A 115343-nucleotide genomic window follows, 5' to 3' on the forward strand; every position below is an offset into this window, starting at 1 on the left:
GAAACCACTCCTTTTTTGTTGTTAATTTGTGTAATCATTTTAACTGAAAAAATTTTCAGTATAGATAAAAATAATTGTAAATAATTGAAAAACTTTTAATTTCACAAGAAAAAAATACTTTTTTAATAATTAACAATGCTTTGTTGTCAACTTATGTAACAATTATATAAGTAAATAAAAAAAATTTTGCAAGGTTTGTGAAATCGTGGTAATCTTATATCAACGGCTCAACGCTTACATTTTTTCATGCAAACGCGCGCAGTGTTTATAAAAGAATTGAGGGAATGCGATATGCATGCTTTAACATCTGGTTTCAAATTTGCACCAACATAGCTGTTCTGATTACTGTTTGATGCTAAAAAGAATTTGAGATTGGAAAAATGGAAGAAAAATTATTTAATAAAGGCTTTTTAACAATTACCATCATTAATTTTATTGTGTATTTAGTGTATTACCTTATGATGGTTATTATTGCTGTTGTGGCACATGATCAATTGCATGCTTCTTTTGGTCAAGCTGGATTGGCTTCAGGAATTTATATCATAGGAACATTAGTAGCGAGACTGATTATTGGAAAAGAATTGGAGCTAATTGGTCGTAAAAAAATTGTTCGCTGGGGAGCAATTTTATATTTAATTACAACAATTGCTTACCTTTTTGTACCAACCATAGGCGCATTGGATGCAGTTCGTTTGTTTAATGGATTTGCCTATGGAATGACTTCAACGGCATTAAATGCCATTGTTACAGAATTTATCCCTGAAAAACGTAAAGGGGAAGGTATAAACTATTATGGTCTAAGTACTAGCTTGGCGGCAGCTATTGGTCCTTTCATTGGATTATTATTGTTAAATGCTACTAGTTTTAGATTTATTGTAATATTGTCAGTGATTTTGATTGCTGTTTCAGCGCTAGCTTTGTTTGCTATACAAATTAATAATGTTCAACTATCACCTGAACATTTGGCAGAATTGAAATCATGGAAAATTTCAAGTTTCATCGAATTCAAAGTATTATTGATTGCTGGCGTTGGATTTTTGATGGGGCTATCATATTCATCTGTATTGTCATTTTTGGCATCTTATGCCGAAAGTTTGAATTTAGTTTCAATCAGTTCGTTCTTTTTTGTAGTTTATGCAGGTATCGTTACTTTAACAAGACCGATGTCTGGTCGTATTTTTGACCGATTTGGAGAAAATTACGTAATGTATCCAAGTTATCTGTTCTTAACGCTTGGCTTAGTGGTTTTGTCATTGACTCATAATGGAGTTACTTTATTATTGTCTGGTGCTTTTATTGGCTTAGGTTATGGAACATTCATGTCAAATGGACAAGCTGTTTCATTAAAACTAGTCTCGAGCCATCGTGTCGGCATTGCCTTATCGACATACTTTATTGGCTTAGACTTGGGATTAGGTGTTGGACCGTATGCATTGGGTGCACTACATGCAATGCTATCATTCCGTGAATTATATCTGGTGTCAGCTACAATTCCAGTAATTTCTGCAATATTGTATCTCATATTTTATCATCCAAATAAGATTAAAAAAAATGCAGCAGATGTTTCTTCAAATAAAGGATTAGCTTAATAAAAAGCGATATGTTTCACGTGAAACATATCGCTTTTTAATTTAAAAAACACCTTTAAATTAACCACTCGTCTAAATTATCAATTTCGTGGGTAGGCTTTTGTGCAACATTCAACATCTGATTGCGGGAAGAAACGCCGGAGTATACCAGTAAGGTATTGATTCCAGCGTTAATACCTGCAAGAATGTCTGTATAATAGTTATCACCAACCATTACAGCGTCGGTATGACTAACTGAAAGTTTTTTCAATGCACCAGTCATAATAGGAATTTCCGGTTTAGCTATGACAATTGGTTTTATATCTGTAGCTGTTTGGATAGCAGAAATTAATGATCCAGCACCAGGTAACATGCCTCGCTCATTAGGTAAATTTGTGTCACGGTTTGTCGCAATAAATGTTGCGCCCTTTTGAATGGCCAAAGTAGCAGTAGTTAGTTTTTCATAGTTAAATTGTCGATCAAGGCCCGCTACTACAAAATCAACATCCTCCGTATCAGTTAAAATAAACCCTGCGTCTTTCAACGCTTGTTTTAATCCATTTTCGCCTATAACGTATACATGCTTTTTATTTGCTTGTGCAATAGTTTTAAGATAGTCAGCGGTGGCTATCGAACTAGTATAGACTTGTTCTGGAGCTGTTAAGATGTTATGATTTTTAGTTAAGTTTGCTGCGACTTCGGCGGGACTTTTTGTCGAGTTATTTGTTACAAATAAATAAGGAATATGAGCTGCTTTTAGCCGATCAATAAATCGTTGTGCTGCAGGAATTTGTTTGGTTCCTTGATATATAGTACCATCTAAATCGATGAAATAACCCTTGTATTGTGCCATGTTTAATCTCCATTTAATATTGAATGACTATATTATACCCATCAACAATAGTTGATATCAAACAACGAAGCAAAGAACTAATCTTTTTCATCTCAAACTCCCTAAAATAAAATCTCCCAAAAATATTTTATAATATAGTTCGCCCGCAAGTAATTGCGGGTTTTCGTTGCTTATGGTAAAAAAACATTCTTAATTCGATGTAGAAAGGGTAAAATATATGGATAGGGGAAAATAATTATGCCAAAAAAATATCGTGTACCACCGTTTTTAACACCTTCAGCAATTGTATCTCTGATTATTGCTATTAGTGCTGCAAACTTGGCAGTGAATGTGGCAACTGGCACAAGTGAGGGAGGTAAAACTTCTTCAAGTAGTAGTTTAGTCAGTACCTCAGGAATAACAACTAGTACTACCTCTACTGACTCAACTAGTAGTGATGATAAGTCTAGTAAATCATCGTCAACATCAAGTGATGCTGATTCAAGCGAAACGTCAGATACTACTTCTACGGATACGACATCATCTAATACATCATCTACGGCCGATACAACAACTTCTGGGACTACGAGTTCTTCATCTGTTATGTCTTCATCTACGGACAGTAGCACGGCCACTACTTCTTCGTCTAATGCAGCAACTAGTTCGGAGGGGGCTCAATAATGCTTACAATACTTGATTTAATCAATCATTATCTAGGATATTTTACTACAAATTCAAAAACCAAAGGACGAATATATACAGTTGTTGGAACTGTTGGTATTTGGTATTTGCTGTATCTCGCTTACCGTTTTTTTGTTAACGGACGTTGGCTTCGAGGAACCTTGATAGCAGCAGTATTTCTGTTATTATTGTATTTTGTTATTTTAAATATATTTTATTATTTTACGCAACGTACAATGAAGTGGGATGTGTCACCGGCTATAGAAAAAGTACTTGGTGGACATCAAGAAGAAAAAAATGAATCTACAGCAGAACGAGTAATAATGCCAGCCAATGGACTATATAGTCGTCAAAATGTGATGTCTGGTACAGTAGAAAGTGATGTTCAGCAACAGCAAAATATTAATTTCTTGGCGGCAGAAATGCAACAGCTTGATTTGATTGCAACAGATTATGGTCATTTTGGGGAACAGGCCCAACGACAAATTATTGCTCAGCAAGGAGTCATTCATGCTAACCACCCAGGAACCTTGTTACCGTATTTTGCTATGCAAGAAGAAAATGGCAAACTAAAAATATTTGGCGGCATTAATCAGTTACAGTCTCGTGAGTTAGGTGATGTAACAATGGTTGGTCTGACTCCTACTGCCCAAGCGATAATGAATTATCGCTTAGTCGTTGCTTCAGCAGTATTAACAGGTGGTCCAAGTCACATAGCAACGCGTAGTGAATTAATAGATGAAATGCAACCTTATAAAATAAAAATTGAAATAGCGTATGATCACATATAATTAATTGTATGGTTATAAAAAAAGAGCTAGTAAATAATTACAGCTCTTTTTTCATATGAATATGTTCTATACCGGCTTCCATAAATGGTGTACCTGTTGTTTCAAAGCCAAGTAGTTCATAAAAACCACGTGCTTGTATTTGAGCACCAAGAACCAACTGCTGTATATTATAGGAAGGGGCTAAGTCCTCAATATAATTCAATAATGCCGTACCTAAACCATAACCACGAAGAGACTGTAGCGTAGCAACTCGCTGAATATGCCAGATATTATCTGATTCTATGATTACACGGGCAGTAGCTGCTAATTTACTGTTAGCATAAGCAACGATATGAATGGCATTTTCTTCAGCAGATTGATCATTGAGTTCATCTGCTACGTTAACGCCTTGTTCAACAATAAAAACAGCTTTCCGTATTAATAAGGCGTCATCATGTATGGTGCCTAATCCTTGTTCATGTTTAATTTCTATTTTCATAGCATTAGTATAGCAATTGACAGCCATAAAAAGCAATGAATAGGTTTCGATGCATTGTTTTTAAAAAAGAAATGATAAGCTTAATCGCCATAAAATTGGTATAATGATAGTTATGAAAAAATATTTTAAAAATATTTGGCAAGAAATTTTATCGCCAAAGAATTGGTTACAGCAACTAAATACGCGTAAAGGTTTTTTTTCGTGGACGATTGTATTATTTACTTTAAAAACAATTTTAGCCTACGGTGCCGACTTTAATTGGTTACATGTTTCTGATCCATTACAAATTTTTTTAATGCTAATTAATCCAATCGGGTTTACCATGATTATTTTTGGATTTGCTTTATTTATTAAACCAAAGCAATTATATTATGGTGCCATTATGTTGTTGAATTTGGCTATGACGGGGTTATTATATTTAAATGTTATTTATTTCCGTGAATTCTCTGACTTTATGTCTGTTAACACGATATTAGGTTATAAGTCAGTGAATCAGGGTGGTAAGGCAGCTGGAGCTATTGCATTTGGTATTCATGATATTCTTTTCTGGATTGATATCATCATTTTGATTGGATTATTCGTGGTACGAAAAATTCGATTTGATGAACATGTTTTGAAACGTTTACAGCCGTTTAAAATTGTAACAATCGGTGTCTTTATTTTTATGGCTAATTTGTTATTAGCAGATTTTAATAGACCACAGCTATTAGTAAGACAATTTGATCGTGAATACATGGTTAAATACCTCGGTATAGGGCCGTTTACAATTTATGATGCGATTAATACTTACCAAACTAGTCAAATTAGAAAAACAGCAACTCCCTCAGAATTGACGGCCGTACAAAATTATATTAAAAAGAATTACGCAGCAATTAATCCTAAATTTTACGGAAAAGCTAAAGGTAAAAATGTGATTGTTATCCATTTGGAAAGCTTTCAGCAAATGTCAATTGATCGTAAAATAAATGGTCAAGAGGTGACACCTTTTTTAAACAGCCTTTATCATAGCAAATCTACGATTGCCTTTGATAATTTTTTCAATCAAGTCGGACAAGGCAAAACATCAGACGCTGAAAATATGTTAGAGACATCCACCTTTGGGTTGCCACAGGGGTCTCTATTTACCAAATTGGGTGATGATCAAACATTTCAAGCAATGCCTGCTATTTTAAATCAACGAGAAGGCTATTCGAGTGCAGTCTTTCATGGGAACATGGGCTCCTTTTGGAATCGTAGTACTGTTTATAAGCGCATGGGGTATCAAAATTGGATATCAGGAGATTATTTTGATATTACAGGAAAAAAAGCAACGTCTTGGGGATTAAAAGATAAGTTACTATTTCATAATTCGGTACCCTACTTAGAACGTTTGCAGCAGCCATTCTACGCTAAATTTTTGACAGTAACAAACCACACACCATTTACATTAGATAAACAGGATCAAGATGCTAACTTTCAGACGAGTAATACAGGCTCTAAATTAGTGGATAATTATTTTGTGACGAATCATTATCTCGACCAATCTGTAAAAGAGTTTTTTGCTTACTTGAAAAAATCAGGTTTATATAAAAACACGGCAGTGGTCTTGTATGGAGACCATTATGGTATTTCAAATACTGATGCATCTTATTTGGCATCATTACTCGGAAAAAATGCTGAAGATTGGAATGATTTAGACAATGCTAATCTTCAACGTGTTCCACTAATCGTACACATTCCGGGAATGAAAAACGGTTATATTGATCATACTTATGGTGGAGAAATAGATGTCGCTCCTACGTTAGAACATTTGTTAGGTATTAGTACGAAACGTTATATTCAATTTGGACAAGATTTGTTAAGTAAAAATCATAAACAAATTGTGGCATTTCGAAATAAAGACTGGATAACGCCGACGTATGCTAGTCTATCAGGAAGAATATGGAATACAAAAACAGGACAAGAAATCACGACTCCAAGTAAAACGTTGCAGGCTAAGGCTGACAAAATCCAAACCTATGTTAATAAAAAACTAGCCATGTCAGACAATCTGAATCAGAAAAATCTACTTAAATTCTACAACCCTAAAGACTTTAAGGCTGTTGATGCTGACTATGATTACAGTCAAGAAGCAACAATCAAGAGATTGAAAAAACAAAACAAAAAGTTAGGTACAAAATCAACCAGTTTGTTTGCAAAAAATGGTAATAAATCAACGTTGAGTGACTACGTTACTGATGCACCAGAAGTAGATGATGAAACTACGGATACAACTAGATTACTGCCAAGAAATGCGGATGATTGGAGTAATGATGAATAATTTTTATTAAATAAATCTACGATAAGTGATAGAACTTTAAGTTGGGAGTCATATATGGCAAAAATTTTGATTGCACTTGAAAGTATCGACCTTGGTGGTATGAAACGAGCAACGACGGTTGTTGGTAATGCACTTACATTGAATCATGATGTCACTTATTATACTTTTTCTGATGTACCACCTTTTTATGAATTACATGCACCACTAATTGTGGCCTCTCCGTCAGTAAAATTGACAAGTGACGCACAACCATTTGAAAGATACGCAAAAGAAATTAAAAATTTTGCAAAGCTTGCTCGTAAATATGATGTAGTTATTTTAGCTGGCGGATTATTGTCAAGTTTTGCTGCTGTTTTAAAGCCACAATTATCCGATACAAAACTAATTGGCTGGATGCATAATAATATTACGACATATGCTAAACAGTATTATGCGCAGATGAATGAAGCATTTGTAGATGGGTTAGGATCTTTGGACTCGATCGTGGTTCTCACTGATTTTGATTTAGCCGGATTTCAACAATATAATTCACATACCATCAAAATATGGAATCCTTTGACTATTGAACCACAAGGGTATAGTAAGCTTGATAAGCATGTTATATCATTTACATCACGTATTGCTATACAACATAAGGGAATTGATTTTGCAGTGCAACTGGCGTCTAAGCTTCCTAATGATTGGTGTTTGGCAATGGCTGGTGATGGGACTAAAGAAGATATGGAAATCTTTCAGCAATTAATTCGTAATACACAGGTCGAAGATAAAATTATTTATCGTGGCCCATTGAAGGATGAAGAATTGCGCTGCCACTACCGTGAATCGAGTTTATTTTTACAAACGTCAAGATGGGAAGGATTGCCGCTTGTATTAGTTGAAGCTATGAGTTTTGGCTTACCAATTGTCGCTATGAGACAAACGGGTTCTGCTGAAGTGCTCGATAAAGGGAAGTATGGTATTTTAGTTGATAATGGAGATGTAGAAGCTGCAGTTAACGAAATTAGTGCATTAATAAGAGATCCTCAACAGCGGTTAGCATGGTCAAAAAAATCAATACAAAGAGTACACGATTTCCAAATTGAACCAATATTGAAGCAATGGGAAATGTTATTCTAAACATTTTATCAGTTTTTGTTGACAAGTAACTTGACAACTATATAATATTAGTAAGAGGCTTAATTCTATGGATAGTTGTACCCCAAATTTCAATTTCAAAAAACCGGCCATTGAGAAACTACAGTTTGGTATAGGGGACCTTGCAAAAATGACAGATGTTTCCACACGGCAATTGCGTTACTGGGAAAAGCAAGGGTATGTTAAAGCGATTGAACGTGACGACAACCAAGAATCACGGTTATATGGTTTTCGTGCATTTGTTAAGGTTAGCATTATCAAACAACATATAAATGATGGGGATACGTTACATACTGCTGTCGAGCGAGCTAATAAGCAGCTTGATAGCGCCATGATTACCCAGCACATTATGAAAAAAGCATTTCAAGGACTGGAAGATTTTGATGGATCAGTAGCAGTTAATTTAGGCTATTTTGACGATGCTGAGACACAGTTGCTCTATGTTTTTATGGCAGATGGTAAAGTCAAATATCGTGTTGTTGATATAAAAAAATGATTGTTTCCATGACAATCATTTTTTTATTGCAACATAATATCTTTTAACTAGAATGGATGACTAATATATGGCACAATGGCAGTACAATTTTATAATTCTTTCTCAAAATGCTAATATAACGATTAAGGCGTTGTTAATCAGATGGCTATTGCCACAACGTTTACGTGGCGCACTACGAATTAAAAAGCATTTGCGTGTGAATGGGCACATTGTGCCAACTAGCTATGTATTACAGGTTGGGGATTGTTTACAGTTACTTTTTGAAGAAGACGATGTTCGTACAGGTCGCTCGAATTATGTCCCCAATGACGAACGACCTGTAAATATTGTATTTGAAAATAGTGATTTGGTTATTGTTAACAAACCAGCGGGTATAAAAATGCACCCGCATTCACCAACAGAAAACGATACATTACTTAACTACTTGGCGGCTGATTTTGTACGTCGAAGAATAAATGGTCAACCATATATGGTACACAGAATTGATCGAGCAACTTCTGGTTTAGTGATAGTGGCAAAGAATCCCGTGGTCGTACCTATTTTAGACAGAATGTTGGCAGATAAAAAAATTATTCGTACTTATTTGACATGGGTTAATGGTACCGTAAAAAATAAAAAAGGGACTATTAAATCAGCTATAGGGACTCATAAGTTTGATGAGAGAAAGCGTGACATAGACGGTTGTAATGCTCAAGCAGCCGTTACACACTGGTGGCTAATGCATACAGTATTTAAAAAGTCCTTACTGCGTGTTCAATTAGATACGGGACGTATGCACCAAATTCGTGTTCATTTAGCTAGTATTGGACATCCTATCATTGGAGATGATTTATATGGTGAGCAACCTTACCAGCGGATGTTATTACATTCGGCTTCGATAAAAATATCTTTACCATTTGATGGTGGTGTTAAAATAATTACAGGATCAGTGCCTGATGATTTTCCAAGACAATTACGATAGATACAAAAAGAACGTTTATTCAGATAAACGTTCTTTTTGTATCATATTTAATATAAATGATTAAATTAGGCTTTTTTTGCTTCTTTTGGTGTTTCAGTAACTTCTTCTTTTTTATCTAAGAAATTAGCTGCAAAGGCTGCTAATGCACCACCGAGTAAGTCAGCTACAAGATAAACCCATACGTGTGTAAGTGCTTTACCTTGTACAAAAATAGCAGGTGCCAATGCACGGGCTGGATTGAATGCGCCACCAGTAATCGGCAATACAACAACAACTAACACTGCTAACCAGATACCAATAATAAATGGTGCAGGGACGTTGTTTAGCTTAGTAACAATTGCAATAACCAATACAAACAAGAATGTTAATACTAGTTCAAATGCAAAGGCATACCAACCTGAGCCATCAGAGAAGTTTGTTTGTCCAAGCCCAGCTAGGCCAACGAATTGTTTTACAGTCATTGATTGACCAGATAAAGCAGAAGTTACAGTTGATGATTTCAGGTATGCAGCTACACCACCGTAAACAGCAGCAGAAGCGACGATAGCACCAAGTAATTGTGCGACTACGTAACCAATAAATTCAACCCATGGCAAACGCTTTTGAATGGCCATTGCTAGTGAGACAGCGGGGTTAAAGTGACCACCTGAAATGTGACCAAAGGCATAGATAGCAACGGCCAATGATAGACCAAATGCCAATCCGACAGTAATGGCCGATTGTGTTGTAGCAGCTGAGTAAACAACGCTACCTGTTCCAAAGAACACTAATATAAATGTTCCAAGGAATTCTGCGATATACTTACGCATGAAAATTCTCCTTATATGCATGTAAAATTACCAATATCTACTATTATACACTCTTAGATTAACTGGTTGTTAAATATTAAGGAAAAGTATCATTGACTTTTTAATAATAATGCATTAATAGCAACAATAATTGTTGACATCGACATAATAATTGCTGCAATCATAGGATTTAACATGAATCCAGCAAAAGATAGTACACCTGCAGCCAGAGGAATAGCAATAACATTATAGCCCGCTCCCCACCATAAGTTTTGAATTTGTTTAGTATTACTTCGTTGAGCTAAATTAATAAAATGAATAATGTTTAATAAGTGATCAGATACTAATACAGCATCAGCAGAAGCTTGAGCAACTTCTGTTCCAGCACCAATGGCAATACTTAAATCCGCCTGTGCTAAGGCAGGAGCATCGTTAATTCCATCACCAATCATTACAGTAGCGCCTTGCTTTTGATAATGCGATACAATGTTTATTTTATCTTGGGGTGAAACTTTCGCATGAACATCAGATATGTTTAATTCATTAGCGATTTTCTTAGCAGATAAAATATTGTCTCCAGTGATCATAACAGGTGTAATACCTTTTTCTAACAAGGACTGAACGAACTCAGAAGCTGATGATTTAATATTATCTCCCTGTGCAATAACGGCTATTACTTGGTTATTTTCTAACAAATATGATATTGAGCCCTCTGATTTAAATGGAACATAAGCAAGCTGTTTCTCTTCCAAATACTTTTCTGAAGCTAGAGTATACGATTGATTGTTTATCACACCACTAATACCATAGCCAGCAATATTTTCAACGTGAGAGGCTGCTAGAGTGGGTGCATGGTGTAGCTGTGCATAAGCAACAATAGACTTCGCTAAGGGATGTGTCGATTGCTGATCCAATGCTTGCATAATCCCTAATGCTTGATTTGAATCGAAATTATAAACCTTGAATTGTTTAACGGTAAAATTACCAGTTGTTAGCGTGCCGGTCTTATCCATTAATGCAAATTTTAAGTGTTTAGCCGCTACTAAAGCTTTCCGATTCTTAATTAAAATCCCTTGGCGTGCTGCAATAGATTTAGTTCGGTCAATAACCAGTGGAACAGCTAATCCCAAGGCATGAGGGCAAGCAATAACGAGAACAGTCGCTGCAATGTTAATAGCAAATCCCACGCCACGTAATGGGGTCCAAATGATTAGTGCACCACCTGCAAAGATTAGTGCCACCCAGAACAACCACCCCGCAACCTTGTCAGCCAACGTCTCCACATTAGATTTCTGATTCTCTGAAGATAAAAGAGTTGCTTTTAATTGGCCAAGGAAGGAAGAATCTCCTACAGCAGTTAATTTAACTTCCAGTGTGCCATTGCCATTAATAGTACCACCAAAAATTTGATCATTGTTCTTTTTGTCAACAAGACGACTTTCTCCCGTCATAAGAGATTCATCAACTTGACTGATACCGTTCGTTACAATACCATCTGCGGGAAAAGATTCACCAGCTAATACTTGCACAATCATTCCTGGTGCAAGCGTGTCAATTGACATATCCATTAACATGTCCCCATGCTTAACATGGGCAATAGAGGGCATCAGATTACGTAACTTTGAAGTTGCATCGCCTGCTCGCATAGTGACTGACATTTCGATTTGGTGACCAAGCAACATGATAACAATCAATGTTGCAAATTCCCAAAAGAAATTCATCATATGAAAGTGAAATAATTCTGTTAACAGGACGGCATAAATAGAGTACCAGAAAGTAACATTAAGACCCACAGTAACTAAACTCATCATAGCCGGTTTTCTATCATGTATTTCTCTGCGGGCGCCATCCCAAAAAGGTTTTGAACCAATAAAATATAAAACAGTTGACAACAATGCAGAAAGCCAAGTACTTCCAGGAAAGGTAAAAGTAAATGGTAGTGTCAATCCCATGAATGGTGTAATGATAATGATTGGAATCATTAGATAAAATGACCACCAAAACCTACGTTTCATATCTGACATGTTCATACTAGGCATTCCTGAGTGTTCATGACCATGAGAATGATTCATATTTGACATAGAATGTTCAGTTTTTTCCTGTGTTTCCTGATAATTCATATTCATGTGATTATGGTTCATATTCATTTGCAATCCTCACAATCTCCGGGCAGACAATCACAATTAATTGTTTCCGGAGCATTCTTTATTTTTTGTGTTAATAGTGTTTGTAATTTAACTATGTCTGAGTGAGATAGAGGAATATCATCAAACAAATCAATTAAAGCAGAGCCTATAGCCATGGAACACATACTGTTAATGGTTGTTTGTAGAGTTTGTGACATAGCATCATGTTCTCGGATAGTTGGTGAATATAGTCTATTTCGTCGAGCACCATTAGTTTTTAAAAAACCCTTTTGTAATATGCGATTCAAAAGGGTTTTAACTGTTGAAGGCTGCCATTTTTTTTTACTATACATGATGTGAATAATTTGATTGCTAGTCGCTTCACCTAACGTCCAAATGACACGCATGATTTCCCATTCACTTATTGTTAATATTTTATTCATACCTATAGTTTACATCTGTAGACTTAAAAGGGCAACTTATTCATTTTAAAGCTAAAAATATTGACATTGTCAAGTGTACTGTGTATTATAGTACACGTAGTACAGACGTCATGTTAGCTACGGGGAATAATGAAACGAATAAATAGTATCAATTGATAGGTACCTTACCACAGCCTATCAAAATTGAATCAGGAAGGGCACAGATGCCGCAAATTAAACGCAGTCAACCATTATATGAGCAATTGATGTGGCGCATTAAAACGCAGATTGCGTCTGGCGTATTGGAAATTGGTGAAAAATTACCATCAGTCCGAGAGATGGCTTTAATTGAGGGATTAAATCCAAATACGGTTGCAAAAGCTTACAAAGCATTAGAAGCACAAAATGTCATTGAGACGGTCACGGGGAAAGGTACTTTTGTACGTGAAAATGAGGGAATCGTGGATGACAAATTGTTATCGCAATTACATTTACAAATGACCGAGGTAGTGATTGAGGCCAAACGCGCTGCAATTGATGCTGAACAATTACATAAGTGGATTGAAGAATTATATGGAGAGATATCATGAGTTTAATTTTAGAAAATATTTCTAAAAAGATAAATCATCATGCCATTTTAAACAATGTGAGTTTTGAACTCAATGAAGGAGAAGTTGTAGGTCTAGTTGGCCGAAATGGTGCGGGGAAAACTACTTTGTTTCGAATGCTTTCAGGCGAAGTACAGCCTGATTTTGGACGAATAGGACTTGATGATCGTGATTACATAAAAACAACTGCATCACATGACCAAATGTTCTATGTTGACATGCCAGATAATTGGTTGGCATTTTATACGCCAAAAAGAATTAAAAGCATTTTAGAGGTAGCTTATATTAAATTTGATTCAGATTGGTATGATGAAAAACTCAAACAGTTTAATTTAAATAATAATAGTCGCATTCAAAATTATTCAAAAGGAATGAAGGCATTATTTACTATCATTGTGAGTTTTGCTAGTCGAGCGCAATATGTTTTATTAGATGAACCGTTAGATGGATTAGATGTGTTAGTACGTGACCAAGTTAAACAGCTTATTATTGATCGTGTAACTAAAAATAATACAACAGTTTTGATTGCCTCGCATAATTTAATTGAGCTTGATATGCTAGTTGACCGTATTTTATTGCTAAAAGATGGCACAATTGATCGTACTTTTGCTATTGAACATAATAAAAACATAAAGAAGTATCAGTTAGCTTTCGAAGGAGATGCCATGCCGGACTTCTTGAGAAATAATGGCACGATTATTGCTCAAGTGGGACATATTGTTACAATTGTATTTGACAATTTTGATGAAGAGATTGGGATTAAGTTAGCAGGGTCGGACTTTAAATTCATTGAAGAACTTCCAATTAGTAGTGAAGACATATTTAGAGCTAGTTTTGCTAATGAAGTTAGTGCTTGGCAACAAGTCATTGGAGGTGAAGCATGAAACAGGCAATAAAGCTCTATGGAAAGATTAAATCAAACCAAATTATATTAATTGCACTGCTTGGTATCTTAGTAGCTTGTTTTGTTGGTGGCATTAATACGTATTATGGTCGTTCGATAACTAATATAGGATCAGATGAAGGTTTAGGAGGGCTTCTTCTAGCTATTATGCTATTAGCTTCAGGTGCTTCGGTGTATACTGACCAAACACGACACTTGAATACATGGCTAAGTACACAAAACGTTTCTAGGAGACAAATATTTCTAAGTAAACTACTTTGGATGGTTATTGGACCAATCTTATTTAGTAATATTATTGATTTTGGTATGTCTTTGGCTTCGCAAACTCATAATTTATCAAAAGTATTGGATAGCAATTTAGATGATAGTTTAGAAGGGCTTTTTTTGGTGAGTTTAGTGGTATTGGTTAGCATCATTTTGGGACCAATATGGCCTAAAGTGATTGGCAGTATATTTGTACTAATTGTTTCATCATCTATATTTGAATTGGGAGCTAATTATATTGTTTTCGATGCTACAAATGTAATTGATAATAAATTAATAACATGCTTTGGAATACTAATATTACTAAGTATTAGTTACTATATAGTGGGTACTATAGGCGTGGAAAGTGAACATGAAATAGTTCGTATTCCTGTATTAAAGTGGCCAATTGTTGTATTTGTATTTTTATCAACATTTGTGTTTAACATAAATGAAAATGCATTCAACTTGAATTCATTTATATTACCAGTAGTGTTAGGTTTAATCACATTTATATTTGTATTTAAGCCAAAATTATCTTGGCAAAAGTGAAAAATTAGCATAATTAAAAAGGGGAAAAGATGGCATTATTGGAAGTAAAAAACGTCAATAAAAAATATGGTAATAGAGCGGCCATGGACAATGTTAGTTTTAATGTTGAAGCTGGTAGAATTGTTGGCTTGATTGGACCAAACGGGGCAGGAAAATCAACAACTATGCGTGCAATTACTGGATTAATGAGTTACACATCTGGTCATATACTATTTGATGGACAATCTGTGACATTTAATAATCATAGTGCACTAGACAAAATCGGTAATTTGATTGAATATCCAGCAATTTATCCTAATTTAACAGCATTAGAGCACTTGAAGTTATATGCAATGGATACAAAGAATCCAGCTGATTTTAAGACATTGATGAAAAAAACACAAATTGATGGTGATAATTTTGGCAAGCGCAAGGCGAAAAATTTTTCTTTGGGGATGAAACAACGTCTTGGTATTGCTATTGCACTTATTCGTAATCCAAAATTAGTGATTCTAGACGAACCGATGAATGGTCTTGATCCACAATCTGTGCATGATTTACGTGAGTTAATTCGTTCATTAGCTGATGGAGGCGTTGCTTTCCTGATTTCAAGTCACTTGTTAGATGAATTGCAAAAATTAGTAGATGACGTCGTTATTATCAATCACGGTAAAATTATTCAAACGGCCACTATGGAAATGTTCTTTAGTCAAGACCAAGTCCGTTGGACGCTACTAACAAACGATAATGAACGTGCTCTTCAAATTATTCAAGAACAAGATTGGCAAGCAAGCGTTGATAATGGGCAATTACAAGTCAGTGGTGCTGATAATTTGCAACAAGTTATTACTGCAATTAATGCTGCTAATATCCAAATTGAATCACTCAATACGGCCAGTGGCAACTTAGAAAAATCATTATTGGATATGCTAGCAGCCGATAATCAGGGGGAATAAAGCAATGTTAACATTGATGAAACAAGAGTACTACAAAGCTTTTAAACAAAATAGATTATACATTTGGCTAATTCTGGGATTTCTTTTTCCAGTTGCGATTATTGGTATTTTCAAATCTGCAAAAACAGCAGGAGCAGTGATTAATTTAGGACAGTCACTAATTTATGTTCAAATGGCAGGAATCATTATTACTGCTTTATCAATTTCTCAAGAATTTGGATTTGGCACAATCCGGCCTTTGCTATCACGTCGCTTTAGTCGTGGTGAGGTTTTTATTAGTAAATTGTTGTTGAACATTTCTGTTTACATTGGTTTATTTTTATCAGCATTTATTGGTACAATTTTAGCAACGGTGATATTTATACCTGGGTATGATTTTTCACAAAAATATGGTTATGTTGGTAATACTTGGCATGCAATATTGATTTCTATTATGGATGTTGCCATTCAAATGATATTCGTAGCGGCCTTGGTCCTTATGGTTACTAACATGGTTAAAAGTTCAGGCGCTGCGATTGGATTAGGCGTAGTAATGATCGTTGCAACACCTATTATCTCAGTTATCTCCTTAAAGTTAATTGATTTAGCACCAATTCTAAAATGGAATCCATTTAATATTTATCTAGGAATATCTAGTATCGGACAAATTGAACCAAGTGCCATGAAGCAATTAATGAATATGTCACAGGGCGCTATGATTATAGCTTATCTAATCTATATCATTCTGATGTATGGTATTGCGTACCTAATATTTAGAAAACGTAGTGTTTAATATTTCTAAACAAAAAACGAACTTATTACAAGTTCGTTTTTTGTTTAGAAATCAGCTGAGGATGCCTCAGTATGAAAACCACCTACACCAGTCAATTCATCTAGAGAATTGATTTCTGAGGAAGTCAATGCAAAGTCAAATACGTCAGCATTTGATTGAATATATTTTTCGTGGGTTGACTTTGGTAAAGGCAAAAATCCTTTATCAAGGGACCAACGAATAAGAATTTGTGGTACAGATTTATTGTATTTTTTGCTAAGATTGATTACTTGTGGTAAATTAACTAATTTTCCTGTGCCTAGCGGAGAATAAGCTTCGTTTAAAATGCCATGCGCTTTATTGTAGGCAACTAACTCATCCTGACTATCAGACGGATTTAAGAAGTTTTGATTGACCATAGGGGCTACATGCTGTGTTTTTGCTAAAGCTTCTAAATGTTCAATTTGGAAGTTCGAGACGCCAATGGCTCTTGTTTTTCCTGCTTTGTAAGCCTCTTCCATTGCACGCCACGCTTCTGCATTTGCATGAATCCAAGCATCTTTTCCTTGTTTTTGGATAGCAACGGGGTTTGGCCAATGAATCAGATACAAATCAACATATGATAAACCGAGTTTTTCTAAAGAAGTATCGAGTGCAAGTAATGCTTTTTCATATGAATGAGAATCATTCCACAACTTTGTAGTGATAAACAACTCATCTCTAGCGATACCGGAGTCCTTGATAGCACGCCCAACAGATTCTTCGTTACCATAAATTGCTGCTGTATCAATATGGCGATAGCCAGCTGCTAAAGCCCAGCGGACGGATTGATAAGCTACATCACCGTTAGCACTTTGCCAAGTGCCAAATCCAAGGATAGGAATTTCAACACCATTGTTTAGTTTATATGTATCCACAAGAGACATATTATTGACCTCCATAAATTTTTATGAAACGATGTTATGCTGATAGCATCATTTATTTTAGTATAACATGTAATTTTTAATGAATAGCCTTTCTAGCCTCAAAGAATTTATGATTTTAAATCTGATTTAATGTTAGGGCAGTATAGTAATTATATTGACAATATTCAATAGGTTGTCAATGTAGCGAGACCCCCCAAAAAAGATACATTCAATTTATTATTATTCTCTCAAATTATAATTCTCTTCTCTCCCCCGTATCTTTAGATACGGGGGTTTCGTTTTATTTTTGATGTATTTTAGTTGGTTTTGTCTACATAAATCATTCTATAGTAACTAATCTACTAGTTTATTAGCTGTACTTTCTGTTAAAGTTGATAGTATTTTGATTAAACACATAGTAGATGAATTGATATTTGTAAAAAGATTAAAGTCATCAGGGTAGGAATTTTATATCAAGAAAAATAGTGAATATAAATGAGACATAATTATTATGTGGTACATTTAGCTCAAGTTTATATGTTAGGTTTTGTTAGAAAAAGAGTCAAAGCTTATTAGGCTTTGACTCTTTTTGTTTTACTGCTCCACTTGGATTCGAACCAAGGACCTGCGCATTAACAGTGCGTTATTCTACCACTGAACTATGGAGCAATTAGTTGAACTAATCAACTATTAAATTATAACAAGGTTAGATTTTATTGTCAACACTTTATTTAGAAAGTAATTGTTTAATATTCTTTAATGCTGTTTTAAGTTGTGTATCTGAAATGGTTAGAGGAGGTAGAAGGCGTAATGTGTTATTTCCGGCTGAAAGAACAATAATATGCATATGAAGCAAATCTGTTACTACCTGAGTAACAGGAATTTTTAATTCAATGCCGGCCATCATACCAAGGCCACGTACATCAGTGACAATGCTTATTTTTTTTAATGTTTCTAATTCTTCCCAAAATAAACTAATTTTTTCGGACAGATCAGGTAAGATTGACGATAATTCATCTAATGTTGCGTTAGCTGCACTCATGGCAAGTAGATTGCCGCCAAATGTTGATCCATGAGTATTGTAAGCTAATGAACTAGCAAATTCATTTTTAGCAAGCATTGCACCAACTGGAACGCCATTTGCCAGCGCTTTGGCACTTGTAAATATATCAGGTTCAAAGTCATAATTTTCAAAAGAGAATTTTTTACCAGTCCGACCAATACCAGTCTGAACTTCATCGATCATTATCAAGGAACCATTTTCATGAGTAATATGAATCAATTGACGAATGAAATCAGGATCAGCGGGGAAAACACCGCCTTCACCTTGAACAAGTTCAAGCATAACACCGGCAACATCATCATTAAGTAGTTCTTTAACACTATTAATGTCGTTAAACTTAGCATATTTGAAGCCTGATAATAGTGGTAAACCATGATGTATGCTATCTTGAGCAGTTGCCGACATGGATGCATAAGTACGACCATGAAAAGAATTACTAAATGTGATAATTGTTTCTCGTTTAGTGGCTAAACGAGCGAGTTTAATAGCGGCTTCATTTGCTTCAGTTCCTGAGTTAGCGAAATAAGTGGTATATTTTTCGCCACCTAATTTAGAAGCAACAGTTTCTTGTAGATCATTTTCATATAAATTAGGTAAGTGCCACATTTCTTTAGCTTGAGCAATAAGTGCTGATGCAACAGCATCATTATTTGCACCGACATTGTAAACACCAATACCACTAGATAAATCAGTATATTCAACATTTTTTTTGTCTGTCCATGTGGCATTTTTTGCCTTTTTGAATGTCACAGGTGCGCGATGATAGTTTGGAAATAAAGTCATATTGTAATCCCTCAAATTGTAACGATGGTTCCTGGTTGTGTGACAGTATTTGTAATATGCACAGCACCTACACCATGACGAGCAGCAAGCAATGCGCTATTTACTTTAGGAATCATACCGCCAGTAATCATTTGTTTTTCTTGTAAGTCTGCCATGGTCTTTGATGTTAGTTTTTGAAGGATATTACCCTTGATTTGAACACCAGAAACGTCAGTTAATAGATACAATTCATCAGCTTTTAAATATTTAGCAATTGATGTTGCAGCATGGTCAGCGTTGACATTAAGCCATTGTCCTTGATTTGTTATAGCCATCGGTGCAATGATGGGTATTAAGTTTTGTTGCCAAATAGAATGAATCAGCTTGGTGTTTACTTGATGAATGGTTCCAACATAGCCAAATGTATCTTGGTCAATAGTATGTCCAGTCATTAATTGGTTACTTTCAGCGTTTAGACCAATAACTGGTAAACCATTAGCACGACAGGTTTCTAGTAATGCTGGTTGAACTTGACCTAGAAGCGCCATTTTGGTAATAGAAATACCTTTTTGCGTCGTAAAACGAATACCATTGATTTTTTGAACAGGTTCGTTAAGCTGCGACATGAGCTCAGAAATAGTATCACCTCCTCCATGAACAAGCACAATGTTATAATGCTGTTTTTGCCAGTATTTGATAGTGTCAAAAAAGGCAGGTGTAAGTTGTGTGGCGGCGTTGCCACCAATTTTGATGACTATTTTTTTCATAATCGGTGATCTCCCCTAAAATTTTGGTTTTATGTTGTGTAGAGTGCATTAATTTTGACATATTCATAAGTAAGGTCTGAACCCCAAGCTTGTCCAGATTCATTACCCATATGTAAGTCAATGTCAATGTGAATGTCATGTTCGTTCAATTTACTTGCCATCATATTGGTGTCGAACTCAACAGGCGTACCGTCTAGTAGCACGTTAATTTGGTTAATTTTGATATTAATAATAGTAGGATCTAAGGCCACGTCACTGGCGCCAATTGCAGCAATGATTCGACCCCAATTAGGATCTTTTCCAAAAATAGCTGTTTTTACCAATGATGAGCCGACTACTTTTTTAGCAACCATACGTGCATCCACAGCACTTTTGGCGTTGGTAACAGATACAGCAATCAATTTGGTAGCACCTTCACCATCGTTAGCGATGGCTATAGAGAGCGCGGTGGTTACAATATGAAGCATTTCTTTGAATTGGTCGTATTCAGAACCAATTTCACTAATCAAAGGGTTACCAGCTAAACCATTTGCCATAACTAAGACAGTATCATTGGTAGAAGTATCACCGTCAATTGTAATCTGGTTAAAGCTAGTCTCAACATCTTCAGACAGAGCCTTCTGTAAAAGTGTGGCATCAATGTTGATGTCTGTGGTTACAAATCCTAGCATTGTAGCCATATTTGGATGTAACATACCAGATCCTTTTGCTACACCACTCATGGTGACAGGCTTTCCTTGAATAACTGATTGAATGGTAATTGATTTTTCTTTTGTATCAGTAGTCATAATGGCATGCGCAAATCCTTGTGTATCACCATCAACTTTTAATTGTTTGATTCCGCGTGTGATTGTTTCAATTGGCAAGACATTACCAATGATACCGGTGGAAGCCACGGCAACTAAATTTGAATCGATGTTGAGCTGTTGAGCTGCCATTTCTTGCATAGATTTTGCATGCGTCAAGCCAATTTTTCCCGTAACCGCATTAGCATTTCCAGAATTAACAATGATGGCTTGCAGCTGTCCATTTTGAATAACTTGCTTATCCAATTGAACGGGTGCGGCTTGAACAAGATTAGTCGTGAATACGCCAGCTACGCTTGCAATGGCGTCACTGTATATCCATCCGAGATCTTTAGACTTATGTTTAATGCCTACATGTTGTCCGTCAGCATGAAAACCAATTGGTGCAGCAATGTTGGCTGTCTTCAATATTGTAATTTGATTTAATAGTTTTGTCATAATATCAGTCCTAAATGTGTTTAGAGTATTGTTACAGAGAACGATTATGCATACTGTGCCAGTAAATGTAAGCCAGTACTTTCTTCTAATCCAAAGAAATGATTCATATTTTGGATAGCTTGACCAGCAGCTCCTTTTATCATATTGTCGAGGACGCTCACAATGGTAAGGTATCTTGTGTCAGGATTGTAAGTTATACCAATATCCGTAAAATTAGTACCGATAACTTGCTTAATATTTGGTAGTTGATTTTGGGACATAATACGAACAAATTGCGTGTTAGCATATGTTTTTTTATATAACTTATCAATTTGATTCGCTTGTACAGCGTCATTTATTTTGACATAGGCGCTGATAAAAATACCACGATTGATGGGTAGTAAAGATGTTGTGAATTGAATATGCTCAATATCTGGTTGCCACTTTTGAAGTTGTTGTGTGATTTCTGGAATGTGTTGATGTTGGTTAGCCTTATACATACTGAAATTGTCACTAACATTTACGAAATGGCTAGTTGACGTTAAGGATTTACCAGCACCGGATAAACCACTTTTAGCATCAATAATAATATTATCCTTATCAAGAACTTGATGTTGCGCTAATGGGGCCAGAGCTAATAAGGTTGCGGTTGCATAACAGCCAGGATTAGCAATATATGTAGCATTATTATTATAAAAGTCTGCTAGACTGTAGTGTGCTTGTTGGAGTAGTTGATCAGAAGCAGGCTCTTTTTTGTACCATTTTTTATAAAGGGATGCTGGAAGACGAAAATCACCAGAAAGGTCAATTACTGGGAATTTTGCTTCTATAAATTCTGATGCCAAATCTTTGGAGACGCCACTCGATGTTGCAAAGAAGACAATATCAGCGTGTTGCATAATATACACTGAATCAAAAGGCATTGTTGTTAAATTATACATTTTTTTCAAATGTGGAAATTGTTCGCTGATATCTGTGTGTGTTTGTTGTGTATTGTGAATTGATATAACTTCTGCATTTGGATGATTGTACAGCAATCTAAGTAATTCTAGACCGCTATATCCTGTAACACCAACAATAGAAATTTTTATGTTTTTGTCTACCATATCTTGCCTCACTACATATCTGATGTTTTAAATATTAAACTATTGGGTATTTAAATACAATTATTATGCAGAACGGGGTTGGATATTTAACTTTTTTTGAATAAAAAAACACTTCTTTCGAAGTGTTATGCGCGTGCCGGTAATTCTAATATTGCGATATCAAGTACATGAGTCATACTTTTCGATCGTAATTCATTTAAGAAAAATCCATTTTGTAAGTCTAATTTTGTATCTAGCGCAAATACCGTTAGTGTATAATTGTGTGTTTTATCAGGTGGCATTGGCCCAATATAGGATTGATTAATATTACTATCTGCTGGTTTTCCAGATTTTTGAACATCGTGCCAAGTAGAATTGGTACCAGAAGTGCCATAATGTGAGCCATGTAAATTTTCAGGGATATTGGTTACTTCAATTGGAAAATTAACCGTCGGCATATCGTTTGTACGATAGTTATCGGGTGCATATTTGGCATAAATATCTGGGATTAATCCATTATCTAATTTGACATCTATTTTCATTATTATTCTCCTATTAAATTTTTCTTTGCTTGTGCTAGACGAGTCCGAACGTTAATTGGCATTTCTAAATTAAACTTTCGTACTTCTGAAATAGCATTGATAATTAACGTGATACGCTCATCGACATCAGAAATTTTTGTTGCCTTAGCATTTATATCTTGTTCAAATCTATCAATAAAAGCTAGCTGTATGGTAGATTTATTTGCTCGTAATGTTTCAGCGGCAGCAATTTCTCCTTGAGATTCAGCAGCCTGAATAGCTTTATTATACCCCTCAAAAAAATCATTGACATTTGTAGTGGTTTCCCAGGTAATGGGTTCATTTTTAGATACGATAATTTGTTCGGTCTTTTTGTTCTTTTTAAAAATATTGAAGATAGACATGTTAAGGAATCCTTTCTAGTATAAATTTTCGTCAATTTGTCATAATCACTTAATGGCGAACAAACGTTTTATCTGATACAATAAAAATAGTTTCTGAATCGGGGAAAATTATGGCAGCACATAAGACAGTATTTAATGACAAACAACGTATTTTGCGACTTTATTCAGCATTGATAAGTCATCGAGCGCTCTCAATTGAGGAAATTGAGGATATGTTTTTTATTGGTCGAAAAACTGTGCAACGAGATATTTCGGAAATTCGCACTTTTTTGCATGATTTACAAATTGGTGAACCTATTAAATCCGAAATTATTTTTGACCGTCATTCGAAGAAATATCGATTAACTGAAATGGACAATCTATTTAGTGTTTTTGATAAAATTAATAAGATAGACGAAGAGGAGTAAACAATCATTTATTGTTAGTTAGTTGATCAAAATCATCTACCATATCTTTTGGTCCGACCACTGAAACAATATCTTTTTCATGAAGTTTGTAGGTCGAATCTGGCGCCACAATGACGTCACCGTCGTGGCGTACAGCAATAACATTTAATCCAAATTTTTTCCGAATATTTAAGTTACTAATTGATCGGCCGTAAAATGCTGGATTAACAATTTGTACCTCTGCCATGGAATAATCATCAGACAACTCAATAAAGTTTAACATATTAGGTGCCAGAAGTTTACGTGCTACTCGTTCGCCCATTTCGCGTTCAGGTTGTACAACAACATCGGCTCCTATTTTTGTTAGGACTCGCAAATGTGTACGGTTTTCTGCTTTAGCAATGACATTTTTGGCGCCAAGATCCTTAGCATTAATGGTCGCTAAGATACTTGCTTGCATATTATGTCCAATAGCGATAATGACATGGTCAAAACTAGCAATGTCTAATTTTCTCAAAACATCATCTTCTTGTGCATCGGCGATAACAACTTGTGTGGCGATGTCACGATAATCATTAACATGCTCTTCATTAATATCAATGCCCAAGACATCTTGTCCATTAGCAACTAAGGTTTCTAAAAGCGCACCACCGAATCGTCCAAGTCCGATAATAGCATATGTTTGTTTCATTCTTCACTCCTAACGATTGTATAATATTAACCAATGATAACTGATTCTTCTGGATAACGGAAAGGTGCTTTATCATCATGTACATTCAATATAGAAAACATTACAGTATAAATACCAACACGGCCAATAAACATTGCTAGCATGATAATAATCTGTCCAAACGTTGTTAGGTGCGGTGTTAGTCCCAATGTTAGACCAGTTGTGGCGAAAGCACTGACTACTTCAAAGATAACATACTCTAAACCATAGTTTTGCGCATGTTCTTGTGTAAGCATTAATAGAAAAGATAAGATTCCTAGAAATACTAAAGACACAAACACTAATAACAATGCACGAACAATGTTTTCGTGCGATAAACGACGATGCGAGAAGACGACATCCTTTTTACCACGTAATGCAGCGCGTGTTTGTAAAATAAGCACACCAAGAGTAGTTGTTTTGATTCCACCTGCGGTTGACCCTGGTGTACCTCCAATGTACATGAGCATCATTGTTAACAATACAGTGGCTGAACTCATTGTGTCAAAGCTGAACTGAGCGAATCCTGCTGTACGATAGGAAATTGACATGAAAAGTGTATCAAACAAACGATTGATTGGTGAAATACTTTGTGCTGAATGAATATTATGTTCAGTTAATTCAAACAAGAGCCAACCGCCAATAATTAATGCGCTGGTCATTACTAATGCTAATTTAGAGTGTAGCGTGAGGTGATGGGTGGCTCGATACAATAACAAATCTCGCCAAACCAGAAAACCCAAGGAACCGGCCACAATGAGTGCGGCTATGATAAGTAAAACCCAGGGCTGGTTGTTATAGGAAGCAGTGCCTTTTGGTAGAATCGAAAACCCGGAGTTTCCGAATGCTGAAATAGCATGAAATATAGCGTAAAACATGCCACGTTTCCAGCCAAAATCATGCATGAAAAAAGGTGCCAATAACAAGGCTCCGATAGTTTGGATAATTAAAGATAGCTTGATAACGTATCCGAAAACCACCCTAGTATCATAGAGGCTTTCCAAATTATAAACCTCTTGAACCATCATTTTACTTTTCAAGTCCATTTGTCGACGTGTGGCTGTAAAAAGTAAAACAGAGAATGACATAAACCCGAGTGCCCCGATTTCAACCAAAATCATAATGACAATTTGTCCAAATATGGTCCAATGTTGTGCGGTGTCTACCACCGTTAAGCCAGTTACGGAAGCAGCTGAAGTAGCTGTGAATAGACCATCCATGAAGGTATGCCCGATATTGCCGTGATAACTAAATGGTAACATGAGTAGGAATGCGCCAACTGTAATCACTGTCAAAAAACCTAATGATAAACGCTGTGGCATGGATATTTTTGACCAAAAATTGTGGCGTTGTGATTGATGATGGAATTTTTGCATTTCAGCTGCGGTTGGTAAATCAATTTTTCTAGACATATGTATTTTTTATAATGTCCTTTCTTTAAAAGTAAACTTATTAAGGGACATGATGTTGTTTTCATTACAATTATACACGCAGTATGCATAAAACGGATATTTTGAACTAATAGAACCAAAATAATGATATTAATACGTTATATTTAGCAAAAAATGTTTATAATCGTGAACAGGAATGTTAAGATATAATATTAAGGATTTCAAGGAAAATGTTAGATTATAATGGCAAGGGGATGAGTCCATATGTTTCAAGCAATAAAAGAAAATAGCCGAACGAATAATATCAAGGTACGTATTACTGTTTATTTAACTTATATTGTACAAGGATTTGCACTCATCATTTTAGCGCAAACAGTGCAACAGTTAAGTGAACTTTGGCATGCTTCGATAGCTGGTACAACGGCTGTCGTATCAGCTATCGGTATTGGAAAGTTAATTGCATATCCTATTTTGGGTGAATTATCAGATCACGTGAATAGGAAAAAATTATTAACGTTGTCGATGGTTATGTACCTGATATTTTTTACTATTTTGCCACTAACAAAAACACTATTTCTTGCAATTGTGATAACAACATTAGCCGGACTGGCTAACGCAGCACTGGATTCAGTGGCCTATCCGACTTTATTAGAAATTAATCGAGGCAAATCGAGCGGTAATGTCTTGATTAAAGCTATGATCTCGTTAGGTGAAGGAATATTGCCTATTATTCTAGTAGCATTACTTGAGCGTCAAATTTGGTTTGGATGGTTATTTTGGGTAGCAACGGCACTTCTAATTATTGATTTAGCACTCATGGTATCGATTGATGCAGAGAGATTTTATCCTATTAAAAGAAGTGAAAAAACTGTTGACTCACAAAATAATGGGGTTTGGAATTGGCGTATTCAAAAAATACTATTTCTTATTTATGGTTTTAGCGCAATGTGGACCATGATCCATTTTACGCAATGGATTACACGATATTTCCATATTGTACAGTCATTTTCAGTGGCTAGTTCGCACGTATTAATGTCGTTTTATAGTGTTGGTTCTCTCGTTGGTGTAGGGTTGCTATTTGTAGTGACTAATCGCAGTTGGATTAGTGAAAAATTATTATTAATTTTAACAGCGTTAGGGACAATAATAGGACTAAGTATTGTTCTATTGAGTCATGAGCCAATTAGTGCTAGTGTGGGATGCTTTATTTTTGGTATTTCAGCTGCCGGTGGATCCTTACAATTGGGACTTGGGCAGTTAATTGCTTCTGATCCTAATTTTTCGGGACGTTTAACTGGTTTATATTTTTTCTTTGGTAGTATCGCACTATTAATCATGCCAATTGCAACAGGCTTTTTTGCATCACAGCATTTGCGTGGTGTGATGTTAAGTTTATTGGTTGTCGCGGGATTAAATTTTTTTATCGTAATTTTCAATTTTTATCATACGATGAAAAAATAATTAATGGTTAATTAGTATTGGTTTGAGATTATGCTATTGTGCACTAAAAAAGCAAGACACAGTTGTCTTGCTTTTTTAGTGTCACGTTCGGCAATTTTTAGCCAAGCATTTTTTTCATTCTGTTTTGAAAATCGACTAGAGGTTCAGGTTCAGGCTGGCTCATCCACACAGATATAAAGGACATGAGCATTTCTATAAAGTACTCCATTGACATTGGATCTGCGGCCATATCAGGATTATGTTTAATCAGTAGTGACAAATATTTAGATTTGATAAATTTGATCCAAATATGTCTGATATATGGTCGTGTATATAAAAGATGTAATTCTTCTTTTTTGCTATATAGCATTGGTGCCATATCATTAATAAACACTGATACAAGATTGTTATTGATTGATAGACTTGTTTCCACTCTTATTTTGACATCCTTATCAATCCGATTAATGACAGCATAGAATAGATCGTCATATGAAGGATAATACTGCTTAATTTTGTTTATTGCAATACCAGAAGTCTTTTCCAATTGTTTGAGTGTAGGTTTTTCTTTTCTGTTTGAATGTAAATTTGCTAAAAAAGACAGCAAAATCAAATCTTCCTCATTATTTTCACATGGGTCAGATGGATGCACAATAAAAAAATCTAGTGGTAGGTCAAATCTCTCAATAATCAACAGCATCATTTCTGTAGTGGGATGCCCTTTGTGACGCTCCCAGTTAGAGACAGATTGAAAAGAAATATATAGTTTTTCAGCAAATTGTTGCTGTGTCAACCCCTTTTCTTGACGGAGTGCTTTGATTTTGTTGCCAATCTCCATAATAATCTCCAAAAGTACTTCCTTAGTACTATGATATAACAAAATTGGAATGAATCCAATATATTACCATAAATTGTGTTGAAAATCACTAAAAAATTAATAACTGTTCGTACTAAGTTTTGAAATCTATAAAAAAATACTTTGATACAATGTTCAGAGAACACTTGAAGTATTCAAAATAGCTACCTTTGAAAGGGTAATCATGACAATTCGCCGTAAAATAACAGCCGCATCAAAAAAGCTTAGAAAAATTATTGTACTTGTTTTTGTAACGTTTTTAATTGACCTCATTATAAGTGTGCCTCATATTTTTATTTTTATAGATCAGTCTAATGTGTGTCTTGGACTGACATCAATTGTTAGCTCGTGTATCATTTCTTATTGTGGCTATCGATACTTAGTATCAAAGACAACTGCTATTTTTGAGCACATTAATGTGAAGAAAATAGGGTATGTTGTTCTCATGTTAGGCATAACAACAATACTGATGAATTGGGTATTACCAGCTATATTTGGGCAAACTGAGGATATTGGCCTGAACCAGCAAATAATTGAAAATATGTTTCACCAAGGTGGAATAGTGTCGCTATTATTCAAGTTTGATATGGTAATTACTGCACCAATAATTGAAGAGATATTTTATCGTGGGATCCTATTTGAGGAAGCCAAATCATTGGGGAAAGTTGTTCAATTTGTATGGCCAACGTTGGTTTTTGCAGCCATTCACTCACCTTCTACGCCGAATCAGTGGACAGTTTACTTAACAGGAGGTGTATTATTGATGGTTATCCGACTAATAACTAAAAAATTACAATACACAGTAATGTTTCATATGGGGCATAATTTAATGTCAGTTATGGGTTTATAGAAATAAAGAAAATGTGTAAAGAAGTCTATCTCAATTTGCTCTAATCAATAGGTAAAATGATTGCAACATACGTGTTTAGAGAACATGGTATAATGTTATTTAAGGAAAATTCCGCGAACAGCTTTTGTCCGCGGAATTTTTACAACTTATTATAGAAAGAAGCAGAGAGTATATGACCGAATCAACACCAGTCATTGAGATGCGACACATTATCAAAAAATTTGGTGATTTCGCAGCCAATGATGACATTAACCTACAAGTCCAACAAGGTGAAATTCACGCGTTACTTGGTGAGAACGGTGCAGGAAAATCAACATTGATGAACATTTTGACAGGATTGTTGCAACCTACTAGTGGCGAAATCTTGATTAATGGTAAGAAAGTATCAGTCGATTCACCTTCAAAATCTGATGCGTTAGGTATTGGAATGGTGCATCAACATTTTATGTTGATTGACGCTTTTACTGTGACAGAAAATATCATACTCGGGTCAGAGATAACAAAGGGATTATCTTTAGATACGAAAACTGCTGCTAAGAAGATACAAGCCTTATCAGATCAATATGGTCTATCTGTGGACCCTATGGCTAAAATCTCTGACATTTCGGTCGGTCAACAGCAGCGCGTCGAGATATTAAAGACGCTTTATCGTGGTGCTGATATCTTGATTTTTGACGAACCAACTGCAGTTCTGACACCACAAGAAATTGATGAGTTGATTACCATTATGCACAACTTAGCCCAAGAAGGAAAATCAATTATCTTAATCACACATAAGTTGGATGAAATTCGTGCAGCTGCTGATACAGTGACTGTCATTCGTGCGGGTAAATCTATTGATACATTTCCTGTTGCAGGGGTGTCTTCACAGGAACTAGCCGATTTAATGGTTGGCCGTGAAGTCAGCTTTAAAACAGATAAGGAATCTGCTAAACCAGGTAAGGTTGTCTTATCTATTGATAACTTAGAAGTGCAGGATTCACGTCGAATTGCAGCTGTGAAAGATTTTTCTTTAGATGTTAAGGCGGGGGAAATTGTTGGGTTAGCTGGTATCGACGGGAATGGTCAAACTGAACTAATTCAAGGTATCACTGGTTTAACAAAGGTTCAAGCTGGACATGTAAAGTTAAATGGTGAGGATATCACAAATAAGAAGCCTCGACATATTACTGAGGCAGGTGTGGGTCACATTCCTGAAGATCGTCTTCGCTTTGGTATGGAAGTTGAAATGACATTGTCTGAAAATTTGTCACTACAAACCTATTATAAAAACCCCATCTCAAAGTCAGGCGTTTTACAGCCAGCTGAGATGGATAAGTTAGCTAATAAGCTAGTCAAAGAGTTTGATGTGCGTGCAGCTAGTATTCAAGTTACTGCAGGATCAATGTCTGGTGGAAACCAACAAAAGGCCGTCGTGGCACGTGAGTTAAACCGTGATAATAACTTGGTTATTGCTGCTCAACCCACTCGTGGTTTGGATGTTGGTGCGGTTGAATACATTCATCAACGATTAATTGCACAACGTACGGCAGGTAAGGCTGTGTTAGTTGTTAGTTTTGAGTTAGACGAAATTCTTAATTTATCAGACCGAATTGCTGTTATTAATGACGGTAAAATTGTAGGGATAGTTGATGCACAAGATACAAACAAACAAGAGCTTGGGTTACTAATGACAGGGATGAGTCTAACAGAAGCTCGTGCAGCGTTGAAAGAAGAGGTGGATGCCTAATGATTGCACAAAAGAATAATCTTTCCGTGGCAATGTTTTCAATCCTATTTGGATTGATTGTTGGTGCTGTAATCATGCTGGTCTTTGGCTATAATCCAATTTCTGGGTATGTTGCGTTAATTGGTTCTGCATTTGGATCAATGCAAGATATTGGTGGCGTACTAACACAAATGACTCCTTTGATTTTGACCGCCTTAGGATTTGCGGTTGCTTCGGCTGCTGGTTTTTTCAATATTGGTTTGTCAGGACAAGCTTTGGCTGGATGGGTTGGCGCAGTTTGGTATGCTTTGAGTTTTCCAAATATGCCTGCTATTTTAATGATTCCAAGCGCTTTGATTATTGGTGCTGGGTTGGGCGCAATTGCAGGGTTTATTCCTGGTTGGTTGCGTGCACAGTTTGGTGCTAGTGAAGTTATTGTTACCATTATGATGAATTATATTTTTCTTTTCTTGGGTAATAATATCTTACAAAATACTATGTCTAAAAGTATTAAGGAATCGGCAGAAACGACAAAGCAAGTTGGTGCCAATGCTTCACTTCAAATGAAATGGTTAACGGATTTAACACAGGGGTCAAGTATTTCAGCTGGCATATTTATTGCTTTATTAATGATTGTTGTTGTTTGGTTTATTATGAAAAAAACGACGCTCGGATTTGAAATTCGTGCAGTTGGATTAAACCCTGATGCAGCTAGATACGCTGGTATGTCAGCTAAACGTAATGCTACGATTGCTATGGCGATTTCTGGTGGTTTAGCAGGTTTGGCAGGGACAATTGAGGGGCTTGGTAATTATCTCAATTTCTTTACTCAAAATGGATCACCATCAATCGGCTTTGATGGAATGGCTGTTGCGTTGCTTGGGGGCGGTTCATACCTTGGTATTCTTGGTGCTGCTGCTATTTTCTCGGTACTAAAGATTGGTGGCTTAGGCATGCCGATGTCTTCTGGTGTACCATTTGAGTTGGTAGATATTGTTACAGCTTCGATTATTTTCTTTGTTGGTGCACGTTATTTAATTTTATTAATGCAAAAACGCATTAAGGCAATGGATGAAAAAGCCGCCGTAGAATCAGCGAATAAAAAAGCTGCAAAAGAAAATAAGAATCCGCAGAAAGGCGGTGAATAAAATGTCATTCATGGCAATGTTATCACTTGTTATATCTAGTACATTAGTTTATTCAGCACCGCTGATATTTACTTCAATTGGCGGTACTTTTTCTGAACGCTCAGGTGTTGTTAACGTTGGGTTAGAAGGTATCATGGGGATGGGTGCCTTTGCAGCAGTTGTCTTTAATTTGACCTTCGCAGGGCAACTTGGTGCTGCAACACCTTGGTTAGGATTATTAGCTGGAGCAATTGTTGGTGTTCTTTTCTCACTGATTCACGCTGTAGCTACGGTAACGTTGCGTGCAGATCATATTATTTCTGGAACGGTTATTAATTTGATGGCACCGGCTTTGGGTGTTTTCCTTATTAAGGTTTTGTATGGTAAAGGGCAAACGGAATCTATAGGACAGGATTTTGGTTATGCTACTGTTCCTGGTTTAGCAAAAATCCCAGTGCTAGGACAATTATTCTTTGAAAAAACTTCTGGACCTGCGTGGTTAGCAATTTTTGTTGCTGGTATATCATGGTACATTATTTTTAAAACAAAGTTTGGATTGCGTTTGCGGTCAGTTGGCGAAAATCCACAAGCTGCTGATACACTTGGATTAAATGTAGCACGGTTACGTTACTCAGGTGTAATGCTTTCTGGGTTACTTGGTGGTATTGGTGGTGCTGTCGTTGCACAATCAATCTCGTTAAACTATTCGGCCAGTACGATTGTTGGACAAGGGTTTATGGCGATGGCCGCAATGATCTTTGGCCGTTGGAATCCACTGGGTGCGTTGGGTGCTTCATTGTTCTTTGGTTTGTCACAATCACTTGCCGTGATTGGGGCACAGCTGCCGGGATTAAAAAATGTTCCTTCAATTTGGTTACAGATTGCACCATATGTACTCACAATTATTGTGCTAGTATTCTTTTTTGGTAAGACACGTCCGCCTAAGGCTGATGGTGTGAATTATATTAAAGCTGCTTAGTGATATTAAAAAAGGTTGAATCAATTGATTCGACCTTTTTTGTTTACAGATATGCTTTTGTTTTTTCAGCAATTGCATCGGCAGACTTTTGCAACAGTGCCTGCTCTTCGTCAGTGAGCTGTAGGTCAAACTCAGCTGTTATACCGTCACGTCCAATAACAGCCGGCGTAGAAATATACCCTTTGAATTGATTATCATAATGAGAAACAATCGCTTCTCGGTGTGCGTCAGATAGGACTAGTTTAGCGAGGGAAACAGCGGCATGAGCGATGGCAAAGTTAGTATACTTTTTACCAGCAAAAACAGTAAAACCACCAACACGTGCTGCTTCTGCAACATGATTCAAGTCAATATTGTATAGTTTAACTAACTCTGTTATGTTTTTACCGAGTGCGCTAACTGTAGACCAAGCTGCGAATTGTGAATCACCATGTTCACCAAGCATGTAGCCATTGATACCGCGAGGATCAATAGCCAATGTGTCACCAAGTGCACGCTTCAAACGGGCAGTATCTAAATAAGTTCCAGTACCAAAAACTTGGTTTGTTGGCAATCCAGTTGCTTTTTGATAAATGCCAGTAATCACATCTACAGGATTTGAAATGACAATTAAGACACCGTTGAAACCAGCATTTTTCAAGTCGGAACCAACTTGTTGCACTTCTGGGGTGTTAGCTTTTAATTCTGTAAAACGATCTCCACCGGGTTTGATAAGATCGATATGACCAAGTGCAGAGATAATCACATCTGCATCAGCTAAATCTTTGATTGTACCCGTGTGCACATTAACATGATGATCTAATAGACTAGCTGCATCACGAAAATCAAGTTCTTCAGATGCTAGTTTTTCGGGTTTTTTGTCTACTAAGACCAATTCATCTGCTAAGCCTTGAGCAATAATAATGTGTGCAACAGTTACGCCAACATGACCAATGCCGACAACGCCTATTTTTCTCATGTGAGTACCTCGTTAATTTATTATGTGTTATAAATTAGATTATACACATAATAAGTGAAAATGAAAACAGTATTAGTATCTTAGTAGGATACTAATACTGTTTTTGAGCGCAAGGAATTAACTGACAAAGTACCTTAAAATTGTATTTTCATCCAATGCTTTTTTTTCTTCATCACGAACATCAAGGACAATATTGCCTGCATTCATAATAATGAGCCGATTGCCGTACTTTAAAGCATCTGCTAAATTATGTGTAATCATTAGTGCTGTTAATTTATGTTTAGTTACCTGTTCATTGGTGGCTTGCATCAATTGTTCAGAAGTTTTTGGATCCAATGCTGCTGTATGCTCGTCTAGTAATAATAATTCAGGTTTAACACGAGTAGCCATCAAAAAACTTAAAGCTTGACGTTGGCCACCTGATAAATCACCAGTAGCGGTGTTTAAACGACTATCGAGATTATTACCCATTACTTTTGTTAACGTTGCATATTCTGTTAATTTTTTTTGTGTTAATCCACGGCCATGTAATGTACGTTTACTACCACGTTTTTCAGCAAGTAATAAGTTTTCGGCCACTGTCATTCTTGGCGCTGTACCCATTTTGGGATCTTGAAAGACGCGAGCAATGTAATTTGTGCGTTTGACGGCTGTTTCATGAGCAATATTGTGCCCATTATGCAAAATTTCTCCGGAAGAAATGGATAAATTACCAGCTATAGTATTAAATAGTGTTGATTTACCAGCACCATTTGTACCTAATACTGTAATGAAATCTCCGTCATAAATGTCAAAATTCACTGATTTTAATATTTGGACGCCATCACCGACTGTGACAACGACATTTTTAAGGGAAAATACGGAATTAGTCATGTGGCGTAATACCTTTCTTAATCATTTTGTCGAGTTGGAAAGCATGTCTTAATTGAGGAAGAATCATAGCAATGGCCAATACAATAGCTGAAATGAGATTGACATCGTTGGTAGAAAAACCAAGCTTAAGGACGGCTAATAATACTAGACGGTATAATATAGAACCAATAATTACAGCGACTAAACGCTCGTTCAAAGTTAATTCACCAAAGACAACTTCACCAATAATAATTGAAGCTAACGCAATAACAATAATACCAATTCCCATATTAATGTCGGCATAACCGTTATTTTGAGCAATAATAGCGCCACCAAAGGCAATAAGACCGTTTGATAACATGAGACCCATGATGGTCATACGATCTGTTTGAATTCCAATCGATTGTGCCATAATCGGATTATCTCCAGTAGCAATAAAAGCTTGACCTAATTCAGTTTGTAAGAAAAAAATTAGTCCTACTGTAATAATGGTAATGACCGTGAAACCAAGAAATACAGAATCAAAGTATTTTGGTAAATGTTGCAATATTTTAATTGAGAAGATGGACCTTTGGTCTAGTAGTGAGATATTTGCTGACCCCATGATACGAAGGTTAATAGAAAGTGAGGCGGTCATAACTAAAATTCCGGCCAGTAAGATTGGAATTTTTCCTTTGGTATAAAGTAATCCTGTGATTAAACCAGCAATTGTGCCAATAAAAAATGCAGCTAATGTTGCAATGAAAGGGTTGACCCCATGAGCAATCATAGCAACAGCCGTTGATGCACCTAAAGGGAATGAACCTTCAACTGTCATGTCTGGAAAATTTAAAATTCTAAATGTTAGAAATAGTGCGATGCCAAGAATAGCCCACAAGAGACCTTGCCCAATACTAGATACTATCATACTCATTTGAAGACCTCTCCTTTAGTTTCTGCTTCATGAACCATACTTTTTGGTAATGTTAAACCGAGTAACTTAGCCTGTTTTAGATTAATGGTCATATCACCCTCAGTAATGGTCTTAACTGAATAAGTGGCTGTACTTTTACCCTTTAAAACTTTTCCAGCCATGATACCGGCTTGATAACCAATATTGTACTGGCTAACAGACATGGTTGCGATACCGCCATCCTTTACCATTGTATCTACAGCAGGAATGACAGGTATTTTGTCTTGATTTGTTACATTAATCAATGTTTTCATGGCGCTAGCAACACCATTATCTTGTGGTGCGTAAACAACATCTACTTGGCTGGCCATCGTTTCAGCAATTTGTTGCATATCGTTGGTTGTCGAAATCGTGTACATTTTAACATTATAGCCAGCATTTTTAGCAATTTTTTCCATGTTCTTAGCGTTATATTCACCACCGTGATCGGATGTGGTGTAAATAATGCCTAGTGTTTTTGCCTTTGGAACGACTTGTTTGATGACATTTAAGTGTTGCTGCAGAGGTGAATCACCAGAAACCCCTGTAATATTACGACCAGGTCGCTTGGTTGTCTTGACTAGGCCTGATCCGGCTGGATCTGTAATACCAGCAAGAATGACAGGAGTATTTCCATCAGCTGTTTTGGCTAATGATAAAGCGGCAGGAGTAGCAATACCAATTGTCAAATCCGCATTTTCGTTAGCAAATTTTTGTGACATTGTTTTAAGATTAGACTGATCGGCTTGGGCATTTTGGTAATCAATTTTAATTTTTTTACCCGAGTAACCTTCTGATTTTAAACCATCCACAACACCCTTGTGAATTTGATCTAGGGCTGGATGTGTTACCAATTGTAAGATTCCCACAGTAGGAACGTATGATGTGGCGTTTTTTTTGCTGGTTGGTTGACTAGTAACGATAAAGGCAACAGCTAGAAAGGCAACAATAACTGTAATTGTGGTTAAAAGACGTTTATTCATAATGTTCTCCAAATTTTCTCTAAAATAAAAATAACCTTGGTTCGCCACACAGGGTTCTCCAAGGTCAAAAGAAAAGTCTGCACGGCATGTTCCCATACAGACTCGATTGTTACAAAAAATAGCCGGTATGGATAAAACGAATGTTTTAAACATCAGCTTTATCCGTTACCGAAAAGCTGACTTTACCGACGCCACCAGGCATTGTTAAGTTGTGCAACTAATTTTTTCATGTTTATCTCCGAATAGTTTATGAATTAAGAATACTAAGAATTTGATGAGTTGTCAATAACTTTTTCAAAACAAAAGCGTGTCAATATGAGTTCTTTTAAAATAGTATGGAACGCCTAAAGTTTCGTTCATAAGAAAAGCTGACAAAATCAGCAATATTTATGAATATAATAAAGACAAAATTGGTATGCTCACTGTCAACATGGGTCAACCACAAGGAATTCATATGAATAATTTAGTAGGATTATTGCGTAGCATGCTTAAAGTAGTTAGTACCCTGTTTTTAATCTTAGATAATCTAGATGGTATGTGGTAATTCGCCAATTATCTGGCACTATTGGCAATTATTTTTTTATTTTAGCGTATTCATTTACCAATTATTAAGGAATTAGCTTAGATTAAGGAATTAGCTTAGCCTCAAGAATAGTTTCCTAAAATAATTAAAAAAAGTGTATCATATTTCTACTCATTGGAAAATTGTATGTAAGTTACGTCATTTTACAAAAAGGTTGCTCTTACATATTGATGTGCAATTCATAACACAGGTGTTCTGGTACTCAATGCAAATAAAAATATTCATGTGAGTATATTGCCCTGTTATTACATAGCGACTAGCTTATTAGTGAATAGTAGATAGAGCATTGATTGTTACATGACACCTACAAACAGTAAATTATTTACCTATTTTTGGAATACAAAGTAGCGTATTTTATAGCATATCATGGTAGTCACGTACGAAACACTCTAATGATCTTATTAAACCAAATGTTGCGAAATCACCATATCACAGTCAATATATTTTAAACTAGATAGATGAATAGTAATTTGATGAGATAGACCGAAAAAGAGACAACGTAGAAATACCGAGGGAGCATATTTAACGCTTAATTCTGTTTTAGAGAAAATATTGGGAGTCTTTGTTGATGAAAGTGACAGAATGATTACCTTGTGGATTAATGACATTAGGCTATTGACTTAAATGGTAATAATTACTATAATTAAGGATAATTATTACTATTTAATGAAAAGGAAACTAATAATGCCAGAAAAGAATGATTTAAGTAGTGCATATCGACGATTAAAAAGTCCGAATGCTAAGACAAGAGACCGTGCTTTGAAATTATTGAAAGAAATCAAGGCTAAAAAGTCACAAAAAAGTAAATAGTTGTTTAATACGTGAAAATGTACCGATGTTCTATTCTTGTAACTGTGTCTAGGAATCAAAAAACCGTATCGACTTTTATCCAAGGGCAATACGGTTTTTTGATTGTGTGCTCTATTGCTGAATCAAGATGTTTTTAATGTGAGAAATCCAAGTGCTTTTTCCGGTTATGATACTAACGGTTCCAGTTTGCCCATAATGAATATTTTGATAGTCGTTTGGACGTAAGTTTAATATTGCACTGACCTGATAAAAATTACCGTCTTTTGTTGTAATAGGATTAGCAGGAATACTTGTAATATTTCCTGGTATCACCATGTGTTTGCTATTTTTTTCTGTTAAATGATAACGTATTGGTTGATTTTCCACTATCTGTGAAATTTCATTTGCAGAGATATAAAAACTAACTTTTAAGTCGGGAATTTTTTTGAGATTTGGATATATTTGTGCAACATTAGTTCCTTGAGGGATGTTAGTTAATTTTGTTTTATTGACTAGTAAATTGACCGTACCGGATTCAGTAGCGATGATAGTATTTTTGTCACTTGTTTCTGTTGCAGCGTGTTGTATTTTGGTTTGTTCAATTTCTTGATTAAGCGTTTCTAATTCTTTGGTAATAGAAGCTAGTTGTTGTGATTTTAGTTCGCTGAGCTTGTTTGTGAGCACGTCCTCCGCTAAATTGATGGAAGAAAAACCGGCATATTGTGTCTCATAGCTAGTTAACGCATCACTTATTGAATCTATTTGTTGTTGAATACTAATCACAGTTTCTTTTTTTAGTTTATCTACCTGTGAAGAGAGTAACTCTTTTGTTTGATTTTGGTAGTCTAAGAAGGTGTCGTAGTGGGAATTTTTAGGTGATAGGCTTGTATTATTTACTATGGCATTAATCAAGTCTCGATAGTGACTAAGTTCTGAATTTTTCTTATTTATAGCTTCTGATATAGTCGTTTTTTGCTGGTTGATACGGTCTTGATCATTAACTTGTTGCTGATGGTCTATCGTCAGACTTTGACGTTGAGAAAGATAACTTTGGTATGAAGTGGAACAACCATAGTTATCGTCATCAGTAAATAGATTTTGATTCTGTTTTATGCTGTCTTTATAGACTGTGAGTGCTTGTACATGTTTTTGCAGATTTTTAAGCGCTGATTTTTGTAATTGTAAATTGGTATCTGATTCAGTATTCTGATATTGAATCAGAATATCTCCAGCAGTGATTTCCTTTTTTGTAAGCAATTCATTTTTAATGATGGGATTATTACTTGTTGATTGTATCGTTCTAAGTATTTTGATTGGTGCTATCTCTCCGGTGCTTTTAATAACTGTTTCTTTATGAGTAAGGCAAGCAAGCAAAATAAGCAAGACCAAAAGAATAAGTGTTGGAAAAATAATGAGTGTTGTGAAGTTTTGATATCTTTTAGTATAAAATTCTGAGCTTTCTAAAAGCTTTTCGTTGAACATAGTTGTACCCCCCATTATTAATTCTTTACAAGATGATCGTATTTTGATTTTTTATGTATAAGTTCAGCATGGCTACCATCTTCACTGATGATCCCTTTTTCAAGCAGAATAACGCGTTGGACTTTTTCAGCAATAGTCAGGCGATGTGCAATAAAAATGATTGTTTTATTTTTAAGAGATAATAAATTATCAATAATCTTTTTTTCAGTTGCGACATCAAGATTACTGGTTGATTCATCCAAAATAAGTATTTGAGAATTACTAAGGAGGGCTCTAGCTAAAGCGATACGCTGTTTTTGGCCTCCAGACATGCCGCCTTCCTCTGAAATTTCAGTTTGATAACTTTGTGGCATATTTTCGATGTCATCTTTAATGTCAGCAAGCTCAACAGCATGTAGGATGTCTTCTTGTGTTGTATTTTCACGAGCACCTAGTGTTAAATTATCTAATATGCTTCCAGTAAATATGTATGGATTTTGTGGTAGATAAAGAATATGTTGTCTTAAATTTTGGCGTTGAACGTGTTTAATGTTTTGTTCACCAATAAAAATGTTTCCAGCACTAGGCGATATAAAGTTAACAAGTAGTTTGGCTAATGTTGATTTACCAGAACCACTAACACCGACCAGAGCAATTTTTTCACCAAAGGGAATCTTAATTGAAAAGTGGTGTAATATGTTTTTTTGATAACCGTATTGATAGCTGACGTCATCAACTGTAATGTTATAAGGGTTGTTATGATGAAGTTCCTGTGATTCTGACTTTTTAAACTCTGATTTTACAAGATATACTTCGTTTAGGCGTCTGTTAGCAACCGTTGCCGTTTGTAATTTCGCCTGCAAATTAATAATATTTTGGAAAGGTTCAGTGAAGTAGCCTAGTAATGCATTATAAGTAACTAACTGACCGACACTAATTTGATTATTAATCACTAGCTTGGCGCCCAACCATAAAACGAGCACATTGATAATGAGTTGAGTTGCCTGTTTAATACTATTTTGAATAGCTTCGCTTTTTTGATGGGCAAAGGATTTTTTTAAATAATCAACAAATTCACGATCAATTTTTTGATAGCTTGTCTTCTCGCTTGTCAAAGATTTTATGGTTTCAATACCATTGATGTCTTCAATAATAGATGAGCTTAGCGTTGCATTACTTGCCATCTGTTCTTGATTCAATCGTTCAAATGGCTTCATGAAACAATAGACAATTAAGAAGTAGATAGGGAAAGAGATTAGAGATAGTAGAAAAAGTTTTGTATTTTGAATTGCTAAGACGCTGCCAACAATTATCGTGATACCTAAATCTAAAAAAAGTGAGAGAATTGTATTTGCCATCGCATCAATAATGGTGTTGGCGTCATTAAAACGCGTTACAATTTCACCTGTTCGGCGTGTGGCAAAGAAATTAACAGGCAGCTCGAACAAGTGCCGTATGTATGATAGTATGACTTCAATCGATAATCGTTGCCCCATAATAGTTAACAGATAGGTACGAGCAAAACTAAGTAGCTGTTGTAACACATAGGTGGCAATGAGTCCTAATGAAACAACGGTTAATGTGTTAGACATAGCACTAGGAATATAAGCATCAATCACTAGTTGCATATAATAAGAACCAGCGATACTAATTAAAGTGACTAGCAAAGAAGCGACGACAATATTAGCAATTAATCCTTTTTGTCGACTAATAATTGGCAGAAAGGATAGGATACTGTTTTTATTTTCTTTAAAAGGTTTATATCTTGGTGAAGGCGACATGAACAATGCTACACCAGTCCACTCTTTAGAGAATTCTTGTAACTTCATTGCGGTTTTAGCAACTGTTGGATCTGGATCTGCAATGATAACTTTGTTTTTAGTGAATCCGTACACTACATAATAATGTAAATATTGACCTTTTTTCTCAACATGAGCGATGAACGGCAAAGGTAAATCTTTCATGTTGAACAAGGTAAGGTCAGCTTGAATTGGACGGACATCCATATTAAATGATTCAGCGGCCTTCACTAAGCCTAGCGCCGTTGTCCCCGATAAGGAGGTTTGACAGCGTTCACGAATATTAGCTAATGAAACATCTGAACCATGGCGCTTTAAAATCATGGCTAGTGCTGCTACGCCACAATCCTTTTCTTCAAGTTGTGATATATAATGAAACTTTCTCATACTTATGCGCTCCTATAAGAGTAACTTTAAAAGTTTATTTTATAGTGAGAATGGCATTTTGTTATTAATTGATCATAATTGGTTGTTATTTTGTGTTGAATGGTGGACTTTTAACCATTCAATGTAACCAAATGATCATTTAGTGGATGATGTGTTCATTATTCATTCATTGTTGTATATTTAATGTATTCGTTGCGCAACAATAGAAAGAAGCTATTGTTATAATGTGAAATAAGTTCGGAGTACTTTTAAAATTAAACCGAACAATTGAACAAAAATTTTGTGGATCTTTCAGGGATAATTGACTAAAATCAACTATAAAGATTTTTCATTTATAAATTAAAAGTATTGTCTATTTTATTATTATCATGTATAACACTTCACATGGAATGTTTTATTTAAAGGAGAGTTTATGAACTCACAATCATTCACTAGTTTGTCTGAATTTGAAACTATTGATAACGGGCAGCTTGAACAAATTGAAGGTGGTATCTTCCCACTCATCATCGGCGGGGTAGTTATTACCAAGGGAGCGGTTATAACAGGTGGTTTATTAGCGGGAGCAGGAGCAGGAGCATATGTTGGATATAAAGCAAAGAAAAATGGATAGTTTTAAAACTTTGGATCACTCAGAACTTTCTGAAGTTGTTGGTGGCGCTGTAGTCCTGAAGGTGGCTGCTGGTATGGGTGGTGCTTTTGCGGCTGGATATACTATTGGATACGCGCTCACAAAGAAAAAGTAAGGTAAATAAATTATGACTATAACAAGCAGAAGCGTTTTAAAGATTTTTAGTTTGATATTTGTTATTTTACTTAGTGTTACTGCATTGCTCATATATACTAATATCATTGATAGTATCAAAAATTTTTATATATTATACATTTTGTCATTGCTTGCTTTATACTTTAGTTGGACTTGAAAATTAGAATGAGCTTATGTTGCGAATAACTGCGATGTAAGTTCTTTTTTTGGAAATAAATTAATTTTGTCAATTTTATTGAGCAATTAAGAATAGTAAAAATATGCTCTTAAGAAATTAAATTATATCCTACAAATAGACGGACATGATTGTGGTGTAGACGCCCTAGCTAGGGTTTTGGTTAAGTATATGGGTATCGTTAAGACTGTCAATGTTTTAAAATTTGAAAACTATGTTTATTCAAGAGGGTTTGGGTTTATTTGATAAAAAATTATCCTATCCCTTTATTGCTCATTTCGTAAACTAGAAAAGCACCACCATTATCATTGCTTCTGGTTGTTATTTTGTGCTGAATGGTGGACTTTTAACCGTTTGACATTTCAACATGACTACTCGTTTCATTTATCTATAGAAATACAACAAGTTAGTTGTATATTTAGTTCTATCATTGCGCAGCGGTTAAGGAATTAAATGATATGGAATTAGAAAGCATTAATGGTGGTTGGTCACCACAAGGTTTTGCCATTTCATTTGTACTTGGAGGGGCAGTGGATGTTGGTGCCTATTCAATATATCAATCTGGTATGGACCAAGGATATCGAAATAATAAAAAATAGAATTAGATTTATTTAGGAGGGTAGTACGTATGGTATTATTTAAGGAATTAAGCAACAAGGAATTAGTAAATGTAAATGGGGGGAGTAGTCCCAGTAGCTGTAGTTTTGGGTATCCCAACATTAGCACTTGGAATATACCAGGCTGGATATGCGGCAGGAAAAGACAGATCCCAAGCTGGCTTACACCGATGAAATATCTACTGTTGTTTTTACAGTGTTTAATATTTACCGCTTTATGTTTATTGGTAATATTAATAGGTTTAAGTGATCAACATCGTTTTGGAGCGGTATCATATCATACTATGAATAATATGTTTGTTTTGTTGATGCTTCTCCAGTTTGCATTATTTTTAATACCCAATAAATTATTAGGTGCATTCGAAAACAGTTTGTTCGGATATTTGAGAAAAAAATCATTATGGAAAATTGTTGTATGGACAGGAATAAGTGGTGGCATATTGTCGTTGAAGGAAATAGTTTGTAACAAAATTTAAATTCATATATCTTACAACAAGGATTAAGATGTTTGCGAAACTCTTAATAAATGGACTTTTATGGCGTGGAGAAATCCATGATTTTTTTTTGCAGTAAAATTGGTAGTAAGCAATTATTCAAATAGTCACTCCAAGGTTAGCTATAAATTGCTTTTGAATGTAACATGAACGGCTGTTAACACTCTGTAGATGGATCAAATCGACCTTTTACTACCCTAAAATAGCCACTGACCTTAATTATGTATATATTGTTAATAAATTTTTGTATACTCGAATTATTCGTTGCGCAACGATAAAAAAATATGGGACTAGGAGAAGAGTCATGGATAACTATCTGGGATTAAGTAACTTTAAAGAGTTGAATTCTGAAGAATTACTGGAGTCAGGAGGAATAGCTCCTCTGATTGTAGCTGGTTTATGGATCGCTGGAGGAGTTGGCGGTGCTGGAGTTGCGGGCTTCGCTATCGGAGCGACGGCTGGGTACATTGCTAATAAAAAGTGAGGAGAATAAGAAAATGAAAGAATTGAATACATTTGCTAATTTATCAACAGAAGAAATGAAAAATATTCATGGTGGAATTATTCCTGTTAGTCCGAGTACTGTTAAGTGGTATTGCGCTGCAGTTGGTGGCGCCTTTGTGTGGGGATATGATGAAGGATATCAATTTGGGAAGGATTTGGCTAAATAATAATCATGACAGATGATACGAACGCTGCAATAGCATTAGGAGCATTTATACTATATTTTGTCATTGCAGCACTACGTTTTTTTACAGATGCCGGTATCTTAAATATTATTTCTGCAAGAGACTTAGAGCAAGCATCTCACTTTTTGCTAATGATAACTTTTGTTAATTTGATTGTATGGCCATTAAAAAAAGACAGTAAATTTTCTATTCTTCGGTAAATAGTATTAGATAGTTGTCTTTTATTGCATAAAATACTATTTTATATAATCCAATTGTAAAAAGAACAATCACATTACTTATTCAAATTAGACAGATGGCAAGAAAGTATATGGTTATTATAGGGAAAAACATATCAAAAATTCTCAGGTTACTGCATTATTGTTAGTGATGTACTGCTGGGAAATTATTAATTTTAGGTATTGCATATCATACACAAAAAATAAAAAAGTTGGGTTCACTGAGATGTTAACAGTGAACCCAACTTTTTTAGTCACAGGAGATTTCTTAATGCTTTTATTTTTCTTCTGGAAATTAGACAAGTCAGTTGATTATGAAGGATAATTTCATTATTGACTTTATCAATTTGCTCAATTTTATTAATATTTACAAGATAGGAACGATGACTACGGAATAATCGATCGTCCATCGCTTCGATATCTTGTAGTCGACCTGTAAACTGGATACGTTTATTTTTACTCACTAGAGCAATTTTTCGTTCGCTCGATATTGTTTCAAAAAATAGAATATCATTGAAGGGTATCTGAAAATGGCATTGTGAGGTATTGTAGTGAAATAAGTCTAGCGGTTTATCTTGATGATTTTTTTCTACAATATGAGTTAGGCATTCTTTTAATTGTTGCTTAAAATCATTTGATGATTGCGTCTTATCTATAAAGTCCAGTGCAGATATATGATATTGGAAGGTAAGTGGCAAAAATTCAGAATGAGTCGTAACAAAAATAATAGCAGCATATGGATCATGTTTTCTAATTTCTTTGGCTACCTGAAACCCCTTTTTATCTGATCCTTTGATCTCAATATCGAGAAAATATATGTGATGTGTTCCATTACTAAGTAAGTGCTGTGATAATTGTTCTGGTTTTGAGTAAGTGTTAATCTTTTGGCATGACCAATTGTTTTCTTGGACTAATTCGATTAAGTAGCGTCGCAATTTTTGTTGCTGTATGATATCATCTTCTAAAATATTTATGTGCATGAAATTTATCCTTGTGTAATTAATGTCTGTCGGAATTGATAATTGCTGTGTTCGGTTTCTATACGTGCTTGTTCATAATCACTCAAGATATGCTGCATATTGCTCAGCCCAATGCCACGATTAGTCCCTTTGCTAGTTACACCATCTTGAAAAATATGACCGATATTGATAAATTTTTGGTTAGTGGAATTTTCAATAATGAGGCGATGCTCCTGTTTAATATTATCTGCAATAAATGCAATGTTAATAAAAGCTTTTGAGCATGTTTCGCTGGCTTCAATAGCATTGTCCAATAAAATACCCAGCATACGAATATAATCAAAAACATCAATGTGGCAAGTTGACCAGTTCTTTTCGATTTCAAATTTTACATGAATACCGTTTTCTAGTGCTAAAATAATTTTGTTTGATAGAACACTTTTGATAGCAGGGATGTCAATCTTTGTTAATGCCCCTAAGGTGTGATTGCCATGATTTAATACATTCGGGGAGTTTTTTAATACATCTTCATATATAGAGCGAATCTGATTAATATCACCAGCTTGTATACTTGTTTCTAAGCTGACGATTAGGTTGGCATAATCGTGACGAAAGCCATTGATGCTTTTATAGAGATCCTCGATTTGTGTTGTATAGGTTGTTAAATGATCTAGTTGCTGTTGCTTTTGCTGTGCTAATTGAAAGTTGAAATAGTTTTGGGTAGTATTCTTAAGATAAACTAATAATGATATTAAACTAATAACAAAGAACATATTAACAGCGTTTTTATATGAAGTGTTATTAAATTGGTGTGTTAATAAATATAACAATAGGCTAATAGACAATAATGAGTTGATTAATTTCAAGCGATTGCTTTTTTGTAAATGTTGGTTTTTTCGTATAATTTCTAGATTTGGTGCAATCAGTTTGATTACACCAAATTGTACAATACCTATGAATATTGGTGTTATTATTGTATCGTAAATAGCTATGATATTGTTTTCTAAGAAGTATGATAATCCAAGCCACTTATCTAGTGATTGAATGATGACCCCGAAGGTTGACACGGATACAACGGTATATAGAGCGTAAAAGGTGATAAGGTTAAGATTTTGTTTTCCTTTGTTCAGTGAGACGTTAAGCAACATTAGAATAAAGATGTGTATTATCCGAGCTGGGATACCTAATAATGCCGTTGTCAGCAGTTCAGTCGAGATAAACAGCAGGTAAATTTTAAAGCTTATTTTAGTTTTACTTATAGTGCAAAACATGATAAATTCAATACTTGATAAACTACAAAATCCCAGTAGAATGTGAGTAATTGATAAAATGTACATAATTATCTCCCTAAATTATATTTACATTTTACATTAAAAGATAAACGTTTACCACAAAGATTTATTTTTTAACCATTCAAAACAAATTAGTAACCGTTTATGAATATATTCTTGTGATAAAACAATATAACAAGGAAAATATTAGTGGTACTAAAAATAATTTGAAGGAGGAAAATATGGTATTTTTAAGTCAATTTGAAAAATTAAGCTGTAATGAATTACGAAATATTGAAGGCGGAGATTGGATAAAATTTTTAAATAATAGGTTAAATAATCAGGGCCATATTCTGAGATGACAAGTTAATAGTTTGATTTTGCCATAATTATATTTGTTATGGATGAGCCCAATAATTTGGATTTCTATCTATCCAAATTATTGGGTCTTTTATTATGTACCTATTGTTGTCACAATAACTGTTTCATATCACTCTTTAAACTAGTATAATATCCAGTATATATTATAATTCAGCACACAAAAATGGGAAGATTATGAAAAAAATATTATCTATAGGTGGGTCAGACACTAGTGGTGGTGGCGGCATACAAGCGGACATTAAAACATTTGAACGATATAACAAATTTAATATAGTGGCGATTGAAAATATTGTTACTATGTCTCCGAACACATGGGGTGTAAAACAATATCCAACACCGAATCAAGTATTTTCCGCTCAATTGCAAACGTCGTTAGCGGTAGATCTAGCAGGCATTAAAATTGGTATGATTTCAAATATGGATAATTTTAATACACTGATTGACTATCTTGAGACTGCCAATTTTGGAATGTTATTAGTAGATCCAGTGATGGTAACAAAAGTTGCAATCAACAACGATCAAATGGTTAATCTAGAAACATATAAAAAACAGCTACTATCTAAAGCTGATATTATTACACCAAATGTTTTAGAAGCTGCTATGCTGACCAATGTTCCAGCTATTACTAATATTTCCGAAATGAAAATAGCCGCTAAAAAACTATATAGTGGTGGTATCAAGTATGTTGTGATTAAATCAGGCAATCGTTTTGCTGATCATGTAGCCACTGATTTATTGTATGATGGGGCGAAATTTGAACTCTTTCAGCGTGAAACGATAGATACTAATTTTAATCATGGCGCAGGATGTACATTTTCTGCAGCGATATTGGCTAATCTTGTTGAAAATAAGCCGATTATTGAGGCTGTTCAAGAAGCAAAAGAGTTTACGTTCCAAACGATTGATCGGTCTATTAAACTAAATAAATTTGTTGGTCATGTTTGGCAAGGAGATAACAATTATGAAACAACACAATAGTACTATAATCAGTATCGTTTTGGTTGCATTATTTACAAGTATTACATTTGTAGCTACAAGTATACAAGTACCTATGCCAGCTCTGATAGGTAAACCGTTTGTCCATCTAGGTAATTCAGCTGTCTTATTGTCTGTATTATTACTGGGATACAAACGTGGAGCTCTTGCAGGTGGATTTGGATTAGCTTCATTTGATATTTTCCATGGTTATGCCGTGGAAGCACCATATTATTTTTTTGAGTGTTTTGTTGTGGGTGGTGTTGCAATATATGTATTTTCACTTGTTCATTATAAACAACATAGTACGAATATTAAATTAATCATTGTAATTCTTGCAGCTGTTTTTTCTAAATTAGTAATGACAACGGGGCATAATTTTGTTATAAGTTTGATCAAAGGGATGACCTTACAACCAGCTATTATAGCTACAGTGTCTGCTTTATTCCCAACAATAATAAATTGCTTGACGACTTTGATTGTTGTGTTTATTGTTTATCGAGTATTAGTGACACAATTCAATCAACTAATGACAAAAAATAATTTTAGCTAAAGTAACTTAGGAATAGTTGCGAGCACAGCAACTAAAACGATACAATTACGATCACAATATCAGGTATACTAACATCGTCATGTGAGTGGCAAAAAACATGTTAGGAATAATAATACGTATGAAACTTTTCAAAAATTTACACAATTACGTGAAAGAAAATTATGAAAGTGGTAAATATCAAGCTGCTGAGCAAACATATCAAAGTACGTCAGTTGATGACTATCAATTAGGATACAAACAAGCAGAATTTGACTATAAAAACAATCATACATTTCAAAAATTCCCTTCAGCAACAATTCAGTTAGTAAATGATATCACAGACAATAAAGCAATTGAAATATCAAAATTTATCAGTGGTTATGAAGCCGCTAAGAGAGAGATTCTCGCAAGATAAAGGTACAATAAACATCAGGGGATGAACTATGACTAAATCTGAATTTTTATGTGCAGACATTGATGATTTGAAAAACACATATGATTTTATTGTGATTGGTTCGGGGCTAACAGGTATGACAGCCGCTATTCAAGCAAAAGAACTTGGTTTAGACGTTATCATCCTCGAAAAACTTAGTAATTTAGGTGGTAATTCTATGCGAGCTTCAACTGGCATGAACGCTGTTGAAACTTTAACACAACTGAATCACCATGTTGTTGATTCACAAGAGTCATTTTATTGCGATACATTGGTTGGTGGTAAAGGAAGTAATGATAGGACGTTGTTATCATACTTTGTGAGACATACTGAATCAGCAATTGAATGGTTAGCACATCATAATATTGAATTAGACGATATCACTTCCACGGGAGGAATGTCAAAAAAACGTGCCCATCGACCATCAAATGCATCAGCAATAGGGAGCTATTTAGTAAAAGGGCTACAGAAACAAATTATTGCCAGAAAAATACCCCTATTTAATCAAACAAAAGTATTATCTTTACTTAAGACCGATGGTAATGTATCAGGTGTGGCAATTGAACATCCGAAAGGCGGAAAAAAATTAATCAAATCTAAAGCGGTTTTAATTGCTAGTGGTGGTTTTGCGCACAATTATGAGATGATAGCAAAGTTAGCACCAAATTTATTAAATCTACCTACAACAAACCACCCAGGAGCAATGGGAGATGGGATAAAATTGGCAACCAGTGTAGGAGCTAAATTAATAGATATGGATAAAATTCAAGTCCATCCGACTGCGAGACAGGAAGCCGGGCATGTCTATTTAATTGGTGAGGGATTACGTGGTGCAGGAGCTATTTTAATTAATCATAAGGGACAGCGTTTTGTTAACGAAATGTCTACGCGCGATACAGTTACAAAAGCCATTAATGACCTGCATCAAGATGGTGTGGCTTTAGTATTTGATCAAGAGATTCGAAACGCCTTTAAAGCAGTCGAATTCTATGACGCTATGCATTTAATTTTGTCAGGAAATACATTAGATGAGTTAGCAGAAAAATTAAATGTGAGTTCGATTAGTTTTTCAGAAACGATCCGTATATGGAATAACGCTCAAAAAAGCTCAAAGGATGTTATGTTTGGTCGTCAAACGGCTATGGAACGAGGGATTACGAAACCTCCTTACTATGCAATCCATATAAAACCAGCAATCCATTACACGATGGGCGGAATAAAAATTAATAGTTTAACTGAGGTCTTAGATGACAAAGGCGAACCCATACCCGGCTTGTTTGCTGCAGGTGAAGTGACAGGTGGATTACACGGTGATAACCGAATGGGTGGGAACTCTATTGCAGAAACAGTAGTGTTTGGTCGTCAAGCAGGCCAACAAGCGGCTAAATTAATTTTAAAGTTATAAGATAACGTCGTCTTATAAATAAGTAGTAACTAAAAAACTATTGTCTCATTAATTTCTGAGACAGTAGTTTTTTTATGATGCAACCGAGCGTTGCGACCTGCGCAGCTAAAGAGATACAACTATTAACGATTTTTTATGGTCAAAAAATCTTATTTACGTATAATAAAATCTGTGCACAGCATATTGAGAGGAACTTAAACATGGAAAATATATTTAGTGATCAGCTAACAATGTTACGCCAAAAGAAAAGCTTGTCACAGGAAATTATTGCGCAGAAATTATTTGTTTCACGGCAATCAGTCTCCAAATGGGAACGCGGTGATGCTGAACCAGACATAGATAAATTAATTGCCTTAGCTGACATTTTTGGTGTGGATTTAAATTATTTATTGGCAGGGCAACAAAGTTCGAAAGAATTGTTGTTAAAACTTATAGCAGTAAATAAAAAATTTCAGAATCCAGTGTTGCGTGGTGTGAATCTAACGATATACGGACGAGACCGTATTGCCTTATTAGGAAGTAATGGTTCCGGCAAATCTACTATTGTAAATATTATTGAGGGAACATTGCCGACCGACAGCGGTCAAGTAGAAAAATATTTTGATGCTAAAGACGATTTAAACGTTATGCCACAAGAAAATGTGTTGATAGAGTCTCTTCGTTTAGAAGAACACATAGTACTTTCTGCTAGTATACAGCGTGTGTATTCAAAACAGATTGTTCATGATCTATTAGAAAAATTTCAGTTAAAGGCGCAAGCAAATATAAAAATTAGTCACTTATCCGGTGGTCAAAAAAGGCGGTTGGCCTTGTTATTGAGTGTTATACGCACTTCCAAACTATTAATTTTAGATGAACCAACTGTGGGAATGGATTTGGAATCAATAGATTTTTTTTGGAATTATATGGATCATATAGGTGGTAGTGTTTTGACAATTACGCACGATTTTAATCAAATTGATCGATATTTTAACCGCGTGTTGTTACTGAAAAATGGTGTGATTTGGAAAGATGAGACGGTTGCTAAGATACACTCCAATAACCAAACAATTGAAGAGTGGTATCGAAAATATAACCGAAATGAAGGTGAAATAATATGATCAAGTACATAGAATTAAAAAACACATTTCGCAATCGTCGATTTATTTTATTCACAATAATTACGCCTGTTATGTGGTATCTTTTTATGATTAGTATGTCAAAATCCGCTGGATTTTTTACGCAACGGTATTCAAGTGTTTGGTGGGTAGCTTCTTGCGTCATGGGTATTATGGGAAATTCGGTTATTACGTTTGGGAAGACGATTAATAATAGTCAAAAATTTTATTTTTTACAAGCCAAAACTTCACACTACGATATTAAAAACTGGATGATTGATCAAATGCTAATTCAGTTGGTTTTGAATCTACTCATTGCCTGTACTGTAACGATTTGTGCTATAGGGATGCAAACAATTAATCTAAATCTTAATTTTTTGATTGAAATGATTATATGCCAGGTGATAGGTTTATACCTCTGTTTGATAGGATTTGTTATTGGTATAGTTGCTGACAGTAAGCTATTGGAAACATTATCTTTCCCAATTATGGTTTTCTTTGCATTATTAATCGTTCCTTTTAATACTTGGACCACAGGAACATTAGTCAGTATTATTAGTGCAATTCAAAAGTTTTTTCCAGGTTATTATTTATTCAAGATTACTCAAGAATTGACTAATGGATATAATATTTTTCCAGCATTAACGCAGTTGTTTGGGACGATTATTTTGAGTGGGATTCCATTGGTCGCATTTGTTTGGTTACATTTACGGAAGAAAACTAATTAAATTATAAATGCAATTCAAAAGTGCGCTTTGCAAATTGAAAATGCGCACCTGTAAGCTAACTCTTGCTGGTATTTATATTTAAATCTAGTATATTAAATTTATTAAACTTACTGGAGAAAAGATTCATGAAAATAATATTCGCAGAAAATCTGTTGGTTTTAAGAAAAGAGCATAATTTATCGCAAGAAGGCTTAGCTAATCAATTATTTGTTACTAGGCAAACTATTTCAAAGTGGGAGCTTGGGGAAGTGACGCCTGATCTCAATAAAATTCAGTCAATAGCTGAATTTTTTGATTTGCCCGTTGAAAATCTGCTATTTGGTGATTCTATCAGGAATATTGAGGATCCTCTTATTAAAGAGAGCGTAATTAATCAGGAATGGAATGGTAAGAGGCTGTGGCAAGAATGGCAAATGAAACCAATTAATAATTTTTAGCGCATTATTATTGGATTATATTTGCTTTATCTGGTATGATTTGGTGGTTTTTGAGAAATTAATGTAAAAATATATGTCTTAATCAAAAGCAATGAATTTTTTGTAAGTATAGATAATGTTAAGTCTTGTACATTAAACAATCGTGTACGGATGATTTAGTCAATTAAAATAATATTTTTTTTAAAGTGCTAGTGGTATAGGATTTCCAAAGTCTTATGCCATAAAAAATAATATGCGTAAATGTCTTAAAACCAATTCAGAACATGTTCGAGTAAACCGGTATCCCATATCACGAATAGGCCAATAAGAATATAAATAATGCGACTTAAAGGTGCTCCCCATTTCTTGAATATAATCTTGATAATTTTTAGTTGACCAAAGAAGTAAGCTAAAGTTAGCGATATAAAAGTGAGTATTACAAAGTAAACTAAGGTAAATAGGAGACTAGGAAAGGATAATGTTGCTAGAACCGGTACGTAGACAGCGATATTATCGGCACCACAACTGACCAAATACATTAATAGGACAGCTATAATACCTTTTTTCGTTTTATTCTGAGCACTTTCCTCATTATCATTCTCACCTTTAATACCCATATATATTGGAATTAACCCAAGAAAACCAATAGCCCAGGTAGGTGTAATGGTTTGAATTAGTTGACCAATTATCGCACTCATAGTAAAGATTAAAAGCATACCTACTTCGTAACCGATAAGTGTTTCTTTGAAACGGTATTTTTGTAACAAGAACAATAAAATGACAAAAAAATCCAAGTTGACACCGATAAATAGCATTGTTACTAAGGGTAAATTGAGCATGTTAAATCCTCTTTCATGTTATAATCAACGTATGTTAATATAAACATATGTTATCATCAACATATAAAGGAGTCAACATATGAAAAATGAAGAGATCATTTATAAAAATGAAATGGAACGCATATTTAAGATATTAAGTAATCCAACACGCTTGCAAATTTTGGTATTATTAGAAAATAAACAATTGAGTGTCAATGAAATAGTGAATGAACTCTCGTTATCCCAGCCACAAGTATCACACCAACTAGCCATTTTGAAAGAACACCAATTAGTTAATGCTGATAGAGTAGGTAAGCAAAGTCTTTACCGATTAGATGATCCACATATTTTAAATGTGATTGATTCTACTAAAAACCATGTTAGGCATGTCGTGCTTGGTAAAAAACATGGTGAGTTATAATTTTAACGATAATATAGGATTTAATATTATAAAACGAGTAATCTTGTCTGTTTTTTAAGTCTCATAGATGTACAATGTGAGTAAGAAAGGTAGGTCTTGATTATGATCAAAAGCAAAAATGAATGGCTGCAACAATATATAACGGTGATATATGAAAGCAAGGAACCTGTTTTTAGAATAGTTGATACTGATGCCTTATACACATTTACTGGTACTAAATTTGATGATCTTTTGGATAGTAAAAAGATCAAATTAGCTCTACTTGACTCGTTTAGAAGTAAAGGTATTTCTTTAGGTACTGTTTCTGATCAGGTGTTACGAAAAGATTATGGTCTCGAACTCATTAGTAAATCATAACTGTTTGACGGAATAGGACGATTTTAATAAAACTTGAATAGCGTAAGTAATATAGTAAAAGGACTATTTGAACATTATAAATGTTTAAATAGTTCTTTTTGTAAAAAATTATTAATTATTGATGAAAAAATATTGATATATAAATATTTGTTAATGAGGAATAGGTAACCTTATTAAAAATAAATAAATAAATAAATTTGATGCCAATGAATTGTTTTTTTGATTCGAATAGGTTATCATTGTGGTGAAACGTTTCGATAACTTTTTTTAGGAGAGGTAAATGAACAAAATAGTAGAAAATTTGTTTTCACAAATGACTATTGAGGAAAAAATTGGTCAATTAATTCAAGTTACAGGTGATTTTTTTCAAAATGGTGATAGTAAAATTACTGGTCCACTTAGCCAAGAAAATAGACTAAAAGATAGTGTTCGTTATACGGTTGGTTCTGTATTAGGAGTTTCTGGTGCTAATGACGTAGAAAATATTCAAAAAGATTATTTAAAACATAATCGTTTAAAAATTCCTTTGCTGTTTATGGCCGATGTTGTGCATGGCTATAAAACAATATTTCCAATCCCATTAGGATTAGCGTCAACTTTTAATCCAGATATGATGACTATTTCTTCCGAGGTTGCAGCTTCTGAATCAGCAGCCGGTGGTGTACGAGTAACTTTTGCGCCTATGACGGATTTGGTGCGTGATCCTCGCTGGGGACGGGTAATGGAATCAACCGGCGAAGATCCTTATTTGAATTCAGTAATGGCAGCAGCCTCTGTTAAAGGGTTTCAAGGTAAATTACCAATTGATGAAAATCATGTAGCTGCGACTGTTAAGCATTTTGCAGCCTATGGTGCACCGGAAGCTGGACGGGAATATAATACAGTTGATATTTCAGAATGGCGTTTTCGTGACCAATATTTATCTTCATACAAGGCGGCTATTGATGCACAGGCAAAACTAGTTATGACATCGTTTAATACCTTGTTTGGTATACCCGCTACTGGTAATAAATACTTAATGAAAGATATTTTACGAAATGAATTAACTTTTGATGGAGTTCTCATTAGTGATTGGAATGCCATCGAAGAACTTATTCATCATGGTACTGCTGAGGATCTAAATAATGCTGCTGAAATTGCATTAGATGCTGGTGTTGATATTGATATGATGGCTTTTGCCTATGCCAAGTTGTTAGACAATATTAATGGAATACCGGACAAAGTATTAAAGTTGATTGATGAATCAGCAATTCGTATTTTAGAATTAAAAGAAGAGTTGGGATTGTTTGAAAATCCCTATGTAGGGATTAGTCAGCAAAAAGAAAATGATGAAACTGTGGCGCAAAAAAATAAGCAACAAGCATTACAAGTTTCTGAAGAGTCAATAGTTTTGGTTAAAAACAATAATGGAACTCTGCCACTGTCACCCCATCAACGCGTCTTTTTAACAGGACCAGCAGCGAATACTGGTGATTTACTTGGTAGTTGGTCTTGGAAGGGTGATATCGATGATACGGATAGCTTGTTCACACAGCTAAAGCAGAAAGTAGATACAGTTGATTTTTCAGAGGGTATTACCTATCATCAAGATGTGCCACAGGATTGGAATAACATTGTAGATCAGGTGAATGATGTTGATGTGATAGTAGTCGCTTTGGGCTTGCAAAGTTCTGAAAGTGGTGAAGCTACTAGTATGACCAATCCGGCCTTGCCAGATGGACAAATAGCTTATCTACGAGCGCTGCAGGCATTGGGTAAACCAATTGTGACGATTGTTGTAACTGGTCGACCGTTAGTTTTGACAACAGTGGACGAGCTATCAGATGCTGTATTAATCAGCTTTTTCCCTGGTACTATGGGAGCAGAAGCGCTTTCCAGTATTTTGGTTGGTGCCACTGAACCTACTGGTCGCTTGCCGATGACTTTCCCAGAAAATGCAGGTCAGATACCTATTTACTACAATGCCTATAATACTGGTCGACCGGTAGAGGTAGGGATGGATAATGGTGAAGAAAAATATATATCTAAATATATTGATAGTCCTAATGAACCACTTTATCCCTTCGGGTTTGGTTTAGGGTATGCCAATATAGATATTGTTCATATTGCGGTAACCAACCATGTAATTTCTTCGTCTGGGACGATTGAACTAGTGGTGCAGTTGGCAAATACTTCTGATCGTTCTGGCTCAACTGTGTTACAGTGCTACACGCATCAAATTGTAGGAGAGACAGTACGACCATTGAAAGAATTGAAATGGTTTAAAAAGGTATCCCTGCTAGCTAATAGCAAAAAAGAGGTAATAATTAGTCTACCGGTGAATAACTTAGTTAGTGTTCACTCCGATTTGAGATCTTATGTTGATGAGGGATATTACGACGTGATGGTCGGTCTAAATTCATCAGAATTGAGTCATGACGATATCCAAATTAAATATTTAGAGGAGAAATGATATGCCGGTAATTAAAGATGGAAGCACTACAGTTAATTTGTTGGATAATGGTGCAATAAGCAAAATTATCTCCGGAAATGTGATGATTAATCAAATTGAGGGGAACAATTTGGATGGCAGTTTTGCGAATATTTTTTTACGAGTAAAGACGTTCAATCATTATAATATACATCCTCTAACAGGACCACTAAGTAATAGTGAAGTAACTTATTCAACAAACTCAGTAACATGGACAGGTGAATTTGAAGAAATCATTTACCAGCTTAATTTATTAATTCATGACGATACATGGTTTTGGACTGTTGATTTAGAAACAGAACAAACAAAGATGGTTGACGTGACCTATACGCAAGATCTTGGCTTAGGTGTAGAAAAATTTGTAAAAACAAATGAGGCCTACGCCAGTCAATATATTGATCATTTAGTTGTTACTGAGAATGATACTATAGCTATTGCCTCACGACAAAATCAAAGCCAATCCAGTCAGTATCCTTATTTGCAAGAAGGCAGTTTTGAAAAATTGAGTAGTTATTCAACTGATGCATATCAATTTTTTGGTACAGAGTACAAACAAAGTAGCATTCCTAAAGCATTCCAGCAAAGCGATCTAGATAATTATAATCAACAAAATGAAAGCGCTTACACGGCGTTGCGCACACACGAAATTAATTTAAATCAAGATAATGTAAAATTTGTTTTCTATGCTAGTTTTGAAGAAAACCAACCAGCTGGCAACGATCATTTGCTAATCAATTTGAGTGAGTTACACAAACGTTATGCTACCGCTGTTGTGTTGGGTGAATCGAAAAAACTGGAACCAGTAACCACAGTTCTACCCATGACTCGAGTATTGGCTGGCGATAAATTAACTGAGGAAGAAGTAGATCAGTTTTTCCCGAACAAACTACAAGTTGAAAAAAATGAAAAACAGATTTTATCCTTCTTTAACTCAGATGGCTCGCATGTCGTTTTACCAGAAAAGGAAAAAATACAAGATAGGTTGTCAGGAAACATTGTATTAAGTTCTCTGAGCAGAAAACCAGGTGAAGCAGTACTTGCCTCGACACAATATATCACAGGAATTTTTGAATCGCATAATGTATACGCAAATTCAGATCTCAATATTTTATCCACTGACACGCGTGATGTGTTTAACATATTTAAAATTAGTGGGACACGAATTTTTATTTATATTAATGGCGAATATCAGATTTTAGGTATGCCCTCACTATTCGTGATGCACTATAATGGGGCTGATTGGTATTATAAAACTAATGACGATGTTATTAAAATAAGTGATGATGCCAATAGTTCAAACCATCAATTATCATTACGATTCGAGTCGTTGAAACACAAACAATATGATATTTTATTAGCTACACAAATTAATAGTCAAACTCTTGGTGCTGAGTACGGATATATTTTTGATGATGATACGGTGAAAATATCACCAGATCCTCAGCAACTAATGGCTGAAAAGATGCCAGATCTGAGCTATATAGTTGATTTTTCAAACCATGATGGGAAACAAATAGACCTAAGTGATGAAAAGATGGTGTTCAATCAAGACTTAGAATTTCCTACAAATCAAGTATTTTCTAAATATCATAGTGTAAGCAATTTTATGGTGCAGACTGGGATATTTAGCGATAACTTAAGGGTAGAAGATCAGGATGAGACGCGTCAAGCACATGCAAAGAATATAAGTGATTTATTAAAAAGTTTCCACTTGGCAACTAATAATCCGGATAAAAAAGATTTATTAGAGCGAACCAATTTGATTCTGCCGTGGTTTGCGCACGATGCGCTAGTACATTTGCTGTCTCCTCATGGTCTGGAACAGTCTAGCGGCGCAGCATGGGGTACAAGAGATGTGAGTCAAGGGCCTACGGAGCTTTTCCTCGCTACGGAGCATTTTGACGAGGTTCGCAAAATCATAACAAATGTTTATTCACATCAGTTCATTGAAAATGGCAACTGGCCACAATGGTTCATGTTCGATCAATATAGTGGTATTTATGCTGATGAGTCTCATGGTGATGTTATCATTTGGCCCATGAAAGTGGTTGCTGATTACTTAGCAGTAACAAATGATGTAACTATTTTGCAAGAAAGATTGCCATATATGTCTCACGAAACCCAGAAGACGACGGATAAAGATGCAAAACTTATAGATCATTTAGTTAAACAAATTAATTATATTGAGAATAACTTTTTATATGATACTGCTGTTTCAGCGTACGGTGATGGTGATTGGGACGACACGTTACAACCTGCGGATGCATCACAAAAACAAGAAATGGCTAGTACATGGACTGAAGAATTGACGATTGAAGTATTTCGAAAAATGGCACATGTGTTAGAGAAAGGAAGTGAATTACAAAAACGATGTGCTGCACTAGCTGATCGTATGTATGAAGATTTTAAAAAGTACTTTATGCAAACGGATGTGCTACCAGGTTTTATTAAGATGAACAGCAATCACGAAGTACAACCAATTATTTATCCGGGTGATCAGAAAACTGGCATCAACTATCGATTGCTGCCATTGTCTCAAGGTGTTCTAAGCCAAGTATTGACTAGTTCTGAGGTCCTAAACGCTTTACAAACTATTAAAGAAAAGTTATTGTATGCAGATGGTGTTCGATTAATGGATAGACCTGCTCAATATCATGGTGGTGTGAGCAAAATTTTCAAGCGTGCGGAGCAATCGGCTAATTTTGGTAGAGAAATTGGACTTTTGTATGTTCATGCTCATATTCGTTATGCTGAAGCTATTGCAGCGAATGGTGATAAAAATGAAGCTTGGAGGTTGCTAGATTTAGTCAATCCGATTAACTTGACCGACCGTGTCCCTAACGCGGCCATTCGACAAGCTAATGTGTACTTTTCAAGCTCAGATGCAGACTTTGATACACGCTATGAAGCACAAGAACATTATGATCAATTAGCAAAGCAATCAGTTAATGTGAAAGGAGGTTGGCGTCTATATAGTAGTGGCCCAGGAATCTTTATCGGTGCACTTCTTCAGAGTATTATGACAATTAGAGAGTCGGGAAAAAATAACACACTGCCTTTCGATAGTGATATTTATATCACAATGGACTAAAAAATTTTACTTATAATTGAAAGCGCTTACAATGATATCAAACTGAGTTACCCGTTTTCAATGAATAAATGGGAGATAATAAAATGAACATTAAGAAAATAGCAATAGGTGTGGCAATTGTAGCTATTGCTGGTGGTGGTTTTGTTGCATTAAATCAGGCAGCAAATAATGACAGCGGTTCTTCTTCAAAAACAGTTTCGTTCTGGTATGGGGGCGATGGAGACACCGATATTAAGCCCATTATCAAGGATTTCACTAAGCAGACTGGCATCAAAGTTAAAATTCAAAGTGTACCGTGGTCACAATATAATGATAAACTTTTGACTGCAGCTGCCTCAAAGTCAGGACCAGATTTAATGGTTATGGGGACAACTTCAGTTCCTAACTTTGTCAGTTCAAACTCGTTAATGGATATTTCTGACGTCATCAAAAAAGACAAAAATTTACAATCAAATAAATTCTTTAAAGGAAATGTAGAGACAACGAAGGTTAATGGTAAATACTATGGTGTGCCATGGTACACCGAAACACGCGTTTTGTATTATCGTAAGGATCTATTGCAAAAGGTTGGCTACAACGAGCCACCAAAAAACTGGGATGAATTATATGATGCTGCCAATAAGTTATCACAGAGAAGTGGTAAAGATACGTACGGATTTAGTATTGATCAGTCTGAACCAACTTTTGGATTTATGATGGCTAGGCAAAACGGCGCCACATTGTTGAACAAAAATGGTCAAACAGAATTTAATCAAACAGCAATGGTTGAAACGATGAGTTACCTACAAAAATTTGTTAAAAACGGTGTTTCACCCAAAGAAGACTTGAAATTATCTATTGGTGAATCATTTGGAAACAAGGGGCTATTACCAATGTTTGTATCTGGACCGTGGATGGTTAAAAGCATTGAACAGGATTCAGGATTGAAGGATAGCCAGTGGGGTGTTGCTCAATTACCAGCAGGTAAATATAACAATATGTCAAATACTGGTGGTGGTGATTTGGCAGTATTCAAATATACATCACACAAAACAGAAGCCATAAAACTGATGAAATTCTTGTCTAAACGTGAGAATCAAATTAAGTATTATAAAAATAGCAATTCATTACCAGCACGAACAGATGCTTGGAATGATAAGTCTTTGCAAAATACTAAGGTGCAAGTTATTAGAAAGCAATTGAATTCATCTCAACCTATGCCACTAATTAAGCAGTGGGATCAAATTGGTCAGAACTATGTTAAGGCTTGGGAAAAGATTTCGGTAGAAAATGCTGATCCGCAAAAAACAATGAATACGTTCAATGATCAAACAAATAAGAGCTTGGACACAAGTAAATAAGCTTTCAATAAAAAGGAGATTTCATGAAAAATAATTTGATGAAAAAATTAATGCCTTACACATTTATTTTTCCGGCTCTATTACTTTTAATCCTGTTTTCTATCATTCCAATTATTATTTCATTGGTAATTAGCTTTACAAATTTAGATATTACCGGGTTAGGTAATTGGGGAGCGGTTAAGTTTATTGGTCTGAGTAATTTTATTAATTTATTTCATGATAGTTTGTTTTTGCAGGCTGTCGGTAATACATTATTTTATGTCGTGATTGGCGTTCCAGCTGTTATTGCGTTGTCCCTAGCAATAGCCATTATGATCAATTTTGGTCAGAATAGGTTTTTCAAATTAATGCGATTGGTTTTCTATACACCATCAATAACTAATACAGTTGCTGTTGCAGTTGTTTGGACGTTTATGTATAACCCAAGCACGGGATTGATTAATAATATCTTGAATCAAATAGGATTGGGCTCGGTAGGCTGGCTAACAGATCAGAATGTGGCTAAGATTGCTCTGATTATTTTGGCCGTCTGGAAAGCCATTGGTTTGAATATGTTGATTTTCTTGGCTGCATTGCAAGGTATTCCAAAAGACTTTTATGAGGCTGCAGAACTGGATGGAGCGAGTTGGTGGCAACAAACAATTCATATTACAATTCCGTCATTAAAGTTTTCAATTTTCTTTGTGTCAGTCACAACTTTAATTGGTTGGTTCCAATTCTTCGATGAGCCATTTGTTATGACAAAGGGTGGACCATTGGGTAGTACAAATTCGGTTGCATTATTTGTTTACCAAAATGGTTTTCAGCAGAGTAACTTTGGGTATGCAGCCAGTGCATCATTTGTGATGTTTGCGGCAATTATCTTGGCAACTCTAATTCAGTTTAAACTCCAAAATAAACAACAAAACGGTTAGAGTAAGAAACTATTTTATTTATTTAGGAGAATAACTGACTAAAGATTTAAGAGAAAGGAAATACAATGAGTAATAGTTTACTTAAATCACAGCAAAATTCACGTTTTATTGTAAGTGTTATCTTGGCTGTGTTTGGATTTATAATGATATTGCCGTTTTTATGGATGTTCTTGTCGTCTTTTAAAACAAATGCTGAAATTGTCCAAAATACCCGAAGTTTTTTTCCTAAGCAATGGACATTGGAAAATTATCGTAATTTATTTCACAGCGGTTTTACATTGTATCTTAGAAATACATTAATAATAACCTTCTTCTCATTCGTTGGTATGTTATTCAATGCTATGGCAGGATATGGGTTTGCAAAATTTAAATTTAAAGGGCGTGGTGTCCTATTTATTATGGTTCTAGCAACTATGATGATTCCTGGTCAAGTAACCATGATCCCGGTGTATTTAATTCTTAACCAGATGCATTTAACAAATACGTTAACAGGTATTATCTTGCCCGGATTGGTTGGTGCCTTCAGTATCTTCTTATTCAGACAATTTATATCTAATATATCTGACTCAATTTTGGAAGCAGCACGTTTAGACGGTGCAAGCGAGTGGTATATGTTCTGGCACATTATTCTACCAATCTCAAAGCCAGTCTTAGCAGTACAAGGAATATTGACATTTATTGGTGGTTGGAATGCATTTTTGTGGCCTTTGATATTAGCAAATGATGAAAAGTATTATACATTATCAGTTGGATTACAGTTACTACAAGGTCAACATACAACGGATTATGGTATTCAAATGGCAGGTTCGTCGTTTATGGTCATTCCAATCATTATTATCTTTGTTATATTCCAAAAGTATATTTTACAAGGATTCAATATTCAGGGAGATAAATAATGTAAAATAAAACCTAAAAGGTATTTATTATAAAAAGCTAGGTAAGGGGATTATTATGGCAGGTATTCAAAAGATTGCAGAAAAAGCAGGTGTTTCTATCTCAACAGTTTCTTATGCGCTCAATGGAAGTAAAAAGGTGACTGAAAAAACACGTTCTCGAATTTTGAAAATTGCTGAAGAATACAATTATTCACCAAACTTGGCAGGAAGAATGTTAAAAAAACAAAAAAACTATATCATTGGATTGTATCTGCATGATTTTGGTGGATACTTTTATAGTCATATGATTGATGGTGTTAATAAAGTGTTATCAGAAAATAACTACGAGGTTATTGTGGCGACTGGTGGTAGCAAAACGCGTGATTTTATTTCACAAGGTTTAGTTGACGGGGCTATTATATTAGACTCTGATTTTCCAGATGACCTAATTAAAAAGTATGCTTTATCAGGCAAGCCAATTGTTGTTATGGATCGAAAGTTGTCTGGTGACAACATTACACAGGTTTTATTAGACAATGTAACTGGATCTAAACAAGCCATCCAGGCATTGAATGAAACAGATATCGATTCTTTTGTTATCATAACAGGTCCCAAAAATTCACATGATTCTAATGAAAGATTGTCTGCAGCTTTGAAAGCAATTGATGAGAGTAGCAATAGACCAGTTAAAGTTATTCATAGTGATTTCACCATTACCGGTGGTCGCAACGCAGCGAAAGAGATTATCGATATGAAGTACGAAAAGATAGGTATATTCGCTTTAAACGATGAAATGGCAGTTGGATTGATTGAGGAATTACCGACTGAAAAAATTGGTCATGACATACAAGTTATCGGCTTTGATAATGATATTATTGGTCAGTATATTACCCCAGGTTTAACAACTATTGATTATTCAAAACATCATTGGGGTAGTGTAGCTGCCAAAACGTTATTAGAAATGATTGATGATCGTGATCAATTTAATAGCAAAAAAATATTAACACATATTCGGCACCGTGGATCACTTGAAAAACTAGAAAATAACGACTAAGTGTTTTGATGGAGAAATTAGTTCGATGGCAGTAAGTCATATTGAGTTTTACTCTGAAAAATTAGAAATGAAGACTAGAGTTAATGTGATATTACCTGAACACTTTGATAAAGGTGGGAAAGTTTTATTACTTTTACATGGTTTAGGTGATGATGAAAATACATGGTTAGAGCAGACTAGGATTGTTTCTTATGCTAGTGAGTCGAATATAACCATTATCATGCCGAGAGTTGATCGTAGTTACTATACTACCAGCGTGGGAGGTCCTCAATACTTTGAATATGTTAGTCAGGAAATTTTACAACGGTGTCAAAACTGGTTCAATATACCAAATAATAAAGAACAAACTTTTATAGCTGGCATATCTATGGGAGGATTCGGCGCGTTAAAAGTAGGACTAACAAATCCAAAAAAGTTTAAACAAATTTTTGTTATGTCGGCCATGCCGGATGTTCTAACAAATTGGCGAAATAATTCAGAGCGTGATGAATGGTATCGGAGTTTGTTTGGTGAACCAGAACAAGTTCAAGGATCAATTAATGATATTTCTTACTTGGTGGAAAAGCAGGATAATATAGATCCGGAAATTTGGCAACTTTGTGGCCGAAGCGATCCTTTCTACGACATGAATGTAATTCTTGACCAACAAATTAGACAAAAAGGATTAAAACATCAGTTTGTGGAAGTTTCTGGTGGTCACGAATGGTCGGTGTGGGATAAAGCTATTAGACAGGTACTGAACATAATTGATGACAAGTAGTGATGATATGTAGTTTAGTTAAAATTATATAGGAGCAGCTAATGGTAGAATTAAATCTTGAACATATTTATAAAAAGTACGACAATGCTGACGATTACTCTGTAACCGATTTTTCGTTGGATATTAAAGACAAAGAATTTGTTGTGTTTGTTGGACCGTCTGGTTGTGGTAAATCTACTACCATCAGGATGATTGCTGGTTTAGAAGACATAACAGAGGGCGATTTATTAATTGATGGTAAGGTTGTCAATGATGAACTACCAAAGAATCGTGACATTGCGATGGTTTTCCAAAACTATGCGCTCTATCCTCACATGAGTGTATACGATAACATGTCATTTGGATTGAAATTACGTAAGTATTCCAAGGAAGACATTGACGAACGTGTGCACAATGCCGCACGTATTATTGGATTGGAAGAGTATTTAGATAGGAAGCCGGCTGCTTTGTCAGGTGGACAAAGGCAACGAGTTGCGTTAGGTCGAGCAATTGTTCGTGATGCCCCTATATTTTTGATGGATGAACCATTATCTAATTTGGATGCAAAATTACGTGTGTCAATGCGTGCTGAAATTGCAAAGTTACATCGTCGATTGCAGACAACAACGATTTATGTGACTCACGACCAAACAGAAGCAATGACAATGGCAGATAGGATTGTTATTATGAAGGATGGTAAAATCCAACAAGTTGGTACGCCACAAGAAGTATATGATAATCCAGCAAATCTGTTTGTAGGTAGTTTTATTGGCTCTCCAGCAATGAACTTCTTTGATGTAACATTACAGAATAATCGTATTCTTGATAGAAAAAACAATTTCTCGTTAGAAGTGCCTGAAGGTTGCTTAAAAGTACTGCAGTCTAAAGGATATGCAGGTAAACGTTTAAAATTAGGTATTAGACCAGAAGACATTCACACAGAAAATACATTTATAAAGGTGTTTCCGAATGCAACAATCAAGACTACTGTGAATGTTTCCGAGTTGCTAGGAGCTGAATCACAATTATATTGTAAGGTAGGTGATCAAGAATTTATCGCCAAAGTGAATTCAAGAGATCATATTCAACCAGGAGCCGAATTAATTGTCGGCTTGGATTTGAACAAAGGCCATTTTTTTGACCCAGAAACTGAGCTTACAATATACTAATACATTAAACAACTACAAGCTTTCTTTTTTCCAAATAGGCAAGCCTCTGAATATATTCAGAGGCTTTTTTGTTCATTTGGCAACTTTAAATATGCTGACTATAAATAAGACTAAGAACCAAAGAAGCGATAATACGGTAGTAATCATTGTTGTGCGGGAAAATAACAATATAAGAAATACCATAAGCATAAACAAAATAGTCAAATAATTTAAGAATGGTGCGCCTGGCATCAAAAATAACTTTTTACCGTGAACAAATGACTGTGTTTTTCGATATTTAATATGTGTTACAAGCAATGTAATGTAAATAATAATAAAAGTAGCTGAAGCAGTTGCTGTAACCATACTGAAAGCATCTTCTGGGAATATATAGTTTAATCCAATGACTGAGGCGATTAAAAATGCTGATAAAGTTATCCCATGCATAGGAATATAATGTTTATTTAGTCGATTGAAAAAACTATTTTTTGGTGATAATGAGAAAATCATTCTTCCAGTTGTGAACAATGCACTGTTCAATGATGAGGCAGCAGCGGTTAAGATAACAAAGTTAATAATCCCGGCAGCTGCAGGAATACCAATACCAGAGAATACTTGGACAAAAGGTGACATATTAGCATTATAGTTCGTCCATGGCTGGATAATCATGATGGCTAATAAAGCACCGACATAAAAAATAAGTATCCGAACGATAATTGAATTAATTGACTTTGGAATGGTTTTTAGTGGATTTTTAGTCTCTGCAGCTGTGATGCCGACAAACTCTACACCCAGGAATGCAAAAAATGCCATTTGAAAAGCTGCTAGCAGATGGTTACCGTGGTCTGCTATGAGACCATGTTGCCACAAAGTCGATAGTCTTGTTACACCAGCTTCACTACGAATTTGAAAAAGGATCATGATAATACCAATTAAAATCATAGCAACTATAGCAATAATTTTAATTAAAGCAAACCAGAATTCAGTTTCTCCGAAGGCCTTGACAGCAATAATATTCATGCTGTAAAGAACAATCAGAAAGAGCAACTCCCAAAGCCAAGCAGATGTTTGCGGAAACCAAAATTGCATATATTTTCCAATGGCGGTTAGCTCGGCCATGGCAATAATTATCCAGCCTAACCAATACGTCCATCCCATAACAAATCCTACTCGTTCGCCCAAATACTTTTTAATAAAACCAATAAAAATAGTTTGACTTTGATCAGTCAATAATAATTCACCTAACGCACGCATCATAGAAAACACGAAAAATCCTGTAATGATATAAACCAATAATATAGCTGGTCCGGCTTTTTGAATAGAATCACCTGCACCTAAAAAGAGACCCGTACCAATGGTTCCCCCTAATGCAATCATATTGATATGACGACCGGACAAGGTGCGTGATAATTTTTTTTGTTGTACCATGACAATTTTTCCTCCCAAATAACTATGTACTATGGTAAATTATTTTGTATAATAAATAAAATTAATCTTTTTCAGTTTTAGATGAAAAAAAGTATTTTAAGGAGTTATTTTGTGTCGACATTTTCTTATCAAGTTTTTGCTACAGTTGTACGCTATCAATCTTTTTATCAAGCATCCCAAGTACTGAATGTGACCCCTAGTGCAGTGAGCCATTCTATTAATCAGCTAGAAGAACAACTGGGATTTCCGTTATTAATTCGTAGTCGTTCTGGTATGACATTGACTCATGATGGAGAAATAGTCTTACCGTTTGTTCAAAAGATATTAGATGCCGAAGCTGATTTACAGCAGATGGGTTATAATATCAATGGTTTAAGATCAGGTTCAATAAAAATTGGTGCTTTTAGTAGTGTTTGTATTAATTGGTTGCCTAAAATTTTAAGTTCATTCTCGAAAAAGTATCCAGACATTGAAGTATCTATTGTACAAGGTAGTTTTGAGGATATTAGTAAAAAGGTTAAATCGGGTGAATTAGATATAGGATTTACGACGTTACCAGTAGCCGATAGTTTGGATATAACGCTGCTAATCAAAGATCCAATATATTGCATCACACCTGCCGACTTTGAGCCTGAAAATAAGAAAAATATAACACCGCAAGATATTATTAACCAAAAATTTATTTTACAAAAAATAGATTATGATCGTGATACCAAATCAGTTTTGGACAATTATAGTGTCACTATTAATTCAATAAATTTTTCAATTGATGACCAATCAATTATTTCCATGGTTGAAGCTGGAATTGGTTTTGGAATATTACCTGAATTAGCGTTACAAAAAATACAAGGAAATGTCAAAGTCTATCCTTTTCATCAATCTTTTGTGCGTCAAATCGTGCTGGTTATGAATAAAAGTAAAATTATATCACCGTCTGTGGCTGAATTGGTAGTGGCAATCAGAGATTTTGTGACACAGACGTATGCTATTAACGTTGAGAAAATAAATGATATATCCTGACAGATTAGGCACCTTAGTACAATTAAGGTGCTTTTTTTGTGGTTTTAATAGTTCTTTCGTTGACAATTATATTAATTAAGTATATATTAACAATGTTAATATAAGGTGAGGGAGAAAACTAAATGAAAAAAATAATTTTAACAGCACTGTTTGTGTTAGGAATATTTATCTGTATGCTGGATACTACTATTTTGAATGTGAGTTTACCGAATATTGGAGAACATTTAAATGTCGGATTAGATTCACTTTCATGGGCACTTAATATATACTTAATTTTATTTGCATCGCTGACTATACCACTGACAAGAATTGCTGAAATAGTAGGCGTTCATAAGTCTTTTCTATTTGGGGTACTTTTATTCGGCCTGGGATCAATTATTTCAGCTTGTTCTTCTGGATTAAGTGTATTGTTGATGGGGCGAGCAATTCAGAGTATCGGCGCTTCGGTTATCTTTCCGCTTTCTATGACTTTGGGGATAGGACTAGTATCTATTGAAAAAAGAACAGGGATGATTGCGTTATTGGGAATTACTCAAGGGTTAGCTGCTGCCATAGGGCCCGTAGTTGGTGGTATCGTGACACAATTTATGGGTTGGCGGTGGATATTTTTGATTAATGTGCCACTAACTATCTTGATGATCTTGGTTGGAGTCACAAATTTGAATGTACGTAACGAAGTACAATACAAACAAGCCATGGATATTTGGGGTGCTGTATTAATTATGATAACTCTCGCTGCATTGTCACTAGGCATGATGCAGGGAAGAGTATGGGGCTGGACATCTTTACAAATTATTGGATGTTTTCTTATTGGTTCAGTGGGATTTCTGTTGTTTATATTGATTGAGTATCGAAGTAAGAATCCAATGATACCACTAGCACTATTTTTAAATCGCAACTTTACGGTGTCTAGTTTAATTATTATTTTAAGTAATCTTTTTTTGGTGGCTACCACAGTTATTCTGCCAACTTATTTTACTAATATTGAAGGATTTAACACGTTGCACTCGTCTTTTTTAGTGTCGCCAATCTCCTTAGCAATCTTAATCTTCTCGCCAATATCAGGATTTTTAGAAAAATATATCAGTGCTAAATGGCTACTATTGCTTGGTTTTACTATTATGTTTTGTGGTTATAGCTGGCTTTCATATGGTGCATTGACAAATCAAACATATGCAATATCGGCTGGTTTTGCCATCGGTATGGGTTATGGTACCGTAACAGGACCGATTTTGATTATTGCTGCTGGAAATCTGAAAGGTAAATTACTTGTTGCTTCTCAAAGTGTGACAGGTGTATTGCGGCAGATTGGGTCAATGCTTGCTGTTGCAATATTTGTGACAGGGCTATATGGGAATTTAACCGTAGCAAGGAATCAATCCAAAAGTTATGCGCAAAATCAGATTATAAAGACAAATTTGCCAGTTGAGCAACAAAAAAAGTTACTCAGTCGTATTAATAAACACATGGATTCAACACAATTTGTTAAGAGTGATTTATATTATGTGCCCGAAATGTTAAAACAACCTATTCAAAATGTAGAAAAAAAGACTCATTTATTGTTACGAAAGGCTTTTGAGAGCCTTTACTTAACTTCTATACCATTTATATTGTTTGCCGGCCTTATTAGTTTATTGATAAAAAATAAAAAAATAGATTTGAAATAGATGTGTGCTTAGTATCATTTTTAGATATTTCAAGTACGTTTGTATTTTGACAAATGTGTATAATTATGAAAGAGTAAACACGGAGGAAAAATATATGACTATGAAAGGCAAAGAAATTGTTTTAGGCATATTACAAAATGGGCCGAGGACGGGATATGAAATTAACGAAGTGATACAAAATCGTTTGAATCACTTTTTTGATGGTACTTTTGGCATGATTTATCCCACACTAAAAAAGCTTGAAAAAGATGGCTTGGTTATTAAGAAACAAATAACACAAACTGATAAACCGAATAAAAATGTATATTCTATTACCGAAGAAGGGCAGAGAGTCTTTTCAGAGGAACTAATGAAACCTACAACACCGGAAGTTTTAAAATCAGATTTCTTGATGAGATTATATTTTAGTAACCAATTAGATTCGGCTAAAATTAAACAGTTTCTAAAAGAAGAAATTAGTCGTAAACAATCGCAATTAGATGATTTAGAATCACAGCTTGAGTCCTGGCAAAATAATGGTATGACTGATATGCAGAAAGTTACATTTGATTATGGTGTGATATATTATTCTTCAACACTTAAATTTTTAAAAGAGCTTTTATATCAGAGCGATATATAAAAAGATTAACTATGTAGCGACAACCCTGTTAATTTTAAAAAATAAATTTTTATACTTTTTGGTGAAAATTATGAACTGAAAGTTTTAAGTAGCCAGAAAAAGTGATTACTTGAAGTACTGGGAACTTAAATCCAAGTATCAAAGGGTATTCTGTTAAAACCTTACCAATTATTGAAACACTAAATAAGATTGGCTTAGATGAAGGCACTTTTTTTCCTGAGGCAAGCGATTAAGTAACGAAAATAAAACACTTTATACAGTATCTGAACTGAATGTTACGGATAAAACAGTATCGATCAACTCAATTTTCAAATGACCCAGAGTTTAAAAAAATCAGTGACTCTATGATTGGTTTATCACAGATTTTTACTTGATATTGTTTATTGCGAAACTCTGTTCTGGCTTGTATGGTTTCACAGAGACGAAGAAAGATATTTACCTAAAATCGGATTTATTTTAAATTGTGTAGGTTATCTTAATCTTAATAAAAAATAATTAAGGTGCGATATTAGTCTATTAAATTGAGGTATACAGATGTTAGATTACAAGGACGAATATTGGGAGAAATAGCAACATTTTTAGGGGATCCATACTTCATTGTAGAGACAGCGCTTTTTTGTAAAATTGCTATATTTTAGGAATGGTTTTTTGTCCTTTTTGATTTGAAAAATCAACTACTAAAATTCTTTAGAAGAGATTATAAACGGATATGGAATATACTAAAGGAATGATTACAGGAACTCAATTGGCAAAAGAATTCAACGTCACATGTTCCAGAGTAAATCAAGTTATTTTTGATAGTAGCTTGAAAGACCATTTAATTAAGCAAGACAAAAAGAAATTAATTGCGGAAGAAGTTCTGAATTAACTAAGAAAGTACTTTATAAATGCTTCTGAAGAAAGGACATCATATAATCAACACGATATAGAATTTGTTGCTAAAAATTTAAGTATCCAAATTAAAGAATTTAATTTAAGTCGTTAAGTGTTGAAGATGAACAAATTTGTGAACAACAACAGTTAGCAGGTCAGGCTTAACGCTTACAAAGAGATAGACAAGCAGCAGTTTAAAGACTACAAATTATTAATTTAGAGTAGTGCTAAAGAGAAAGTATTGAAGAAGATTTAGAAACACGTCAGAAGCAACCTAAGGGAGAATATAGCAATAGAATTAAGCTACAAGATTCATTCAATCAAGAGCGTAATAAAGGTTTTGGGGTTAAATCGTTTGGTTAAATAAAGCATATTCATTTAATAGAGTAACCAATTTCACAAATTTAGTTGACATGCGTTTATCATTCGTGTTTAAATAATATCCATGTTTATAACGAAATATAAATATTTAGGGGTGGTATTATGAACATGTTTAAGTATTTAATCTTATTTTTAGGCACTTTAGGGGTAGTAGCAATTGCTGTGAGGGGGGTATCGAAATATGCCAGTGCACAAGATGCTGCTATGTTTAATGCCTATTACTATGATGTAACAAATGCTCTTAAGCCATTGTTATCATGGGTTGAGGTGCTAACACAGGCTGTATATGATGCTGTTTATAGAGGATTGGTGGGAAGACTTGGACGGCAACAAGCAACACGTGTTACTTGTTGCTCTAGCTGGAGCTATTTCACTATTGATTTGAGGTATATAAATGTTTGAAGATGTTAGGTTACAAGCACATGCTCTGATGGAAATTGCCACAGCTTTAGGTGATTCATATGCAAAACCAGTATCATTTGCACTTGTTATACAAGACCTTGGCGGTACTGACGAGACATTTTCAAAAGTATTGTCTCAAACAAGCTATTTAATAAATACTAATGACATTAGTAAATATACTCTAGCTGATTTCAAAGCATTTTATCAGGAATTAGAGCCAGAAGTATTTAAAGATGTTAGTGATATTATGATTATTAAACTGTTAAATGCTTTAGCAAAAATATATATTGATGACCTGTATCCGATTGCAAAGAATATAACACAAATATATCAACTAGATAATAAACTACCTGGAGCTTAGAAAAAATCCCTCTACTTGTCATTGTAAATCTAATAATTTTCTCGACATTTTACTTTGTCCAGATTGTTAGGTTTATATCACAAGTAAGGGGATTTTTTTGTGTAAGATAGCTACAACGCTCTGAAAAATTTTATATTGACACCTGATGCTTATCAGGTATCGTTCAGTTTTCCGATTGTAAAGTGAGGTGGCCTACATTAAAGTCAATATTGAAATTAAAAATATTGTTCACTAGCTTTTATTAATCTACATCATATTTTAATCATTGCGACTATAAAGACTAACTGTAAGTTCTACATTTGAGAAGTAACCTTCTAAAAATAATAAGTTCATCAGCACTAAACATCATGCTAAAATGGTATTTTATATTTGGTTTCTAAAGAATTTGTAGTTTTTATATACTCTAAATCCATAGTATAGGATCGTAAAGCCACCGTAAAGCAGAGCAATCTTTTGATCTTTAATGACTCCCAGAATTATTACGCATAAAGCAAGAAATAAAATAATAGGGTTCACATGATTAAAATACTTTTTTAGCCAATTGTATTTGTACATATAATAGTCTCTCCAAATAATTAGTAGATACTTTATTGTATAATATTGACAGACGTTTATCAAATGTGTTTGAATTGTAGTTATCTATGAATAGTGAGTAGGAAATACTTATTAGTGAAAAAAATAATTTGTGAAATAAAAGGCTTATCTCAAAATGATATGGCTAAAACTGTAAATATTTCTGATCAGGTTGTTTCTAATTGGAAATGAAGAGTTTATTTATACAAGCGAGTGACTCACAATAAGCAATGTTTTGTAATGATATATTTTTAGAGTAATTTAAAAGAAATAATAAATGCTATAATACTTTAAGACAATGACGACATTAAATCAACTTTTGGGGGAGGATATATGTTAATTCGAAATATGGTACGGGCTAAGCCAATTAGTTGGTTATTATTCATATTTGGCTCCGACATTATGATGACATATGGTTTGTTATTATATCATGGATCAACACGTTTTAATCCCATGAGAGATTATATAACGATATTAAAGTTTGTTTCTATGGATCTTGTTAGTTTTGTATTTATTATGCTTTTTTTTGATTGGTTACATGTTAAATTTTTTCAAAATAGCTCGGAAAGTTTGTTAGATAAGATATTGCGAATCGGTGGCAACACGATGGCTGCATACTTTGGATGGTTTACGATAGGTTTTGTTCTATTACAATTAATTAGTGATTTCCAAGCAAAGCAATTTTGGTTGTTAGCTATTATGTCTGCTATTTTGGCGGTTATTAACTGGCTATTACGACGTGTAACGCCAGTCAAATTTCAATTAAATCCAATGGTAGCAGACGACAACTAATGGTCGTCTGCTTTTTAGTTAGAGGACACATGCTATAATAGAAAATATGCAAACCGTGAATCCACAAACAATTTTAAAAGAAAAATTTGGGTATGATAATTTCCGAGCTGGTCAGTTGGATGTTATTAATAAAGTGCTTGCGCACAAACATGCATTAGCTATTATGCCAACTGGTGGTGGAAAATCAATTACCTATCAATTGCCCGCAATGATGTTTGATGGTATTACTTTAGTTATTTCACCATTAATTTCATTAATGAAAGATCAAGTTGATGGGCTAAACACAACAGGTATTCCAGCAACTTTCTTGAACTCAACCGTTGATGGACAAGAACAAGCACAACGAATGTCAGATCTACGTCATGGTGTTTATAAAATGCTATACGTTGCACCGGAACGTTTAGAGGTGCCTAGCTTTTTTAGTTTTGTTCAGAGTCTTAATATTGAGCTTATCGCAGTTGATGAAGCGCATGTGTTGTCTCAGTGGGGGCATGACTTTCGTCCTAGTTATCTTAATATTTTACCATTGCTAGAACAAATTCCAGGGCACCATGCCCTACTGGGTTTAACAGCGACAGCGACTGAACGGGTTCGTGAAAACTTACAACAATTACTCCAAGTAACAGATGAAAATACGGTATTAACAGGATTTGCTCGTGATAATTTAGCTCTGAAAATCATTCACAATCAAGATAAAAGAAAATATGTTGTTGAATATTTACGTAAAAATAGTGATCAAACAGGAATTATCTATGCAGCGACTCGCAAGCAAGTTGATGAATTAACAACGTATCTGAACAAAATAGGCATAAAAGCTGCCCGGTATCACGCAGGCTTGTCAGAAAAGGAACGACAAAGTCAACAAGAAGACTTTTTGTATGATGAAAGTCCTGTCATTGTAGCTACTAATGCTTTTGGAATGGGAATTAATAAACCTAATGTACGTTATGTCATTCATTATTCTGTTCCTGGAAATATTGAGGCATACTATCAGGAAATTGGTCGTGCCGGTCGTGATGGACTACCAGCTGAAGCTATATTGTTATATGCACCGCAAGATATGCATTTACAAGAGTTTTTTGTTCAAAAATCTGAAGGCTCAGAAGAACATAAACAAAATGAATATGATAAAATTCGAGAGATGAATGCGTTCGCGAATACACAAACTTGTCTAGTACGGTATCTGTTGCAATATTTTGGTGAAACCGTTACAAAAGACTGCGGTCATTGCTCTAATTGTTTAGACACACGGGAATGGGTTAATGTGACGGTTGATGCACAAAAAGTATTAGCCAATGTGATTCGTATGAACCAACGGTTTGGTAAAACAATGGTAGCAAAAGTGTTAAAAGGATCGAATGATGCAAGTATCAGAAAGTATGAGTTCCTACGAGAATTACCAACATTTGGACTGATGAAGGAACGCACATTAAAAGAGTTAACTCGCTTTATTGATTATTTGACAGCTGAAGGATATCTTCAGTTTGAAGGAGCTGAATTCCCCGTCCTTAAGGTGACTTCATCGGGTGCCGAGGTATTGAAAGGGCAAAAAACTATTCAAAAGAGGCTGGAGAAGATACGTATTGTAAGTCAAAGTATGAACAGTGATGACTTAAAGCTGTCGGATAATGACAATCGTTTGTTTGCAAAACTGAAAGAAAAGAGATTAGCTTTAGCTCGAGAAGCAGGGCTACCACCGTTCTTGATTTTCTCAGATAAAACATTGTTGGCTATGGCCAAATTGAAACCACAAACAGATGTAGCATTTTTATCTATTCCAGGTGTGGGGGAGAAAAAGTTTGAAATTTATCATCAAGATTTTGCAAAGGTTATCAATGAATTTATTGTAATTTAATCATAATTATATTGACAAAAACTAATAATTGTCTTAAGGTAATATCAAGATATTAAAGTCGTTGAAACGAAGAGTAAATATGAAGCTGAAATACAAGCGAGTCAGGAGAGTGAAAGCTGACATGACGTAACATATTGAAGATGAACGTGGATGATACTGTGGAATTGATTATGCAGTCGGTTAAACGCCGTTATAGTTATGAGAGCACATTGTGCTGAATTTGGGTGGTACCACGTTTTTTACGTCCCTGTTAGTCTTATGACTAACAGGGATTTTTTTAGTTTATACGAGTTTTTATCTAAAAGTGTAATCCATATAATAAGTATATTGAGGAATTGAAGATGACAAACAAACATTTAGTGCTACAAACAGATTTTGGATTACAGGATGGGGCTGTGAGTTCAATGCGTGGTGTCGCTTATGGTGTGGCGAATAACATTGTTGTTAGTGATTTAACGCATGGTATTACACCGTTTAATATTTTTGAAGGATCATTCCGTTTGTTCCAAACTTTTGATTATTGGCAGCCGGGTACAGTATTTGTCTCAGTTGTTGACCCTGGCGTTGGGTCAAAACGTTTGTCAGTTATTGCCAAAACAAAAACAGGTCATTATATTGTTACACCAGATAACGGTACATTGTCACATTTATTGTCTAATGATTTAATTGATAGTGTAAGAGTTATTGACGAAACGACACAACGTTTGCCAGGATCTGAAAAGTCGTCAACTTTTCATGGTCGAGATATTTATGCTTATAATGGGGCTAAATTAGCTAGCGGACAAGTTTCATTCGAAGACTTTACGAAAGAATTACCAGTTAGGGACTTAGTACGTTTGCCAATTACACCAGGCATTTACCAAGAAACGGTTTATGGGCAACCTCAGTTAGTTGGTAATATTGACATTACTGATGTAAACTTTGGTTCATTATGGTCGAATATTCCATTAAATGAGTTCGAAAAAATGAACTTACAGTACGGTGATACTTTACGTGTACAGATTAAGTGTGATGATAGTTTGTTATTTGATGAAGTATTGCCATATGTTCATACGTTTACTGATGTGAATCCGGGAGAACCTTTGATTTATATTGATTCAGTGTATACAGTGGCTCTTGGATTACACACAGGTAGTTTTGAGCAAACTTATCATGTGGGGGCCGGTCAAGGTTGGGCGGTCTCCTTAACAAAAGAAGTATAATGATATCAAAGGACAAGGAGAGAATTCATGAAAGAAAGTAATAAAAAAGCAGGTTTATCCGTTCGATCTGTCGTCGCAACTGGCATTGGTGCTGCAGTATTTTTCATTTTAATGAAATATATTGCAATTCCAACTGGCGTACCAAATACTAATGTGAATGTTGCTGAAGGTTGGTTGGCGCTTATTGCTGGTTTGTTCGGTCCAGTTGTTGGTTTCTTAGTTGGGATTATTGGGCATACACTTACGGATGCAACTTATGGAGCACCTTGGTGGTCATGGGTTCTAGCAGATGGTGTCTTTGGTCTATTGCTTGGATTCAGCAAACGTTTTCTGGATCTTGAGGGTGGTGATTTATCGACTAAAAAATTAGTTCAGTTTAATGTTTGGCAAGTCATTGCTAACGTTATTGCTTGGTTACTAGTTGCACCAATTGGTGATATATTGATATATAAGCAACCAGCTAACAAAGTTTTTTTGCAAGGAATAACTGCAACCATCGTTAATGTTTTATCAGTAGCTATTATTGGGTCAATTTTGTTAATAGCATATGTTAAATCACGTCCAAAAAAGAATTCATTACGTAGTGAATAAGTAGCTGTTAAGCTACGTACATAGGGGAAAACATGGTAGAACCATTTATTGATTTTCAACATGTAACATTTAAATATAATGCGCAATCTGAACCGACGTTACATGATGTGAGTTTTCAAATTTATCCTGGTGAGAAAGTGCTAATTGCAGGTGCATCTGGCTCGGGTAAGACGACGTTGTTACGACTACTGAATGGTTTAATACCACAAGCTTATCAAGGTGATGTTGAAGGTGAATTGAAAATAAATGGGAAAAACATTTTAAACCAATCATTATTTGATTTATCGCTCCAAGCGGGGACTGTGCTACAAGATTCTGATGCACAATTTGTTGGCATGACAGTGGCTGAAGATATTGCTTTTGCGCTTGAAAATGATAATCAACCCATTAAAGCAATTAAGGAAAAAGTAGTTAAGTGGGCAACGAGATTTGGTTTGAAGACGCGTTTAAACTTGGCTCCTCAATCATTGTCAGGTGGACAAAAACAACGCACTGCTATGGCTGGTGTTCTCGTTGATGAGGGTAAGTTGTTATTATTTGATGAGCCATTAGCTAGTCTGGATCCAGCAGCTGGGGCAGATGCTATGTCAGTCATTGATGAACTTCAGCAAGAACGTAATATGACTGTGATAGTGATTGAACATCGAATTGAAGAGGTTTTACGTGCCAATGTTGATCGTGTGATTGTTGTAGCTAACGGTAAAATTATCGCAAATGATAATCCAACTGCCATTATTCAGGCTGGAATATTGTCTGAAAATGGTTTAGATGAACCATTGTACGTTCAGTTATTACGTCGAGCTGGTGCGCCGGTCGATACGTTACCCAATGTAGCGAATATCGAACAAGTTGATGCTTCCGCATATAAACAACAGATTCAAGCAATAGCAGAACCAGTTCAATCACTGGTTCGCAATGGTAAACAACTAATTGTTAATAATCTAACGTTTTCTTACGATCATCAAGAACCGTTATTCAAAGATTTATCAACGACAATTCATGAAGGAGAAATACTAGGTATTGTTGGTAAAAATGGTTCGGGTAAGACAACATTATCCCATTTATTAACTGGTTTTTTAAAACCAAGTTCGGGTGATATACAGTTAAACGGTCGTTCGTTACTCGGTAACTCAATTAAGGAGCGAGCAGATCATATTGGCTATGTTTTACAAAATCCTAATCATATGATTACCAAATCAGTAGTTTTTGATGAGGTTGCAAGTGGCTTGAGACTGCGTAAAATTGATGAAGAAGAGGTAAATGAGCGAGTAAGGAAAATATTGCAGCTTGTTGATCTTGATGGTATGCGTAATTGGCCTATTTCAGCGTTGAGTTTTGGACAAAAGAAGAGGCTTACTATTGCGGCAGTCTTGGTATTGAAACCAGAAATTTTAATATTAGATGAGCCAACAGCTGGTCAAGATGCTACACACACGTCTCAGTTACTAAGTTTTTTGAAAAACATTAATGCATCCAATCATACAACAATTATTATCATTACACATGACATGCATTTACTAGCAAACTTTGTTCAACGTGCAGTAGTTATTGTTGACGGACAAATACTAGCTGACACAACACCTGCAGAACTATTAGCAAATGAAAAATTAGTTGAGGCAGCTAGTTTACGTACGACAAGCATTTATCGTTTAGCGCAACGACTGGACATTGCACATCCAGAAGAACTTAATGCGGCAATAAGGAAATAAAATGGATAACTCATTATTTGGCTATAAAGCAAGAGAAACTTGGATTAATCATACTACCGGTACTGCTAAATTAGTGGGCTTTTTAGCTTTGACAACAATTGGAATGATTTCCTATGACACACGTTTTTTAGTTGCTCTGACCATTTTATCATTCGCTTTAATCAAAATGGCGCACATTGAATACCAAGAATATGCACTTCTTTTACGGCTGGTACTATTTATTGGGTTAATTAATTTAGTGATGATTACAGTTTTGGCACCTCAATATGGGGTACAACTATATGGGACCAAACATATATTATTTGGTAGTGGTTGGTTCACAATAACAACCGAGCAACTGTTCTATGAAGCTAATCTTTTGTTAAAATATTTATTTTCATTTCCATTGGCAATCGTACTACTTTTTACTACCAATCCCAGTGAATTTGCAGCAGGACTAAATAAAATCGGTGTGCCATACAAGGTAGCATATGCTGTTGCAATAACATTACGTTATATTCCCGATGTACAAAGTGATTATCGAACAATTAGTTTAGCACAACAAGCACGTGGTTATGAGATATCAAAAAAATCTAACTTAATGAAGCGCATGAAAGGTATTGTGCAAATTATTTTACCTTTGGTATTTTCAAGCCTAAACCGAATTGATACAATCAGTCAAGCTATGGAGCTAAGACGTTTTGGTCGGTATAATAAACGCTCATGGTATCAAGAACAAAGTTTCTCTAAAAGTGATGTGGGGATGATCTTAGCCGCACTGTTTATTGTCATGATTGGTGTATTACTGTTTGTGACTAATGGAGGTCGAATGTGGAACCCTTTCAAATAACAGTTGAACAATGGCAACAAAAGGCGCAAACTTATAAATCTGAGTTATTGAGTGACTTGTTGCAGTTTTTAGCAATACCTTCTGTTTTAGATAAAACAACAGCTAATTTGCAGAAACCATTTGGAGATGGTATCGAAACAGCACTACAGTTTTTGGTAGATATTGGACGTAGAGATGGCTTTAAAGTTGAACGTGTTGCGGATAACATGGTTGTTGTGATTGATTATGGTCCGGATGATGCAACAGAAACGTTCGGGGTATTATCACATGTCGATGTGGTACCCGGCGGCGATGCATGGTCAATAACATTGCCGTTTAGTCCTAAAATTATCGGCAATCGTCTATATGGACGTGGATCACATGATATGAAAGCTGACTTGATTGCCAGTTATTACGCGCTTAAACAACTTAAGGATGCTGGTTTTCAACCACGAAAAAAAATTCGTTTAATTTTTGGCAGTGATGAGGAGTCAGATTGGCGTGATATGAAAGCATATTTAGAACAAGTGGGGGAACCAACGCTTGGCTTTTCTCCAGATGGTGCGTTTCCAGTTGTGCCTGGTGAAAAAGGTGTGTTGACTTTGTCTATTCAGTTTCAAGGAACGAGTCTGGGTGATTGGAAGTTACATCAGTTTAGAGCTGGTGAACGAGATAATGTTGTGCCTGGTACTGCAACTGCCGATGTTGAATTACCAAATGACGTTGACATTAATGGTTTTTTGGCTGCCTATGAGCAATATCTTAAAAACACACCAATGATTTCTGGTATTGGCCAATATGATGATGGGCATATCATGTTAACTCTTTATGGAAAATCTGCACATGGTGCTTACCCAGAGGACGGTTTAAATGCGGGCACTTATTTGGCGCGTTTTCTATTAGATTATCATTTTGATCAGCAAGCCCATGCCTTTTTAGAGTTTCTTGGCAGTACAAATCATAAGAATGTTTTTGGTGAAAAAATTGGATTGGTTTATCACGATGATATTATGGGTGATTTGACAGTAAACGTTGGCAAAATTTTATTTAAAGCTAATACTAATAGTGAAATCCGAATTAATTTTCGTTACCCAATAGGCATTACAGAAACTGCAATTTTAACACAAGTTCAACGTCATATGGGCGATTTAGATGCCAAAATATTTAAACAAGAGGCGTTTGGTACGCAACCACACATGGTAGATCTTAATGATCCAATCGTAACGACACTAGCTGATATTTATGCGCAACATACACATACTCAAAAAACTTATAAGATTTCTAATGGTGGATCGTATGCCCGCCTATTAAAACGTGGTGTGGCATTTGGTGGTCAATTTCCTGATGTACCAGTAATGAGTCATCAGCCAAATGAGTATGTATTAGTGGATAATATTCCTAAAACCCAAGCCATTTTTGCTCAAGGAATATATGAAATGACTCGTTGACATAACGAACCAATGTTCGTATACTTAAGAGTACGAATGTTTGTTTTAATTATGAAATACAACTGAGTAACATAGAGGTTAGAATCGTATTATAAATTACCAGTGAAAATAATTCTGATAAGTACTTGTAAAGTGTACCTATAATATAGTACAATTAGTAATTGTGAATGCACAATTTGTGCTATCACTCCTTGCAGCCAAGGCTGCCAGAGACCAAAAGGAGGAAATAAAATGGCTATATCATACGAAATGACTTATATTGTTCGCCCTGATTTGGATGCGGATGCTAAGAAGACTCTTGTAGAGCGCTTCGACGGAATCTTGACAGACAACGGTGCAACAATCCAAAAGTCAGCTGACTGGGCGACTCGTCGTTTTGCATACGAAATTGCTGGTTACCGTGAAGGTACATACCACATTATCAATTTTACTGCAGAAGACGATAAGGCTATCAACGAATTTGATCGTTTGGCAAAGATTTCTCAAGACATCTTACGTCATATGATCGTTAAGCGCGACGCAGAATAATTTAAATTTTCACTGGGAAAGGAGCGTTAATTATGATTAATCGAGTAGTATTAATTGGGCGATTGACCCGTGATGTTGAATTACGTTACACGCAATCCGGTGTAGCAGTCGGTACGTTTAGTTTGGCGGTTAACCGTCAGTTCACCAATGCAAGTGGTGAGCGTGAAGCTGACTTTATTAACGCTGTTATTTGGCGTAAAGCAGCCGAAAATTTTGCGAATTTCACTGGAAAAGGTGCGCTTGTTGCCATTGAAGGTCGTTTGCAGACAAGAAATTATGAAAATAACGCTGGCCAACGCGTTTATGTGACTGAAGTAGTTGCTGATAATTTCTCATTACTGGAATCTCGCGCTGAAAGTGAGAAACGTCGTTCCCAGAACGGTTCATCAACACTAAATAATGCTGGTGATAACTTTGGCGGTTCTAACGATCATTCGTTTGGTGGTAATGACAATTCATTTAGTGGCGTTGATCCCTTTGCAAGTGCGAGTTCAAACTCAAATGCGCAATCATCAGCTTCGTCCAATAGTGCCCCTAACCCGTTTGCGGCTAGTGGTAATACAGAAATTGATATATCAGATGATGATTTACCATTCTAAAATAAATTAAACATTACGAAAGGAGCTTCATTATGTCAGAACAAAACTCACGTCCACAAAATTCAGAACGTCCACAACGTTCACGTCGTCCACAAGGCGGCCCACGTCGTCGTCGTAAGGTTGATTTTATCGCTGCTAACCACATCGAATATATTGACTATAAGAACACTGAATTATTAGAACGTTTCATCTCAGAACGTGGTAAGATTTTGCCACGTCGTGTGACTGGTACTTCTGCAAAGAACCAACGCAAGGTAACTACTGCTATCAAGCGTGCACGTATCATGGCTTTGTTGCCATTCGTTACGGAAGATTAATTCCTAAAAGCCTGAGGCGGTTGCCTTAGGCTTTTTATTTTTCTGATAAAACGAAGATAATCGCCTGCCTTAGAGAAAAGGGATTATCATAATTAATATGACCACCCTGTGGTAAAATAGAGAGTATGATAGTTTAGAAGGAAGTAGCAAGTGAAACGTTTTTTTAGTTTTAAAAATTTACCGATATTCTTTCAAAATACCAAACTAAGCACAGTAGCAGTTTTATTGCTGGTTTCAAGTGTAATGAGTGTTATTTTCGCTATGCTTTTTAATGTGACCTTTGGTCTTATTTGGTTAGCGTTGGTAATTATTGGATTAGTTTTCAGTACGCAAGCCTTTAAAGAGGTGAGCGAGGACGCACAAGAATATCTATCTGGCTTAGGATACCGCATTGCACGTAGTGAACAAGAGGCGTTAATTAGAATGCCAATTGGCATTATTCTGCTGAATGAGGATAAGAAGATTGACTGGATTAATCCCTATATGCAAGCGTATCTCAATAAAAGAGATGTTTTAGGGTTGGAACTTTCAGAATTGGATGATAAGTTAGCCACAGAAATCAGCAGTTATGCAGATGCTTCTGAGACAAATACAATAACTTGGCAAGGTAAGCAGTTTTCCTTGTTTGTTCAGCAAAATTTACGCGTTATTTACTTGATGGACATTAGTGAGTATGCGGCAATTAGTCAAAAGTATGAAGACCATCAATTGTTTAGCGGTTTAATATCGGTTGATAACTATGAGGAAGTTACAGATGGTATGAGCGAATCTGAAACATCCACTTTAAGAACGTATGTTACGAGGGCTCTGTCTGATTGGGCGCTGGAGCATCACATTTACATCCGACGCTTAAATACAATTCATTATGTTATGTTTGGTTATCAGGCAGCACTTAAAGAAGCGGAAAAAGATAAGTTTAGTGTTTTAAAAGCTATTCGAGAAGCAACAGCCCAACAAAACTCACCTGTAACACTCTCTGTTGGTATAGCCTATGACGACACAGATATAAATAAGCTTGCTAAAATGGCACAGACCAATTTAGATTTAGCTCTAGGGCGTGGCGGAGACCAGGTTGTGGTTAAATCTGAGCATGCATCAGCACGTTTTTATGGTGGTGCTAGTAATCCTATGGAGAAGCGCACGCGTGTGCGTGCACGTATGGTATCACAAACCATTGCTGAATTGATGGAACAAGCTGACAATATTATGATTGTTGGACATGCTATGCCAGATTTAGACGCTGTTGGTTCTGGTTTGGGTGTGTGGCGTATGGCGCAAACTAAAAACAAACCGGCATTCTTAGTGTTAGACGAAAAGCATGTTTATAGTGATATTCAACTATTATTAGCAGAACTTCGTAAAAAGCCTGCGGAATTTGTAGCGCCTGGGTCGAATATTGGTGATTCGATTGTGGATGAATCTCGTGCCCTCAAATTAGTTAGAGATAACACTTTGTTGGTTTTAGTTGATCATGCAAAAGCTAGTATTTCTGGTGCGCCACAGTTATTAGAAAGATTAGCTAATCGAGTGGTAGTCATTGACCATCATCGTTTGGCCGAACAAGGGCTAGATGAAAAACCATTGATGTCATATATTGAGCCGTATGCTTCTTCTACTTCAGAATTAGTAGTTGAATTATTGCAATATCAAGATCAATCACATGCACCGATTACAAAATTAGAGTCTACAGCTATGCTGGGTGGTATACAGATTGATACTAAAAACTTCACTTTGCGCACAGGATCACGTACATTTGATGCGGCTAGTTATTTACGTGCAAATGGTGCTGATAGTAATTTGATTCAATCGTTTATGAAAGAAAAATTCTCCGATTTTAAATCGAGAAGTCATCTAGTCAATCTAGCAGAAATTCATGAAGGGAATGCGATTGCTGTAGGTGATCACAAGGATATTTATTCTGGATTACTGACAGCACAAGCAGCTGATGAATTGCTACAGATTAGTGGTGTATATGCATCATTTGTCATTACAAAGAGGCAAGATGGGCGAGTGGGTATTTCTGCTCGTTCAACTGGTGAACGTAACGTGCAACGTACTATGGAGGCTCTTGGAGGTGGTGGGCATTTATCTAATGCGGCAACTCAAATTGACAATGTAACAACGCAAGAAGCTAAACAAAAATTATTAAATGTCATTGCTGAACAAGCAGAGGACTGATAACATAGGGGATAAAAAATGAAAGTAGTATTTTTAGAAGACGTTAAAGGTCGTGGAAAAAAAGGTGAAGTTAAGGATGTGCCAGATGGCTATGCGAACAACTTCTTAATCAAAAATAAAAAGGCAGAACCTGCTACAGGTAGAAATCTGGGTGCGGTAAAAGGTCGCCAAAAAGCGGAAGAAAAAGCTGCTGCTGAGGAGTTGGCTGAGGCAAAAAAATTAGCAGAATTCTTTGCAAATGAGAAAACTGTCATTGAGTTAACCGGTAAGTCAGGTAAAGATGGGCGCCTATTTGGTGCAGTTTCAACCAAGCAGATTGCTGCTGCGTTAGAAAAACAGTATAAAATTAAGATTGATAAGCGAAAAATGGAGTTAAATCAACCAATACATGCACTTGGTTATACAGATGTACCAGTCAAGTTGCATAGAGAAGTGACGGCGCAAATGCGTGTTCATGTCAGTGAGGGTTAAATATGGATAATCCGGTATTAAATGAATATCGGCAAGTACCGCAAGATGGTGATGCTGAACGTGCAGTTCTCGGATCCATTTTTTTTGATGTTAAATCAGAGAATGCAATGGTCGAAGCTAGTGCAATATTGGTACCAGAAGATTTCAATAAGTTAGCCAACCAAACGATTTTTAAAGCAATGCAGGTTTTGGTTGATGAAAGTCGTCCGATTGACATTTTAACAGTACAAGATAAGTTAAACAGCATGCAACAACTAGAAAATGTTGGAGGTGTAGCTTATTTAGCAGAAATATCCGAATCGACTGCTTCATCGGCTAATTTGAAACATTATGCTAATATTGTACGTGAAAAATCAGTCTTACGTAAAATGATTGACACTTTAACACGCACGATGTCATTAGCTTATGATGCTGCCGAGCCTAGTGAAGATTTATTAGCACAATTGTCACGTACCATTGATACAATTGCAGAAAACCGAGGAGATGAAAATTTTCGAAGAATCAAAGATGTTTTGCAGGAGTATCAGGCTAATTTAGATGAAGCGGTAAAGAATGACAGTGACATTGTTGGGTTGTCCACCGGATATCCGGAAATGGATAAAATTACACATGGTTTTCGAAATGATCAAATGATTGTTTTTGGTGCACGTCCAGCTGTTGGTAAGACAGCCTTTGTGTTGAATATTGCTCGTAATGTCGCCAAGAATGAAAAAGTACCAGTAGTTATTTTTGAAATGGAGATGAGTTCCACGGATATTGTTGGCCGCTTGCTTGCCGGTGAAGGATCTATTGATTCTAGTCACTTAACTACAGGCCAAATGACACAAGAGGATTGGCAAGCGTTAACTTTAGCGATGCAATCATTAGCGCAAATGCAAATTTATATGGATGATACGGCGGGTATAAAGATTAATCAAATTAGTGCCAAACTTCATCAATTAGAACGTGATTTACTGAGTGATATGACACCCGAAGAGCGAGTTCAAAATCCCCATCCGATTGGTATGGTGGTGATTGATTATTTGGGATTGATTGAGTCTAATAATTCAGAAAGCAGACAACAGGCAGTGTCCGAAGTTTCACGAGCCATTAAAAAAATGGCAAAGGAGTTAAATACACCGATTATTGCCCTTGCTCAGTTAAGCCGAGGTGTTGAACAACGAACTGACAAGAGACCGGTTCTATCTGATTTACGTGACTCAGGTTCTATCGAACAAGATGCTGATGTGGTAGCCTTTTTGTATCGAGATGATTATTCTCGTGGCGACTCTGAAGATGGTGAAGGGGATCCGCGTGAAGAACAAGAAGCTGTGCCTATTGAAATTATATTTGAAAAGAATCGAGCAGGTGCTCGTGGTACAGCTACGTTAATGTTTAATAAGCCAACCTTTAAATTTAATGCTATGGCACCATTATATCGGGATGATATGAACGCTGGTGCACCAGATGTTAGTCCAGGATGGTAAGTAAAAGAGTATACAAAAAAACTGCATGCTATCATGCAGTTTTTTTATAATACGAACATTTTTCGATACGATCTAAAGATATTTATAAAAAATATAATATTTTAAATATATGAAAGATAAAATATTAGTACTTAAAATATATTGTTTCTGAAAAAGTAATGAGTATAAAATAAACACTACTATTTTTTATTTCTTTGAAATGGGTTGAAATAGTGGTTGTATAAAAATTTTTTTTGAATAAAACTATAATCAAAATGACGAACTATTTTTACTAAATTAATCATTATCGTTTCTTTTTAACCAAATTATAACTAGGAGTATATTATGGTAAATGATATACTAAAAACATTTATATGGGGAGAAAAAGTAATGAGATTAAAATTTTTATCTGGCTTATGGCCGGTTGTTTTGTGTGGAGTGCTTTTTACAAGTGGCAGTACGGTTATTTATGCGGATGTTCAAATTACGAACAATATAGATAACTATAGCAAACCAAACCTTGAGCCTGATTATCAAAAAACAAATCAAGATAATCGACAAGACATCGCAGTGCAGTTCTTAGGAATTAATGATTTACACGGTGGCTTGGAAACAACAGGTTCTGTAGATATTGGATCAAAAACATATGAAGATGCTGGAACTGTTGGACGTTTGGCGTCCTATTTAAATCAAGCCGAGTCACACTTTAAAAAAGTGACAAAATCTAGTAATAGTTTACGCATTGAAGCTGGTGATATGGTAGGAGCTGCGCCAGCAAATTCATCTTTATTGGCACATGAATCAACGATGCACGTGCTGCGGGCAATGAAATTCAAAATTGGCACTTTGGGCAATCATGAATTTGATCAAGGATTGCCAGCATTTAACCGTATACTGACTGGTGGTAAGCCAAGTAGTAGTGCTGATTCTTTAGTAAAAAAATATACACATTATTCGTCTGGAATTAACATCGTTGTAGCGAATGTAATTAACAAAAAAGACCATAAAATACCGTATGGCTACAAACCATATATGATTAAAACTGTGAAGCAAAATAACAAAACCGCTAAAATAGGTATTATTGGTTTGGAAACCTCTACACTATCAAGTTTGACACTGTATAAAAACTACAAAGATTATCAAATTTTAGATGAAGCAAAAACAATTGCAAAATATGATAAGATTTTACGTAAAAAAGGGGTTAATGCTGTTGTTGTCGTTGGGCATACTGGTGTACAAAGTAAAGATAACACTACAAGTGGTCCAACAGTAGATATTTTAAAGAAGCTTAATGATATTGATCCGGACAATAATGTTGGATTATATATTGCTGCACACTCTCATCAATATGCCAATGCACAAGTTGGTCATACTCATGTTGTACAGGCTGTATATACTGGAAAAGCCTATGATGATAGTTGGAGCTATATTAGTTCTAAAACAGGGAAATTCACCAAAGTATCGACGCATGTGTATCCAGTATTGTCGCACAAAGACGATGTAACAACCAAAGCTGATAAAAAAGTGGTTTCGATTGTAAAAAATGCGGATAAACTTGTTAAGGGAAAAGTGAATAATGTTATAGGATATGCAGGTGAGGCTGAGACTATTACTGGTCGATTACATAATAGTGCCACGATGGAAAATGAAGCAGGTGAGTTAGTTGCCGATGCCCAGTTATACGGTGCTCAAAAGGCCAACTTGAAACCTAATTTTGCGTTTACAAATACTGGTGGGGTTCGATCTGACTTAGCTGTGAAATCTAATAAAGCTATTACATGGGGATCAGCACTAGCTGTGCAGCCATTTGGCAATATCCTGCAGGTAGTTGAAATGTCAGGCAGTCAAATTCGCCAAGCGCTGAACGAACAATATGATGAAAATCAACAATATTATTTGCAGATAGCTGGTTTAACATATACTTATGAAAAAAATGATGATGAGAATCAGCCTTACACGGTTAAAAATATGTGGGATAGTAAGGGACAGTTAGTTTCAGATAATCAAACCTACCGTGTTGTTATTAATGATTTTTTACATGGTGCAGGTGATAATTTCTTTGCTTTTAAAAATACTAAAATCATTGGTGCAGTGGGAACAGATACAGATGTATTTATTAAATATATTAAAGCGATGACGAAAACCGACCATAAAGTAGTGGCACCAATTCTAAACAGAAAAAAACTTGTTGAATAAGTAAAAAGCCTTAGTCTGTCGGTTGAACTAAGGCTTTTTATAGCGTGTATTGTAATGTTGAAACAATTATAATAACTATTATATAAAATGGAACACCACGGCCAAAATTACGCCAATCAGTAGTGGACAAATTAAATCCCAGTAATAAGCTACAGATGATCACTATCACAATTATATTTTTAAGATATGAACCAGGAGTCCATACAAATTTCATGAGTATCAAAATAACACTAGAGACACCAACTACAGGTGCTACACTAATAAATGTATTTCCTAATTTTTGATAAAAACTATGTGGATTATACTCACGATTGACATAGCCTAGCACACCGTCATCACTAATTTGCCATAACCGAAACTCAAGAATATGATGTCGAAAAATAATGGCTACAATTAAGTGACTAACTTCATGCGTTATAACACCAAAAAAACTTAAAATAGCGGTAATTCTATAAGATGTATGTAGTGTTAACCATTGTGTTAAAAAGCCGGAAAGGAAACTAATAAACCAAGCGATGATGATTGGAATAACTAAGAAGTAGATGATATTGTGTGCTAACAATAATAAAAAATTACTCATGTTCTAGTAGGTCCGCAAACTGAGAATGTAGTAGGTTAACAATTTCCTTAGGATTAACTTTATCTGAGCGACCCAGTTCGCCGCCACTGACAAGAATGTGGGATTTTTCAGACGCCGTGTGGTCAAAATATATTGGAAAATGTTTATTTTGCCAGATACCTACAGGATTATTGGCACCATGAATGTAACCAGTAGTTTTTTGAAGATCCTTTAGTGGAAGCATTGCCACTTTTTTGTTACCAGAAATTATTGCTAATTTTTTCAGTGATAAGTGCTTTGTAATTGGCAAGACGGCAACAATTGGACCAGTCTTATCGCCATTTGCCGCTAATGTTTTGTAGATATCATCGTGTTTCACGTGAAACGTCTCAAGGATTACATCACGTTCAGCCGGCGTTTTATCTAATATATTGAGTTCGAGAGGTTCGTAGTTTATGTTATGTTTATCCATTACTTGTTCAGGTAATGTTTTTTTCATTTTCTTTTTACTCATGCCACTATTTTAACACAAATTGGGTCCACCAATACAATGACTGGTCAGACCAATGTGTGGTATACTAAATAACATTATGTCAGAAGCTATCTATGTGACCGTACAAGCGGATCTAAAACAAAAAATTTACCAAGGTGAATTTCCTAATTTAAAATTACCAGATGAACGTTCGTTAGCTGAACAATACGGTGTTTCACGTTCCTCAATTAAACGTGCATTGAATGTATTAGTCCAACAAGGTGTTATTTTTAAGAAGCGGGGAAGCGGTACTTTTGTTAACCCATTATATCTTAAAAATCATGCAATTTTCCAGCATGAGGGTTCAAACCTGGGTGTATCAGACTCATTTCGTGTTGACGGGCAAGCACCAAGTATTGAGTTGCTTGATTTTCAAGTCATTCCAGCAACACCGGAACAGCAGCAAGCACTTTTTCTCAACGACGGCGATTTTGTATATGAAATTAAACGGTTGCGTCGCTTGGAGGGAGTGCCGTTTATGATTGAACGTGGCTATGTACCCATTAATGTATTGCCTGGATTAAATAGAAGTATTGTATCTGGATCAGTCTATGAATACATTGAAAAAACGAAACACCGAACAGTAACAAAGTCATTTATGACTATTATGGCTGAGCCATCTAACCTTGAAGATCAGCAGTTACTTGAACTAAAAGCCAATGAGCCTGTTGGTATTATGGAAGGTATTTTTTTCATGGACGATGGGACACCTTTAGAATTTTCGACGATGCGCTTACATTATAAGTATCTCCGATACAACGCTTTTGTAAGCTTAGATTCTGAATGATACAAAATAATAAAGTTAATTGTTGGTTCAAGAACAAAGCGATTTATGATGAAAACTGCTTTGTTCTTGAATTTTTTGTTACTATAATAAAAATAAATTGGTGCGTTCCAATTGGTTTTAAAAACCAACCAAATTTTAAAAAGACATGACCCAATTAGGACTTTTCTCTTGAAGAAAAAAGTGTAATCGGTTATACTATAGGAGTAAATAACGGAAGAAGTTCGTGGTTTACAGTGTTTATTATTCTTGCAAAAAATAAGGAGTACTTAATCTCATGGCAGATTTCGATTCAAAAGAGTACTTAGAACTTGTTGATAAGTGGTGGCGTGCAACCAACTATTTGTCAGCAGGGATGATCTTCTTGAAGAGCAACCCATTGTTCTCTGTTACGAATACACCTATTAAGGCTGAAGATGTAAAAGTTAAGCCAATCGGACACTGGGGTACTATCTCAGGTCAGACATTCTTGTATGCACATGCTAACCGCTTGATCAACAAGTATGGTTTGAACATGTTTTACATCGGTGGTCCTGGTCACGGTGGCCAAGTTATGGTTACTAATGCTTACCTAGATGGCGCATATACTGAAGACTATCCTGAAATTACTCAAGATATCGAAGGTATGAGTCATTTGTTTAAGCGTTTCTCATTCCCTGGCGGTATTGGATCACACATGACTGCTCAAACACCAGGTTCATTGCATGAAGGTGGTGAATTGGGTTATTCATTGAGCCACGCTTTCGGTGCTGTTTTGGACAATCCTGACCAAGTTGCTTTTGCAGTTGTTGGTGATGGTGAAGCCGAAACAGGTCCATCAATGGCCTCATGGCATTCAATCAAGTTCTTGAATGCAAAGAATGATGGTGCTGTTTTGCCAATCTTGGATTTGAACGGATTTAAGATTTCAAACCCAACAATCTTCTCACGTATGAGTGATGAAGAAATCACAAAGTTCTTTGAAGGTTTGGGTTACTCACCTCGCTTCATCGAAAATGATGATATTCATGACTACGCCACTTATCACCAACTTGCAGCTAACGTTTTGGATCAAGCTATTGAAGATATTCAAGCTATTCAAAAAGATGCACGTGAAAACGATAAGTTCCAAGATGGTACAATCCCTGCATGGCCAGTAATTATTGCTCGCTTGCCAAAGGGTTGGGGTGGACCAACGCACGATGCAAGTAACAATCCTATTGAAAACTCATTCCGTGCGCACCAAGTACCATTGCCTCTTTCACAAAATGACCTTGCAACATTGCCTGAATTCGAAGACTGGATGAACTCATACAAGCCTGAAGAATTATTCAATGCTGATGGTTCTTTGAAGGATGAATTGAAAGCTATCGCTCCTAAGGGTGACAAGCGTATGTCAGCTAACCCTATTACAAATGGTGGTGCTGATCGTTCAGACTTGAAGTTGCCTAACTGGAGAGAATTCGCTAACGATATCAATGATGATACACGTGGTAAGGAATTTGCTGACAGCAAGCGCAACATGGACATGGCAACATTGTCAAACTATTTGGGTGCAGTTTCAAAATTGAACCCAACTCGTTTCCGCTTCTTCGGTCCTGATGAAACAATGTCAAACCGTTTGTGGGGATTGTTTGATGTAACACCACGTCAGTGGATGGAAGAAATCAAGGAACCACAAGACCAATTGTTGAGTCACACAGGTCGTATCATTGATTCACAATTGTCTGAACATCAAGCTGAAGGTTGGCTTGAAGGTTATACTTTGACTGGTCGTGTTGGAATCTTTGCGTCATACGAATCATTCTTGCGTGTTGTTGATACAATGGTTACGCAACACTTCAAGTGGTTACGTCACGCTTCAGAACAAGCATGGCGTAATGATTATCCATCATTGAACTTGATTGCAACTTCAACTGCATTCCAACAAGATCACAATGGATATACTCACCAAGATCCAGGTATGTTGACTCACTTGGCTGAAAAGAAGTCAAACTTCATTCGCGAATACTTGCCAGCTGATGGTAACTCATTGTTGGCTGTTCAAGAACGTGCCTTCTCAGAACGTCATAAGGTTAACTTGTTGATTGCTTCTAAACAACCACGTCAACAATGGTTTACAGTTGAAGAAGCTGATGTATTAGCAAACGAAGGTTTGAAGATCATTGATTGGGCTTCTACTGCACCTTCTGGCGATGTTGACATTACATTTGCATCTGCTGGTACTGAACCAACAATTGAAACTTTGGCTGCGTTATGGTTGATTAACCAAGCATTCCCAGAAGTTAAGTTCCGCTATGTGAACGTTGTTGAATTACTACGTTTGCAAAAGAAGTCAGAACCTAACATGAATGACGAACGTGAATTATCACCTGAAGAATTTAACAAGTACTTCCAAGCTGATACACCAGTTATCTTTGGTTTCCATGCTTACGAAAACTTGGTTGAATCATTCTTCTTCGAACGTAAGTTCACTGGTGATGTATACGTGCATGGTTATCGTGAAGATGGTGACATCACAACGACATATGACATGCGTGTATATTCACACTTGGATCGCTTCCATCAAGCTAAGGAAGCTGCTGAAATTTTGTCTGCAAATGGTAAGATTGACCAAGCTGCTGCTGATACATTTATCGCTAAGATGGATGACACGTTGGCAAAGCACTTTGAGGTTACTCGTAATGAAGGTCGTGATATCGAAGAATTCACTGACTGGAACTGGTCACCACTTAAGTAATTTACAGGTTACTTTGTCAAAAACCAACTATTATTTTAATAGTTGGTTTTTTATTGTGAAAATAACTGCGCAATAAATAAGATGAAATAATTAGAGAAAAAAGTAAGTTATGGAAAATTCTATTTGTTTAGAAATTAGATGATTTTTAGAAAAATAATAAAAGCCCCTGATTAGCTAGCTAATCAGGGGCTTTTAAAAATCACCGTATCAGCTGCTCATAGTCTGAAATGACAAATGAGCAGAATAAATATCAGCTCATTGTCATTAAGAAATACTGACAATGATGCTGCGAATGAGTTGATTATTTACTGACATGGTTTTATTCATAGCATTTTCTCCAAATGTTTATTTGAATTAATTAAAACATATATATAATTTCAAGTCAAGTTCACATTTTAATTTCATAAATCAGCTGGATATACGGCAATTCTGTGATTTGATATGGGTATGATTTTAATTGGTTTAGGATAAAATTTTGAGAGTAGTGACTCAGTCAATATCTCACTACGATTCCCCTGTGCAAAAATTTGGCCATGTTTAAGTAGCATTACATTTTGAAAAATCGGCAAAATTTCCTCGGTGTAGTGCGAAACAAATAATAAAGTTGGATGATTAGGTAGTTTTGCAAGTTTATTAATTTGCACTAATAATGATTCGCGAGCAAATAAGTCTAGACCATTGCAGGGTTCGTCAAGTATAAGTAACTCAGGATTACCCAGGAGAGCTCTTGCAATTAAAACTAATTGACGTTGACCTTGTGATAAAACTCGATATTGTTTATTGATTAGCTCAGATCCGCCTAATTTTTCTAGTAAGTTAATGGCTTCGTTCAAATCACTTTGTTCAAAATCGTTATGAATACCAATCGTACCGAACTTTCCACTTAAAACAATATATTGCGCTAAATGGTGTTCTGGGAATTGTGATTGAATAGCCGTAGAAATTAAGCCAATCCTTTTTTTAAGTTCTAGGACGTTAGTTTTTCCAAATGTTTCTCCGAGGACGTTGACCTTGCCAGTAGTAGCCCAATAGTCACCATAAAGCAATGACAATAATGTTGTTTTACCGGCACCGTTCAAACCCATCAATACCCAATTTTCGCCTTTTTTTAGAGTCCAATTGATATTTTGCAATATCATTTTTTCTCGTTCAAATGAAACGTTTTTCATTGATAATACTGCGTTTTCTGTCATATAACTATTCTCCTTTAGATTAAAAATAAATGAATAAACACATTTATAATATCATTTTTATAAATTATCAACTGTCTCAATTAACTGAAATATTCCGTTATTATATATCTAGAAATATTCCAAAGTTATATATTGTATTTTTAAACACTGATATAACAAAGATTATGAAGGGATTGATTGATGTTTTTTATATTTATCAAGTTGACATCATTAATTCGATTTGTCACAATACACTTGTTGCTTTGTTAATCGAAATCTAATTTTACTAATTTTCGAGGTGGCTGATAATTTTAAGAAGGGAGTAAACTATGAAAAATGTAGTATTAACCGAAAGTAAGAATGGTGCAGAGATACTACTAGATTCTTTAGAGAAAGCAGGTGTTGATAGTCTCTTCGGTTATCCTGGCGGGGCAGTTATACCACTATATGATGCGCTATATGAATCGAGTATCAAACATATACTTGTTCGCCATGAACAGGCAGCTTCGCATGCTGCAGAAGGCTATGCAAAGGCCACAGGGAAGCCAGGGGTTGTGCTAGTCACCTCAGGACCAGGGGCAACAAATACAGTTACTGGAATTGCAGATGCCTTTTGCGATTCAGTTCCATTAGTGGTTATATCTGGTCAAGTAGGTTCAGCAGCTATTGGTTCAGATGCCTTTCAAGAGTTAGATATTTTGTCTATAACAAGTTCTATAACTAAGATGAGTTATCAAGTTAGAACAGTTAGCGAATTACCATTAATTGTTGAAGAAGCATTTAAGGTCGCAGTCTCTGGTAGACCCGGACCGGTGCTAATTGATTTACCGAAAAGTGTTATGTTGGCAAAAAATGATGAAAATAATCATGCTAATACATTCTTCCACCAAATTGATAATGCTAAACCTGTTGTTGATACTGTTAAGGTACGCCAATTAGTAGCAGCTTTGTCTAAAGCTCGTCAGCCACTTATTATTGCTGGGGCAGGGGTTTTGAAATCAAATGCACAAGAATTATTACGAATACTAATGCACCGTTATCATATACCAGTTGTGTCGACATTATTAGGATTGGGTGCTGTTGATTCTGATGATCAACTGTTCTTGGGAATGGTTGGTATGCATGGGTCTGTTACAGCTAATACAGCAATCGATCAAGCAGATTTTATTTTGAATATTGGTTCAAGGTTTGACGATCGTGTTGTGACAAATGTAGACGATTTTGGGAAAAATGCAATAATTGCCCATGTTGATATTGATGCAACAGAGTTAGAAAAAGTATTGTCGACAACTTATGCTATTCACGCTAGTGCTGATGATGCTTTAAATGCTATTCTTTCTGAATTGAAGAATATAACGATGACTGATACATCAGCATGGCAAAATTTGAACCAGCACGCTAAAGGTGAATCAACTTTTCACTATCATAAGTTGCAAACTGCTATCATGCCTCAAGAAGTAATTCAAGCCGTTGGTGAAATTACCGAGGGGAATGCGATAGTAGTAACAGATGTTGGGCAACATCAGATGTGGGCAGCACAATTTTATCCATTCAAGCATAATTACCAAATGATAACTTCTGGCGGTTTAGGAACAATGGGGTATGGACTACCTGCAGCTATTGGGGCCAAATTTGCTAGGCGAGAAAAAGAAGTTGTGCTCTTTGTCGGTGATGGCGGGTTCCAAATGACATCGGAAGAACTAGCTATTTTGAATGATAATAATTTAAACATTAAAATTGTTATGTTTAATAACCATTCACTGGGCATGGTTAGACAATGGCAAACATTGTTTTTTGACGGTCGATTGTCTAATACAGTTTTCAAGTCGCAACCACGATTTGATCAACTAGCACAGGCATATGATATTCACTATGCTCGGATTGATAATCCGAATAGTATGTTTGAAGAGTTGCAGAAAGCTTTTGACTCAGATAGGTCAATTCTTATTGAAGTAACAATTCCTGATGATGTAAAAGTTTTGCCAATGGTTAACGCTAGCGCACCATATCGGGATATGATTACTGAGGAGGAAGCTTAATGGATAAGACATTGATAACACGTGTGTATAATAGACCAGGTTTGCTGGTTAGATTTGCGAGTGTGTTAACTCGCTTAAATTTGAACATTAAGTCGTTGATGGTCACACCTGATGAAGATCAAAAAATTTCTACGATTTCATTTATTTTTGAATCTGAAGACGAAAAACAAACGGCAACAGTTCGACGGAATTTATTAAAACAATTAGATGTATTAGCAGTAAATGATGGCTTTTGCCATTATTAATCAAAAAGAATTTAAAATCATGGAGGATTTTACTATGGCTACAAAGATGTTTTATGACAAGGATATTGATACAGCACCATTAGAAGGAAAAAAGATTGCTGTTATTGGTTATGGTGCTCAAGGACATGCTCAAGCGAATAACTTACGAGATTCAGGATTTGATGTCATCATGGGTTTGCGTCCAGGAAAGTCTTTTGATAGCGCTAAAAAAGATGGGTTTGAAGTTTATTCAGCAGCAGAAGCTACGGCTCAAGCAGATATTATCATGATGGAAACACCAGATGAATTGCAAGCTTCTGTTTGGGAGAAAGAAGTGGAACCTAACATTAAAGCTGGTTCATATCTTGGATTTTCTCATGGGTTTAACATTGTGTATGGTTTGATTAAGCCAAATGCTGACATTAATGTCATGATTATTGCACCTAAGGGTCCCGGTAACATTGAACGTCGTCAATTCGTTGAAGGTGGTGGTATTCCTTCTTTGTATGGTGTACAGCAAGATCCCACTGGTGACACAGCTGACGTTGCCAAAGCTTATGCTAAAGGTATCGGTTCAGGTCGCGCAGGTATTTTGGAAACAAGTTTTGAAGAAGAAACAACTGAAGATTTATTCGGTGAACAAGCTGTTCTTTGTGGTGGTTTGACACAGTTGATTGAAGCAGGATTTAACACATTAGTTGAAGCTGGTTATTCACCAGAATTGGCTTACTTTGAAACATCACATGAAATGAAGATGATTGTCGATTTGATTTTCGAAGGCGGTTTCGAAAAGATGAGACACGATTGCTCAAACACTTGTGAATACGGTGAAATGTTGAATGGTCCACGTATCATTACTGAAGAATCAAAGCAGGGAATGCGTGATGTTTTGAAAGATATCCAAGATGGTACCTATGCAAGGCAATGGTTGGCTGAATACAATTCTGGTTTGAAAGATTTGGAAAAGAAGCGTACAGAGTATAAGAGTGGTTTGTACGAACAAACTGGTAAGAAGGTTCGTGCGATGATGCCATGGATTTCAGATGCTGATAAGTATTCAACAGCAGCAGATACTGAACAGTTTTCAGTAGCAAAGTAATCACATGAGAAGCATTTTCTGAAAGGTAATGCTTTTCGTACATAAAATGAATTAGTAATCGGAGATGAATTATATGACAACTGTGGAAAAGCTAACAGCTGAAGAAATAGAAGAAGCAAATCGAGTCTTATCAAAAGTAGTAACGCATACGCCATTGGTATATGATGATTATTTGTCAAAAAAATACAAAGCAGATATTTATCTTAAAAGAGAAGACATGCAACGGGTACGTTCTTTTAAAATCCGCGGAGCCTACTATAATATCATTCAGACAGAGAAAGAAAAGCTAAATAATGGCGTTGTTGCTGCATCAGCTGGAAACCATGCACAAGGCGTAGCTGATACTTGTCATAATTTAAAAATACAAGCAACTATTTTTATGCCTGTAACTACGCCGAATCAAAAAGTTGAAGCTGTTAAACGTTTTGGTAGTCAATACGTGACAATTATTCTAGTAGGAGATACGTTTGATGAGGCGCAAAGTGCTGCATTTGAATATACTAAAAAACATAATATGTTTTTTGTGGCTCCTTTTGATGATCGTCGCACAATGGCTGGACAAGGCACAGTGGCTGTTGAAATATTTGAAGATGCTGCAGACAAAAATATTAATGTTGACTATTTGATTGCTTCCGTTGGTGGTGGTGGATTGATTGGTGGGTTGTCGACTTACACGAAGAAAGTATCACCACAAACAACAGTGGTTGGAGTAGAACCGCAAACTGCACAATCAATGCAAGCTGCTTTCCAAGCAAAAAGGCCAATAACTGTTGACCATATTGATCATTTTGTTGACGGTGCTGCCGTTGCACGTGTTAGCCAATTTACCTACAATCAAGCACAACAGTATGTTGACAAATTACTAGGCATTCCAGAAGGTAAAGTGGCTCAGTCAGTTCTGGATTTATATACTTATGAAGCAATTGTAGCTGAGCCAGCAGGAGCAATGCCGATAGCTAGTTTAGATTTTATGGCCGATGATATCGTTGAAAAAACTGTAGTTTTGGTTATCTCGGGCGGAAACAACGATATTGGTCGTATGCAAGAAATGGAACAGAAAGCGCTGATGTATAAAGGACGTCAACAGTTTTATTTGGTTGAATTCCCTCAGCGACCAGGAGCGTTACGTCAATTTGTAAACAATGTTTTGGGTCCCAAGGACGATATTACTCGTTTTGAGTATACAAAAAAATTAAATTCTGAGATGGGTTCTGTTATGGTAGGTGTCTTATTAGGTGCAGAAACAAATGTTGATGACCTAACAGAACGCTTGGCAGCGTTCTTTCCAAAATATATTAACCTGCAAGAGAACACGGTACTGTTTAATATGCTTGTTTAGGCAAAGAAAAAAACTTGATTTATTTCAAATCAAGTTTTTATTTCATAGCAGTAATTTCAATTTCTAGTTTAGCATTTTTAGGTAAAGCAGCTACTTGGATGGCTGAACGTGCCGGGAACTCTTCAATAGAAGTAGTTTCGAAGTATTTTGCGTAGATTTCATTAACTAAGGCAAAATCAGCAATATCATCGAAGAATAAACCAGCTTTTACGATATCATTTCTTGAAAATTCGGCTTCATGTAAGATATTATCAATGTTTTCAAAAATTTGATGTGCTTGTTCAGCTGTTGTAGATCCAGCAAATTCATCTGTTTCAGGATTTATTCCAATTTGTCCCGAAATATATAACGTGTTGTTATTTTGAATAGCTTGTGAATAGGGACCAAGTGCTTTCGGTGCTTTAGTAGTTGCAACGACTTTCTTTGACATGAATAATGTCCTCCTGTCTGATATTTTAATCTAAAAATCTATATTATGCAATGTTTGTGGAATGAAAAAACGAAAAAATGAGAATACATAGGAATAATTATGACGTATAAATTAGCAATATTAAAAGGTGATAAAATAGCAGGCGATGTCATTGACAATGCGCTAAATATTGTAAAACAAATAGTAAAACCGGAAGTTGATTTTGATGTGATTACCTTACCTTTTGGAGAGAATGCAATACGCTTATTTGGTGAACCATTGCCGAATCAAACATTACGTGAGTTAAAAAAGTATGATGCTATTTTGATTGGATTACTTGATTTCGATTCCTGGGATAGCAGTCTATTTAGTGCTAAGGAAGCACTGATTGCATTAAAAAAGTTTTTAAACATTAAGGTTGAATGGAAAACAATCAAAATTTCGGATAAACAAATCAATGATTCACCATTGAAATATGATGTGGCGAAAAACACAGACTTTGTGATTGTCCAAGGTGTTGAATCTTTTTCTGATTTGATTGATGGAAATAGTGTGCTAGAAGATTATGCTCAAGATATAATAACGTATGAGCAGCGAGAGGTTGAACAAGTTATTACAGCGGGATTTGAACTGGCAATGAGACGTCAAAAACATGTGACGGTTGTTACTGGATTTGATGCATTCGAGACTTCCAAGTTTTGGGCATCAGTAGCTGAAAGAGTCTCTCAATCCTATCCCGAGGTTGTTGTGAAATATGATTTAGCTACTGAAATTACATCTTGTATTCTTCAACGACCAGCTAATCTAGATGTCGTTATAGTGCCTAGGTGGATTGATCATATGGTGAACCAAGAGGCACAACAAATTACTGGATTACCAGCTCTAATTCCAGTAACGATGAAGAATAGCAAAAATCAGCTTTTATATGAATTACCTCATATTCATCATAATTTGGAAATGTTGAAACTCATGGAAAAGGAATTGGTTAAATTTATTCTAAAAGAATACTTAAATCGACCAGATTTACTTGACGAAATTGGTGTGTGAACACCTTTTTTATTTGTCATGTAAAAATGTATGATCAATAAATTAATGTTTTGAATGGGTCGCTGTTTGGTATAATAAAGATATCTTAAAATTGGAGTGAAAACATGTCAGAAATAAAAATTGTATCTATCGATATTGATGGCACATTGATTAATGATGAGCGTCAAATTCCGGCAGATGTTAAAGCTACAATTCATAGAGCACTGGAGCAAGGTGTTAAGATTGTTATTACAACAGGTCGACCATTGCCAGGAGTTCAAAACATACTAGATGAATTGGGAATTGAGGGTAGTGATCAGTATGTTATTACTCATAATGGTGGTTTGATGCAAACAGCTGATGGTTCACGCATATTATTCCATGCTTCATTGGATCTGGCTGAGTATAAAGAACTGAATTCCTTTATGAGTGAACAAAACACCTATATTCAGGTTGAAGATCAGCTGGCAGCCTATACAACTAATCATTTGATACATCGTTGGGCTAGTTATGAGAATGCTCTTGTTAATTTGCCATTACACGTTGTTAACGATGATGATAAACTACAAAATATTGAAATTATCAAGGGTATTGCAAATGCAGAATCAGATGAGTTGGATGATGTTCAAGCGAAAGTGCCCGCCAGTATTTTGGATAAAATGTCGGTAATACGCTCAACTGCTAACAACTTAGAGTTTATTAATAAAAATGCTTCAAAAGGTAACGCACTTTCAGCCCTTGCTGAAGTTTTGAACATTGATATCAAAAATACGATGGCTATTGGTGATCAAGAGAATGATTTTTCAATGATTGAACGTGCAGGATTAGGTGTAGCTATGGGTAATGCAATTGAAAAAATAAAGCAAGTAGCCGATGTTGAAACTGACACTAATAATAATTCTGGTGTAGCTAGAGCACTAGAAGATTATGTTCTCTAAAACAAAAATATTTTAATTATTGAAAATTCTGTTATTATTTATGTAAATTACATAACTTAGATAAACTGTATTAGACATGAGCCAAGGAGGCAAAAAATGAACGTTCTATTAAATGGTGATAAAGTTGCGTTAGAGGGTGATCCAATTAAAGTTGGTGATAAAATTCCTCATTTTAAACTAGTTGATCAAAACGACGAAAAAGTTAAAACGGCTGATTTATTAGGGAAAGTTACTTTAATTTCTGTTGTGCCTGATTTGAATACTGATATTTGCTCATTGCAGACACGACGGTTTAACCAATCTGTAGATCAATATAGTGACGTTAATTTTATAACAATTTCAACAAATACGGTTGATGAACAACGTAATTGGTGTGCGGCAGAAGGTGTGCACAATTTGCGTATGTTGTCTGATGAGCAAGAGTCTTTTGGCTATGCAACAAAATTATACGTCCCAGATACAGGTTTTGATACACGTTCAATTTTTATTATAGATGCTTCTGGTACCGTTCTTTATTCACAAATCGTACCAGAAATATCTGATGAACCAGATTACGATGCAGCTTTGGCAGCCTTATCACAAATTATTGCATAATATCTGTTTAAAACTTGTGATAAGACCTGTTTTTAAATGTTTTTTTTGGTAAAATGGATACAGTAAGTATTGCATAGTTACCTATAAAAATTCGGAGTTAGACATGCCAGAACCTAAATTGAAACTTTTTTCATTGAGCTCAAACGAACCACTTGCACAAAAAATTGCTGATTCGGTAGGGGTTCCTTTGAGTCGTATTTCTGTTAAACGTTTTGCGGATGGCGAAGTACAAATCAACATTGAGGAAAGTATTCGTGGTGATAATGTTTTTGTTATTCAATCAACTTCAGCACCTGTGAACGATAATTTGATGGAACTATTAATTATGATTGATGCTTTGCGTCGTGCAAGTGCCAATCAAATTAATGTTGTTTTGCCTTATTATGGTTACGCGCGTCAAGATCGTAAAGCCCGTTCACGTGAGCCTATTACAGCTAAGTTAGTAGCCAATATGCTAGAACGTGCAGGAGCAACACGCGTGCTAGCATTAGATCTTCATGCAGCGCAAATTCAAGGATTCTTTGATATTCCAATGGATCATTTGCAAGGGGCACCTTTGCTAGCTGATTATCTAATCGAGTCTGGTATTGCTGATAAGAAAAATGCTGTTGTAGTTTCTCCTGATCATGGTGGTATGACACGTGCCCGTAATTTAAATAACATGTTAGAGCTTGAATCTCCAGTAGCCGTGATTGATAAGCGACGTCCAAAACCTAATGTTGCTGAAGTTGGTAGCATTGTTGGAGATGTTCAGGGTAAGACAGCTATCATGATTGACGATATGATTGATACAGCTGGAACAATAACGCAAGGCGCACAGCTTATTATGGAGCACGGTGCTAAGGAAGTGTATGTTGTTGCATCTCACGCTGTTTTCTCGGGCCCAGCAGTAGAACGTTTGCAAAATTCAGTATTTAAAAAAGTTATTTTGACAGATTCCATCAATCTTCCTGAAGAAAAGAAGTTTGAAAAGTTAGAAATTGTTTCTGTTGGAGAGTTAATTGGAGAAGCTATTCGTCGTATTAGTAACAATGAAGCAATCAGTTCTTTATTTAAAAATCGTTTCTATCGACGTACCCATTAATTAAATATTAATGTATTTTAAAAAGAACAAGTTATTACTTGTTCTTTTCGTTTATCCAAAATGTTATAATGAAAAGAAACTACACATATACGATAGGAGTTCTGCCATGAGTAAAGTATTAGTTGTGGACGACGAAAAACCGATTTCTGATATTATTAAGTTCAATCTAACTAAAGAAGGCTATGATGTAGTGACAGCTGCGGATGGTCAAGAAGCATTAGATATGTATAATGATGAAAGTCCTGATTTGGTTTTATTAGATCAAATGTTGCCAGAAGTAGATGGTATTGAGGTACTACGTCAAATTCGTTCTAAGTCAGATATTCCTGTTATTATGGTAACAGCTAAGGATAGTGAGATTGATAAGGTTTTGGGGCTAGAAATGGGTGCTGACGATTATGTCACAAAACCATTTTCAAATCGTGAATTAGTGGCAAGAGTCAAGGCAAATTTACGTAGTCGGAAATCAGTTTCACAGACTTCTGAGGAAACTTTTAACAGTACAGAGGATATTTACATAGGTGATTTAGTTATTCATCCACAGGCTTATATGGTGTCAAAGGATGGTGCTGACATTGAACTAACACATCGAGAATTTGAATTATTATATTACTTAGCGCAACACATTGGACAAGTGATGACGCGTGAACATTTGTTGCAACAAGTGTGGGGGTATGATTATTTCGGTGATGTACGAACAGTTGATGTTACGGTTCGTCGTTTACGTGAAAAAATCGAAGATAACCCTAGTCATCCGAATTGGTTAGCTACACGTCGTGGCGTTGGTTATTATCTACGACCATCAGAAGAATAAATTAAATTTAAGTTTACGCGTACATAAAGAGGGGAAATGCTCGCAATTGGGCATAACGAGAATGACGTCAATTACTAAATTTTTCCAATCTATACGGTTTCGTATCACGCTAGTTTTTGTGCTACTAATGATCATTGCACTCGAACTTTTGGGTGCTTTTTTCGTGCGCCAAATGGAGCGTCAAAACTTAAAAACTTTTCAACAGCAAATTACTCTACCCAAATATGTCACAGATCCGATTACCACGGCTTTACGAAATAGCAATTCTGACGAAGGAAATCATGAAATCCAAGATGTTTTATCTGGGCTAAATAACACTAGTATAGAAGAAGTCCAAGTTATTGATAAAACAGGAACAATTCGTGGGACCACTTCTGTGTCAGGTCAGCAAACGATTAGCCAAAAAACTACTGATATTAATGCTCAAAAAGCTTTAGCAGGTGACCAATCTTATGTCACAACTCGAACAATTAATGAAAACGGTGAACGTAAAGAATTAATGACGACACCGTTAGGTGTAACAACTGGACGTTTGAAGGATGTGCCAGGTGTAATTGTTGTTAAAGCCAGTCTGTTACCAGTGTATAAAAATATTAATAATGTGATGCGATTGTTTATTATTGCGGGATTAATTGCACTGGTTGCTAGTGTGGCTCTGGCACTATTCTTAGCACGGACATTAACCAGACCAATTGAACAAATTAGTGAACAAACAGCTAAAATTGCTGATGGAGATTACTCGGTAGTTAATCATATATATGGTTCTGATGAGTTAAGTCAATTGGCTTTATCAGTAAATGATCTGTCGACACGTATCGAAGAATCTACAGAAACTGTTAATGCAGAACGAAATCGATTAGATTCAGTTTTAACACATATGGCAGATGGGGTTTTAGCTGCCAACAGACGTGGTGAAGTAACTATTATTAATCAAGCAGCAGCAGATTTTGTTGGTGTTGATCGTGAAGCAGCAATCGGTCAAAATGTTGTGAGCCTTTTACGGTTAGATGGTAAACGTACTTTACGAGATATTCTAGAAAACTTAGACGATTTTAGAGTGGATTTATCTGATGATAGCAAAGAACTATTAGTTCAAACTTATGTTTCACTCATTAAACGTCAATCTGGATTTATTTCAGGACTTGTTGTAGTTTTACATAATATTACCGAGCAACAACGTATTGACTCTGAGCGTCGTATGTTTGTTTCTAATGTTTCACATGAATTGCGAACACCTTTGACATCTGTTCGTTCATATGTTGACGCATTAGCAGAGGGTGCAATTGATGATCCTGACATGGCTAAGAATTTTTTAGGTGTCGTACAAGATGAGACACAACGTATGATTAGAATGATTAATGATTTGTTGGAATTATCACGTCTGGATCAAGGTACGATGGAGGTTAAGCTTGAAGTCATTAATCTAAACAGTTTGTTTAATTTTGTTTTGAATCGCTTTGATATGATTTTAGAGAGTGATGCTAAAAATGATCAAACTGCCACTAAGAATTACAATATTTTACGAGAGTTTACAAAAGAAGATGTTTGGGTTGAAGTCGATCCAGATAAGTTTACGCAAGTTTTAGATAATATTATGAACAACGCAGTTAAGTATTCACCTGATGGTGGTACCATTACAGCACGTCTCATAAAAACTAAGACACGTGCTATTTTGAGTATATCTGATCAAGGATTAGGGATCCCAAGAAAAGATTTGGACAGTATATTCAATAGATTCTTTAGAGTTGATAAATCAAGATCCAGGGCGCAAGGTGGTACCGGGCTGGGGTTGGCAATTTCTAAAGAGGTCGTTGAAAAGTTCAATGGTCGAATTTGGGTTGACTCAGTTGAAAACAAAGGTTCTACTTTCTACATTTCATTAGCATATGTTGATGAAGAACCGGAGGACGACTGGGATGCAGAATAATAGATTACTCCAAAGCGTTTTGATTAACGTGGTATTAACTGTTTCCATCATAATATCTATTGTATTAACAGCGTTGATATTCTTATCTGCTGGGAATCAAGAGGCTCCGACGCAAACAGAACAGCAGTCGCAGCAAGTGTCAGAATTATTTAGACCAACGAACTATATTGTGAACGATAAAAACGGTGCGCAACATCTAGTCATGCATGCTACAAATGCTCAATACAAAAGTATTCATCAATATTTAGCAAATGCAAGACTGACTAATCCATTACAACAAAAGGTGACAAATGCTCAAATAAAAAAAGTATTGAATATTAAACAAGCAGCTGTATATCATTACCCAGATGTAATCCCTATTGCATATTTTAATTCTTACTATTCTCAACGCGTATCAACACGTAAAAGTTTTAATTTTGATTATGTAGTTGTGCCACTGGCTGATAATAAACGAGCGTATTTTGTTAATACACAATCTAAAAAAATTACAACAGTTGATATTAGTAATATCAATGCATCAAAAGCTTGGCAAGTTGCTGGGAAATTACCCAAAGCACTGACTGTGAATTTTAAAGTTGTTAATGATCATGTTATGCTGAACTACCCTACCAGTTTTAAATTACCGGTTTATTCTTACCTTGTGAATCGCAGAGATCCAACAACCTACGTGTCGACACTTTTGGGTACAACGAATCAACTTAAAAAAACAACTGAAGGAAATAAAACAATCTATACTAATAAATATAGTAATCAACAGATTATTTATGATTCGGATTTAGAAACAGTGACCTTCACAGATAACCGAACTACTGGTACTCTGAAGCGAAGTTATTATAATCGTTTAAACATTGGTTTTTCACAAATTAATTTGTTGCAACTGGACTTGTCGGACACTCGTTTTTATCAAAGTAGAAACAATGGTCAGGACGTTACGTATCGAACATTTGTAGAGGGCTTACCTGTTTATTATCAATCCAAAAGTGGTGCTATTCACATGGCATTGGATAAATATGGTAATTTGACTAGTACTTATTCATTAAATGAGCTTGGTGTTCCGGTACCGAATAATCAACCCAAAGTTACTTTGCCAAAAGCAGCTGATGTATTGTCTCGATTAAAACATGCTGGTGTGAAAAGTAGTGAATATTACTCGATTGCACCGGGATACGAATGGTTATCTAATAAGGAAAACAATGTTTCTGTTAATATGCAACCCACTTGGATGGTTGAAACGTCGAAGGGGTGGGCGAGTGTAGATACTTTTTTGTCAGGTAGATAGTCACAAAATTAAGGAAGGAGAAGTATGTTTATGCATGCGATAGTGCTTGAAGCGTATGTTATAGATAACATATATAAAATATGCAGTTTAAACGAATGAAAATACTAATGATGATACTATTTATTGTGTTGAACATATTTCTTTTTGTTTGGTGGCGTAATAATCAGCGGCCAACATTGAAAGTAACAGATGCCAATGCAACTATTATTAGTGAAATAAGGAATCAAAAAATTAAGGTAAGTAAATTTAGTACATCAGTGGTATATGCTAGCTACTTAGCTGGAAAACGATCGACCAACTTAATGTCTACTGTAGAAAAGTTGTCAAATTATAATGCAAATATTGATAATCGGACATTGTTTGTAAGTCTCAATAAAGCATCTCAATCAGCTAAACAAAGTAGTAATTTCAGTGGTAAAAGTAATTCGTCAAACATTAATGAAGAAACAAAAATCGCACATCATGTAGGATATCGTTATAATTCAGTACTTTCCAAGGTCAATATGAAAAATCGTTCAACCTATTCTCAGTACATTGATGGGTTGCCAGTCGTTGCTAAGTATGGTTTAATGATTTTTAATACAGATAAAGATGAACGTGTGACCAGCTTTACGCAAACGAAGATTAGTGACATTAGCGTATTGCGTGATGAGCGTGCAACAATCACGGAAGAAGAAGCTATTGTTGCACTCTATAAATTCAATGAGTTGGGAGGCGGAGATCAATTATCTAAAGGCACGCTGTCCTATGATACATCCCTAAATGTCAATGGCTATGATATCTATACGCCTGTTTGGGTATTTGTGGTAACACATAAAGATAGTAGTAGGGTACTATTAAAAGTGAACGCCTTTACAGGAGATAATTTATCGGAGTGATTTAATTTTAACTTAATATCATATTGGTATAGTAAAAGAAAGTATAGTGGAGAGGTAACTAATGGTACAGTCAGCATTAATAAAAACGTTGACAACTGGCATTGTTGCTGGTGTTGTTGGTGGCGCAGCAATATTGTATGGTCAGCAAGGCGTGCAATTGTTTCAAGACCAAACTCAAAAAGTAAGTACAACGTCAACAAATACAAATAAAATATCTAAAAATGCAACAGCTACCTCGGCGTACAATAAAGTATCAGATGCTGTGGTCTCAGTGTTGAACTTCACTAAATCAGGACAAGATGGTAGTTATCAGGAATCTTCTGAGGGATCTGGTGTGATTTATAAGAAATCAGATGGTTCAGCTTTTATTGTGACGAATAATCATGTGATTACCGGTGCAGCGAAGATCCAGGTAGTATTACATAGCGGTAAGAAAATAACTGCTACGCTGGTTGGAAAAGATGCAATGACAGATCTGGCCGTTTTGAAAATTGATGGCGCAGGGGTCACGACCACTGCTCAGTTTGGAGATTCAAGTAAAATAACTGTTGGTGAAAACGTCTTAGCTATTGGATCACCATTGGGGTCAGAATATGCTTCTTCAGTAACTCAAGGGATCATTTCGGCTAAAAAAAGGTTAGTCGAATCAACATCAGAAAATGGTCAAAATTATGGTGGATCAACTGTTATTCAAACTGATGCTGCAATTAACCCTGGTAATTCTGGTGGTCCTTTAATTAATTTTGCTGGACAAATTGTAGGTATTAATTCAATGAAGCTGTCAACATCTTCTTCTGGTACGACAGTTGAAGGGATGGGCTTTGCTATTCCATCTAACCAAGTGGTAGATATTGTTAATAAATTAGTTAAAAATGGCAAGGTAACTCGTCCAGCAATTGGTATAAGTTTGGTTAATTTGTCAGAAATAACAGCTTCTGATCAAAAAGCAACACTGAAAATTCCAGATACAATTACCGGTGGTGTTGTTGTTATGAGTCTAACAAATAATGGGCCAGCTGATAAAGCTGGACTTAAAAAATATGATGTTATTGTTGGCATTGAAGGTAAAAAGGTCAGTTCGCAGGCTGATTTACGAGAAGAATTATATAAACATTCACTCGGAGATACTATAACGTTGACATACTATCACCACGACACTAGAAAAACAGTCAAAGTGAAGTTGACACAAAAATTGGCAAGCTGACAGAAATGTTAGCTTTTTCTTTACAATTATTTGACTTTTAAAAATAATTGTGTCTTAAGAAAAATGTTGAAAAGTTACGTCAATTGTTGAAAATATGTGGATTAAATATTCGATAATGTGGGAAATATCAATAAAATTGTGGATAAGCTGTTTTTTTTCATAAGAAATATTAAATATTGATATTTTTTTCAATATTTCTCGGTAAAAAATATTATTTTTGTGATGATTTAGTAAATGTTCGTGTATTTTTTTAATTTACAAATAATATAAAATTGTGAGAATATACAGATGTATTTTCCGAACAATCTAAAGAAAATATATACAAAATATCCATCGAACACGTGTGCTTATCCACAGTTGTTAATAACTTTGTGGATAATTGTGGATAACTTGTACGAAGTTATCTGTAATTTGTCTAAATAAACGTGTATAAAGTTATCCACTATTTTAAAAAAATTGAGAAAAATAGTGGATAACTTTAAATACGAACACTTAAATGTGTTGGTATATAAGCTTTTAAAAAAATATATAAATATTTTGTTCGTGTGGATAACGTTTAATATAACAGTGGAAATTCTTGTATATAATTATTAAGAAAACCTAAAGAAAAGAGAAAAGTATGAATATCAAACTAATTACTGTTGGCAAGTTGAAAGAAAAGTATTTAAAAGAAGGAATAGCGGAGTATAGCAAACGATTATCTCGTTTCTGTAAAGTTCAAGTAATTGAGCTTGCTGATGAGAAAACTCCTGAAAATGCTAGTGATGCAGAAAATAACCAAATTATGCTCAAGGAAGGAGAAAGAATTAAAGCGAAAATCGGTTCGCGTGATTATGTGATTGTTCTAGCGATTGAAGGCCAACAGTTCCCATCAGAAGAATTTTCAAAAAAAATTGATACAATTGCAATCAATGGTTATTCGGATATTACATTTGTTATTGGTGGATCTCTTGGTTTATCCAAGGATATTAAGCAAAGAGCTAATTTGAAAATGAGTTTTGGTTTGTTGACATTGCCACATCAGTTGATGCGCTTAGTTCTGGTCGAGCAAATTTATCGTGCATTTATGATACAACAAGGATCTCCTTACCATAAATAAAATTAATAGATATTGCAATTGAAGTTTTCCGTGTATATAATGTATCCATAGATAAAATATATACACGAAAGAGTGATGAGCAATATGAAATTTTTTGAGAATTCAGAGTGGAACCGTGTTCGAAAAATAAGGGGACTGCCACTACTATTAGTTGGTATCATGCTTATTCCTAGTTTGTATGCGGTCATCTTTTTGTCCTCACTTTGGGATACATATGGTAAAGTCGATCAATTACCAGTCGCAATTGTTAATCAGGATCAGTCAGCGCAAGTAAATGGTAAAAATCAAAATTTGGGAAATGATTTAACTAAAAAACTACTTGATAGCAAACAGTTGAAATTAACAAAAACGTCAACACAAAGTGCAAAAAAAGGTCTTGAATCTGGTAAATATTATATGACAATCACGATACCGAAATCTTTTACAACAGATTCAGGTACTTTGTTGAGTGCTAACCCGACCCAACCAGAGATTAAAATTGCACACAATACAGGCCAAGGGTTCATCGCTGAAAAGTTAACCGCATCTGCTGCAGATAAAATACAAGCCAATGTCTCAAAATCTTTACAGCGTGTTTATAATAAAACACTCTTAAATGCCACGTCATCAGCAAAAGAAGGTTTTCAATCAGGATCTGATGGCGCTACAAAGTTGGGCAGTGGTCTGTCACAGTTACAAGAAGGCACTAAAAAATTACAAGAAGGCACAACGCAACTTCAAACAGGTACGTCACAGCTAGCAACTGGTTTAACGCAATATACCAACGGTGTTGCTAGTGCCAATAATGGTGCGCAGCAATTGACGGCAGGGGTAGAACAATTAGCTACACAATTGCAAAAGATTAGTGATGAAATTAACTCACAACAAAGCGCTAAGGCAGCTGATTTAAAGCAACTTGATGCAGGTCTTACACAATTGACACAGGGATTACAAAAATTAAGCAAAATTGAGTCACCAACTGTCAATGTTGATGCAACAAAGTTAAACGAGTCTTCTGAACAACTGACTGCTGGCTTAACTGGAGCAGGAAAAGATGCAGCTTCTTTTAAGTCTCTAGCTGAAGACGCTGATTTTCAAAAATTTTTAGCTACCAATCCAACAGTAGCGGCTAAATATCAAGCTGCCCTGACAGATTTGGGAGCAAATGTTCAATCGAGTGCTTCCGCAGCAGGAACTATAAAAAATCAGTTAACTTCTTTGCAAACGCTGTTGCCACAGTTACAGGCACTTCAAGCGGAAATTCCAGAACTACAAAAACTGGGTCAACAAGGATCTGTAGCCACACAAGGTGCACAGACAGCTATTAAGACACTTAATAGTAGCTTAACCACCGTGAGTCAAGGAATTGCTAATCAGGCGGTCCCTGGGGCGCAACAGTTGGCACAAGGTGCATCTCAATTGACTACTGGTCTTGGGCAATTAACATCAAAAAATGCCACACTTAACAGTGGCACAGCGCAATTACGTTCTGGAACAGACCAATTATTGACTGGTGAGAGTCAGGCAAGTGAGGCGTTACAACAGGCTGGTTCTGGTGCAACAACGTTATCTAATAAATTGGCTGATGGTGCGATTAAACTGTCAGCGGTTCATCATACACAAGCTAATGTAACAGCGCTATCACAACCAACAAAAAAACATTCTTCGAATTTGTCGGTAGTACCAAATAATGGTACGGGAATGGCACCCTACATGATGTCTGTTGGCTTGTTTGTTGGTATGATTACTTTGAGTACGATTTTTGACTTTACAACAGTGTTAAAGAAGCCCAAAAACGGGTTCACTTGGTGGGCCAATAAACAACTTATTAATGTTCCTATATTTATTGGTCAAGCTTTAATTATGACAGGACTACTTTTCTTGGTTGATGGTATGCAGGCGCAACGACCAGCGATGACAGTTGTGGTAGCCTTAGCAGCTGCATTTGGATTTAATCAGTTTGTAATTCTGTTTAATGTATTAATCGGAAAGTTAGGCTCTGGTATTATGCTTGTATTAATGATATTGCAGTTAAGTGCCAGCGCAGGTTCTTATCCAATTGAATTGTCTAATGGCTTCTTTGAAGCAATTCATCCTTGGATGCCAATGAGCTATTCTGTCCATGCATTCCGTGAAACAATTTCCATTGGTGGCAGTGTTGCCTCTGACTTGGCGGTTTTGATAGGATTAGGAGTAATATCCATGGTATTAACATGGGGTGTTTATCAAATGAAACTAAAGCATAATCAATTGACATTTAAAAATTGATTTAGAAGCGGTCATCTGGCCGCGTACATAAAAGAAAAGTTGGAATTTAAAATGAAAATGTCTAGTGCAGTTGAACAAAGCTTGGTCGTCTTAGTCATGCTAGCTTTACAAAAAGACGGTTTGCCTGTGAAAAGCCATGTTTTAAGTGAACATTTAGAAGTTTCAGAATCTTATCTGAGAAAGACAATGCGAAAATTAGTTGTTGCTGACTTAGTGAAAGCTATTGCTAGCAAAGAAGGTGGTTTTAAATTAAATCGCCCAACAAGTGATATTACTTTGTTGGATGTATATGAAGCTATTGAAGGTGAAGACAGCTTTATTCATTCAACACAACTTGCTGACCGTGTATTTCCTGCTAAAAATTCGGTAGCCGAAGGGACAAAAGAAGTCCTATCTATTATTTATGAAGCTGAGCAAGATTTTAAAAAACGATTAAAACGTACTTCTATTGCTAATTTACTAGAATTTGCCAAAGAAGGTGAAGAGATTGTTGACTGGAGATAGTGTCAAAAAAACTAGTCATTATTATAAAAATAATGACTAGTTTTTTTATTATTTTTAGGCAACGGGCAATTTTTTTTGAATGCTAAATTCGAAATCATCTGGTATGAGCATGCCAACGTCCTTAATAATTATGTTTCCTGATAAGGAACTACCTTTTTGCTGAGTTAGACCAACTTTTGTAAAACCAAAAGAAACTGTTGTATGTGCTTTTAGCGCTGCTCCACGGATTTCGCCAGTTGTGGCATCAATACCTGTTGGTATATCGACTGCGACAACTGGTTTTTCGATATGATTGGCCGCTTTAATCATCTTTTGTAGGCCTTCTGGTAATACATTATTTAATCCTACGCCAAATATAGCATCAACAATTAACGTGGCTTCATTAAAGTCGCTTTTTTCAGAACGAATTAATCCATGTTTTTCAATAATTGCTAATTGACGTTTGACACTATCTTTGGCTCGATTAACGTTACCGACAAATTGCAAGGAAACATTAATGCCTTGAGCATATAAAAGACGGGCAATTGCAACACCATCGGCACCGTTGTTACCAAGTCCAGCTAAAACTAATACATGTGTTAAGTCAAATCGGCTGGCGCCAATGACATCGAGTACAGCCATCGCTGCACGTTCGATTAATACATCTTGTGGCATACCAATTGTATCAATCGTATATTTATCAATTTGCTGCATCTCGGCAGCAGTAACAAGTTGCGTCATAATTCCCATCATTTCATAAGTTATTAAATTTATTATACGGTGATTTAGAAATGTTATCAATCACACAAGTGTAAAAGTGTCACATTTGACAAATGAAAATAATTAGAATACAATAATAACAATTTAAGAATCATAGAGGTTGCTGCTGACATAAGTAGCTTGTGGAGTACTTACAGGTACGGTAAAACAAGTTAAAGGGGATGTGGCCGAAGCATTAGGTGCTGTAACATCAGTATGCTGGGATAGCAGTTAAAAGCTGTTAGACTGTCGCGTTAGCGGGGTGCTATGTTGTGTAGATTGCAATTAATTGGGATCCATAGCTGTCACTTTGTGCGCTATGGATTTTTTAGTATATAGAGGAGGGAAAGGCATTCATAGATATCTGTGAATGAACTAAAATATGGTAGAAGCAGTAACAAGACCAACACGCCTTGAAATATCAAAAGGTGCCGTTGCGCATAACATAAGAACCGTTAAAGATGTTTCGGGTGCCGATAAAGTTTTTTTGACGGTAAAGTCCAATGCATATGGTATGGGGTTAGTTCCCATGGCTCAGGCTGCTGTAGCTGGTGGCGTTTATGGGTTAGGTGTGGCTGTGCTTGATGAAGCATTGGCATTAAGGCATCAACGTATTACTGCACCAATCTTGATCTTAGGTATTTCACCAGTTCAATATGCAGAATTAATGGCCGTTCAGCACATCATGGCAACGGTGGTATCATTAGATTGGCTACGAATAGCAGAAGAAAATCTAACTGGAGAACAGCCATTACCAGTAACTATAGGTATTGATACTGGCATGGGTCGCATTGGTTTTCGAGATCG

General features: G+C 35.5%; 111 protein-coding genes, 1 tRNA gene, 1 pseudogene and 1 riboswitch (1 of these 114 running past the window's edge). Of the genes and pseudogenes, 82 read left to right on the top strand and 31 right to left on the bottom strand.

Translation table 11 applies throughout. The annotated features are described in order from the left end of the window. Positions 1–380: 380 nt before the first annotated feature. Positions 381–1589 (top strand): MFS transporter, encoded by a 1209-nt coding sequence (locus tag ESZ47_RS06965; RefSeq protein ID WP_148606043.1) that lies wholly within the window; start codon positions 381–383, stop codon positions 1587–1589. A 55-nt stretch (positions 1590–1644) separates the two neighbouring features. Here the strand turns inward: ESZ47_RS06965 and ESZ47_RS06970 are convergent, their stop codons facing one another. Beyond that, positions 1645–2421: a TIGR01457 family HAD-type hydrolase gene (locus ESZ47_RS06970; RefSeq protein WP_148606045.1), complete on the bottom strand. Its 777-nt coding sequence runs from the start codon at positions 2419–2421 to the stop codon at positions 1645–1647. Positions 2422–2658: 237 nt separating this feature from the next. On the opposite strand from ESZ47_RS06970, the gene ESZ47_RS06975 reads away from it, so the two are divergent. Both ESZ47_RS06975 and ESZ47_RS06980 read left to right on the top strand, forming a co-directional pair. Beyond that, the gene (locus ESZ47_RS06975; RefSeq protein ID WP_148606047.1) at positions 2659–3081 is read left to right on the top strand and encodes a hypothetical protein; all 423 of its coding nucleotides are present in this window, start codon (positions 2659–2661) and stop codon (positions 3079–3081) included. After that, the gene (locus ESZ47_RS06980) at positions 3081–3872 is read left to right on the top strand and encodes a DUF6681 family protein (protein WP_148606049.1); all 792 of its coding nucleotides are present in this window, start codon (positions 3081–3083) and stop codon (positions 3870–3872) included. The genes ESZ47_RS06975 and ESZ47_RS06980 overlap by 1 nt, the downstream gene beginning before the upstream one ends. Before the next feature lie 37 nt (positions 3873–3909). Here ESZ47_RS06980 and ESZ47_RS06985 read toward each other — a convergent pair whose 3' ends face one another. After that, positions 3910–4350 (bottom strand): GNAT family N-acetyltransferase, encoded by a 441-nt coding sequence (locus ESZ47_RS06985; RefSeq protein ID WP_148606051.1) that lies wholly within the window; start codon positions 4348–4350, stop codon positions 3910–3912. A gap of 103 nt (positions 4351–4453) precedes the next feature. Between ESZ47_RS06985 and ESZ47_RS06990 the strand changes: the two genes are divergently transcribed. The 4 genes from ESZ47_RS06990 to ESZ47_RS07005 all read left to right on the top strand — a co-directional run bounded on the left by ESZ47_RS06990 (position 4454) and on the right by ESZ47_RS07005 (position 9240). Further along, positions 4454–6649, top strand: a complete 2196-nt coding sequence (locus tag ESZ47_RS06990) for an LTA synthase family protein (protein WP_148606053.1) — start codon at positions 4454–4456, stop codon at positions 6647–6649. A gap of 54 nt (positions 6650–6703) precedes the next feature. Then, positions 6704–7765 carry a glycosyltransferase gene (locus ESZ47_RS06995; RefSeq protein WP_148606055.1) on the top strand — a complete coding sequence of 354 codons (1062 nt, stop codon included), beginning with the start codon at positions 6704–6706 and terminating at the stop codon, positions 7763–7765. A gap of 67 nt (positions 7766–7832) precedes the next feature. Beyond that, complete coding sequence (locus ESZ47_RS07000) at positions 7833–8279, top strand: MerR family transcriptional regulator (RefSeq protein ID WP_148606056.1); 447 nt, start codon at positions 7833–7835, stop codon at positions 8277–8279. Between the two features lie 67 nt (positions 8280–8346). Next, the gene (locus ESZ47_RS07005) at positions 8347–9240 is read left to right on the top strand and encodes an RluA family pseudouridine synthase (protein WP_148606058.1); all 894 of its coding nucleotides are present in this window, start codon (positions 8347–8349) and stop codon (positions 9238–9240) included. A 65-nt stretch (positions 9241–9305) separates the two neighbouring features. Here ESZ47_RS07005 and ESZ47_RS07010 read toward each other — a convergent pair whose 3' ends face one another. The 3 genes from ESZ47_RS07010 to ESZ47_RS07020 all read right to left on the bottom strand — a co-directional run bounded on the left by ESZ47_RS07010 (position 9306) and on the right by ESZ47_RS07020 (position 12597). After that, the gene (locus ESZ47_RS07010; RefSeq protein WP_148606060.1) at positions 9306–10049 is read right to left on the bottom strand and encodes an MIP/aquaporin family protein; all 744 of its coding nucleotides are present in this window, start codon (positions 10047–10049) and stop codon (positions 9306–9308) included. Between the two features lie 89 nt (positions 10050–10138). After that, positions 10139–12175 (bottom strand): copper-translocating P-type ATPase, encoded by a 2037-nt coding sequence (locus ESZ47_RS07015; RefSeq protein ID WP_148606062.1) that lies wholly within the window; start codon positions 12173–12175, stop codon positions 10139–10141. After that, positions 12172–12597 (bottom strand): CopY/TcrY family copper transport repressor, encoded by a 426-nt coding sequence (locus ESZ47_RS07020; RefSeq protein ID WP_148606064.1) that lies wholly within the window; start codon positions 12595–12597, stop codon positions 12172–12174. Before ESZ47_RS07020 ends, ESZ47_RS07015 begins: the two co-directional genes overlap by 4 nt. A gap of 203 nt (positions 12598–12800) precedes the next feature. On the opposite strand from ESZ47_RS07020, the gene ESZ47_RS07025 reads away from it, so the two are divergent. Genes ESZ47_RS07025 through ESZ47_RS07045 form a run of 5 tightly spaced genes read left to right on the top strand, consistent with a single transcriptional unit; the run spans position 12801 to position 16590 of the window. Next, a complete protein-coding gene (locus ESZ47_RS07025) occupies positions 12801–13166 on the top strand; it encodes a GntR family transcriptional regulator (RefSeq protein WP_148606066.1) in 366 nt (121 codons plus the stop codon). Next, positions 13163–14068, top strand: coding sequence for an ATP-binding cassette domain-containing protein (locus ESZ47_RS07030; RefSeq protein ID WP_148606068.1), 906 nt, complete (start codon positions 13163–13165; stop codon positions 14066–14068). The genes ESZ47_RS07025 and ESZ47_RS07030 overlap by 4 nt, the downstream gene beginning before the upstream one ends. Next, positions 14065–14883: a hypothetical protein gene (locus ESZ47_RS07035; RefSeq protein WP_148606070.1), complete on the top strand. Its 819-nt coding sequence runs from the start codon at positions 14065–14067 to the stop codon at positions 14881–14883. Before ESZ47_RS07030 ends, ESZ47_RS07035 begins: the two co-directional genes overlap by 4 nt. Positions 14884–14912: 29 nt before the next feature. Further along, on the top strand, positions 14913–15818 hold the full coding sequence (locus tag ESZ47_RS07040; protein WP_148606072.1) for an ABC transporter ATP-binding protein: 906 nt from the start codon (positions 14913–14915) through the stop codon (positions 15816–15818). Between the two features lie 4 nt (positions 15819–15822). Next, positions 15823–16590, top strand: coding sequence for an ABC transporter permease (locus ESZ47_RS07045; RefSeq protein WP_148606074.1), 768 nt, complete (start codon positions 15823–15825; stop codon positions 16588–16590). Between the two features lie 44 nt (positions 16591–16634). Here the strand turns inward: ESZ47_RS07045 and ESZ47_RS07050 are convergent, their stop codons facing one another. The 8 genes from ESZ47_RS07050 to ESZ47_RS07085 form a co-directional block, all read right to left on the bottom strand. Beyond that, positions 16635–17495 (bottom strand): aldo/keto reductase, encoded by an 861-nt coding sequence (locus ESZ47_RS07050; protein ID WP_148606076.1) that lies wholly within the window; start codon positions 17493–17495, stop codon positions 16635–16637. A gap of 576 nt (positions 17496–18071) precedes the next feature. Next, positions 18072–18143: transfer RNA gene (locus ESZ47_RS07055), tRNA-Asn, on the bottom strand. A 58-nt stretch (positions 18144–18201) separates the two neighbouring features. Beyond that, a complete protein-coding gene (locus tag ESZ47_RS07060) occupies positions 18202–19320 on the bottom strand; it encodes an aminotransferase class III-fold pyridoxal phosphate-dependent enzyme (RefSeq protein ID WP_148606078.1) in 1119 nt (372 codons plus the stop codon). An 11-nt stretch (positions 19321–19331) separates the two neighbouring features. After that, complete coding sequence (gene argB / locus ESZ47_RS07065) at positions 19332–20066, bottom strand: acetylglutamate kinase (protein ID WP_148606080.1); 735 nt, start codon at positions 20064–20066, stop codon at positions 19332–19334. Between the two features lie 29 nt (positions 20067–20095). After that, entirely contained in the window at positions 20096–21310 is a 1215-nt protein-coding gene (gene argJ / locus ESZ47_RS07070; protein WP_148606082.1) for a bifunctional glutamate N-acetyltransferase/amino-acid acetyltransferase ArgJ, read from the bottom strand. 44 nt (positions 21311–21354) lie between these two features. Next, positions 21355–22395 carry an N-acetyl-gamma-glutamyl-phosphate reductase gene (argC, locus tag ESZ47_RS07075; protein ID WP_148606084.1) on the bottom strand — a complete coding sequence of 347 codons (1041 nt, stop codon included), beginning with the start codon at positions 22393–22395 and terminating at the stop codon, positions 21355–21357. 125 nt (positions 22396–22520) lie between these two features. Next, positions 22521–22916 (bottom strand): YbhB/YbcL family Raf kinase inhibitor-like protein, encoded by a 396-nt coding sequence (locus tag ESZ47_RS07080; RefSeq protein ID WP_148606086.1) that lies wholly within the window; start codon positions 22914–22916, stop codon positions 22521–22523. Positions 22917–22918: 2 nt separating this feature from the next. Then, on the bottom strand, positions 22919–23299 hold the full coding sequence (locus ESZ47_RS07085) for a GTP-binding protein (protein WP_148606088.1): 381 nt from the start codon (positions 23297–23299) through the stop codon (positions 22919–22921). A gap of 110 nt (positions 23300–23409) precedes the next feature. Here ESZ47_RS07085 and ESZ47_RS07090 point away from each other — a divergent pair, with 110 nt between their 5' ends. After that, positions 23410–23706, top strand: a complete 297-nt coding sequence (locus ESZ47_RS07090; protein ID WP_148606090.1) for a kinase — start codon at positions 23410–23412, stop codon at positions 23704–23706. Positions 23707–23710: 4 nt separating this feature from the next. Here ESZ47_RS07090 and ESZ47_RS07095 read toward each other — a convergent pair whose 3' ends face one another. Further along, on the bottom strand, positions 23711–24376 hold the full coding sequence (locus ESZ47_RS07095; RefSeq protein WP_148606092.1) for a potassium channel family protein: 666 nt from the start codon (positions 24374–24376) through the stop codon (positions 23711–23713). A 26-nt stretch (positions 24377–24402) separates the two neighbouring features. Next, on the bottom strand, positions 24403–25806 hold the full coding sequence (locus tag ESZ47_RS07100) for a TrkH family potassium uptake protein (protein WP_148606094.1): 1404 nt from the start codon (positions 25804–25806) through the stop codon (positions 24403–24405). Between the two features lie 243 nt (positions 25807–26049). On the opposite strand from ESZ47_RS07100, the gene ESZ47_RS07105 reads away from it, so the two are divergent. Continuing rightward, positions 26050–27246 carry an MFS transporter gene (locus tag ESZ47_RS07105; protein WP_148606096.1) on the top strand — a complete coding sequence of 399 codons (1197 nt, stop codon included), beginning with the start codon at positions 26050–26052 and terminating at the stop codon, positions 27244–27246. Positions 27247–27343: 97 nt separating this feature from the next. Here the strand turns inward: ESZ47_RS07105 and ESZ47_RS07110 are convergent, their stop codons facing one another. Further along, positions 27344–28060: a helix-turn-helix domain-containing protein gene (locus ESZ47_RS07110; protein ID WP_148606098.1), complete on the bottom strand. Its 717-nt coding sequence runs from the start codon at positions 28058–28060 to the stop codon at positions 27344–27346. A gap of 202 nt (positions 28061–28262) precedes the next feature. Here ESZ47_RS07110 and ESZ47_RS09550 point away from each other — a divergent pair, with 202 nt between their 5' ends. The 4 genes from ESZ47_RS09550 (at position 28263) to ESZ47_RS07135 (ending at position 32742) form a co-directional block, all read left to right on the top strand. After that, positions 28263–28928 (top strand): CPBP family intramembrane glutamic endopeptidase, encoded by a 666-nt coding sequence (locus tag ESZ47_RS09550; RefSeq protein ID WP_244307571.1) that lies wholly within the window; start codon positions 28263–28265, stop codon positions 28926–28928. Between the two features lie 172 nt (positions 28929–29100). Continuing rightward, entirely contained in the window at positions 29101–30657 is a 1557-nt protein-coding gene (locus ESZ47_RS07125) for an ABC transporter ATP-binding protein (RefSeq protein ID WP_148606100.1), read from the top strand. Then, positions 30657–31784, top strand: a complete 1128-nt coding sequence (locus tag ESZ47_RS07130) for an ABC transporter permease (RefSeq protein ID WP_148606102.1) — start codon at positions 30657–30659, stop codon at positions 31782–31784. Before ESZ47_RS07125 ends, ESZ47_RS07130 begins: the two co-directional genes overlap by 1 nt. A 1-nt stretch (position 31785) precedes the next feature. Next, positions 31786–32742: an ABC transporter permease gene (locus tag ESZ47_RS07135; RefSeq protein ID WP_148606104.1), complete on the top strand. Its 957-nt coding sequence runs from the start codon at positions 31786–31788 to the stop codon at positions 32740–32742. 43 nt (positions 32743–32785) lie between these two features. On the opposite strand, the gene ESZ47_RS07140 is transcribed toward ESZ47_RS07135, so the two are convergent. The 4 genes from ESZ47_RS07140 to trpX all read right to left on the bottom strand — a co-directional run bounded on the left by ESZ47_RS07140 (position 32786) and on the right by trpX (position 36466). Further along, positions 32786–33700, bottom strand: a complete 915-nt coding sequence (locus ESZ47_RS07140) for a lactate/malate family dehydrogenase (protein ID WP_148606106.1) — start codon at positions 33698–33700, stop codon at positions 32786–32788. A gap of 117 nt (positions 33701–33817) precedes the next feature. Next, positions 33818–34573, bottom strand: a complete 756-nt coding sequence (locus tag ESZ47_RS07145) for an ABC transporter ATP-binding protein (protein ID WP_148606108.1) — start codon at positions 34571–34573, stop codon at positions 33818–33820. Beyond that, a complete protein-coding gene (locus tag ESZ47_RS07150) occupies positions 34566–35465 on the bottom strand; it encodes an ABC transporter permease (protein ID WP_148606110.1) in 900 nt (299 codons plus the stop codon). The genes ESZ47_RS07145 and ESZ47_RS07150 overlap by 8 nt, the downstream gene beginning before the upstream one ends. Further along, positions 35462–36466, bottom strand: coding sequence for a tryptophan ABC transporter substrate-binding protein (gene trpX, locus ESZ47_RS07155; RefSeq protein ID WP_148606112.1), 1005 nt, complete (start codon positions 36464–36466; stop codon positions 35462–35464). The genes ESZ47_RS07150 and trpX overlap by 4 nt, the downstream gene beginning before the upstream one ends. Positions 36467–37733: 1267 nt before the next feature. On the opposite strand from trpX, the gene ESZ47_RS09320 reads away from it, so the two are divergent. After that, on the top strand, positions 37734–37859 hold the full coding sequence (locus tag ESZ47_RS09320; RefSeq protein WP_161595281.1) for a putative metal homeostasis protein: 126 nt from the start codon (positions 37734–37736) through the stop codon (positions 37857–37859). A gap of 111 nt (positions 37860–37970) precedes the next feature. On the opposite strand, the gene ESZ47_RS07160 is transcribed toward ESZ47_RS09320, so the two are convergent. Both ESZ47_RS07160 and ESZ47_RS07165 read right to left on the bottom strand, forming a co-directional pair. After that, complete coding sequence (locus tag ESZ47_RS07160) at positions 37971–39320, bottom strand: bacteriocin secretion accessory protein (RefSeq protein ID WP_148606113.1); 1350 nt, start codon at positions 39318–39320, stop codon at positions 37971–37973. Positions 39321–39337: 17 nt separating this feature from the next. Continuing rightward, entirely contained in the window at positions 39338–41485 is a 2148-nt protein-coding gene (locus tag ESZ47_RS07165) for a peptide cleavage/export ABC transporter (RefSeq protein WP_148606115.1), read from the bottom strand. 412 nt (positions 41486–41897) lie between these two features. Between ESZ47_RS07165 and ESZ47_RS07170 the strand changes: the two genes are divergently transcribed. The 7 genes and pseudogenes from ESZ47_RS07170 (at position 41898) to ESZ47_RS07205 (ending at position 44423) form a co-directional block, all read left to right on the top strand. Then, the gene (locus tag ESZ47_RS07170) at positions 41898–42095 is read left to right on the top strand and encodes a ComC/BlpC family leader-containing pheromone/bacteriocin (protein WP_148606117.1); all 198 of its coding nucleotides are present in this window, start codon (positions 41898–41900) and stop codon (positions 42093–42095) included. Then, entirely contained in the window at positions 42088–42228 is a 141-nt protein-coding gene (locus ESZ47_RS07175; RefSeq protein WP_148606119.1) for a Blp family class II bacteriocin, read from the top strand. The genes ESZ47_RS07170 and ESZ47_RS07175 overlap by 8 nt, the downstream gene beginning before the upstream one ends. 650 nt (positions 42229–42878) lie before the next feature. Then, positions 42879–43022, top strand: a pseudogene (locus ESZ47_RS07180) (class IIb bacteriocin, lactobin A/cerein 7B family); the annotation flags it as partial. 29 nt (positions 43023–43051) lie between these two features. Then, the gene (locus ESZ47_RS07190; RefSeq protein ID WP_244307572.1) at positions 43052–43516 is read left to right on the top strand and encodes a hypothetical protein; all 465 of its coding nucleotides are present in this window, start codon (positions 43052–43054) and stop codon (positions 43514–43516) included. A 322-nt stretch (positions 43517–43838) separates the two neighbouring features. After that, positions 43839–44018 carry a class IIb bacteriocin, lactobin A/cerein 7B family gene (locus ESZ47_RS07195; RefSeq protein ID WP_072612883.1) on the top strand — a complete coding sequence of 60 codons (180 nt, stop codon included), beginning with the start codon at positions 43839–43841 and terminating at the stop codon, positions 44016–44018. Positions 44019–44031: 13 nt separating this feature from the next. Then, the gene (locus ESZ47_RS07200) at positions 44032–44205 is read left to right on the top strand and encodes a class IIb bacteriocin, lactobin A/cerein 7B family (RefSeq protein WP_148606124.1); all 174 of its coding nucleotides are present in this window, start codon (positions 44032–44034) and stop codon (positions 44203–44205) included. A 5-nt stretch (positions 44206–44210) separates the two neighbouring features. Beyond that, the gene (locus ESZ47_RS07205; protein WP_148606126.1) at positions 44211–44423 is read left to right on the top strand and encodes a hypothetical protein; all 213 of its coding nucleotides are present in this window, start codon (positions 44211–44213) and stop codon (positions 44421–44423) included. Positions 44424–44695: 272 nt separating this feature from the next. Here the strand turns inward: ESZ47_RS07205 and ESZ47_RS07210 are convergent, their stop codons facing one another. Continuing rightward, positions 44696–45421 carry a LytR/AlgR family response regulator transcription factor gene (locus tag ESZ47_RS07210; RefSeq protein WP_148606128.1) on the bottom strand — a complete coding sequence of 242 codons (726 nt, stop codon included), beginning with the start codon at positions 45419–45421 and terminating at the stop codon, positions 44696–44698. 5 nt (positions 45422–45426) lie between these two features. After that, on the bottom strand, positions 45427–46737 hold the full coding sequence (locus ESZ47_RS07215; protein WP_148606130.1) for a GHKL domain-containing protein: 1311 nt from the start codon (positions 46735–46737) through the stop codon (positions 45427–45429). 489 nt (positions 46738–47226) lie between these two features. Between ESZ47_RS07215 and ESZ47_RS07220 the strand changes: the two genes are divergently transcribed. The 7 genes from ESZ47_RS07220 (at position 47227) to ESZ47_RS07250 (ending at position 52659) form a co-directional block, all read left to right on the top strand. After that, positions 47227–48030: a hydroxymethylpyrimidine/phosphomethylpyrimidine kinase gene (locus ESZ47_RS07220; RefSeq protein ID WP_148606132.1), complete on the top strand. Its 804-nt coding sequence runs from the start codon at positions 47227–47229 to the stop codon at positions 48028–48030. Further along, complete coding sequence (locus tag ESZ47_RS07225; RefSeq protein ID WP_148606134.1) at positions 48014–48580, top strand: ECF transporter S component; 567 nt, start codon at positions 48014–48016, stop codon at positions 48578–48580. Before ESZ47_RS07220 ends, ESZ47_RS07225 begins: the two co-directional genes overlap by 17 nt. 118 nt (positions 48581–48698) lie before the next feature. After that, positions 48699–48974 (top strand): hypothetical protein, encoded by a 276-nt coding sequence (locus ESZ47_RS07230; protein ID WP_148606136.1) that lies wholly within the window; start codon positions 48699–48701, stop codon positions 48972–48974. A 28-nt stretch (positions 48975–49002) separates the two neighbouring features. Then, the gene (locus tag ESZ47_RS07235) at positions 49003–50397 is read left to right on the top strand and encodes a flavocytochrome c (protein WP_148606137.1); all 1395 of its coding nucleotides are present in this window, start codon (positions 49003–49005) and stop codon (positions 50395–50397) included. A gap of 200 nt (positions 50398–50597) precedes the next feature. After that, positions 50598–51497 (top strand): XRE family transcriptional regulator, encoded by a 900-nt coding sequence (locus ESZ47_RS07240; protein ID WP_148606139.1) that lies wholly within the window; start codon positions 50598–50600, stop codon positions 51495–51497. Then, the gene (locus ESZ47_RS07245) at positions 51494–52222 is read left to right on the top strand and encodes a hypothetical protein (protein ID WP_148606141.1); all 729 of its coding nucleotides are present in this window, start codon (positions 51494–51496) and stop codon (positions 52220–52222) included. Before ESZ47_RS07240 ends, ESZ47_RS07245 begins: the two co-directional genes overlap by 4 nt. A 125-nt stretch (positions 52223–52347) precedes the next feature. Then, on the top strand, positions 52348–52659 hold the full coding sequence (locus ESZ47_RS07250; protein WP_148606143.1) for a helix-turn-helix transcriptional regulator: 312 nt from the start codon (positions 52348–52350) through the stop codon (positions 52657–52659). A 245-nt stretch (positions 52660–52904) separates the two neighbouring features. Here the strand turns inward: ESZ47_RS07250 and ESZ47_RS07255 are convergent, their stop codons facing one another. After that, entirely contained in the window at positions 52905–53477 is a 573-nt protein-coding gene (locus ESZ47_RS07255; RefSeq protein WP_148606145.1) for a cadmium resistance transporter, read from the bottom strand. Positions 53478–53556: 79 nt separating this feature from the next. Between ESZ47_RS07255 and ESZ47_RS07260 the strand changes: the two genes are divergently transcribed. The 10 genes from ESZ47_RS07260 (at position 53557) to ESZ47_RS07305 (ending at position 65886) form a co-directional block, all read left to right on the top strand. Next, positions 53557–53877 carry an ArsR/SmtB family transcription factor gene (locus tag ESZ47_RS07260; RefSeq protein ID WP_148606147.1) on the top strand — a complete coding sequence of 107 codons (321 nt, stop codon included), beginning with the start codon at positions 53557–53559 and terminating at the stop codon, positions 53875–53877. Positions 53878–53979: 102 nt separating this feature from the next. Continuing rightward, complete coding sequence (locus tag ESZ47_RS07265; protein ID WP_148606148.1) at positions 53980–54234, top strand: hypothetical protein; 255 nt, start codon at positions 53980–53982, stop codon at positions 54232–54234. Between the two features lie 280 nt (positions 54235–54514). After that, complete coding sequence (locus ESZ47_RS07270; RefSeq protein WP_148606150.1) at positions 54515–56686, top strand: glycoside hydrolase family 3 N-terminal domain-containing protein; 2172 nt, start codon at positions 54515–54517, stop codon at positions 56684–56686. Between the two features lies 1 nt (position 56687). Then, a complete protein-coding gene (locus ESZ47_RS07275; protein WP_148606152.1) occupies positions 56688–59795 on the top strand; it encodes a GH36-type glycosyl hydrolase domain-containing protein in 3108 nt (1035 codons plus the stop codon). A gap of 83 nt (positions 59796–59878) precedes the next feature. Next, positions 59879–61135 carry a sugar ABC transporter substrate-binding protein gene (locus ESZ47_RS07280; RefSeq protein WP_148606154.1) on the top strand — a complete coding sequence of 419 codons (1257 nt, stop codon included), beginning with the start codon at positions 59879–59881 and terminating at the stop codon, positions 61133–61135. Between the two features lie 23 nt (positions 61136–61158). Continuing rightward, positions 61159–62049: a carbohydrate ABC transporter permease gene (locus ESZ47_RS07285; RefSeq protein WP_042251985.1), complete on the top strand. Its 891-nt coding sequence runs from the start codon at positions 61159–61161 to the stop codon at positions 62047–62049. Positions 62050–62114: 65 nt separating this feature from the next. Beyond that, on the top strand, positions 62115–62945 hold the full coding sequence (locus tag ESZ47_RS07290) for a carbohydrate ABC transporter permease (RefSeq protein ID WP_042251988.1): 831 nt from the start codon (positions 62115–62117) through the stop codon (positions 62943–62945). Positions 62946–63000: 55 nt separating this feature from the next. Continuing rightward, positions 63001–63978: a LacI family DNA-binding transcriptional regulator gene (locus tag ESZ47_RS07295; RefSeq protein ID WP_148606156.1), complete on the top strand. Its 978-nt coding sequence runs from the start codon at positions 63001–63003 to the stop codon at positions 63976–63978. Positions 63979–64003: 25 nt separating this feature from the next. Beyond that, positions 64004–64738, top strand: a complete 735-nt coding sequence (locus ESZ47_RS07300) for an alpha/beta hydrolase (protein ID WP_148606157.1) — start codon at positions 64004–64006, stop codon at positions 64736–64738. 41 nt (positions 64739–64779) lie between these two features. Then, a complete protein-coding gene (locus ESZ47_RS07305) occupies positions 64780–65886 on the top strand; it encodes an ABC transporter ATP-binding protein (RefSeq protein ID WP_148606159.1) in 1107 nt (368 codons plus the stop codon). Between the two features lie 72 nt (positions 65887–65958). On the opposite strand, the gene ESZ47_RS07310 is transcribed toward ESZ47_RS07305, so the two are convergent. Further along, positions 65959–67293, bottom strand: a complete 1335-nt coding sequence (locus ESZ47_RS07310) for an amino acid permease (protein WP_148606161.1) — start codon at positions 67291–67293, stop codon at positions 65959–65961. A 111-nt stretch (positions 67294–67404) separates the two neighbouring features. Here ESZ47_RS07310 and ESZ47_RS07315 point away from each other — a divergent pair, with 111 nt between their 5' ends. The 20 genes from ESZ47_RS07315 to ESZ47_RS07405 all read left to right on the top strand — a co-directional run bounded on the left by ESZ47_RS07315 (position 67405) and on the right by ESZ47_RS07405 (position 89328). Continuing rightward, complete coding sequence (locus ESZ47_RS07315) at positions 67405–68313, top strand: LysR family transcriptional regulator (RefSeq protein WP_208797479.1); 909 nt, start codon at positions 67405–67407, stop codon at positions 68311–68313. A 122-nt stretch (positions 68314–68435) separates the two neighbouring features. After that, on the top strand, positions 68436–69980 hold the full coding sequence (locus ESZ47_RS07320; protein ID WP_148606165.1) for a DHA2 family efflux MFS transporter permease subunit: 1545 nt from the start codon (positions 68436–68438) through the stop codon (positions 69978–69980). A 94-nt stretch (positions 69981–70074) separates the two neighbouring features. After that, positions 70075–70599, top strand: coding sequence for a PadR family transcriptional regulator (locus ESZ47_RS07325; RefSeq protein WP_148606167.1), 525 nt, complete (start codon positions 70075–70077; stop codon positions 70597–70599). 709 nt (positions 70600–71308) lie between these two features. Further along, positions 71309–71467 carry a hypothetical protein gene (locus ESZ47_RS09325; protein WP_161595282.1) on the top strand — a complete coding sequence of 53 codons (159 nt, stop codon included), beginning with the start codon at positions 71309–71311 and terminating at the stop codon, positions 71465–71467. 488 nt (positions 71468–71955) lie between these two features. After that, positions 71956–72255, top strand: coding sequence for a hypothetical protein (locus ESZ47_RS07330; RefSeq protein ID WP_148606168.1), 300 nt, complete (start codon positions 71956–71958; stop codon positions 72253–72255). Then, positions 72248–72616, top strand: coding sequence for a hypothetical protein (locus tag ESZ47_RS07335; RefSeq protein WP_148606170.1), 369 nt, complete (start codon positions 72248–72250; stop codon positions 72614–72616). Before ESZ47_RS07330 ends, ESZ47_RS07335 begins: the two co-directional genes overlap by 8 nt. 906 nt (positions 72617–73522) lie before the next feature. Next, complete coding sequence (locus tag ESZ47_RS07340; RefSeq protein WP_148606172.1) at positions 73523–73981, top strand: Tellurite resistance protein; 459 nt, start codon at positions 73523–73525, stop codon at positions 73979–73981. A 46-nt stretch (positions 73982–74027) separates the two neighbouring features. After that, positions 74028–75836 carry a DNA helicase RecQ gene (gene recQ, locus ESZ47_RS07345; RefSeq protein ID WP_148606174.1) on the top strand — a complete coding sequence of 603 codons (1809 nt, stop codon included), beginning with the start codon at positions 74028–74030 and terminating at the stop codon, positions 75834–75836. A 341-nt stretch (positions 75837–76177) separates the two neighbouring features. Then, on the top strand, positions 76178–77038 hold the full coding sequence (locus ESZ47_RS07350) for an SAM hydrolase/SAM-dependent halogenase family protein (RefSeq protein WP_148606176.1): 861 nt from the start codon (positions 76178–76180) through the stop codon (positions 77036–77038). Positions 77039–77065: 27 nt separating this feature from the next. Further along, positions 77066–77629, top strand: a complete 564-nt coding sequence (locus tag ESZ47_RS07355) for an ECF-type riboflavin transporter substrate-binding protein (RefSeq protein WP_148606178.1) — start codon at positions 77066–77068, stop codon at positions 77627–77629. Between the two features lie 32 nt (positions 77630–77661). Further along, positions 77662–79338: an ABC transporter ATP-binding protein gene (locus tag ESZ47_RS07360; RefSeq protein ID WP_148606180.1), complete on the top strand. Its 1677-nt coding sequence runs from the start codon at positions 77662–77664 to the stop codon at positions 79336–79338. Between the two features lies 1 nt (position 79339). Further along, positions 79340–80167 carry an energy-coupling factor transporter transmembrane component T family protein gene (locus ESZ47_RS07365; protein ID WP_148606182.1) on the top strand — a complete coding sequence of 276 codons (828 nt, stop codon included), beginning with the start codon at positions 79340–79342 and terminating at the stop codon, positions 80165–80167. Then, entirely contained in the window at positions 80164–81594 is a 1431-nt protein-coding gene (pepV, locus tag ESZ47_RS07370) for a dipeptidase PepV (RefSeq protein WP_148606382.1), read from the top strand. The genes ESZ47_RS07365 and pepV overlap by 4 nt, the downstream gene beginning before the upstream one ends. Positions 81595–81825: 231 nt before the next feature. Continuing rightward, the gene (gene rpsF, locus ESZ47_RS07375; protein ID WP_148606183.1) at positions 81826–82122 is read left to right on the top strand and encodes a 30S ribosomal protein S6; all 297 of its coding nucleotides are present in this window, start codon (positions 81826–81828) and stop codon (positions 82120–82122) included. 32 nt (positions 82123–82154) lie between these two features. Then, positions 82155–82721: a single-stranded DNA-binding protein gene (gene ssb / locus ESZ47_RS07380; RefSeq protein ID WP_148606185.1), complete on the top strand. Its 567-nt coding sequence runs from the start codon at positions 82155–82157 to the stop codon at positions 82719–82721. Between the two features lie 32 nt (positions 82722–82753). After that, positions 82754–83038, top strand: coding sequence for a 30S ribosomal protein S18 (rpsR, locus tag ESZ47_RS07385; protein WP_004911134.1), 285 nt, complete (start codon positions 82754–82756; stop codon positions 83036–83038). Between the two features lie 150 nt (positions 83039–83188). Then, positions 83189–85216: a DHH family phosphoesterase gene (locus tag ESZ47_RS07390; RefSeq protein ID WP_148606186.1), complete on the top strand. Its 2028-nt coding sequence runs from the start codon at positions 83189–83191 to the stop codon at positions 85214–85216. 18 nt (positions 85217–85234) lie between these two features. Beyond that, complete coding sequence (rplI, locus tag ESZ47_RS07395; RefSeq protein ID WP_148606188.1) at positions 85235–85687, top strand: 50S ribosomal protein L9; 453 nt, start codon at positions 85235–85237, stop codon at positions 85685–85687. Positions 85688–85689: 2 nt separating this feature from the next. Then, complete coding sequence (gene dnaB / locus ESZ47_RS07400; RefSeq protein WP_148606190.1) at positions 85690–87153, top strand: replicative DNA helicase; 1464 nt, start codon at positions 85690–85692, stop codon at positions 87151–87153. Positions 87154–87522: 369 nt separating this feature from the next. Further along, positions 87523–89328, top strand: coding sequence for a bifunctional metallophosphatase/5'-nucleotidase (locus ESZ47_RS07405; RefSeq protein WP_148606191.1), 1806 nt, complete (start codon positions 87523–87525; stop codon positions 89326–89328). Positions 89329–89365: 37 nt separating this feature from the next. Here the strand turns inward: ESZ47_RS07405 and ESZ47_RS07410 are convergent, their stop codons facing one another. Both ESZ47_RS07410 and ESZ47_RS07415 read right to left on the bottom strand, forming a co-directional pair. Further along, positions 89366–89908 carry a hypothetical protein gene (locus ESZ47_RS07410; protein ID WP_148606193.1) on the bottom strand — a complete coding sequence of 181 codons (543 nt, stop codon included), beginning with the start codon at positions 89906–89908 and terminating at the stop codon, positions 89366–89368. Further along, positions 89901–90401: an aminoacyl-tRNA deacylase gene (locus ESZ47_RS07415; protein ID WP_148606195.1), complete on the bottom strand. Its 501-nt coding sequence runs from the start codon at positions 90399–90401 to the stop codon at positions 89901–89903. Before ESZ47_RS07415 ends, ESZ47_RS07410 begins: the two co-directional genes overlap by 8 nt. A gap of 76 nt (positions 90402–90477) precedes the next feature. On the opposite strand from ESZ47_RS07415, the gene ESZ47_RS07420 reads away from it, so the two are divergent. Both ESZ47_RS07420 and ESZ47_RS07425 read left to right on the top strand, forming a co-directional pair. Next, positions 90478–91206 (top strand): GntR family transcriptional regulator, encoded by a 729-nt coding sequence (locus ESZ47_RS07420; RefSeq protein ID WP_148606196.1) that lies wholly within the window; start codon positions 90478–90480, stop codon positions 91204–91206. A gap of 274 nt (positions 91207–91480) precedes the next feature. Then, entirely contained in the window at positions 91481–93922 is a 2442-nt protein-coding gene (locus ESZ47_RS07425) for a phosphoketolase family protein (RefSeq protein ID WP_148606198.1), read from the top strand. A 401-nt stretch (positions 93923–94323) separates the two neighbouring features. Here ESZ47_RS07425 and ESZ47_RS07430 read toward each other — a convergent pair whose 3' ends face one another. Continuing rightward, positions 94324–95115: an ABC transporter ATP-binding protein gene (locus ESZ47_RS07430; RefSeq protein WP_148606200.1), complete on the bottom strand. Its 792-nt coding sequence runs from the start codon at positions 95113–95115 to the stop codon at positions 94324–94326. A 308-nt stretch (positions 95116–95423) separates the two neighbouring features. Between ESZ47_RS07430 and ilvB the strand changes: the two genes are divergently transcribed. The 4 genes from ilvB (at position 95424) to ilvA (ending at position 99795) form a co-directional block, all read left to right on the top strand. After that, entirely contained in the window at positions 95424–97133 is a 1710-nt protein-coding gene (gene ilvB, locus ESZ47_RS07435; RefSeq protein ID WP_148606202.1) for a biosynthetic-type acetolactate synthase large subunit, read from the top strand. Next, positions 97133–97378, top strand: coding sequence for an acetolactate synthase small subunit (locus ESZ47_RS07440; protein ID WP_148606203.1), 246 nt, complete (start codon positions 97133–97135; stop codon positions 97376–97378). The genes ilvB and ESZ47_RS07440 overlap by 1 nt, the downstream gene beginning before the upstream one ends. Continuing rightward, positions 97359–98456: a ketol-acid reductoisomerase gene (ilvC, locus tag ESZ47_RS07445; protein WP_341872649.1), complete on the top strand. Its 1098-nt coding sequence runs from the start codon at positions 97359–97361 to the stop codon at positions 98454–98456. Before ESZ47_RS07440 ends, ilvC begins: the two co-directional genes overlap by 20 nt. Before the next feature lie 73 nt (positions 98457–98529). Beyond that, positions 98530–99795 (top strand): threonine ammonia-lyase IlvA, encoded by a 1266-nt coding sequence (ilvA, locus tag ESZ47_RS07450; RefSeq protein WP_148606205.1) that lies wholly within the window; start codon positions 98530–98532, stop codon positions 99793–99795. 37 nt (positions 99796–99832) lie between these two features. Here the strand turns inward: ilvA and ESZ47_RS07455 are convergent, their stop codons facing one another. Beyond that, the gene (locus ESZ47_RS07455) at positions 99833–100225 is read right to left on the bottom strand and encodes a RidA family protein (RefSeq protein ID WP_148606207.1); all 393 of its coding nucleotides are present in this window, start codon (positions 100223–100225) and stop codon (positions 99833–99835) included. 99 nt (positions 100226–100324) lie between these two features. Between ESZ47_RS07455 and ESZ47_RS07460 the strand changes: the two genes are divergently transcribed. The 12 genes from ESZ47_RS07460 to ESZ47_RS07515 all read left to right on the top strand — a co-directional run bounded on the left by ESZ47_RS07460 (position 100325) and on the right by ESZ47_RS07515 (position 113798). Next, complete coding sequence (locus tag ESZ47_RS07460) at positions 100325–101251, top strand: isocitrate/isopropylmalate family dehydrogenase (protein ID WP_148606209.1); 927 nt, start codon at positions 100325–100327, stop codon at positions 101249–101251. A gap of 104 nt (positions 101252–101355) precedes the next feature. Next, the gene (locus tag ESZ47_RS07465) at positions 101356–102168 is read left to right on the top strand and encodes a Cof-type HAD-IIB family hydrolase (RefSeq protein WP_148606211.1); all 813 of its coding nucleotides are present in this window, start codon (positions 101356–101358) and stop codon (positions 102166–102168) included. 96 nt (positions 102169–102264) lie between these two features. Further along, complete coding sequence (gene tpx, locus ESZ47_RS07470; protein WP_148606213.1) at positions 102265–102762, top strand: thiol peroxidase; 498 nt, start codon at positions 102265–102267, stop codon at positions 102760–102762. 103 nt (positions 102763–102865) lie between these two features. After that, a complete protein-coding gene (locus ESZ47_RS07475; protein ID WP_148606215.1) occupies positions 102866–103846 on the top strand; it encodes a ribose-phosphate diphosphokinase in 981 nt (326 codons plus the stop codon). A gap of 106 nt (positions 103847–103952) precedes the next feature. Beyond that, positions 103953–104660: a response regulator YycF gene (gene yycF, locus ESZ47_RS07480; RefSeq protein ID WP_148606217.1), complete on the top strand. Its 708-nt coding sequence runs from the start codon at positions 103953–103955 to the stop codon at positions 104658–104660. 61 nt (positions 104661–104721) lie between these two features. Further along, positions 104722–106587 (top strand): cell wall metabolism sensor histidine kinase WalK, encoded by a 1866-nt coding sequence (walK, locus tag ESZ47_RS07485; RefSeq protein WP_148606218.1) that lies wholly within the window; start codon positions 104722–104724, stop codon positions 106585–106587. After that, on the top strand, positions 106577–107866 hold the full coding sequence (gene yycH, locus ESZ47_RS07490; RefSeq protein ID WP_148606220.1) for a two-component system activity regulator YycH: 1290 nt from the start codon (positions 106577–106579) through the stop codon (positions 107864–107866). The genes walK and yycH overlap by 11 nt, the downstream gene beginning before the upstream one ends. Before the next feature lie 107 nt (positions 107867–107973). Then, positions 107974–108744: a two-component system regulatory protein YycI gene (yycI, locus tag ESZ47_RS07495; RefSeq protein WP_244307574.1), complete on the top strand. Its 771-nt coding sequence runs from the start codon at positions 107974–107976 to the stop codon at positions 108742–108744. Positions 108745–108805: 61 nt separating this feature from the next. Continuing rightward, positions 108806–109948: a S1C family serine protease gene (locus ESZ47_RS07500; RefSeq protein WP_148606224.1), complete on the top strand. Its 1143-nt coding sequence runs from the start codon at positions 108806–108808 to the stop codon at positions 109946–109948. A gap of 619 nt (positions 109949–110567) precedes the next feature. Then, entirely contained in the window at positions 110568–111047 is a 480-nt protein-coding gene (gene rlmH / locus ESZ47_RS07505) for a 23S rRNA (pseudouridine(1915)-N(3))-methyltransferase RlmH (RefSeq protein ID WP_148606226.1), read from the top strand. Between the two features lie 84 nt (positions 111048–111131). Beyond that, positions 111132–113294, top strand: a complete 2163-nt coding sequence (locus ESZ47_RS07510; RefSeq protein ID WP_148606228.1) for a YhgE/Pip domain-containing protein — start codon at positions 111132–111134, stop codon at positions 113292–113294. Between the two features lie 51 nt (positions 113295–113345). Further along, on the top strand, positions 113346–113798 hold the full coding sequence (locus ESZ47_RS07515) for an Rrf2 family transcriptional regulator (RefSeq protein WP_148606230.1): 453 nt from the start codon (positions 113346–113348) through the stop codon (positions 113796–113798). Positions 113799–113852: 54 nt separating this feature from the next. On the opposite strand, the gene ESZ47_RS07520 is transcribed toward ESZ47_RS07515, so the two are convergent. Next, the gene (locus tag ESZ47_RS07520) at positions 113853–114518 is read right to left on the bottom strand and encodes an NAD(P)H-hydrate epimerase (protein WP_148606232.1); all 666 of its coding nucleotides are present in this window, start codon (positions 114516–114518) and stop codon (positions 113853–113855) included. A 125-nt stretch (positions 114519–114643) separates the two neighbouring features. Further along, a riboswitch (Lysine riboswitch) is annotated at positions 114644–114812 on the top strand. A 106-nt stretch (positions 114813–114918) separates the two neighbouring features. Here ESZ47_RS07520 and alr point away from each other — a divergent pair. Beyond that, a protein-coding gene (alr, locus tag ESZ47_RS07525) for an alanine racemase (RefSeq protein WP_148606233.1) crosses the window boundary here: on the top strand, positions 114919–115343 show its start. It continues 688 nt past the right edge of the window; 425 of the gene's 1113 nt are visible here — the first part of the coding sequence; its start codon is at positions 114919–114921; the stop codon falls past the right edge of the window.

Origin of the sequence: Leuconostoc litchii (genome assembly GCF_008107645.1) — a bacterium.
Classification (GTDB): Bacteria; Bacillota; Bacilli; order Lactobacillales; family Lactobacillaceae; genus Leuconostoc; species Leuconostoc litchii.

Coding starts and splice junctions, on each gene's coding strand:
- ESZ47_RS06965 (WP_148606043.1), top strand. CDS start 381: ATGGAAGAAAAATTATTTAATAAAGGCTTTTTAACAATTACCATCATT.
- ESZ47_RS06970 (WP_148606045.1), bottom strand. CDS start 2,421: ATGGCACAATACAAGGGTTATTTCATCGATTTAGATGGTACTATATAT.
- ESZ47_RS06975 (WP_148606047.1), top strand. CDS start 2,659: ATGCCAAAAAAATATCGTGTACCACCGTTTTTAACACCTTCAGCAATT.
- ESZ47_RS06980 (WP_148606049.1), top strand. CDS start 3,081: ATGCTTACAATACTTGATTTAATCAATCATTATCTAGGATATTTTACT.
- ESZ47_RS06985 (WP_148606051.1), bottom strand. CDS start 4,350: ATGAAAATAGAAATTAAACATGAACAAGGATTAGGCACCATACATGAT.
- ESZ47_RS06990 (WP_148606053.1), top strand. CDS start 4,454: ATGATAGTTATGAAAAAATATTTTAAAAATATTTGGCAAGAAATTTTA.
- ESZ47_RS06995 (WP_148606055.1), top strand. CDS start 6,704: ATGGCAAAAATTTTGATTGCACTTGAAAGTATCGACCTTGGTGGTATG.
- ESZ47_RS07000 (WP_148606056.1), top strand. CDS start 7,833: ATGGATAGTTGTACCCCAAATTTCAATTTCAAAAAACCGGCCATTGAG.
- ESZ47_RS07005 (WP_148606058.1), top strand. CDS start 8,347: ATGGCACAATGGCAGTACAATTTTATAATTCTTTCTCAAAATGCTAAT.
- ESZ47_RS07010 (WP_148606060.1), bottom strand. CDS start 10,049: ATGCGTAAGTATATCGCAGAATTCCTTGGAACATTTATATTAGTGTTC.
- ESZ47_RS07015 (WP_148606062.1), bottom strand. CDS start 12,175: ATGAATATGAACCATAATCACATGAATATGAATTATCAGGAAACACAG.
- ESZ47_RS07020 (WP_148606064.1), bottom strand. CDS start 12,597: ATGAATAAAATATTAACAATAAGTGAATGGGAAATCATGCGTGTCATT.
- ESZ47_RS07025 (WP_148606066.1), top strand. CDS start 12,801: ATGCCGCAAATTAAACGCAGTCAACCATTATATGAGCAATTGATGTGG.
- ESZ47_RS07030 (WP_148606068.1), top strand. CDS start 13,163: ATGAGTTTAATTTTAGAAAATATTTCTAAAAAGATAAATCATCATGCC.
- ESZ47_RS07035 (WP_148606070.1), top strand. CDS start 14,065: ATGAAACAGGCAATAAAGCTCTATGGAAAGATTAAATCAAACCAAATT.
- ESZ47_RS07040 (WP_148606072.1), top strand. CDS start 14,913: ATGGCATTATTGGAAGTAAAAAACGTCAATAAAAAATATGGTAATAGA.
- ESZ47_RS07045 (WP_148606074.1), top strand. CDS start 15,823: ATGTTAACATTGATGAAACAAGAGTACTACAAAGCTTTTAAACAAAAT.
- ESZ47_RS07050 (WP_148606076.1), bottom strand. CDS start 17,495: ATGTCTCTTGTGGATACATATAAACTAAACAATGGTGTTGAAATTCCT.
- ESZ47_RS07060 (WP_148606078.1), bottom strand. CDS start 19,320: ATGACTTTATTTCCAAACTATCATCGCGCACCTGTGACATTCAAAAAG.
- argB (WP_148606080.1), bottom strand. CDS start 20,066: ATGAAAAAAATAGTCATCAAAATTGGTGGCAACGCCGCCACACAACTT.
- argJ (WP_148606082.1), bottom strand. CDS start 21,310: ATGACAAAACTATTAAATCAAATTACAATATTGAAGACAGCCAACATT.
- argC (WP_148606084.1), bottom strand. CDS start 22,395: ATGGTAGACAAAAACATAAAAATTTCTATTGTTGGTGTTACAGGATAT.
- ESZ47_RS07080 (WP_148606086.1), bottom strand. CDS start 22,916: ATGAAAATAGATGTCAAATTAGATAATGGATTAATCCCAGATATTTAT.
- ESZ47_RS07085 (WP_148606088.1), bottom strand. CDS start 23,299: ATGTCTATCTTCAATATTTTTAAAAAGAACAAAAAGACCGAACAAATT.
- ESZ47_RS07090 (WP_148606090.1), top strand. CDS start 23,410: ATGGCAGCACATAAGACAGTATTTAATGACAAACAACGTATTTTGCGA.
- ESZ47_RS07095 (WP_148606092.1), bottom strand. CDS start 24,376: ATGAAACAAACATATGCTATTATCGGACTTGGACGATTCGGTGGTGCG.
- ESZ47_RS07100 (WP_148606094.1), bottom strand. CDS start 25,806: ATGTCTAGAAAAATTGATTTACCAACCGCAGCTGAAATGCAAAAATTC.
- ESZ47_RS07105 (WP_148606096.1), top strand. CDS start 26,050: ATGTTTCAAGCAATAAAAGAAAATAGCCGAACGAATAATATCAAGGTA.
- ESZ47_RS07110 (WP_148606098.1), bottom strand. CDS start 28,060: ATGGAGATTGGCAACAAAATCAAAGCACTCCGTCAAGAAAAGGGGTTG.
- ESZ47_RS09550 (WP_244307571.1), top strand. CDS start 28,263: ATGACAATTCGCCGTAAAATAACAGCCGCATCAAAAAAGCTTAGAAAA.
- ESZ47_RS07125 (WP_148606100.1), top strand. CDS start 29,101: ATGACCGAATCAACACCAGTCATTGAGATGCGACACATTATCAAAAAA.
- ESZ47_RS07130 (WP_148606102.1), top strand. CDS start 30,657: ATGATTGCACAAAAGAATAATCTTTCCGTGGCAATGTTTTCAATCCTA.
- ESZ47_RS07135 (WP_148606104.1), top strand. CDS start 31,786: ATGTCATTCATGGCAATGTTATCACTTGTTATATCTAGTACATTAGTT.
- ESZ47_RS07140 (WP_148606106.1), bottom strand. CDS start 33,700: ATGAGAAAAATAGGCGTTGTCGGCATTGGTCATGTTGGCGTAACTGTT.
- ESZ47_RS07145 (WP_148606108.1), bottom strand. CDS start 34,573: ATGACTAATTCCGTATTTTCCCTTAAAAATGTCGTTGTCACAGTCGGT.
- ESZ47_RS07150 (WP_148606110.1), bottom strand. CDS start 35,465: ATGAGTATGATAGTATCTAGTATTGGGCAAGGTCTCTTGTGGGCTATT.
- trpX (WP_148606112.1), bottom strand. CDS start 36,466: ATGAATAAACGTCTTTTAACCACAATTACAGTTATTGTTGCCTTTCTA.
- ESZ47_RS09320 (WP_161595281.1), top strand. CDS start 37,734: ATGCCAGAAAAGAATGATTTAAGTAGTGCATATCGACGATTAAAAAGT.
- ESZ47_RS07160 (WP_148606113.1), bottom strand. CDS start 39,320: ATGTTCAACGAAAAGCTTTTAGAAAGCTCAGAATTTTATACTAAAAGA.
- ESZ47_RS07165 (WP_148606115.1), bottom strand. CDS start 41,485: ATGAGAAAGTTTCATTATATATCACAACTTGAAGAAAAGGATTGTGGC.
- ESZ47_RS07170 (WP_148606117.1), top strand. CDS start 41,898: ATGAACTCACAATCATTCACTAGTTTGTCTGAATTTGAAACTATTGAT.
- ESZ47_RS07175 (WP_148606119.1), top strand. CDS start 42,088: ATGGATAGTTTTAAAACTTTGGATCACTCAGAACTTTCTGAAGTTGTT.
- ESZ47_RS07190 (WP_244307572.1), top strand. CDS start 43,052: ATGGTATTATTTAAGGAATTAAGCAACAAGGAATTAGTAAATGTAAAT.
- ESZ47_RS07195 (WP_072612883.1), top strand. CDS start 43,839: ATGGATAACTATCTGGGATTAAGTAACTTTAAAGAGTTGAATTCTGAA.
- ESZ47_RS07200 (WP_148606124.1), top strand. CDS start 44,032: ATGAAAGAATTGAATACATTTGCTAATTTATCAACAGAAGAAATGAAA.
- ESZ47_RS07205 (WP_148606126.1), top strand. CDS start 44,211: ATGACAGATGATACGAACGCTGCAATAGCATTAGGAGCATTTATACTA.
- ESZ47_RS07210 (WP_148606128.1), bottom strand. CDS start 45,421: ATGCACATAAATATTTTAGAAGATGATATCATACAGCAACAAAAATTG.
- ESZ47_RS07215 (WP_148606130.1), bottom strand. CDS start 46,737: ATGTACATTTTATCAATTACTCACATTCTACTGGGATTTTGTAGTTTA.
- ESZ47_RS07220 (WP_148606132.1), top strand. CDS start 47,227: ATGAAAAAAATATTATCTATAGGTGGGTCAGACACTAGTGGTGGTGGC.
- ESZ47_RS07225 (WP_148606134.1), top strand. CDS start 48,014: ATGAAACAACACAATAGTACTATAATCAGTATCGTTTTGGTTGCATTA.
- ESZ47_RS07230 (WP_148606136.1), top strand. CDS start 48,699: ATGAAACTTTTCAAAAATTTACACAATTACGTGAAAGAAAATTATGAA.
- ESZ47_RS07235 (WP_148606137.1), top strand. CDS start 49,003: ATGACTAAATCTGAATTTTTATGTGCAGACATTGATGATTTGAAAAAC.
- ESZ47_RS07240 (WP_148606139.1), top strand. CDS start 50,598: ATGGAAAATATATTTAGTGATCAGCTAACAATGTTACGCCAAAAGAAA.
- ESZ47_RS07245 (WP_148606141.1), top strand. CDS start 51,494: ATGATCAAGTACATAGAATTAAAAAACACATTTCGCAATCGTCGATTT.
- ESZ47_RS07250 (WP_148606143.1), top strand. CDS start 52,348: ATGAAAATAATATTCGCAGAAAATCTGTTGGTTTTAAGAAAAGAGCAT.
- ESZ47_RS07255 (WP_148606145.1), bottom strand. CDS start 53,477: ATGCTCAATTTACCCTTAGTAACAATGCTATTTATCGGTGTCAACTTG.
- ESZ47_RS07260 (WP_148606147.1), top strand. CDS start 53,557: ATGAAAAATGAAGAGATCATTTATAAAAATGAAATGGAACGCATATTT.
- ESZ47_RS07265 (WP_148606148.1), top strand. CDS start 53,980: ATGATCAAAAGCAAAAATGAATGGCTGCAACAATATATAACGGTGATA.
- ESZ47_RS07270 (WP_148606150.1), top strand. CDS start 54,515: ATGAACAAAATAGTAGAAAATTTGTTTTCACAAATGACTATTGAGGAA.
- ESZ47_RS07275 (WP_148606152.1), top strand. CDS start 56,688: ATGCCGGTAATTAAAGATGGAAGCACTACAGTTAATTTGTTGGATAAT.
- ESZ47_RS07280 (WP_148606154.1), top strand. CDS start 59,879: ATGAACATTAAGAAAATAGCAATAGGTGTGGCAATTGTAGCTATTGCT.
- ESZ47_RS07285 (WP_042251985.1), top strand. CDS start 61,159: ATGAAAAATAATTTGATGAAAAAATTAATGCCTTACACATTTATTTTT.
- ESZ47_RS07290 (WP_042251988.1), top strand. CDS start 62,115: ATGAGTAATAGTTTACTTAAATCACAGCAAAATTCACGTTTTATTGTA.
- ESZ47_RS07295 (WP_148606156.1), top strand. CDS start 63,001: ATGGCAGGTATTCAAAAGATTGCAGAAAAAGCAGGTGTTTCTATCTCA.
- ESZ47_RS07300 (WP_148606157.1), top strand. CDS start 64,004: ATGGCAGTAAGTCATATTGAGTTTTACTCTGAAAAATTAGAAATGAAG.
- ESZ47_RS07305 (WP_148606159.1), top strand. CDS start 64,780: ATGGTAGAATTAAATCTTGAACATATTTATAAAAAGTACGACAATGCT.
- ESZ47_RS07310 (WP_148606161.1), bottom strand. CDS start 67,293: ATGGTACAACAAAAAAAATTATCACGCACCTTGTCCGGTCGTCATATC.
- ESZ47_RS07320 (WP_148606165.1), top strand. CDS start 68,436: ATGAAAAAAATAATTTTAACAGCACTGTTTGTGTTAGGAATATTTATC.
- ESZ47_RS07325 (WP_148606167.1), top strand. CDS start 70,075: ATGACTATGAAAGGCAAAGAAATTGTTTTAGGCATATTACAAAATGGG.
- ESZ47_RS09325 (WP_161595282.1), top strand. CDS start 71,309: ATGGAATATACTAAAGGAATGATTACAGGAACTCAATTGGCAAAAGAA.
- ESZ47_RS07330 (WP_148606168.1), top strand. CDS start 71,956: ATGAACATGTTTAAGTATTTAATCTTATTTTTAGGCACTTTAGGGGTA.
- ESZ47_RS07335 (WP_148606170.1), top strand. CDS start 72,248: ATGTTTGAAGATGTTAGGTTACAAGCACATGCTCTGATGGAAATTGCC.
- ESZ47_RS07340 (WP_148606172.1), top strand. CDS start 73,523: ATGTTAATTCGAAATATGGTACGGGCTAAGCCAATTAGTTGGTTATTA.
- recQ (WP_148606174.1), top strand. CDS start 74,028: ATGCAAACCGTGAATCCACAAACAATTTTAAAAGAAAAATTTGGGTAT.
- ESZ47_RS07350 (WP_148606176.1), top strand. CDS start 76,178: ATGACAAACAAACATTTAGTGCTACAAACAGATTTTGGATTACAGGAT.
- ESZ47_RS07355 (WP_148606178.1), top strand. CDS start 77,066: ATGAAAGAAAGTAATAAAAAAGCAGGTTTATCCGTTCGATCTGTCGTC.
- ESZ47_RS07360 (WP_148606180.1), top strand. CDS start 77,662: ATGGTAGAACCATTTATTGATTTTCAACATGTAACATTTAAATATAAT.
- ESZ47_RS07365 (WP_148606182.1), top strand. CDS start 79,340: ATGGATAACTCATTATTTGGCTATAAAGCAAGAGAAACTTGGATTAAT.
- rpsF (WP_148606183.1), top strand. CDS start 81,826: ATGGCTATATCATACGAAATGACTTATATTGTTCGCCCTGATTTGGAT.
- ssb (WP_148606185.1), top strand. CDS start 82,155: ATGATTAATCGAGTAGTATTAATTGGGCGATTGACCCGTGATGTTGAA.
- rpsR (WP_004911134.1), top strand. CDS start 82,754: ATGTCAGAACAAAACTCACGTCCACAAAATTCAGAACGTCCACAACGT.
- rplI (WP_148606188.1), top strand. CDS start 85,235: ATGAAAGTAGTATTTTTAGAAGACGTTAAAGGTCGTGGAAAAAAAGGT.
- dnaB (WP_148606190.1), top strand. CDS start 85,690: ATGGATAATCCGGTATTAAATGAATATCGGCAAGTACCGCAAGATGGT.
- ESZ47_RS07405 (WP_148606191.1), top strand. CDS start 87,523: ATGAGATTAAAATTTTTATCTGGCTTATGGCCGGTTGTTTTGTGTGGA.
- ESZ47_RS07410 (WP_148606193.1), bottom strand. CDS start 89,908: ATGAGTAATTTTTTATTATTGTTAGCACACAATATCATCTACTTCTTA.
- ESZ47_RS07415 (WP_148606195.1), bottom strand. CDS start 90,401: ATGAGTAAAAAGAAAATGAAAAAAACATTACCTGAACAAGTAATGGAT.
- ESZ47_RS07420 (WP_148606196.1), top strand. CDS start 90,478: ATGTCAGAAGCTATCTATGTGACCGTACAAGCGGATCTAAAACAAAAA.
- ESZ47_RS07425 (WP_148606198.1), top strand. CDS start 91,481: ATGGCAGATTTCGATTCAAAAGAGTACTTAGAACTTGTTGATAAGTGG.
- ESZ47_RS07430 (WP_148606200.1), bottom strand. CDS start 95,115: ATGACAGAAAACGCAGTATTATCAATGAAAAACGTTTCATTTGAACGA.
- ilvB (WP_148606202.1), top strand. CDS start 95,424: ATGAAAAATGTAGTATTAACCGAAAGTAAGAATGGTGCAGAGATACTA.
- ESZ47_RS07440 (WP_148606203.1), top strand. CDS start 97,133: ATGGATAAGACATTGATAACACGTGTGTATAATAGACCAGGTTTGCTG.
- ilvC (WP_341872649.1), top strand. CDS start 97,359: ATGGCTTTTGCCATTATTAATCAAAAAGAATTTAAAATCATGGAGGAT.
- ilvA (WP_148606205.1), top strand. CDS start 98,530: ATGACAACTGTGGAAAAGCTAACAGCTGAAGAAATAGAAGAAGCAAAT.
- ESZ47_RS07455 (WP_148606207.1), bottom strand. CDS start 100,225: ATGTCAAAGAAAGTCGTTGCAACTACTAAAGCACCGAAAGCACTTGGT.
- ESZ47_RS07460 (WP_148606209.1), top strand. CDS start 100,325: ATGACGTATAAATTAGCAATATTAAAAGGTGATAAAATAGCAGGCGAT.
- ESZ47_RS07465 (WP_148606211.1), top strand. CDS start 101,356: ATGTCAGAAATAAAAATTGTATCTATCGATATTGATGGCACATTGATT.
- tpx (WP_148606213.1), top strand. CDS start 102,265: ATGAACGTTCTATTAAATGGTGATAAAGTTGCGTTAGAGGGTGATCCA.
- ESZ47_RS07475 (WP_148606215.1), top strand. CDS start 102,866: ATGCCAGAACCTAAATTGAAACTTTTTTCATTGAGCTCAAACGAACCA.
- yycF (WP_148606217.1), top strand. CDS start 103,953: ATGAGTAAAGTATTAGTTGTGGACGACGAAAAACCGATTTCTGATATT.
- walK (WP_148606218.1), top strand. CDS start 104,722: ATGACGTCAATTACTAAATTTTTCCAATCTATACGGTTTCGTATCACG.
- yycH (WP_148606220.1), top strand. CDS start 106,577: ATGCAGAATAATAGATTACTCCAAAGCGTTTTGATTAACGTGGTATTA.
- yycI (WP_244307574.1), top strand. CDS start 107,974: ATGATGATACTATTTATTGTGTTGAACATATTTCTTTTTGTTTGGTGG.
- ESZ47_RS07500 (WP_148606224.1), top strand. CDS start 108,806: ATGGTACAGTCAGCATTAATAAAAACGTTGACAACTGGCATTGTTGCT.
- rlmH (WP_148606226.1), top strand. CDS start 110,568: ATGAATATCAAACTAATTACTGTTGGCAAGTTGAAAGAAAAGTATTTA.
- ESZ47_RS07510 (WP_148606228.1), top strand. CDS start 111,132: ATGAAATTTTTTGAGAATTCAGAGTGGAACCGTGTTCGAAAAATAAGG.
- ESZ47_RS07515 (WP_148606230.1), top strand. CDS start 113,346: ATGAAAATGTCTAGTGCAGTTGAACAAAGCTTGGTCGTCTTAGTCATG.
- ESZ47_RS07520 (WP_148606232.1), bottom strand. CDS start 114,518: ATGACGCAACTTGTTACTGCTGCCGAGATGCAGCAAATTGATAAATAT.